103 protein-coding genes, 1 tRNA gene, 2 pseudogenes and 1 riboswitch (2 of these 107 only partly in view) are annotated in these 113,030 nt (G+C 72.5%); of the genes and pseudogenes, 62 read left to right on the plus strand and 44 right to left on the minus strand.

What is annotated here, in order from left to right; genetic code table 11:
- The 11 genes from uvrC to pgi form a co-directional block, all read left to right on the plus strand.
- Positions 1-385: the 3' portion of an excinuclease ABC subunit UvrC gene (gene uvrC / locus ACIRGB_RS24175; RefSeq protein ID WP_403868694.1), read on the plus strand. 1,775 nt of this gene lie to the left of the window's left edge; the window shows 385 of its 2,160 coding nt (coding positions 1,776-2,160); its start codon lies off the left edge, out of view; the stop codon is at positions 383-385.
- The gene (gene rapZ, locus ACIRGB_RS24180; protein ID WP_403868697.1) at positions 382-1,398 is read left to right on the plus strand and encodes an RNase adapter RapZ; all 1,017 of its coding nucleotides are present in this window, start codon (positions 382-384) and stop codon (positions 1,396-1,398) included. The genes uvrC and rapZ overlap by 4 nt, the downstream gene beginning before the upstream one ends.
- Before the next feature lie 7 nt (positions 1,399-1,405).
- Positions 1,406-2,497: a uridine diphosphate-N-acetylglucosamine-binding protein YvcK gene (gene yvcK / locus ACIRGB_RS24185; protein ID WP_403868700.1), complete on the plus strand. Its 1,092-nt coding sequence runs from the start codon at positions 1,406-1,408 to the stop codon at positions 2,495-2,497.
- A complete protein-coding gene (gene whiA, locus ACIRGB_RS24190; RefSeq protein WP_030185801.1) occupies positions 2,488-3,477 on the plus strand; it encodes a DNA-binding protein WhiA in 990 nt (329 codons plus the stop codon). The genes yvcK and whiA overlap by 10 nt, the downstream gene beginning before the upstream one ends.
- A 175-nt stretch (positions 3,478-3,652) precedes the next feature.
- Positions 3,653-6,634, plus strand: a complete 2,982-nt coding sequence (locus ACIRGB_RS24195) for a M14 family zinc carboxypeptidase (RefSeq protein ID WP_403868704.1) — start codon at positions 3,653-3,655, stop codon at positions 6,632-6,634.
- A 227-nt stretch (positions 6,635-6,861) separates the two neighbouring features.
- Entirely contained in the window at positions 6,862-7,872 is a 1,011-nt protein-coding gene (gap, locus tag ACIRGB_RS24200) for a type I glyceraldehyde-3-phosphate dehydrogenase (protein WP_403868707.1), read from the plus strand.
- 145 nt (positions 7,873-8,017) lie between these two features.
- Entirely contained in the window at positions 8,018-9,229 is a 1,212-nt protein-coding gene (locus ACIRGB_RS24205; protein ID WP_403868710.1) for a phosphoglycerate kinase, read from the plus strand.
- A gap of 5 nt (positions 9,230-9,234) precedes the next feature.
- Positions 9,235-10,011: a triose-phosphate isomerase gene (gene tpiA / locus ACIRGB_RS24210; RefSeq protein ID WP_403868713.1), complete on the plus strand. Its 777-nt coding sequence runs from the start codon at positions 9,235-9,237 to the stop codon at positions 10,009-10,011.
- Positions 10,012-10,146: 135 nt separating this feature from the next.
- Positions 10,147-10,383: a preprotein translocase subunit SecG gene (secG, locus tag ACIRGB_RS24215; RefSeq protein ID WP_078535794.1), complete on the plus strand. Its 237-nt coding sequence runs from the start codon at positions 10,147-10,149 to the stop codon at positions 10,381-10,383.
- 213 nt (positions 10,384-10,596) lie between these two features.
- Positions 10,597-10,932, plus strand: a complete 336-nt coding sequence (locus ACIRGB_RS24220; RefSeq protein ID WP_003976875.1) for an RNA polymerase-binding protein RbpA — start codon at positions 10,597-10,599, stop codon at positions 10,930-10,932.
- Between the two features lie 101 nt (positions 10,933-11,033).
- Positions 11,034-12,686 carry a glucose-6-phosphate isomerase gene (pgi, locus tag ACIRGB_RS24225; protein ID WP_403868718.1) on the plus strand — a complete coding sequence of 551 codons (1,653 nt, stop codon included), beginning with the start codon at positions 11,034-11,036 and terminating at the stop codon, positions 12,684-12,686.
- A gap of 129 nt (positions 12,687-12,815) precedes the next feature.
- Here pgi and pgl read toward each other — a convergent pair whose 3' ends face one another.
- Genes pgl through tkt form a run of 5 tightly spaced genes read right to left on the minus strand, consistent with a single transcriptional unit; the run spans position 12,816 to position 19,414 of the window.
- Entirely contained in the window at positions 12,816-13,601 is a 786-nt protein-coding gene (pgl, locus tag ACIRGB_RS24230; protein ID WP_403868721.1) for a 6-phosphogluconolactonase, read from the minus strand.
- On the minus strand, positions 13,598-14,650 hold the full coding sequence (opcA, locus tag ACIRGB_RS24235; RefSeq protein ID WP_403868724.1) for a glucose-6-phosphate dehydrogenase assembly protein OpcA: 1,053 nt from the start codon (positions 14,648-14,650) through the stop codon (positions 13,598-13,600). Before opcA ends, pgl begins: the two co-directional genes overlap by 4 nt.
- Positions 14,647-16,170: a glucose-6-phosphate dehydrogenase gene (zwf, locus tag ACIRGB_RS24240; protein ID WP_398912563.1), complete on the minus strand. Its 1,524-nt coding sequence runs from the start codon at positions 16,168-16,170 to the stop codon at positions 14,647-14,649. The genes opcA and zwf overlap by 4 nt, the downstream gene beginning before the upstream one ends.
- Before the next feature lie 3 nt (positions 16,171-16,173).
- The gene (gene tal, locus ACIRGB_RS24245; RefSeq protein ID WP_123623157.1) at positions 16,174-17,292 is read right to left on the minus strand and encodes a transaldolase; all 1,119 of its coding nucleotides are present in this window, start codon (positions 17,290-17,292) and stop codon (positions 16,174-16,176) included.
- 34 nt (positions 17,293-17,326) lie between these two features.
- Positions 17,327-19,414: a transketolase gene (tkt, locus tag ACIRGB_RS24250; RefSeq protein WP_403868728.1), complete on the minus strand. Its 2,088-nt coding sequence runs from the start codon at positions 19,412-19,414 to the stop codon at positions 17,327-17,329.
- 372 nt (positions 19,415-19,786) lie between these two features.
- On the opposite strand from tkt, the gene ACIRGB_RS24255 reads away from it, so the two are divergent.
- The 4 genes from ACIRGB_RS24255 to ACIRGB_RS24270 all read left to right on the plus strand — a co-directional run bounded on the left by ACIRGB_RS24255 (position 19,787) and on the right by ACIRGB_RS24270 (position 23,192).
- Complete coding sequence (locus ACIRGB_RS24255) at positions 19,787-20,773, plus strand: heme o synthase (protein WP_403869122.1); 987 nt, start codon at positions 19,787-19,789, stop codon at positions 20,771-20,773.
- Between the two features lie 94 nt (positions 20,774-20,867).
- Positions 20,868-21,236, plus strand: coding sequence for a hypothetical protein (locus ACIRGB_RS24260; protein ID WP_403868731.1), 369 nt, complete (start codon positions 20,868-20,870; stop codon positions 21,234-21,236).
- Between the two features lie 66 nt (positions 21,237-21,302).
- A complete protein-coding gene (locus ACIRGB_RS24265; RefSeq protein WP_403868734.1) occupies positions 21,303-22,409 on the plus strand; it encodes an amidohydrolase family protein in 1,107 nt (368 codons plus the stop codon).
- A gap of 39 nt (positions 22,410-22,448) precedes the next feature.
- Entirely contained in the window at positions 22,449-23,192 is a 744-nt protein-coding gene (locus ACIRGB_RS24270) for a nucleotidyltransferase (RefSeq protein WP_403868737.1), read from the plus strand.
- Here the strand turns inward: ACIRGB_RS24270 and ACIRGB_RS24275 are convergent.
- The 4 genes from ACIRGB_RS24275 to ACIRGB_RS24290 all read right to left on the minus strand — a co-directional run bounded on the left by ACIRGB_RS24275 (position 23,147) and on the right by ACIRGB_RS24290 (position 26,791).
- A complete protein-coding gene (locus tag ACIRGB_RS24275) occupies positions 23,147-24,169 on the minus strand; it encodes a heme A synthase (protein ID WP_403868739.1) in 1,023 nt (340 codons plus the stop codon). The genes ACIRGB_RS24270 and ACIRGB_RS24275 overlap by 46 nt on opposite strands.
- Before the next feature lie 54 nt (positions 24,170-24,223).
- Entirely contained in the window at positions 24,224-24,940 is a 717-nt protein-coding gene (locus ACIRGB_RS24280; RefSeq protein ID WP_403869125.1) for an ABC transporter permease, read from the minus strand.
- A 62-nt stretch (positions 24,941-25,002) separates the two neighbouring features.
- Positions 25,003-25,926 carry an ABC transporter ATP-binding protein gene (locus tag ACIRGB_RS24285; protein WP_403868742.1) on the minus strand — a complete coding sequence of 308 codons (924 nt, stop codon included), beginning with the start codon at positions 25,924-25,926 and terminating at the stop codon, positions 25,003-25,005.
- 76 nt (positions 25,927-26,002) lie between these two features.
- On the minus strand, positions 26,003-26,791 hold the full coding sequence (locus ACIRGB_RS24290) for an aminoglycoside N(3)-acetyltransferase (protein ID WP_403868745.1): 789 nt from the start codon (positions 26,789-26,791) through the stop codon (positions 26,003-26,005).
- A 171-nt stretch (positions 26,792-26,962) separates the two neighbouring features.
- On the opposite strand from ACIRGB_RS24290, the gene ACIRGB_RS24295 reads away from it, so the two are divergent.
- The 11 genes from ACIRGB_RS24295 to dapD all read left to right on the plus strand — a co-directional run bounded on the left by ACIRGB_RS24295 (position 26,963) and on the right by dapD (position 35,605).
- Entirely contained in the window at positions 26,963-27,733 is a 771-nt protein-coding gene (locus tag ACIRGB_RS24295; protein WP_403868748.1) for a helix-turn-helix transcriptional regulator, read from the plus strand.
- Positions 27,730-29,151 carry a Fe-S cluster assembly protein SufB gene (gene sufB / locus ACIRGB_RS24300; RefSeq protein WP_003976894.1) on the plus strand — a complete coding sequence of 474 codons (1,422 nt, stop codon included), beginning with the start codon at positions 27,730-27,732 and terminating at the stop codon, positions 29,149-29,151. Before ACIRGB_RS24295 ends, sufB begins: the two co-directional genes overlap by 4 nt.
- A 60-nt stretch (positions 29,152-29,211) precedes the next feature.
- Entirely contained in the window at positions 29,212-30,396 is a 1,185-nt protein-coding gene (sufD, locus tag ACIRGB_RS24305; protein WP_403868753.1) for a Fe-S cluster assembly protein SufD, read from the plus strand.
- Positions 30,393-30,710, plus strand: coding sequence for a non-heme iron oxygenase ferredoxin subunit (locus ACIRGB_RS24310; RefSeq protein ID WP_003976896.1), 318 nt, complete (start codon positions 30,393-30,395; stop codon positions 30,708-30,710). Before sufD ends, ACIRGB_RS24310 begins: the two co-directional genes overlap by 4 nt.
- Positions 30,711-30,717: 7 nt before the next feature.
- The gene (gene sufC, locus ACIRGB_RS24315; RefSeq protein WP_403868757.1) at positions 30,718-31,482 is read left to right on the plus strand and encodes a Fe-S cluster assembly ATPase SufC; all 765 of its coding nucleotides are present in this window, start codon (positions 30,718-30,720) and stop codon (positions 31,480-31,482) included.
- The gene (locus ACIRGB_RS24320; protein WP_403868760.1) at positions 31,479-32,735 is read left to right on the plus strand and encodes a cysteine desulfurase; all 1,257 of its coding nucleotides are present in this window, start codon (positions 31,479-31,481) and stop codon (positions 32,733-32,735) included. Before sufC ends, ACIRGB_RS24320 begins: the two co-directional genes overlap by 4 nt.
- Positions 32,736-32,752: 17 nt before the next feature.
- The gene (gene sufU, locus ACIRGB_RS24325; RefSeq protein WP_403868763.1) at positions 32,753-33,223 is read left to right on the plus strand and encodes a Fe-S cluster assembly sulfur transfer protein SufU; all 471 of its coding nucleotides are present in this window, start codon (positions 32,753-32,755) and stop codon (positions 33,221-33,223) included.
- A complete protein-coding gene (locus tag ACIRGB_RS24330) occupies positions 33,220-33,552 on the plus strand; it encodes a metal-sulfur cluster assembly factor (protein WP_059301801.1) in 333 nt (110 codons plus the stop codon). The genes sufU and ACIRGB_RS24330 overlap by 4 nt, the downstream gene beginning before the upstream one ends.
- A gap of 140 nt (positions 33,553-33,692) precedes the next feature.
- Entirely contained in the window at positions 33,693-34,013 is a 321-nt protein-coding gene (locus ACIRGB_RS24335; RefSeq protein WP_403868766.1) for a DMT family transporter, read from the plus strand.
- On the plus strand, positions 34,013-34,606 hold the full coding sequence (locus ACIRGB_RS24340) for a TetR/AcrR family transcriptional regulator (protein WP_403868769.1): 594 nt from the start codon (positions 34,013-34,015) through the stop codon (positions 34,604-34,606). Before ACIRGB_RS24335 ends, ACIRGB_RS24340 begins: the two co-directional genes overlap by 1 nt.
- Before the next feature lie 9 nt (positions 34,607-34,615).
- Positions 34,616-35,605, plus strand: a complete 990-nt coding sequence (dapD, locus tag ACIRGB_RS24345; RefSeq protein ID WP_403868771.1) for a 2,3,4,5-tetrahydropyridine-2,6-dicarboxylate N-succinyltransferase — start codon at positions 34,616-34,618, stop codon at positions 35,603-35,605.
- A 50-nt stretch (positions 35,606-35,655) separates the two neighbouring features.
- Here the strand turns inward: dapD and ACIRGB_RS24350 are convergent, their stop codons facing one another.
- Entirely contained in the window at positions 35,656-36,318 is a 663-nt protein-coding gene (locus tag ACIRGB_RS24350) for a DNA alkylation repair protein (RefSeq protein WP_403869128.1), read from the minus strand.
- Positions 36,319-36,591: 273 nt separating this feature from the next.
- Between ACIRGB_RS24350 and ACIRGB_RS24355 the strand changes: the two genes are divergently transcribed.
- A complete protein-coding gene (locus tag ACIRGB_RS24355) occupies positions 36,592-36,822 on the plus strand; it encodes a hypothetical protein (RefSeq protein ID WP_403868773.1) in 231 nt (76 codons plus the stop codon).
- Here the strand turns inward: ACIRGB_RS24355 and dapA are convergent.
- Positions 36,807-37,730: a 4-hydroxy-tetrahydrodipicolinate synthase gene (gene dapA / locus ACIRGB_RS24360; RefSeq protein ID WP_403868775.1), complete on the minus strand. Its 924-nt coding sequence runs from the start codon at positions 37,728-37,730 to the stop codon at positions 36,807-36,809. The genes ACIRGB_RS24355 and dapA overlap by 16 nt on opposite strands.
- A 180-nt stretch (positions 37,731-37,910) precedes the next feature.
- On the opposite strand from dapA, the gene ACIRGB_RS24365 reads away from it, so the two are divergent.
- The 3 genes from ACIRGB_RS24365 (at position 37,911) to ACIRGB_RS24375 (ending at position 39,689) form a co-directional block, all read left to right on the plus strand.
- On the plus strand, positions 37,911-38,330 hold the full coding sequence (locus ACIRGB_RS24365; RefSeq protein WP_403868778.1) for a phage holin family protein: 420 nt from the start codon (positions 37,911-37,913) through the stop codon (positions 38,328-38,330).
- Positions 38,327-38,791 carry a DUF3618 domain-containing protein gene (locus ACIRGB_RS24370; protein WP_403868781.1) on the plus strand — a complete coding sequence of 155 codons (465 nt, stop codon included), beginning with the start codon at positions 38,327-38,329 and terminating at the stop codon, positions 38,789-38,791. The genes ACIRGB_RS24365 and ACIRGB_RS24370 overlap by 4 nt, the downstream gene beginning before the upstream one ends.
- A 190-nt stretch (positions 38,792-38,981) precedes the next feature.
- Positions 38,982-39,689 (plus strand): antibiotic biosynthesis monooxygenase, encoded by a 708-nt coding sequence (locus tag ACIRGB_RS24375; protein WP_403868784.1) that lies wholly within the window; start codon positions 38,982-38,984, stop codon positions 39,687-39,689.
- A 23-nt stretch (positions 39,690-39,712) separates the two neighbouring features.
- On the opposite strand, the gene ACIRGB_RS24380 is transcribed toward ACIRGB_RS24375, so the two are convergent.
- Positions 39,713-41,551, minus strand: coding sequence for an endonuclease/exonuclease/phosphatase family protein (locus ACIRGB_RS24380; RefSeq protein WP_403868787.1), 1,839 nt, complete (start codon positions 41,549-41,551; stop codon positions 39,713-39,715).
- A 190-nt stretch (positions 41,552-41,741) separates the two neighbouring features.
- On the opposite strand from ACIRGB_RS24380, the gene ACIRGB_RS24385 reads away from it, so the two are divergent.
- From ACIRGB_RS24385 to ACIRGB_RS24405, 5 genes are all read left to right on the plus strand, one after another.
- Positions 41,742-43,169, plus strand: coding sequence for a hypothetical protein (locus tag ACIRGB_RS24385; RefSeq protein WP_403868790.1), 1,428 nt, complete (start codon positions 41,742-41,744; stop codon positions 43,167-43,169).
- A 951-nt stretch (positions 43,170-44,120) separates the two neighbouring features.
- Positions 44,121-45,590: a PhoX family protein gene (locus ACIRGB_RS24390; protein ID WP_403868793.1), complete on the plus strand. Its 1,470-nt coding sequence runs from the start codon at positions 44,121-44,123 to the stop codon at positions 45,588-45,590.
- A gap of 45 nt (positions 45,591-45,635) precedes the next feature.
- A tRNA-Ile gene (locus tag ACIRGB_RS24395) sits at positions 45,636-45,705 on the plus strand.
- Positions 45,706-46,070: 365 nt separating this feature from the next.
- Positions 46,071-47,672, plus strand: coding sequence for a TROVE domain-containing protein (locus tag ACIRGB_RS24400; RefSeq protein WP_403868796.1), 1,602 nt, complete (start codon positions 46,071-46,073; stop codon positions 47,670-47,672).
- A 37-nt stretch (positions 47,673-47,709) separates the two neighbouring features.
- On the plus strand, positions 47,710-48,270 hold the full coding sequence (locus ACIRGB_RS24405; RefSeq protein ID WP_403868798.1) for a TetR/AcrR family transcriptional regulator: 561 nt from the start codon (positions 47,710-47,712) through the stop codon (positions 48,268-48,270).
- 51 nt (positions 48,271-48,321) lie between these two features.
- Here the strand turns inward: ACIRGB_RS24405 and ACIRGB_RS24410 are convergent, their stop codons facing one another.
- The 7 genes from ACIRGB_RS24410 to ACIRGB_RS24440 all read right to left on the minus strand — a co-directional run bounded on the left by ACIRGB_RS24410 (position 48,322) and on the right by ACIRGB_RS24440 (position 55,868).
- Positions 48,322-49,512 (minus strand): TerD family protein, encoded by a 1,191-nt coding sequence (locus ACIRGB_RS24410; protein ID WP_403869131.1) that lies wholly within the window; start codon positions 49,510-49,512, stop codon positions 48,322-48,324.
- 226 nt (positions 49,513-49,738) lie between these two features.
- Positions 49,739-50,728 carry a zinc-dependent alcohol dehydrogenase family protein gene (locus ACIRGB_RS24415; RefSeq protein WP_031047988.1) on the minus strand — a complete coding sequence of 330 codons (990 nt, stop codon included), beginning with the start codon at positions 50,726-50,728 and terminating at the stop codon, positions 49,739-49,741.
- Positions 50,725-51,600: a carbohydrate ABC transporter permease gene (locus tag ACIRGB_RS24420; protein ID WP_403868801.1), complete on the minus strand. Its 876-nt coding sequence runs from the start codon at positions 51,598-51,600 to the stop codon at positions 50,725-50,727. The genes ACIRGB_RS24415 and ACIRGB_RS24420 overlap by 4 nt, the downstream gene beginning before the upstream one ends.
- Entirely contained in the window at positions 51,597-52,541 is a 945-nt protein-coding gene (locus ACIRGB_RS24425) for a carbohydrate ABC transporter permease (protein ID WP_403868804.1), read from the minus strand. The genes ACIRGB_RS24420 and ACIRGB_RS24425 overlap by 4 nt, the downstream gene beginning before the upstream one ends.
- Positions 52,538-53,908: an ABC transporter substrate-binding protein gene (locus tag ACIRGB_RS24430; protein ID WP_403868807.1), complete on the minus strand. Its 1,371-nt coding sequence runs from the start codon at positions 53,906-53,908 to the stop codon at positions 52,538-52,540. Before ACIRGB_RS24430 ends, ACIRGB_RS24425 begins: the two co-directional genes overlap by 4 nt.
- Before the next feature lie 97 nt (positions 53,909-54,005).
- Positions 54,006-54,776: a DeoR/GlpR family DNA-binding transcription regulator gene (locus ACIRGB_RS24435; protein ID WP_403868810.1), complete on the minus strand. Its 771-nt coding sequence runs from the start codon at positions 54,774-54,776 to the stop codon at positions 54,006-54,008.
- A 282-nt stretch (positions 54,777-55,058) separates the two neighbouring features.
- A complete protein-coding gene (locus tag ACIRGB_RS24440) occupies positions 55,059-55,868 on the minus strand; it encodes an NAD-dependent epimerase/dehydratase family protein (protein ID WP_403868813.1) in 810 nt (269 codons plus the stop codon).
- Between the two features lie 222 nt (positions 55,869-56,090).
- Between ACIRGB_RS24440 and ACIRGB_RS24445 the strand changes: the two genes are divergently transcribed.
- The 3 genes from ACIRGB_RS24445 (at position 56,091) to ACIRGB_RS24455 (ending at position 58,682) form a co-directional block, all read left to right on the plus strand.
- Positions 56,091-57,041 (plus strand): 5-dehydro-4-deoxyglucarate dehydratase, encoded by a 951-nt coding sequence (locus ACIRGB_RS24445; RefSeq protein ID WP_403868816.1) that lies wholly within the window; start codon positions 56,091-56,093, stop codon positions 57,039-57,041.
- Positions 57,038-58,210, plus strand: a complete 1,173-nt coding sequence (locus ACIRGB_RS24450; protein ID WP_403868819.1) for a hypothetical protein — start codon at positions 57,038-57,040, stop codon at positions 58,208-58,210. The genes ACIRGB_RS24445 and ACIRGB_RS24450 overlap by 4 nt, the downstream gene beginning before the upstream one ends.
- Before the next feature lie 79 nt (positions 58,211-58,289).
- Positions 58,290-58,682 carry a VOC family protein gene (locus ACIRGB_RS24455; RefSeq protein ID WP_403868822.1) on the plus strand — a complete coding sequence of 131 codons (393 nt, stop codon included), beginning with the start codon at positions 58,290-58,292 and terminating at the stop codon, positions 58,680-58,682.
- Here the strand turns inward: ACIRGB_RS24455 and ACIRGB_RS24460 are convergent.
- Positions 58,671-59,920 (minus strand): annotated as a pseudogene (locus ACIRGB_RS24460) (MFS transporter). The gene ACIRGB_RS24455 and the pseudogene ACIRGB_RS24460 overlap by 12 nt on opposite strands.
- Positions 59,921-60,060: 140 nt before the next feature.
- Between ACIRGB_RS24460 and ACIRGB_RS24465 the strand changes: the two are divergent.
- The 14 genes from ACIRGB_RS24465 (at position 60,061) to ACIRGB_RS24530 (ending at position 75,476) form a co-directional block, all read left to right on the plus strand.
- Positions 60,061-60,660, plus strand: coding sequence for a TIGR03086 family metal-binding protein (locus ACIRGB_RS24465; RefSeq protein WP_403868825.1), 600 nt, complete (start codon positions 60,061-60,063; stop codon positions 60,658-60,660).
- Between the two features lie 179 nt (positions 60,661-60,839).
- Positions 60,840-61,508 (plus strand): GntR family transcriptional regulator, encoded by a 669-nt coding sequence (locus ACIRGB_RS24470; protein ID WP_403868828.1) that lies wholly within the window; start codon positions 60,840-60,842, stop codon positions 61,506-61,508.
- Positions 61,505-62,413, plus strand: a complete 909-nt coding sequence (locus ACIRGB_RS24475; RefSeq protein WP_403868831.1) for a dihydrodipicolinate synthase family protein — start codon at positions 61,505-61,507, stop codon at positions 62,411-62,413. Before ACIRGB_RS24470 ends, ACIRGB_RS24475 begins: the two co-directional genes overlap by 4 nt.
- Positions 62,410-64,140: an L-arabinonate dehydratase gene (gene araD / locus ACIRGB_RS24480; RefSeq protein ID WP_403868834.1), complete on the plus strand. Its 1,731-nt coding sequence runs from the start codon at positions 62,410-62,412 to the stop codon at positions 64,138-64,140. The genes ACIRGB_RS24475 and araD overlap by 4 nt, the downstream gene beginning before the upstream one ends.
- A 102-nt stretch (positions 64,141-64,242) precedes the next feature.
- Positions 64,243-65,178: a carbohydrate ABC transporter permease gene (locus ACIRGB_RS24485; protein ID WP_403868836.1), complete on the plus strand. Its 936-nt coding sequence runs from the start codon at positions 64,243-64,245 to the stop codon at positions 65,176-65,178.
- Positions 65,175-66,074: a carbohydrate ABC transporter permease gene (locus tag ACIRGB_RS24490; protein ID WP_403868839.1), complete on the plus strand. Its 900-nt coding sequence runs from the start codon at positions 65,175-65,177 to the stop codon at positions 66,072-66,074. Before ACIRGB_RS24485 ends, ACIRGB_RS24490 begins: the two co-directional genes overlap by 4 nt.
- Positions 66,071-67,228 carry a Gfo/Idh/MocA family protein gene (locus tag ACIRGB_RS24495; protein WP_403868842.1) on the plus strand — a complete coding sequence of 386 codons (1,158 nt, stop codon included), beginning with the start codon at positions 66,071-66,073 and terminating at the stop codon, positions 67,226-67,228. The genes ACIRGB_RS24490 and ACIRGB_RS24495 overlap by 4 nt, the downstream gene beginning before the upstream one ends.
- Positions 67,225-68,070, plus strand: a complete 846-nt coding sequence (locus ACIRGB_RS24500; protein WP_403868845.1) for a PmoA family protein — start codon at positions 67,225-67,227, stop codon at positions 68,068-68,070. Before ACIRGB_RS24495 ends, ACIRGB_RS24500 begins: the two co-directional genes overlap by 4 nt.
- Entirely contained in the window at positions 68,067-69,623 is a 1,557-nt protein-coding gene (locus ACIRGB_RS24505; RefSeq protein WP_403868848.1) for a family 43 glycosylhydrolase, read from the plus strand. The genes ACIRGB_RS24500 and ACIRGB_RS24505 overlap by 4 nt, the downstream gene beginning before the upstream one ends.
- Before the next feature lie 55 nt (positions 69,624-69,678).
- Positions 69,679-71,049, plus strand: coding sequence for an ABC transporter substrate-binding protein (locus tag ACIRGB_RS24510; RefSeq protein ID WP_403868851.1), 1,371 nt, complete (start codon positions 69,679-69,681; stop codon positions 71,047-71,049).
- Positions 71,050-71,181: 132 nt separating this feature from the next.
- Positions 71,182-71,982, plus strand: coding sequence for a rhamnogalacturonan acetylesterase (locus tag ACIRGB_RS24515; RefSeq protein WP_403868854.1), 801 nt, complete (start codon positions 71,182-71,184; stop codon positions 71,980-71,982).
- Positions 71,983-72,020: 38 nt separating this feature from the next.
- Positions 72,021-73,355: a polysaccharide lyase family 1 protein gene (locus ACIRGB_RS24520; RefSeq protein WP_403868857.1), complete on the plus strand. Its 1,335-nt coding sequence runs from the start codon at positions 72,021-72,023 to the stop codon at positions 73,353-73,355.
- Between the two features lie 75 nt (positions 73,356-73,430).
- On the plus strand, positions 73,431-74,561 hold the full coding sequence (locus ACIRGB_RS24525; RefSeq protein WP_403868860.1) for a pectinesterase family protein: 1,131 nt from the start codon (positions 73,431-73,433) through the stop codon (positions 74,559-74,561).
- A gap of 117 nt (positions 74,562-74,678) precedes the next feature.
- Entirely contained in the window at positions 74,679-75,476 is a 798-nt protein-coding gene (locus ACIRGB_RS24530; RefSeq protein ID WP_403868863.1) for an HAD family acid phosphatase, read from the plus strand.
- Between the two features lie 11 nt (positions 75,477-75,487).
- Here ACIRGB_RS24530 and ACIRGB_RS24535 read toward each other — a convergent pair whose 3' ends face one another.
- The 5 genes from ACIRGB_RS24535 to ACIRGB_RS24555 all read right to left on the minus strand — a co-directional run bounded on the left by ACIRGB_RS24535 (position 75,488) and on the right by ACIRGB_RS24555 (position 79,613).
- Complete coding sequence (locus ACIRGB_RS24535; protein ID WP_403868866.1) at positions 75,488-76,165, minus strand: hypothetical protein; 678 nt, start codon at positions 76,163-76,165, stop codon at positions 75,488-75,490.
- Entirely contained in the window at positions 76,162-76,737 is a 576-nt protein-coding gene (locus ACIRGB_RS24540; RefSeq protein WP_403868869.1) for a SigE family RNA polymerase sigma factor, read from the minus strand. The genes ACIRGB_RS24535 and ACIRGB_RS24540 overlap by 4 nt, the downstream gene beginning before the upstream one ends.
- Positions 76,738-76,812: 75 nt before the next feature.
- The gene (locus tag ACIRGB_RS24545; protein ID WP_403868872.1) at positions 76,813-78,267 is read right to left on the minus strand and encodes a peptidoglycan D,D-transpeptidase FtsI family protein; all 1,455 of its coding nucleotides are present in this window, start codon (positions 78,265-78,267) and stop codon (positions 76,813-76,815) included.
- A gap of 98 nt (positions 78,268-78,365) precedes the next feature.
- A complete protein-coding gene (locus ACIRGB_RS24550) occupies positions 78,366-78,836 on the minus strand; it encodes a GNAT family N-acetyltransferase (RefSeq protein ID WP_403868875.1) in 471 nt (156 codons plus the stop codon).
- A gap of 3 nt (positions 78,837-78,839) precedes the next feature.
- The gene (locus ACIRGB_RS24555) at positions 78,840-79,613 is read right to left on the minus strand and encodes an IclR family transcriptional regulator (RefSeq protein WP_087810039.1); all 774 of its coding nucleotides are present in this window, start codon (positions 79,611-79,613) and stop codon (positions 78,840-78,842) included.
- A gap of 121 nt (positions 79,614-79,734) precedes the next feature.
- On the opposite strand from ACIRGB_RS24555, the gene ACIRGB_RS24560 reads away from it, so the two are divergent.
- From ACIRGB_RS24560 to ACIRGB_RS24575, 4 genes are all read left to right on the plus strand, one after another.
- The gene (locus ACIRGB_RS24560; RefSeq protein ID WP_403868880.1) at positions 79,735-81,264 is read left to right on the plus strand and encodes an aldehyde dehydrogenase (NADP(+)); all 1,530 of its coding nucleotides are present in this window, start codon (positions 79,735-79,737) and stop codon (positions 81,262-81,264) included.
- 105 nt (positions 81,265-81,369) lie between these two features.
- Entirely contained in the window at positions 81,370-81,978 is a 609-nt protein-coding gene (locus tag ACIRGB_RS24565) for a DUF1349 domain-containing protein (protein WP_403868883.1), read from the plus strand.
- 88 nt (positions 81,979-82,066) lie between these two features.
- Complete coding sequence (locus ACIRGB_RS24570; protein WP_403868886.1) at positions 82,067-82,780, plus strand: DsbA family oxidoreductase; 714 nt, start codon at positions 82,067-82,069, stop codon at positions 82,778-82,780.
- A 71-nt stretch (positions 82,781-82,851) separates the two neighbouring features.
- Complete coding sequence (locus ACIRGB_RS24575; RefSeq protein WP_403868889.1) at positions 82,852-83,946, plus strand: aminotransferase class V-fold PLP-dependent enzyme; 1,095 nt, start codon at positions 82,852-82,854, stop codon at positions 83,944-83,946.
- An 83-nt stretch (positions 83,947-84,029) separates the two neighbouring features.
- Here the strand turns inward: ACIRGB_RS24575 and thpD are convergent, their stop codons facing one another.
- The 5 genes from thpD to ACIRGB_RS24600 all read right to left on the minus strand — a co-directional run bounded on the left by thpD (position 84,030) and on the right by ACIRGB_RS24600 (position 88,828).
- Positions 84,030-84,932, minus strand: a complete 903-nt coding sequence (gene thpD, locus ACIRGB_RS24580) for an ectoine hydroxylase (protein ID WP_403868892.1) — start codon at positions 84,930-84,932, stop codon at positions 84,030-84,032.
- Between the two features lie 6 nt (positions 84,933-84,938).
- A complete protein-coding gene (locus ACIRGB_RS24585; protein WP_031047567.1) occupies positions 84,939-85,337 on the minus strand; it encodes an ectoine synthase in 399 nt (132 codons plus the stop codon).
- 119 nt (positions 85,338-85,456) lie between these two features.
- Positions 85,457-86,728, minus strand: coding sequence for a diaminobutyrate--2-oxoglutarate transaminase (ectB, locus tag ACIRGB_RS24590; RefSeq protein WP_403868895.1), 1,272 nt, complete (start codon positions 86,726-86,728; stop codon positions 85,457-85,459).
- Positions 86,729-86,858: 130 nt separating this feature from the next.
- A complete protein-coding gene (gene ectA, locus ACIRGB_RS24595) occupies positions 86,859-87,371 on the minus strand; it encodes a diaminobutyrate acetyltransferase (protein WP_403868898.1) in 513 nt (170 codons plus the stop codon).
- A gap of 329 nt (positions 87,372-87,700) precedes the next feature.
- Entirely contained in the window at positions 87,701-88,828 is a 1,128-nt protein-coding gene (locus ACIRGB_RS24600; protein ID WP_403868901.1) for a pyridoxal-phosphate-dependent aminotransferase family protein, read from the minus strand.
- A gap of 178 nt (positions 88,829-89,006) precedes the next feature.
- Between ACIRGB_RS24600 and ACIRGB_RS24605 the strand changes: the two genes are divergently transcribed.
- From ACIRGB_RS24605 to ACIRGB_RS24615, 3 genes are all read left to right on the plus strand, one after another.
- Positions 89,007-89,489, plus strand: a complete 483-nt coding sequence (locus tag ACIRGB_RS24605; RefSeq protein WP_403868904.1) for a hypothetical protein — start codon at positions 89,007-89,009, stop codon at positions 89,487-89,489.
- Positions 89,490-89,532: 43 nt separating this feature from the next.
- Complete coding sequence (locus ACIRGB_RS24610; protein WP_403868907.1) at positions 89,533-90,624, plus strand: amidohydrolase family protein; 1,092 nt, start codon at positions 89,533-89,535, stop codon at positions 90,622-90,624.
- A gap of 197 nt (positions 90,625-90,821) precedes the next feature.
- Positions 90,822-91,742, plus strand: coding sequence for an SCO1860 family LAETG-anchored protein (locus tag ACIRGB_RS24615; protein ID WP_403868910.1), 921 nt, complete (start codon positions 90,822-90,824; stop codon positions 91,740-91,742).
- 355 nt (positions 91,743-92,097) lie between these two features.
- On the opposite strand, the gene cobC is transcribed toward ACIRGB_RS24615, so the two are convergent.
- Genes cobC through cobM form a run of 5 tightly spaced genes read right to left on the minus strand, consistent with a single transcriptional unit; the run spans position 92,098 to position 97,918 of the window.
- On the minus strand, positions 92,098-93,186 hold the full coding sequence (cobC, locus tag ACIRGB_RS24620) for an Rv2231c family pyridoxal phosphate-dependent protein CobC (protein ID WP_403868913.1): 1,089 nt from the start codon (positions 93,184-93,186) through the stop codon (positions 92,098-92,100).
- Positions 93,158-94,075 (minus strand): sirohydrochlorin chelatase, encoded by a 918-nt coding sequence (locus ACIRGB_RS24625; protein WP_403868916.1) that lies wholly within the window; start codon positions 94,073-94,075, stop codon positions 93,158-93,160. The genes cobC and ACIRGB_RS24625 overlap by 29 nt, the downstream gene beginning before the upstream one ends.
- Positions 94,072-95,877 carry a precorrin-3B C(17)-methyltransferase gene (gene cobJ / locus ACIRGB_RS24630; RefSeq protein WP_403868919.1) on the minus strand — a complete coding sequence of 602 codons (1,806 nt, stop codon included), beginning with the start codon at positions 95,875-95,877 and terminating at the stop codon, positions 94,072-94,074. Before cobJ ends, ACIRGB_RS24625 begins: the two co-directional genes overlap by 4 nt.
- A complete protein-coding gene (gene cbiE, locus ACIRGB_RS24635; RefSeq protein ID WP_403868922.1) occupies positions 95,874-97,109 on the minus strand; it encodes a precorrin-6y C5,15-methyltransferase (decarboxylating) subunit CbiE in 1,236 nt (411 codons plus the stop codon). Before cbiE ends, cobJ begins: the two co-directional genes overlap by 4 nt.
- Positions 97,106-97,918, minus strand: coding sequence for a precorrin-4 C(11)-methyltransferase (cobM, locus tag ACIRGB_RS24640; protein WP_403868925.1), 813 nt, complete (start codon positions 97,916-97,918; stop codon positions 97,106-97,108). Before cobM ends, cbiE begins: the two co-directional genes overlap by 4 nt.
- Positions 97,919-98,028: 110 nt before the next feature.
- Between cobM and ACIRGB_RS24645 the strand changes: the two are divergent.
- Positions 98,029-98,757, plus strand: a pseudogene (locus ACIRGB_RS24645) (ZIP family metal transporter).
- 20 nt (positions 98,758-98,777) lie between these two features.
- Here ACIRGB_RS24645 and cobI read toward each other — a convergent pair.
- From cobI to pitH, 9 genes are all read right to left on the minus strand, one after another.
- Positions 98,778-99,509: a precorrin-2 C(20)-methyltransferase gene (gene cobI, locus ACIRGB_RS24650; RefSeq protein WP_403868928.1), complete on the minus strand. Its 732-nt coding sequence runs from the start codon at positions 99,507-99,509 to the stop codon at positions 98,778-98,780.
- Positions 99,506-100,912: a cobyrinate a,c-diamide synthase gene (locus tag ACIRGB_RS24655; protein WP_403869134.1), complete on the minus strand. Its 1,407-nt coding sequence runs from the start codon at positions 100,910-100,912 to the stop codon at positions 99,506-99,508. Before ACIRGB_RS24655 ends, cobI begins: the two co-directional genes overlap by 4 nt.
- Positions 100,909-101,508: a cob(I)yrinic acid a,c-diamide adenosyltransferase gene (gene cobO, locus ACIRGB_RS24660; RefSeq protein WP_403868931.1), complete on the minus strand. Its 600-nt coding sequence runs from the start codon at positions 101,506-101,508 to the stop codon at positions 100,909-100,911. Before cobO ends, ACIRGB_RS24655 begins: the two co-directional genes overlap by 4 nt.
- The gene (locus ACIRGB_RS24665; RefSeq protein ID WP_403868934.1) at positions 101,508-103,532 is read right to left on the minus strand and encodes a putative cobaltochelatase; all 2,025 of its coding nucleotides are present in this window, start codon (positions 103,530-103,532) and stop codon (positions 101,508-101,510) included. Before ACIRGB_RS24665 ends, cobO begins: the two co-directional genes overlap by 1 nt.
- On the minus strand, positions 103,529-107,182 hold the full coding sequence (gene cobN / locus ACIRGB_RS24670) for a cobaltochelatase subunit CobN (RefSeq protein WP_403868937.1): 3,654 nt from the start codon (positions 107,180-107,182) through the stop codon (positions 103,529-103,531). Before cobN ends, ACIRGB_RS24665 begins: the two co-directional genes overlap by 4 nt.
- Positions 107,179-108,687, minus strand: coding sequence for a cobyric acid synthase (locus tag ACIRGB_RS24675; protein WP_403868940.1), 1,509 nt, complete (start codon positions 108,685-108,687; stop codon positions 107,179-107,181). The genes cobN and ACIRGB_RS24675 overlap by 4 nt, the downstream gene beginning before the upstream one ends.
- Complete coding sequence (locus tag ACIRGB_RS24680) at positions 108,684-109,649, minus strand: cobalamin biosynthesis protein (RefSeq protein WP_403868943.1); 966 nt, start codon at positions 109,647-109,649, stop codon at positions 108,684-108,686. The genes ACIRGB_RS24675 and ACIRGB_RS24680 overlap by 4 nt, the downstream gene beginning before the upstream one ends.
- A 105-nt stretch (positions 109,650-109,754) precedes the next feature.
- Positions 109,755-109,900, minus strand: a riboswitch (cobalamin riboswitch).
- A 171-nt stretch (positions 109,901-110,071) separates the two neighbouring features.
- Positions 110,072-110,293: a hypothetical protein gene (locus tag ACIRGB_RS24685; RefSeq protein ID WP_030404451.1), complete on the minus strand. Its 222-nt coding sequence runs from the start codon at positions 110,291-110,293 to the stop codon at positions 110,072-110,074.
- 34 nt (positions 110,294-110,327) lie between these two features.
- A complete protein-coding gene (gene pitH / locus ACIRGB_RS24690) occupies positions 110,328-111,587 on the minus strand; it encodes a low-affinity phosphate transporter PitH (protein ID WP_403868946.1) in 1,260 nt (419 codons plus the stop codon).
- 224 nt (positions 111,588-111,811) lie between these two features.
- On the opposite strand from pitH, the gene ACIRGB_RS24695 reads away from it, so the two are divergent.
- Together ACIRGB_RS24695 and ACIRGB_RS24700 are read left to right on the plus strand one after the other, a co-directional pair.
- Positions 111,812-112,498: a class II aldolase/adducin family protein gene (locus ACIRGB_RS24695; RefSeq protein WP_403869137.1), complete on the plus strand. Its 687-nt coding sequence runs from the start codon at positions 111,812-111,814 to the stop codon at positions 112,496-112,498.
- A 114-nt stretch (positions 112,499-112,612) separates the two neighbouring features.
- Positions 112,613-113,030, plus strand: the start of a protein-coding gene (locus tag ACIRGB_RS24700; protein WP_403868949.1) for an alpha/beta hydrolase family protein. The gene runs 710 nt beyond the window's last position; 418 of the gene's 1,128 nt are visible here — the first part of the coding sequence; it begins with the start codon at positions 112,613-112,615; its stop codon lies beyond the right edge, outside the window.

Consider the following 113,030-nt stretch of genomic DNA (forward strand, 5'->3'; position numbering starts at 1 on the left):
CCAGCGGGTCCGCGACGAGGCCCACCGCTTCGCGATCACCTACCAGCGCGCCAAGCGCGCCAAACGGTTCCGTTCCAGTCCGCTGGACGACGTGCCCGGTCTGGGGGAGACCCGCAAACAGGCGCTGATCAAGCACTTCGGTTCGGTGAAGAAGCTGCGGTCGGCGACGATCGACCAGATCTGCGAGGTGCCCGGCATAGGCCGCAAGACGGCCGAGACCGTCGCCGTGGCCCTCGCCCGGGCCACCCCGGCCGCGCCCGCCGTGAACACGGCGACCGGAGAGATCATGGATGAGGACGACGGGGCACCCGAGACGACGGCGGATGCCCCGGGGGAGCCCGTGTCCGCGGGCTCCCCGGACGAACGACGGGGGCAGGAGAGATGACCGAGCACGAGGTACGGCCCGCAGCGGGACGAGAACAGACACAGCCCGCGACGCGAAGAGAACAGACCGGGCACACAGCCGACCGGGAACAGACCCGCGACGACGGAGCACAGGTGAGTACGGGCAAGGAAACGGCCGGGGCGCACGAGGCGGCCATCCCCGAGCTGGTGATCATCTCCGGCATGTCCGGGGCCGGCCGCTCGACGGCCGCCAAGTGTCTGGAGGACCTGGGCTGGTTCGTCGTCGACAACCTGCCGCCCGCGCTGATCCCCACCATGGTGGAGCTCGGCGCCCGCTCGCAGGGCAACGTGGCCCGCATCGCGGTGGTCGTCGACGTCCGCGGCCGGCGCTTCTTCGACAATCTGCGCGAATCCCTGGCGGACCTCGACGCCCGGGGCGTCACCCGCCGGATCGTCTTCCTGGAGTCCTCGGACGACGCCCTGGTGCGCCGCTTCGAGTCGGTGCGCCGCCCGCACCCCCTCCAGGGCGACGGCCGGATCGTCGACGGCATCGCCGCCGAGCGGACGCTCCTGCGCGAGCTGCGCGGCGACGCCGACCTGGTCATCGACACCTCCAGCCTCAACGTCCACGAGCTGCGCGCCAAGATGGACGCCCAGTTCGCCGGCGAGGAAGAGCCCGAGCTGCGGGCCACGGTGATGTCCTTCGGCTTCAAGTACGGCCTCCCGGTCGACGCCGACCTCGTCGTCGACATGCGTTTCCTGCCCAACCCGCACTGGGTCCCGGAGCTGCGCCCCTTCACCGGCCTCAACGAGGAGGTGTCGAGCTACGTCCTCAACCAGCCCGGGGCCAAGGAGTTCCTCGACCGCTATGCCGAGCTGCTCCAGCTGATCGCGGCGGGCTACCGTCGGGAGGGCAAGCGCTATGTGACCGTCGCCGTCGGCTGCACCGGCGGCAAGCACCGGTCCGTGGCCATGTCGGAGAAGCTCGCCGCCCGGCTCGCCGCCGAGGGCGTGGAGACGGTGGTCGTCCACCGGGACATGGGACGGGAATGACAGGGGAATGACAGGACGTACTCCGCGGCTGAGCAGGCTGCGCCGGGTGGTGCCCGAGGGACGCGGCGGCAGACCCGCCGACACCCGGGCCGCCCGGCCCGAACAGGCGCGCGGCGGCAAGCCGCGCCGCCGGGGCGCCCAGCCCAAGGTCGTCGCGCTCGGCGGCGGCATGGGCCTGTCCGCCTCGCTCGCCGCGCTGCGCCGGATCACCGGCGACCTCACCGCCGTCGTCACCGTGGCCGACGACGGCGGCTCCAGCGGGCGCCTGCGCGACGAGCTGGGCGTCCTGCCGCCCGGCGACCTGCGCAAGGCGCTGGCCGCGCTGTGCGGGGACGACGACTGGGGCCAGACCTGGGCCCGCGTCATCCAGCACCGCTTCCAGTCCCAGGGCGACCTGCACGAACACGCGGTCGGCAATCTGCTGATCGTCGCCCTGTGGGAACAGCTCGGCGACCACGTCCAGGCGCTGGACCTGGTGGGCAAGCTGCTCGGCGCGCACGGGCGGGTGCTGCCCATGTCCGCCGTCCCGCTGGAGCTCCAGGCCCTGGTCAGGGGCCACGACCCGGAGCGGCCCGACGCGGTGGACACCGTACGGGGGCAGGCGACCGTGGCGCTCACGCCCGGCGAGGTGCAGTCCGTGCACCTGGTGCCCAGCGACCCGCCGGCCGTCCACGAGGCGGTCGACGCCGTCCTGGACGCCGACTGGGTGGTGCTCGGCCCCGGCTCCTGGTTCTCCTCGGTCATCCCGCACCTGCTCGTGCCGGATCTGCTGGACGCGCTGGTCGAGACGAAGGCGCGCCGGGTGCTCTCGCTGAACCTCGCCCCGCAGCCCGGAGAAACTGAGGGCTTCTCCCCGCAGCGTCATTTGGAGGTTTTGGGACGACACGCCCCTAAACTCGCCCTGGACGTGGTGCTGGCCGACGAGGCCGCCGTGCCCGACCGTGACTCGCTCACCGACGCCGCGAAACGGTTCGGCGCCGCGGTCGAGCTGGCTCCGGTCGCCCGGACCGACGGGACCCCGAGGCACGACCCGGAGCTGCTGGCCGCCGCGTACGACCGTATTTTTCGGATGCATGGAAGGATCGGCCCATGGCGATGACGGCAGCGGTGAAGAGCGAGATCTCCCAGCTCCCCGTCACCCGGACCTGCTGCAGAAAGGCGGAGGTCTCCGCCGTCCTGCGGTTCGCCGGCGGCCTCCACCTGGTGAGCGGACGCATCGTGATCGAGGCGGAGCTGGACACCGGGAACGCGGCGCGACGGCTCAAGCGGGACATCCTGGAGATCTTCGGGCACAGCTCGGAGCTGATCGTGATGGCTCCGGGCGGGCTGCGCCGCGGTTCGCGCTTCGTCGTCCGGGTGGTCGCGGGCGGTGACCAGCTGGCCCGGCAGACCGGCCTCGTGGACGGCCGGGGACGCCCGATCCGGGGCCTGCCGCCGCAGGTGGTCTCGGGCGCCACCTGCGACGCCGAGGCCGCCTGGCGCGGGGCCTTCCTGGCCCACGGCTCGCTCACCGAGCCCGGTCGCTCCTCCTCCCTGGAGGTGACCTGCCCGGGCCCCGAGGCGGCACTCGCCCTGGTCGGCGCCGCCCGCCGGCTGTCGATCCCCGCCAAGGCCCGCGAGGTGCGCGGCGTGGACCGGGTCGTGGTCCGCGACGGCGACGCGATCGGCGCCCTGCTCACCCGGCTCGGCGCCCACGACTCGGTGCTGGCCTGGGAGGAGCGCAGACTGCGGCGCGAGGTCCGCGCCACCGCCAACCGGCTCGCCAACTTCGACGACGCCAACCTGCGCCGTTCCGCCCGCGCGGCCGTCGCCGCAGGCGCCCGGGTGCAGCGCGCCCTGGAGATCCTCGCCGACGACGTGCCCGAGCACCTCGCCGCCGCCGGGCGCCTGCGCATGGAGCACAAGCAGGCCTCCCTGGAGGAGCTGGGCGCCCTCGCCGACCCGCCGCTGACCAAGGACGCCGTCGCCGGACGCATCCGCCGCCTGCTGGCCATGGCCGACAAGCGGGCCTCGGACCTCGGCATCGCCGGTACGGACGCCAACCTCGGCGAGGAGCTGGCCGACAACCTGGTCGGCTGACCGGACCGGCAGCACCGCCAACGAGCCGGTGCCGTCGCCCACTTGGGTGACCGGCACCGGCTTTCGCGTGTCCCAGCCGCACTCTTGACTCGATCATGAGCTGTCATGAGCCTGGCATCTGTTCGCTGCTGTGGCGGACCCAGGCCTGTCGGACAGGCCCCACCCAGGGGGTTTCATGAGACGAAGAGCGAGATCGATCCTCGCCGTCGGCGCGCTCCTGATCGGCGGAGCGAGCTTCGCGCCCATCGCCCAGGCACAACCCGCGGACCCGGGGACCCCGGACGCGAACGAAGTGAAGGTCTTCCGCGCCGACGTCACCCGGGAGCAGGTACCCCTGCTGCTGGCCGCCGGCCAGGACGGCCACGAACTCGGCGAGCAGGTACCCGCCCGCGGTACGGCCGCCGTCGAGCTGTACCTCACCGGGAAGCAGGCCGGCACGCTGGAGAAGCAGGGCGTCGACCTCACCGAGCACACCCTGTCCGCCCAGGCCGAGAAGCGGGTCGAGAGCGCCGCCGACGGCGTCTTCCGCCCCTACAGCGGCAGCGGCGGACTGCGCGAGGAGATCCTGCGCACCGCCCAGGAGAACCCCGGCCTGACCAAGGTCGTCTCCATCGGCAAGACCGTGAAGGGCCAGGACATCCTGGCGCTCAAGCTCACCCGGCACGCGAAGCAGTCGAAGGACGGCGCCAAGCCGTCCGTCCTCTACATGTCCAACCAGCACGCCCGCGAGTGGATCACCCCGGAGATGACCCGGCGGCTGATGCACCACTACCTGGACAACTACCAGAAGGACCGGCGGATCAGGCAGGTCGTCGACTCCACCGAGCTGTGGTTCGTCCTGTCGGCCAACCCCGACGGTTACGACTACACCTTCGAGAACACCGACCACCGCCTCTGGCGCAAGAACCTGCGCGACGTCAACGGCGACGGCACCATCAGCACCGGCGACGGCGTCGACCTCAACCGCAACTTCGCCTACAAGTGGGGCTACGACGACGAGGGCTCGTCCCCCAACCCCACCAGCGAGACCTACCGCGGCGCGAGCCCCGGCTCCGAGCCCGAGACCAAGGCACTCGACGCCTTCCAGAAGCGGATCGGCTTCACGTACGGCATCAACTACCACTCCGCCGCCGAACTCCTCCTCTACGGCGTCGGCTGGCAGGTGGCCACCGACACCCCGGACGACGTCCTCTACAAGGCGCTGGCCGGAACCCCCGACAACTCCGCGATCCCCGGCTACCACCCGCAGGTCTCCTCGGAGCTGTACACCACCAACGGCGAGGCCGACGGACACGCGGCCAACGTCAACGGCATGGCGATGTTCACCCCGGAAATGTCGACCTGTCAGACGGCCTCCGACGCGGACCCCGACGACCAGTGGAACGCGCGCGACTGCCGGTCGGGCTTCACCTTCCCCGACGACGAGAAGCTGATCCAGGAGGAGTTCGCCAAGAACATCCCCTTCGCCCTCTCCGTCGCCGAGAGCGCCGCCCACCCCGACCGGCCGTCCTCCTCCGTCGGCCTGGACGCCGCCGACTTCACCCCGGCCCCCTTCACCACCTCCTACGCGCGCGGCGCCGACCAGGAGGTCTCCGTCGTCGTCCGCAAGTCCGTGCGCGACAAGGAGCTGAGGTACCGCGTCAACGGCGGACGCACCCACGACACGACGCTGCGGCCCTGGCGGGGCGGCGAGACGTACGGCGGTGCGGACAACCTCTACTTCGACGAGTACCGGGCCCGGGTCAGGGGCGCCGGCCCCGGCGACCGCGTCGAGGTCTGGTTCAGCGGCGAGCGGCCGCGGGGCAGCCACGACCGGCACGGGAAGCACGGCAAGCGCACCGAGAGCGAGCACTTCACGTACACGGTCGCCGAGCGGCCCCGCGCCGACGTCCTCGTCGTCGCCGAGGAGGGCGCGAAGGCCGCGCAGACCCGGACGTACGTCGACGCGCTCAAGGCCAACGGCCGGCGCGCGGCCGTCTGGGACGTCGCCACGCAGGGCGCTCCCGACGCGCTCGGCGTCCTCGGCCACTTCGGCACCGTCGTCCACTACACGGGCGCCGCGGTGCCCGGCAACGCCACCCAGCTCCAGCTGCGCGCCTTCCTCAACGAGGGCGGCAAGCTGATCGAGGCCGGCGAGCAGGCCGGCGGCGAGGTCGACCTCGGCGGCGGCACCCTCTCCGACGACTTCAGCCAGTACTACCTGGGCGCCTACACCCGCACCTCGACCTCCGGCGCCACCGGCTTCACCGGCTCCGGCAAGCTCGGCACGGCGGGCGGCACCCTCGGCGACGCCCCCGGCAACCCGCTGGACGCCGCCGGGACCTACAGCGTGACCTCGGACGAGCTGGACCCCGGCACGTACCCGCAGTTCGCCAGCGAGGGCGCCGGGAAGTTCGCCGGGACGGTCAACCCGTACGGGCCCTACGCGGGGGAGTGGATGGCCGCCGCCGTCCACACCGACGACTCCTACAAGCGCCTGACCCGCACCGTCGACCTCACCGGTGTCACCGCCGCCGACCGGCCCACGCTCCGCACCCAGCTGCTGTGGGACACCGAACGCGGCTACGACCACGCCCTGGTCGAGGCGCACACCACCGGTGCCGACGACTGGACCACGCTCCCCGAGGCGAACGGCGCCACCGGCACGGCCGTGCCCGCGGACTGCGCGGCCGGGTTCTACCTGGGCGAGCACCCCTGGCTCGGGCACTACCTGACCCAGTCCGACGAGGGCTGCGCCGCCACCGGCACCACCGGGCAGTGGAACAGCCTCACCGGTTCCTCCGGCGGCTGGAAACAGGTCGAGTTCGACCTGAGCGCCTACGCCGGGAAGTCCGTCGAGCTGTCGATCGCCTACGTCACCGACCCCGGCACCGGCGGCCGGGGCGTCCTCGCCGACGAGGCCTCCCTGGTCGTCGGGGGCACGGCGACGCAGACCGAGGGCTTCGAGGCCTCGCTGGGCGCCTGGCGGGTCGCCGGACCGCCCGAGGGAAGCCCCGCCGTCCTGAAGGACTGGACCCGCACCGGGACGCTGTTCCAGACCTACGGCGCGGTCACCACGGACGACACCGTGCTGCTGGGCTTCGGCCTGGAGCACCTCGCCGAGCCGGCCGCCCGCGCGGCACTGGTCCGGCAGGCGCTGCATGCCCTGGACGAGTGAATTCCGGTGTACGGGGGACTGACCCGGTGTAGCGAAATCGGGTGATCGGTCCCCGCCGCCCAGGGCGGTCCGTACCCCTACTGGCGGGTACGGACCGCCCTGCCGGGTATGGGCCGTCTCGATGTCACCCCCGACGCCGTAGGGAGGTAGGGTCGGAGGTGGTCGGGGACATCCCAAATACAGCTCGCCGGCACATCGGGCCGGCGTACCAACGAGGAGATCGGTTCGTGACGATCCGCGTAGGCATCAACGGCTTTGGCCGCATCGGTCGTAACTACTTCCGCGCGCTGCTGGAGCAGGGTGCGGACATCGAGATCGTGGCTGTCAACGACCTGGGTGACACCGCGACCACCGCCCACCTGCTGAAGTACGACACCATCCTCGGCCGCCTCAAGGCGGAGGTCTCGCACACCGAGGACACCATCACCGTCGACGGCAAGACCATCAAGGTCCTGTCCGAGCGCAACCCGGCCGACATCCCGTGGGGCGACCTGGGCGTCGACATCGTGATCGAGTCGACCGGCATCTTCACGAAGAAGGCCGACGCGGAGAAGCACATCGCCGGTGGCGCGAAGAAGGTCCTCATCTCGGCTCCGGCCAAGGACGAGGACATCACCATCGTGATGGGCGTCAACCAGGACAAGTACGACCCGGCGAACCACCATGTCATCTCCAACGCCTCCTGCACCACCAACTGCGTGGCGCCGATGGCCAAGGTCCTCGACGAGAACTTCGGCATCGTCAAGGGCCTGATGACGACGGTCCACGCGTACACGAACGACCAGCGCATCCTGGACTTCCCGCACAAGGACCTGCGCCGCGCCCGTGCCGCCGCGGAGAACATCATCCCGACCACCACGGGTGCCGCCAAGGCCACCGCGCTGGTCCTGCCGCAGCTCAAGGGCAAGCTCGACGGCATCGCGATGCGCGTCCCGGTCCCGACCGGCTCGGCCACCGACCTGGTCGTGGAGCTCCAGCGCGAGGTCACCAAGGACGAGGTCAACGCCGCGTTCAAGAAGGCCGCCGACGACGGCGACCTCAAGGGCATCCTGTTCTACACCGAGGACGCGATCGTCTCCTCGGACATCGTCGGCGACCCGGCCTCCTGCACCTTCGACTCGTCCCTGACCATGGTCCAGGACGGCAAGTCGGTGAAGATCCTCGGCTGGTACGACAACGAGTGGGGCTACTCGAACCGCCTCGTCGACCTCACGGTCTTCGTCGGCGACCAGCTCTGAGCGACTTCTGAGCGACTTCAGCAAGGCACCTCGATGCGGTAGCAGGGCTCGGACAGCGCAAGGTCGCGCTGCCCGGGCCCTGCGTCGCGTCCGCCGCCCCCAGTCCTCGTAGGATCACGAGCGATCCGAGAACCCAGGAGCCCTCTTGAAGACGATCGACGAACTGCTCTCCGAAGGCGTCGCGGGCAAGCGCGTCTTCGTCCGCGCCGACCTGAACGTCCCGCTGGACGGCACCGCCATCACCGACGACGGCCGCATCCGTGCCGTGGTGCCCACCGTCAAGGCCCTGGCCGACGCCGGCGCCCGCGTGATCGTGGCCTCGCACCTGGGCCGCCCCAAGGGCGCCCCGGACCCCGCCTTCTCCCTCGCCCCGGCCGCCGCCCGCCTCGGTGAACTGCTCGGCGCCGACGTCGCCTTCGCCGAGGACACGGTCGGCAGCTCCGCCGAGGCCGTCGTCTCCGGCCTCGCCGACGGCGGCGTCGCCGTCATCGAGAACCTGCGCTTCAACGCCGGTGAGACCAGCAAGGACGACGCCGAGCGCGCCGCCTTCGCCGACCGGCTGGCCGGCCTCGCGGACGTCTACGTCGGCGACGGCTTCGGCGCGGTGCACCGCAAGCACGCGTCCGTCTTCGACCTGCCGAAGCGGCTGCCGCACTACGCCGGGTACCTCATCGCCACCGAGGTCGGCGTGCTGAAGAAGCTCACCGACGACGTGCAGCGCCCGTACGTGGTCGCCCTCGGCGGCGCCAAGGTCTCCGACAAGCTCGCCGTCATCGACCAGCTGCTCGGCAAGGCCGACCGGCTGCTCATCGGCGGCGGCATGGCGTACACCTTCCTCAAGGCCAAGGGGTACGAGGTCGGCATCTCCCTGCTCCAGGAGGACCAGATCCCGGCGGTCAAGGAGTACATCGAGCGCGCCGAGAAGAACGGCGTCGAGCTGGTCCTGCCCGTCGACGTGCTGGTCGCGCCCGAGTTCCCCGACCTCAAGACGAAGGCCCCGGCCAACCCCACCACCGTCGCCGCGGACGCCATCCCGGCCGACCAGGAGGGTCTGGACATCGGTCCCGAGACCCGCAAGCTGTACGCATCGAAGCTCGCCGACGCCGCCACCGTCTTCTGGAACGGCCCCATGGGCGTCTTCGAGCACCCCGACTACGCCGAGGGCACCAAAGCGGTCGCCCAGGCCCTCGTCGACGCCCCGGGCTTCACCGTGGTCGGCGGCGGCGACTCCGCCGCGGCCGTGCGCACGCTCGGCTTCGACGAGAACGCATTCGGCCACATCTCGACCGGCGGCGGCGCCTCCCTCGAATACCTCGAGGGCAAGACGCTCCCCGGCCTCGCCGCACTGGAGGACTGACCCCGATGACCACCCGCACGCCGCTGATGGCGGGCAACTGGAAGATGAACCTCAACCACCTGGAGGCCATCGCCCACGTCCAGAAGCTCGCCTTCGCCCTCGCGGACAAGGACTACGACGCCGTCGAGGTCGCCGTCCTCGCCCCCTTCACCGACCTGCGCTCCGTGCAGACCCTGGTCGACGGGGACAAGCTCAAGATCAAGTACGGCGCCCAGGACATCTCCGCGCACGACGGCGGCGCCTACACCGGCGAGATCTCGGGCCCCATGCTGGCCAAGCTGAAGTGCGCGTACGTGGCCGTCGGCCACTCCGAGCGCCGGCAGTACCACGCCGAGACCGACGAGATCGTGAACGCCAAGGTCAAGGCCGCCTACAAGCACGGTCTGACCCCGATCCTGTGCGTCGGCGAGGAGCTGGACGTCCGCGAGGCGGGCAACCACGTCGAGCACACCCTCGCCCAGGTCGAGGGCGGCCTGAAGGACCTCCCGGCCGAGCAGGCCGAGTCCGTCGTGATCGCCTACGAGCCCGTGTGGGCCATCGGCACCGGCAAGGTCTGCGGCGCCGACGACGCCCAGGAGGTCTGCGCGGCGATCCGCGGCAAGCTCGCCGGGCTGTACTCCCAGGAGCTGGCCGACAAGGTCCGCATCCAGTACGGCGGCTCCGTCAAGTCCGGCAACGTCGCCGAGATCATGGCCAAGCCCGACATCGACGGCGCCCTGGTCGGCGGCGCCTCGCTGGACTCGGACGAGTTCGTCAAGATCGTCCGCTTCCGCGACCAGTAGCCGGCGGCCGGTCGAGCGGCAGATCGACCAGTGAGTATGCGCTAGCGGCGATACGTCGTACCCTTGCGGGGGCATGGTGGCCTGCTGTCACCGTGCCCCCGTCGTTCATCCGAATCCGAGGAAGTTGGTCCAGCCGTGGTTTTGGGGTTCTCGATCGCCCTGATCGTCTTCAGCCTGCTGCTGATGCTGCTGGTGCTGATGCACAAGGGGAAGGGCGGCGGCCTCTCCGACATGTTCGGTGGCGGCATGCAGTCGTCCGTCGGCGGCTCCTCGGTCGCCGAGCGCAACCTCGACCGGATCACCGTGGTGGTCGGTCTGTGCTGGTTCGCCTGCATCATGGTGCTCGGCCTGCTCATGAAGGCCAACAACTGAGGGGCCCCGTCGCCCCGTCACACACTTGTGCACGTAAAGCCCCATGTCGGGTACGCGCTTCGGCGCGCCGCCTATCATGGGGCTTGCGTCTGTGCACTGGAGCTTGTAACTCCAAATACTGGACGCGCGTTGGGCCTTACGTAGACTGAGGCGCTCGCAGCGAAGCGAAACGCCGACTCGCTTCGCGGCACCATCACGCAGGGAGTTACGACCGTGGCAAGTGGCAACGCGATCCGGGGAAGCCGGGTCGGGGCGGGGCCGATGGGCGAGGCCGAGCGTGGCGAGTCCGCGCCGCGTCTGCGCATCTCCTTCTGGTGCTCCAACGGACACGAGACACAGCCGAGCTTCGCGAGCGACGCCCAGGTCCCGGAGACCTGGGACTGCCCGCGCTGCGGCTTCCCCGCCGGACAGGACCGGGACAACCCGCCGGACCCGCCGCGCACCGAGCCCTACAAGACCCACCTCGCGTATGTGCGCGAGCGCCGCAGCGACGCGGACGGCGAGGCGATCCTCGCCGAGGCCCTCGCCAAACTGCGCGGCGAGATCTAGTTCCGTCTCCGTCGGACGCCCTCATTCCTGATCATCTAGGTTGGAACAGCTGTACAGCCGGGACAGCTGGGACACCCCAAGGAAGAAGGCTGACGTCCGACATGAACGCAGACGGCCGTACCAGGCTCCACCAGACGCCCGAATGGGCCGCGCTGGCCAAGCACCGCGAGCAGCTCGGCGAGGTGCGGCTGCGCGAGTTGTTCGCCGCGGACCCGGGGCGCGGCACCGGCTGGACGCTCCGCGTGGGAGACCTGTACGTCGACCACTCCAAGCACCTCGCCACCGACGAGACCCTGCGGCTGCTGCGCGAGCTGGCCGCCGCCACCGACGTGTTCGGGCTGCGCGACGCGATGTTCCGCGGTGAGCGCATCAACATCACCGAGGACCGGGCCGTGCTGCACACCGCGCTGCGCGCCCCGCGGGACGCGGTGATCGAGGTCGACGGCGAGAACGTCGTCCCCCAGGTGCACGCCGTGCTCGACAAGATGGCCGGCTTCGCCGACCGGGTCCGGGGCGGCGAGTGGACCGGTCACACCGGCAAGCGCATCAGGAACGTCGTCAACATCGGCATCGGCGGCTCCGACCTCGGTCCGGCCATGGCCTACGAGGCGCTGCGGGCCTTCACCGACCGCTCGCTCACCTTCCGCTTCGTGTCCAACGTGGACGGCGCCGACCTGCACGAGGCGGTCCGGGACCTGGACCCGGCGGAGACGCTGTTCATCATCGCGTCCAAGACGTTCACCACCATCGAGACGATCACCAACGCCACCTCGGCGCGGTCCTGGCTGCTGGCCGCGCTGGGTGACGAAGCCGCGGTGGCCAAGCACTTCGTGGCGTTGTCGACCAACGCCGAGAAGGTCGCCGGGTTCGGCATCGACACGGCCAACATGTTCGAGTTCTGGGACTGGGTCGGCGGCCGGTACTCGTACGACTCGGCGATCGGGCTCTCCCTGATGATCGCCATCGGCCCGGACCGCTTCCGGGAGATGCTCGACGGCTTCCACCTCGTCGACGAGCACTTCCGCACCGCGCCCGCCGAGTCCAACGTGCCTTTGCTGATGGGCCTGTTGGGCGTCTGGTACGGCGACTTCCTGGGCGCACAGTCGCACGCGGTCCTGCCGTACAGCCACTATCTGTCGAAGTTCACCGCGTATCTCCAGCAGTTGGACATGGAGTCCAACGGCAAGTCCGTCGACCGCGACGGGAACCCGGTGGAGTGGCAGACGGGGCCGGTGGTGTGGGGCACGCCGGGCACCAACGGGCAGCACGCGTACTACCAGCTGATCCACCAGGGCACGAAGCTGATCCCGGCGGACTTCATCGGCTTCGCGCGGCCGGTGGGCGAGTTGAGCGACGGACTGAAGGCCCAGCACGACCTGCTGATGGCCAACTTCTTCGCGCAGACCCAGGCGCTCGCCTTCGGCAAGACCCCGGACGAGGTACGCGCCGAGGGAGTGCCCGAGGAACTGGTCCCGCACAAGACCTTCCGCGGCAACCGTCCGACGACGACGATCCTCGCCCGCGAGCTGACTCCGTCGGTGCTGGGGCAGCTCGTCGCGCTGTACGAGCACAAGGTGTTCGTGCAGGGCGCGGTGTGGCACGTCGATTCGTTCGACCAGTGGGGTGTGGAGCTGGGGAAGGTGCTGGCCAAGCGGGTAGAGCCGGCCCTCACCGAGGGGGCGGACGTGCCCGGCCTCGATCCGTCCACGGCCGCGCTGGTCGCCGTCTATCGGGAGATGCGCGGGCGGGTGTGAACGTGCCGAAGGGACGGCGAGGGTTTTCGCCCCCGCCGCCCCTTCCCGTTCCCGTCCCTGGGGGCTGCCGCCCCCAGACCCCCGCTTTCGGCCTGGACGGCCTCGTCCTCAAGCGCCGGACGGGCTGGATTATGCCGACGCCGGTGGGTAGAGGGATCTCGGCAGTTGGGACGCCGCTGCCGAGTCCAGTAGCCACAGGGTGCGGGCGCGGCCCCGGGCGCCCGCTGCCGGGGCCTGGATCTCGCCCGCGCCCGACAGGGCCATCGCCACCGCGTTCGCCTTGTCCTCGCCCGCCGCGAGCAGCCACACCTCACGGGCGGCGCGGATCGCGGGCAGGGTCAGGGAGATACGGATGGGCGGCGGCTTGGGGGAGCCGTGGACGCCGATCACCGTGCGCTCCGTCTCCCGGACTCCGGGGTGCTCCGGGAAGAGCGACGCCACGTGGGTGTCCGGGCCGACGCCGAGGAGCAGGACGTCGAAGGACGGGACCGCGGCGTGGTTCTCCGGAACGGAGGCCGTGGCCAGCTCCTGCGCGTAGGCGGCGGCCGCCGCCTCCACGTCCGAACCGTGGGGGCCGTCGGACGGCGCCATCGCGTGCACCCGCTTCGGGTCCAGCGGCACCGTGTCGAGCAGCGCCGCACGCGCCTGGGTCACGTTGCGCTCCGGGTCGCCCTCCGGCAGGAAGCGCTCGTCGCCCCACCACAGGTCGAGCCGGCCCCAGTCGATCGCGTCCCGGGCCGGGGAGCCGGCCAGGGCCGCGAGCAGGCCGTTGCCGTTGCGACCGCCGGTGAGGACCACGGACGCGCTGCCCCGGGAGGCCTGCGCGTCCACGATCTTCGTGATCAGGCGGGCCGCCGCGGCCTCGGCCATCAGCTCCTTGTCACGGTGCACGACCAGCTGCGGGGTGTCGCTCATTTCGCCGCCGCCTTCCTCACCGGTGCCTTCTCCTGCGCCGCGTCCTTCGCGGGAGCCTTCGCGACCGTCCCGACGGGAGCGGCGGCCGCGACGGCGCCCTCGTCGGCCGGGTCTCCTTTGGCCGGTGCGTTCAGCCGGTCCAGGCCGTACCGCAGCGCCGAGGCGTACGTGTCGTCCGGGTCCAGGCGCCGCAGCTCCTCCGCGATCAGCTCGGCCGTGTCACGGCGCTTGAGCGCGACCGCGCGGGCCGGCTGGCCCTGGATGGAGAGGTTGGCCAGCGAGCCGTCGGCGCGGTCCAGGACGACCGGACCGCAGTCGGTGTCCATGCGGACCGCGGTGAGCCCCGGCCCGCTCGACACCGTGCGCTTCACCGGCACGTCCAGCCGGTCGGCGAGCCACATCGCGAGCAGCTCGCAGCTCGGGTTGAATTCCTCGCCCTCCACCTCGACCGACTGCACCTGGCAGTCGACCTGGTCGAGGGCCGCCGCCAGCATCGAGCGCCACGGCGTGATGCGGGTCCACGACAGGTCCGTGTCGCCCGGCGCGTAGGCGTCGGCACGGGCCACCAGCTCCCGTATCGGCTCCTCGCAGGCGTAGGTGTCGGTGACCCGGCGCTGGGCGAGGGCGCCCAGCGGGTCCTTCGCCGGGTCCAGCGGCGCGTTCACCGGCCACCAGACCACGACCGGGGCGTCCGGCAGCAGCAGGGGAAGGACCACCGACTGGGCGTGGTCGACGACGTCGCCGTACAGCCGCAGCACGATCGTCTCGCCGGTGCCCGCGTCGGCGCCGAGGCGCACCTCGGCGTCCAGCCGGGACCGGGTGCGGTCCCGGGGCGAACGCGAGACCCGCTTGATGACCAGGAGCGTGCGCGAGGGGTGCTCGTGCGCGGCGTCGCTCGCGGCCTTCAGGGCGTCGTAGGCGTTCTCCTCGTCGGTGACGATGACCAGGGTGAGCACCATGCCCACGGCCGGGGTCCCGATGGCCCGCCGGCCGAGCACCAGCGCTTTGTTGATCTTGCTGGCCGTGGTGTCCGTGAGGTCGGTCTTCATGGCCGGCGCCAGCTCCGTCCGTCTCGTTCCAGCATGTCGTCCGCCTCGACGGGCCCCCAGGTGCCGGCCGGGTACTGCGCGGGGGTGCCGTGCGCGTCCCAGTACTCCTCGATCGGGTCGAGGATCTTCCAGGACAGCTCGACCTCCTCCGTGCGCGGGAAGAGGTTGGCGTCGCCGAGCAGCACGTCGAGGATCAGGCGCTCGTACGCCTCCGGGCTCGACTCCGTGAAGGACTCGCCGTAGGCGAAGTCCATCGACACGTCCCGGATCTCCATCGACGTGCCCGGCACCTTGGAACCGAAGCGGACGGTGACGCCCTCGTCGGGCTGCACGCGGATGACGATCGCGTTCGAGCCCAGTTCCTCGGTGGCCGTCGTGTCGAAGGGGGAGTGCGGGGCCCGCTGGAAGACGACCGCGATCTCCGTGACCCGGCGGCCGAGCCGCTTGCCGGTGCGCAGGTAGAAGGGGACGCCCGCCCAGCGGCGGTTGTCGATGCCGACCTTGATCGCGGCGTAGGTGTCGGTCTTCGACTTGGGGTCGATGCCCTCCTCCTCCAGGTAGCCGACGGCCTTGGCACCGCCCTGCCACCCGGCCGCGTACTGGCCGCGCACGGTGTCGCGGCCCAGGTCCTTGGGGAGCCGGACCGCGCCGAGCACCTTGGTCTTCTCCGCCGCCAGCGCGTCCGCGTCGAAGGAGGCGGGCTCCTCCATGGCGGTCAGGGCGAGCAGCTGGAGCAGGTGGTTCTGGATGACGTCGCGGGCCGCGCCGATGCCGTCGTAGTAGCCGGCCCGGCCGCCGATGCCAATGTCCTCGGCCATGGTGATCTGGATGTGGTCCACGTAGGACCGGTTCCAGATCGGCTCGAACATCGTGTTGGCGAAGCGCAGCGCCAGGATGTTCTGGACGGTCTCCTTGCCCAGGTAGTGGTCGATGCGGAAGACCTGGTCGGAGCCGAAGACCTCGTGGACGATCGCGTTCAGTTCCTCGGCCGACTTCAGGTCGTGGCCGAACGGCTTCTCGATCACCGCGCGCCGCCAGGAGCCGCCCGTCTGGTCGGCGAGACCGTGCTTCTTCAGCTGCTGGATGACCACCGGGAAGGACTTCGGCGGCACCGACAGGTAGAAGGCGAAGTTGCCGCCCGTGCCCTGTGCCTTGTCCAGTTCCTCGATGGTGCCGCGCAGCCGCTCGAAGGCGTCGTCGTCGTCGAAGGTGCCCTGGACGAAGCGCATCCCCTGGATGAGCTGCTGCCAGACCTCCTCGCGGAACGGCGTGCGGGAGTGTTCCTTGACGGCGTCGTGCACGACCTGGGCGAAGTCCTCGTGCTCCCAGTCGCGGCGGGCGAACCCGACGAGCGAGAAGCCCGGCGGCAGCAGGCCCCGGTTGGCGAGGTCGTACACGGCGGGCATGAGCTTCTTGCGGGACAGATCGCCGGTGACGCCGAAAATGACCAGACCCGACGGCCCCGCGATGCGCGGGAGCCGTCGGTCTGCGGGGTCACGCAGCGGGTTGCTGCTTGACAATTCTCAGCCCTTCGAGGGAGCGAGGCGCTTGAGCTCCGCCTCCGTGGACTTCAGCAGGTCGTTCCAGGCGTCCTCGAACTTGTCGACGCCTTCCTTCTCCAGGAGCTGGACCACCTCGTCGTAGGAGATCCCGAGCTTCTCGACCGCGTCGAGGTCCGCGCGGGCCTGCTCGTACGTCCCGGAGACGGCGTCCCCGGTGATCTCGCCGTGGTCCTCGGTGGCGAACAGCGTCGCCTCCGGCATGGTGTTCACCGTGTTGGGCGCGACCAGGTCGGTGACGTACATGGTGTCGCTGTACGCCTTGTCCTTGACGCCGGTCGACGCCCACAGCGGACGCTGCTTGTTGGCGCCGGCCTTCTCCAGGGCGGCCCAGCGGTCGGTGCCGAAGACCTCCTCGTACGCCTGGTAGGCGAGGCGGGCGTTCGCGATGGCGGCCTTGCCGCGCAGCGCCTTGGCCTCGTCGGTGCCCAGCGCGTCGATCCGCTTGTCGATCTCGGTGTCCACGCGGGACACGAAGAAGGACGCCACGGAGTGGATCTGCGACAGGTCCAGGCCGCGCTCCTTGGCCTTCTCCAGGCCGGTCAGGAAGGCGTCCATGACCTTGCGGTAGCGCTCCAGCGAGAAGATCAGCGTGACGTTGACGCTGATGCCCAGGCCGATGGTCTCCGCGATCGCCGGGATGCCGGCCTCGGTGGCCGGGATCTTGATGAGCGTGTTGGGCCGGTCCACCAGCCAGGCCAGCTGCTTGGCCTCGGCGACCGTCGCGCGGGTGTTGTGGGCGAGGCGCGGGTCGACCTCGATGGAGACCCGGCCGTCCTTGCCGCCGGTGTTGTCGAACACCGGGCGCAGGATGTCGGCGGCGTCGCGGACGTCCGCCGTGGTGATCATGCGGATGGCCTCTTCCACCGTCACCTCGCGGGCGGCGAGGTCGGTGAGCTGCGTGTCGTAGCCGTCGCCCTGCGAGATCGCCTTCTGGAAGATCGAGGGGTTGGTGGTGACGCCCACGACGTGCTGCTGGTCGATCAGCTCGGCGAGGTTGCCGGACGTGATCCGCTTGCGCGACAGGTCGTCCAGCCAGATCGCGACGCCTTCATCGGAGAGGCGCTTGAGTGCGTCTGTCATGGAAAATGCATCTCCTACGTGTCGTGTATGGGCGTCAGCGCTGGGCCGCGGCGAGTGATTCCCGCGCGGCGGAGGCCACGTTCTCGGCGGTGAAACCGAACTCCTTGAAGAGCACCTTGGCGTCCGCCGAAGCACCGAAGTGCTCCAGGGAGACGATCCGGCCGGCGTCCCCCACGTACTTGTGCCAGGTCAGGCCGATCCCGGCCTCGACCGCGACACGGGCCCTCACGGACGGGGGCAGGACGCTGTCCCGGTACCCCTGGTCCTGCTGCTCGAACCACTCCACGGACGGCATGGACACCACACGGGTCGGCACACCGTCGGCCTGGAGCTGCTCGCGCGCCTCGACGGCGACGTGCACCTCGGAACCGGTGGCGATGAGGACGACCTGCGCCTCGCCGCCTTCGGCGTCGAACAGCACGTAGCCGCCCTTGGCCGCGTCCTCGTTCGGCTCGTACGTCGGCACACCCTGGCGGGTCAGCGCCAGACCGTGCGGCTGGCCCTTGCCGAACTCCTTCGTCCAGCGGCGCAGGATCTCCCGCCAGGCGATCGCCGTCTCGTTGGCGTCGGCCGGACGGACCACGTTCAGGCCCGGGATGGCGCGCAGCGAGGCCAGGTGCTCGACCGGCTGGTGGGTCGGACCGTCCTCGCCCAGACCGATGGAGTCGTGCGTCCACACGTACGTCACCGGCAGGTGCATCAGCGCGGACAGCCGTACCGCGTTGCGCATGTAGTCGGAGAAGACCAGGAACGTTCCGCCGTAGATGCGGGTGTTCCCGTGCAGCGCGATGCCGTTCATCTCCGCGGCCATCGCGTGCTCGCGGATGCCGAAGTGGATGGTGCGGCCGTACGGGTCCGCCTCCGGCAGCGGGTTGCCCGCGGGGAGGAAGGACGACGTCTTGTCGATCGTCGTGTTGTTCGAGCCCGCGAGGTCGGCCGAGCCGCCCCACAGCTCCGGGATCACCGCGCCGAGCGCCTGGAGCACCTTGCCGGACGCGGCGCGGGTGGCCAGGCCCTTGCCCGCCTCGAAGACCGGGATCTTCTCCTCCCAGCCCGCGGGCAGCTCGCCCTTGGCGACGCGGTCGTACTCGGCGGCGCGCTCCGGGTTGTTGTCCCGCCACTGCTGGAAGGACTTCTCCCACACCGCGCGGGCCGCCTGGCCCTTCTCCAGCGCCCTGCGGGTGTGCTCGATGACCTCGTCGGAGACCTCGAAGGACTTCTCCGGGTCGAAGCCCAGGACGCGCTTGGTCGCCGCGACCTCGTCGTCGCCGAGCGCCGAGCCGTGCGCGGCCTCGGTGTTCTGCGCGTTCGGGGCGGGCCAGGCGATGATCGAGCGCATGGCGATGAAGGACGGCCGGTCGGTGACCCGCTTCGCCTCCTCGATCGCGTCGTAGATCGCGCTCGGGTCCAGGTCGCCGTCCGGCTTGGGGGCGACGCGCTGGACGTGCCAGCCGTACGCCTCGTACCGCTTGCAGGTGTCCTCGGAGACCGCGGTCTCGGTGTCGCCCTCGATGGAGATGTGGTTGTCGTCCCACAAAAGCACCAGGTTGCCGAGCTTCTGGTGCCCGGCCGTCGAGGACGCCTCGGCGGAGATGCCCTCCTGGAGGCAGCCGTCACCGGCGATGCAGAAGACGAAGTGGTCGAACGGGGAGGTGCCCTCGGGGGCCTCCGGGTCGAACAGACCGCGCTCGTAGCGGGCGGCCATCGCCATGCCCACCGCGTTGGCCACGCCCTGGCCCAGCGGACCGGTCGTGGTCTCCACGCCCGTGGTGTGGCCGTACTCCGGGTGACCGGGGGTCTTGGAGCCCCAGGTGCGGAAGGACTCGAGGTCCGCCAGCTCCAGGCCGAAGCCGGCCAGGTACAGCTGGGTGTAGAGGGTCAGGGACGAGTGGCCCGCGGACAGCACGAAACGGTCGCGCCCGACCCAGTTCGCGTCGGCGGGGTCGTGCCGCATCACCTTCTGGAAGAGGGTGTAGGCGGCGGGCGCCAGGCTCATCGCCGTACCCGGATGGCCGTTGCCAACCTTCTGTACGGCATCGGCGGCCAGGACGCGGGCGGTGTCCACGGCCCGCTGGTCCAGTTCGGTCCACTCGAGGTCTGTGGTGGTCGGCTTGGTGCTCACCCTGAGTCAGGGCTCCTCTCCACATGTCGGTTGCCGGTGCACGCGTGCACGGGCTGCCGGCGCGTCCGTGAGTCGGCCGGCCATTGCCGAGCCTACCCCCGTAAGTACGTGCGTTTTTCCGCTGGAAACCAGACTGCCGGGACTCTTGTGGATCCGCCTGTCGACTGGGCGAAACCGCATTCGGCAAGTGAATACGGAGCCGCTCATCTGACCGCTCAATCGACTCTCCGAACGCACGTCGGAGCACCCCCGCCAACACGAGCCCACCCCCGCGAAGGCCGAGGTATGGGCAACGTCTAAAGTGGCGTGGTACGCGCGAGCCTTTACCGCCGCTTCCTACGCGGGAGGCTCGCTGGGATGTCTCTGTCAGGGGTGTGCGTGACGGCCGTTGAATCCCGTCCTGCGGGTGGGGGTACCTCCCATGCCCTTAAGGCAATGGGGGATATCGGGACGAGCCAGAGCCCGAGTCACCGGCCGTTCGGGGCCCGTGTCAAGGCGTTCGTGGCACTGACCAAGCCGCGGATCATCGAGCTTCTGCTGATCACCACCGTTCCGGTGATGTTCCTCGCGGAACAGGGTGTTCCGAATCTGAAGCTGGTGCTGCTGACCTGCGTCGGCGGTTATCTGTCGGCCGGCGGCGCCAACGCGCTGAACATGTACATCGACCGCGACATCGACGCGCTGATGGACCGGACCTCGCAGCGCCCGCTGGTGACCGGCATGGTCAGCCCGGCCGAATGCCTCGTCTTCGGCATCGCCCTGGCGATCGTCTCCACGCTGCTGTTCGGGTTCACCGTCAACTGGCTGTCGGCCTGGCTCTCGCTCGGCGCGCTCCTCTTCTACGTCGTCGTCTACACGATGATCCTCAAGCGCCGTACCTCGCAGAACATCGTCTGGGGCGGCATCGCCGGCTGTCTGCCGGTGCTCATCGGCTGGTCGGCCGTGACCAACTCGATGTCCTGGGCGCCGATCATCCTCTTCGGGGTGATGTTCTTCTGGACGCCGCCGCACTACTGGCCGCTGTCCATGAAGGTCAAGGAGGACTACGCGCGCGTCGGCGTGCCGATGCTCCCGGTGATCGCGTCCAACAAGGTGGTCGCCCGGCAGATCGTCATCTACAGCTGGGTGATGGTCGTCGTGTCGCTGCTGCTGACGCCGCTCGGCTACACCGGCTGGTTCTACACGGCGGTCGCCGTGGCGGCCGGCGGCATGTGGCTGTGGGAGGCGCACGGGCTCCAGAACCGTGCCAAGGCCGAGGTGACCGGCGGCAAGCTCAAGGAGATGCGGCTCTTCCACTGGTCCATCACCTACGTGTCGGTGCTGTTCCTCGCCATCGCGGTGGACCCCTTCCTGCGTTGAGACGCTGAAGACCCCGTGTACGGGCGGGGTGCGTGGTCAAGGCCACGCACCCCGCCCGTCGCCGTTTGAGCTACCCGTCGGTAGCATCCTGGTCATGGCAGACACGCAGCAGGTGGACACGGAGCAGGCCGGCACGAAGACCGGCTGGGCCGACCGGTGGGCCGCGTACGAGGTGACCCGGACGGCCCGGCGGATCGCATCCTTCGCCAAGGCCCACGGCGGCGCCGAGGCCCAGGTGGCCCATCTCGGTGAGCGCGGCGCCCGGATCGTACTGGTCGGCGAGGACGGCGCCTGGGGCGACCTGGTCGCGCGCACCCACGAGGGCGCGCTGAAGGCCGTCGAGCAGTCCAAGGTCACCGTCCACGAGGACTTCGACGGCGACTTCGCCGCCAAGGTCACCACGGGCCGCTACGAGTGGTCGCGCATGGCGGGCATCCAGGTCGGCGGGCCCAGCAACACCTGAGACCGGGTTCACCCGTTAGGACCGTAGGAAGCCGCAAGGCGCACGGTCCCAGCACGGGGAGCCCGGATGATCGAAACGCCGACCCTGGTGGACCAGTACTGCCACGGCGTCCTGAGAACGGAGCTGGGCCTCGGCACCTTCGAGGCCCAGCTGGCCCGCACCGAGGGGCCGCCCGCACCGGGCACCACCCTCTTCGACACCCAGACCGGCTTCGCGGTACGCCGCTGGTGCCCGCCCCTGCTCGGCCTGGAACCGCACTGCCCGCCCGCCCGCTACCTGGCCCGGCGCCGTGAACTGGGCGTCATGGAGGCCGACCGCCGGCTGCTGCGCGGCAGCGGCATCACCACCTACCTGGTCGACGCGGGACTGCCCGGAGACCTCACCGGGCCCACCGAGATGGCCACCGCGGCGGACGCGGACACCCGCGAGATCGTGCGCCTGGAACTCCTCGCCGAGCAGGTCGCCGACACCTCAGGCACCGTCGAGTCCTTCCTCGCCAACCTCGCCGAGGCCGTGCACGGCGCCGCCGTGCACGCGGTCGCCTTCACCTCCGTCGCCGGGGTACGGCACGGCCTGGCACTCGCCCCGGAGCCGCCGGGACCCGGCGAGGTGCGCGGGGCCGCCGCCCGCTGGCTGACCGGACGCGAGGTCGGCGGGGAGCTGAGCGACCCGGTGCTGCTGCGCCACCTGCTGTGGATCGCCGTCGCCTCGGGCCTGCCGCTCCAGCTGCACGCGGGCCTCGGCGAACCGGGCCTGCGCATCGACCGCACCGACCCGGTCCTGCTCACCGACTTCGTCCGGGCCACCGTCGGACTCGGCACCGACCTGGTCCTGCTGCACGGCTACCCCTACCACCGCCACGCCGCCCACCTGGCCGGCGTCTTCCCGCACGTCTACGCCGACTCCGGCGCCGCCCTGGTGCGCACCGGCGCCCGCGCGGCGACGGTCCTCGCGGAGATCCTGGAGCTGGCCCCGTTCGGCAAGATCCTGTTCTCCAGCGGCGCCCAGGGCCTGCCGGAGCTGCACGTGGTCGCCGCCCGGCTCTTCCGCGAGGCCCTCGGCCGGGTGCTGGGCACCTGGGTGGCCGAGGGGGCGTGGTCGCCCGGGGACGCGCAACGGGTGGCGGGGATGATCGCCTCGGGGAACGCCGGGCGGGTGTACGGGCTGGAGTGACGGCTGTACACGCCGGAGTCGGTCGTCGAGACTGGCCGCATGCCGACCGACGCCTTGCTCGACCGCTTCCTCACCGGCCTCACGCCCTTCGACCCCGTCGCCGTCTGGGCGCACGGCTCACTGGGCGCGGGGGACTACCAGGAGGGCCGCAGCGACCTGGACCTGATCGCGGTCCTGCCCCGGCCGGCCACCGCCCGCACGGCCTGGCGGCTCGGGCTGCTCCACGCCCGGCTGCGCGCCGAACCCCTGGCCGGACTGCTGCACTGCACGTACCTGTCGCCGGACACGGTCGCCGACCCCGACCAGCGGCATCTGACCTGGGCCCACCAGCAGCTCTTCAAGCGGACGGTCACCCCGGTCACCCGGCGCGAACTCCACAGCTTCGGCCGCGTCCTGCACGGCGAGCCGCCGGAGCAGTTGCTGCCCCCGGTGGGGGACGCGGAGCTGGCCGCGTTCGTCGTCCGCGACCAGCGGGACTACTGGCGGGCGCACGTGCGCCGGGCGGAGTTGTGGCGGCAGGACGTCTGGGTCGACCTGGGCCTGCTCACCTTCGCCCGCGCGACCGTCACGCTGCGCGAGGGCCGCCTGATCACCAAGCGGGAGGCCCTGGACGAGCTGCCCGCCCTCGGCGCTCCCGGCGAGGTCGTCCAGGACATCACCGAACGGCGGTACGGGAACGGCACGCGACCCGCGGCCACGGCGGAGTGGACCGCCCGCCGCGCCGAGCTGACCCGGAGCTACCTGGGACCGGCCATCGACACGCTGGTGGCGTCGTACTCCTGAGCGGGCAGCCCGGGCACCGTCTCCTCGGGCCGCTCGCGCAGCGCCAGCAGCACCCGCAGCACCGCGATCCACACCAGGCACGAGCCGAACATGTGCAGGCCGACCAGGACCTCGGGCAGGTCGGTGAAGTACTGGACGTACCCGATGACCCCCTGGGCGAGCAGCACCAGGAACAGGTCGCGGGTGCGGGCCGGCGGGCCCTTGGGCGCGTCGACCGCCTTCAGCACGAACCACAGGGCGAACGTCAGCGTCACCACGATCCACGCCAGGACGGCGTGCGCCTTGCTGATCGTCTCCCAGTCGACCGGCATCCGCGGCACGTCGCTGGAGTCGCCCGCGTGCGGGCCGGCGCCGGTGACCACGGTGCCGACCACGACCAGCAGCGCGGAGACGACGACCAGCACCCACACCAGCTGCCGCACGGACGTGCCGACCAGCGGGCGCGGTGCCGTGTCGCCCTCCCGGGTGCGCTGCCACATCACCGTGGCCAGGGTCAGCAGCGCCGTCGTCGCCACGAAGTGGGCCGCGACCGTGTACGGGTTGAGGCCGACGAGCACGACGATGCCACCGAGCACCGCGTTGCTCATCACCACCCAGAACTGCGCCCACCCCAGCAGGGTGAGGCTGCGCCGGTACGGCTTCTGCGAGCGGGCGGCGATGATCGCCCAGCCGACCGCGGCGCACAGCACGTAGGTCAGCATGCGGTTGCCGAACTCGATGATGCCGTGGAAGCCCATCTCGCTCGTGGTGGTCAGCGAGTCGTCGGTGCACTTGGGCCAGGTCGGGCAGCCGAGCCCGGAGCCGGTGAGCCGGACGGCGCCGCCGGTGACGACGATGACCACGGACATCACGAGAGGCGCGAGGGCCGCCCGCTGGACCGTCCGGGGGTGCGGGGTCCAGTGCGCGGCGATGAAGGCGAGCGGATTGCGCACGGCGGCTGCGACGTCGGCGCGGGTCACGTTTGGCACGCCGTCCATCGTAGGCGCCCGCTTGTGCACGCGTTCACGAGGGTCGGTCTCCGGCATGTGTTCCTACTCCCAGCGGAAGAACTTCCCGGCGGCCGCGAGCCCCACGACCGCCCACGCGGCGAGGATGCCCAGGTCGCCCCAGGGCATCGAGGCCCCGTGCTGGAGGACGTCCCGCAGCCCGTCCGACAGGGCGGAGATCGGCAGCAGCCCCAGCACGTCCCGCGCCGCGTCCGGGAACCTGTCCAGCGGCACGATCACGCCGCCGCCCACCAGGAGCAGCAGGAAGACCAGGTTGGCGGCGGCCAGTGTGGCCTCCGCCTTGAGCGTGCCCGCCATCAGCAGCCCGAGCCCGGAGAAGGCGGCGGTGCCGAGGACCAGGAGCAGCAGCACGGCCGCCGGGTTGCCGTGCGGCGACCAGCCCAGCGCGAAGGCGATCACCGTGAGCAGCACGATCTGGAGCACCTCGGTGACCAGGACCGAGGCCGTCTTCGCGGTCATCAGGGCCCAGCGCGGCAGGGGGGAGGCCGCCAGCCGCTTCAGCACCCCGTACCGGCGCTCGAAACCGGTGGCGATGGCCTGCCCCGTGAACGCCGTCGACATCACGGCCAGCGCGAGGATGCCGGGGGCGAGGAAGTCGACCGCCTCGCCCGCTCCGGTGTCGATGATGTCCACGGAGCTGAACAGGGCGAGCAGCAGCGTCGGGATGATCACCGTCAGCAGCAGCTGCTCGCCGTTGCGCAGCAGCATCTTCGTCTCGAGCACGGCCTGCGCCGCGATCATCCGCCCGAGCGGCGCGGCGCCGGGCCTGGGCGCGTACGTCCCCGTGGTCCCTGTCGTGGTGGTCACCCGCGCAGCTCCTTGCCGGTCAGCTCCAGAAAGACGTCCTCCAGTGTGTGCCGCTCCACCGAGATGCGGTCCGGCATCACCCCGTGCTGGGCGCACCAGGAGGTCACCGTCGCGAGCAGCTGGGGGTCGACCTCGCCGTTCACCCGGTAGGAGCCCGGGGTCAGCTCGGCGGCCGCGGAGTCCGGGGGCAGCGCCTTGAGCAGGGACGCGACGTCCAGTCCCGGGCGGCCCGTGAAGCGCAGGGTGTTCTCGGCGCCGCCGCGGCACAGCTGCTCGGGGGAGCCCTGGGCGACGACCCGGCCGGTGTCGACGATGGCCACGTCGTCGGCCAGCTGCTCGGCCTCGTCCATGTGGTGCGTGGTGAGGATCACCGAGACCCCGTCGGCGCGCAGGTCCCGCACGAGGTCCCAGGTGGCGCGGCGGGCCTGCGGGTCGAGGCCGGCGGTCGGCTCGTCCAGGAACACCAGCTCGGGGCGCCCGACCACGGCCATCGCGAGGGCGAGGCGCTGCTGCTGCCCGCCCGAGAGCCTGCGGTACGTGGTGCGGCCGCACGAGCCCAGCCCGAGCCGCTCGATCAGCGCGTCGACGTCCAGCGGGTGCGCGTGCAGTTTCGCCACGTGGCGCAGCATCTCGTCGGCGCGGGCACCGGAGTAGACGCCGCCGGACTGGAGCATGACGCCGATCCGAGGGCGCAGCTCGGGGCCCTGTCTCACCGGATCGAGGCCCAGCACGCGCACCGTGCCGGAGTCCGGCCGCCGGTACCCCTCGCAGGTCTCGACCATGGTCGTCTTGCCCGCCCCGTTGGGGCCGAGCACGGCGGTGACGCCCGGGCGGGCCACCAGGTCGAGGCCGTTCACCGCGGTCTTCGTGCCGTACCGCTTCACCAGGGCCTGGACCTGGACCACGGGCTCACTTCGCATGGGTCACGAGTCTAGGGAGACGGACGACCGGCCGGGCGCGGGGGTGTGGAAAACCTCCTGGAACCCGGGACGGGACTCACTCGCGAGGGCGGTGCACGGGCAGCCATCGCTCGGCGTAGGCGACCGCGTCCGGCAGCGGGAACAGGCGTACGTCGGCCCCGCCGACCCGGCCGCGCACGACGGGCCGGTCCCGCTCGAAGTCGTGGCCCAGTTCGCCGAAGCGCTCCGAGGTGATCGACACCTCGGTCACCCGCTCCCAGCCCACCGGCCCCGGGCGCCCCACCTCCACCAGCGGGGCGGGGATCCGGTACTCGGCGAGGTGGAAGGCGGTGCACGCGTCGTAGCCCGCGCCGAGCAGCAGGACCCGGGCGCCCAGCCGCTCCAGCGTGGCCAGCGGGCTGCGCTCGCCCAGCCGGCAGTCCCGCGCGTGGCCCGCGACCACCTCGTCGGCGCGGGCGCCGAGGGCCGCGAAGGACGTCTGCGGATGGGCGCTGCGCCGGGCGCCCGGCCAGGTGCGCACCGTCTCCGGGACCACCCCGACGCCGCGCGAGGGCGAGATCAGCGGGTCGTAGGCGGGTGTCGCCGCCCGCACGGTCTCCCACCACTCCTCGGGCACCGGCGGGCTGGTCCACAGGGCCGGGTCCGAGAGGTCGCCGGTCTGGGTCGGGACCACCAGGGTGCCGCTCGGGCCGAGCACGTCCAGCAGCGCCTGGACGACCGCCACGGGGCCTCCGCAGACCCAGCCGAGCGCGCTGAGGGAGGAGTGCACGAGGAGGGTGTCGCAGGTGTGCACACCCAGTTCGCGCAGCCCGGCGGCGAGCGTGCCGCGGGTGACGAGTGGGCCGGTCGGAGGGGGTGTGGGCATGCGGGGGAGTGTTCCGGAAGCGGCTCGCGGACGCCAGTGGGTTCCCCCGCCGCTGATCGATCAAAGATCGTTTCCGCAGGTCACCTTAGGTATGCCTAAGTGACGCAGGGCACCGTCCGATGATCGGGACGCGGCTTGCCCGCCCCGGAGGAATTACGCAACAATGGCGTTGTGAAAAACGTCGGCGAGGCTCCGCAGGAGGAACTCGCGACCGGTGAGCGGTCCACCCGCAACCGTGTCGCGCGCTCCATCCTGGACCACGGGCCGTCCACCGTCGCCGAGCTCGCCGGACGCCTGGGCCTGACCCAGGCCGCCGTCCGGCGCCACCTCGACGCCCTGGTCGCCGACGACGTGGTGGAGGCCCGTGAGCAGCGGGTCTACGGCACGCGCACGCGCGGGCGGCCCGCCAAGGTCTTCGCGCTCACCGACTGCGGCCGGGACGCCTTCGACCAGTCGTACGACAAGCTGGCCGCCGACGCCCTGCGCTGGATCGCCGAGCAGGAGGGCGGGGAGCAGGCGATCGCCGCCTTCGCCCGCGCCCGGATCGCCGCCCAGTCGGGCGCGTACCGCGCGGCCGTCGAGTCCGTCCCCGCCGAGCGGCGCACCGAAGCGCTGGCCAAGGCGCTGAGCACGGACGGGTACGCTGCTACCGCGCGGAGCGCACCCCACCCCCAGCAGGGCGAGCAGCTGTGCCAGCACCACTGCCCGGTCGCCCACGTCGCGGAGCAGTTCCCGCAGCTGTGCGAGGCGGAGACGGAATTTTTCGCCGAGCTGCTCGGTACGCATGTACAGCGCCTGGCGACCATCGCGCACGGCGACGGGGTGTGCACCACGTTCATTCCGAAGACTTCGAAGCCCCCCGAGACGTCCGAGACGGCTTCCGAGACGATTTCCACGACCCACAACGCATCCGCAAGCACGGCCGGGAGGAACCCCGCATGACTCTCCCCACGGAGACTGCTCACCCTGAGCTCGAGGGCCTGGGCAAGTACGAATACGGCTGGGCCGACTCCGACACGGCCGGCGCCTCTGCCAAGCGCGGCATCAACGAGGACGTCGTCCGCGACATCTCCGCGAAGAAGAACGAGCCGGAGTGGATGACCAAGCTCCGTCTCAAGGGCCTGCGCCTCTTCGAGAAGAAGCCCATGCCGAACTGGGGCTCGGACCTGTCGGGGATCGACTTCGACAACATCAAGTACTTCGTGCGCTCCACGGAGAAGCAGGCGGAGTCCTGGGAGGACCTGCCCGAGGACATCAAGAACACGTACGACAAGCTCGGCATCCCCGAGGCGGAGAAGCAGCGCCTCGTCGCCGGTGTCGCCGCGCAGTACGAGTCGGAGGTCGTCTACCACCAGATCCGCGAGGACCTGGAGGAGCAGGGCGTCATCTTCCTGGACACCGACACGGCCCTGAAGGAGCACCCGGAGCTCTTCAAGGAGTACTTCGGCACCGTCATCCCCGTCGGTGACAACAAGTTCGCCTCGCTGAACAGCGCCGTGTGGTCCGGCGGCTCCTTCATCTACGTGCCGAAGGGCGTGCACGTCGAGATCCCGCTCCAGGCCTACTTCCGCATCAACACGGAGAACATGGGCCAGTTCGAGCGGACCCTGATCATCGTCGACGAGGGTGCCTACGTGCACTACGTCGAGGGCTGCACCGCGCCGATCTACAAGTCGGACTCGCTGCACTCCGCCGTGGTCGAGATCATCGTCAAGAAGAACGCCCGCTGCCGCTACACGACCATCCAGAACTGGTCGAACAACGTCTACAACCTGGTCACCAAGCGCGCCGTGGCGTACGAGGGCGCGACCATGGAGTGGATCGACGGCAACATCGGCTCCAAGGTGACGATGAAGTACCCGGCCGTCTACCTGATGGGCGAGCACGCCAAGGGCGAGACCCTGTCCATCGCCTTCGCGGGCGAGGGCCAGCACCAGGACGCCGGCTCCAAGATGGTCCACATGGCGCCGAACACCTCCTCCAACATCGTCTCGAAGTCCGTGGCGCGCGGCGGCGGCCGCACCTCCTACCGCGGTCTCGTCGAGATCGGCGAGGGCGCCCACGGCTCCAAGTCGAACGTGCTGTGCGACGCGCTGCTCGTCGACACCATCTCCCGCTCCGACACGTACCCGTACGTGGACGTCCGCGAGGACGACGTGTCCATGGGCCACGAGGCGACCGTCTCCAAGGTCTCCGAGGACCAGCTCTTCTACCTGATGAGCCGCGGACTGAGCGAGTTCGAGGCGATGGCGATGATCGTGCGCGGCTTCGTCGAGCCGATCGCCAAGGAGCTGCCCATGGAGTACGCCCTCGAGCTGAACCGGCTGATCGAGCTGCAGATGGAGGGCGCGGTCGGCTGACCCCGCCCCCCACCGCAGTCCCCAGATCCAGGAACGTAGGAAGAGAGCAGACCGACAGCCATGGCTGAGGCTCAGAACATCCCCGTGGGGTCCACCACCGCGGGCCAGATCGCGGTGGCCGCCGAGTCGACCGTCGCCACGCGCATGAGCGCACCCGCGTCCTTCGACGTGGCGGACTTCCCGGTCCCCCACGGCCGCGAGGAGGAATGGCGGTTCACCCCGCTCGAGCGGCTGCGCGGACTGCACGACGGCACCGCCGTCGCCACCGGTGACGGCGTGAAGGTCGACATCGAGGCGCCCGAGGGCGTCGTCGTCGAGACCGTCGGCCGCGACGACGCGCGTATCGGCCGCGCCGGGACCCCCGTGGACCGGGTCGCCGCCCAGGCCTACTCGGCGTTCGAGAAGGCCGGCGTGATCACCGTCCCCAAGGAGACGGTCCTCACCGAGCCGATCCGCATCGTCGTGCAGGGCGAGGGCGGCACCGCCTACGCCCACCAGGTCGTCGAGCTGGGCGCCTTCGCCGAGGCCGTGGTCGTCATCGACCACTCCGGTGACGCGGTGCTCGCCGCCAACGTCGACTACGTCCTGGGCGACGGCGCCAAGCTGACCGTCGTCTCCGTCCAGGACTGGGACGACAAGGCCGTGCACGTCGGCCAGCACAACGCGCTGATCGGCCGCGACGCCACCTTCAAGTCCTTCGTGGTCACCTTCGGCGGCGACCTGGTCCGCCTGCACCCGCGCGTGGCCTACGCGGGGCCCGGCGGCGAGGCCGAGCTGTTCGGCCTGTACTTCACCGACGCGGGCCAGCACCAGGAGCACCGCCTCCTGGTCGACCACAACGTCCCGCACTGCAAGTCGAACGTCGTCTACAAGGGCGCGCTCCAGGGCGACGACGCGCACGCGGTCTGGATCGGCGACGTGCTCATCGAGGCCGCGGCCGAGGGCACCGACACCTACGAGATGAACCGCAACCTCGTCCTCACCGACGGCGCGCGGGTCGACTCGGTGCCGAACCTGGAGATCGAGACCGGCGAGATCGTCGGCGCCGGTCACGCCTCCGCCACCGGCCGCTTCGACGACGAGCAGCTCTTCTACCTGATGGCGCGCGGCATCCCCGAGCTGGACGCCCGCCGCCTGGTGGTCCGCGGCTTCTTCGCCGAGCTGGTCCAGCAGATCGGCGTCGCCGACATCGAGGAGCGCCTCCTCACCAAGATCGAAGAGGAGCTGGAGGCGTCGGTCGCATGACCTTCGTACGCGTCTGTGGAGCGGACGAGCTGGAGGAGGACACCCCGAAGCGGGTGGAACTCGACGGCACGCCGATCTCCGTCGTGCGGACCGAGGGCGAGCTGTTCGCGATCCACGACATCTGCTCGCACGCGAACGTCTCCCTCGCCGAGGGCGAGGTCGACGACTGCCACATCGAGTGCTGGCTGCACGGCTCGCGCTTCGACCTCCGGTCCGGCAAGCCCGACAGTCTTCCGGCGACGCGCCCCGTCCCCGTATACCCCGTAAAGATCGAAGGGGACGACGTGCTCGTCTCCCTCACCCAGGAGTCCTGAGGCACCCATGGCAACGCTTGAAATCCGAGACCTGCACGTCACCGTCGAGGCCGACAACGCCACGAAGGAGATCCTCAAGGGCGTCGACCTCACCGTGAAGCAGGGCGAGACGCACGCCATCATGGGCCCCAACGGCTCCGGCAAGTCGACCCTCGCCTACTCGCTGGCGGGTCACCCCAAGTACACGATCACCGGCGGCACCGTCACCCTCGACGGCGAGGACGTCCTGGAGATGTCCGTCGACGAGCGCGCCCGCGCCGGCCTCTTCCTCGCCATGCAGTACCCGGTCGAGGTCCCCGGCGTCTCCGTCTCCAACTTCCTGCGCACCTCCGCCACCGCCGTCCGCGGCGAGGCCCCCAAGCTGCGGCACTGGGTCAAGGAGGTCAAGGAGGCCATGGAGCGCCTCAACATGGACCCCGCCTTCGCCGAGCGCAACGTCAACGAGGGCTTCTCCGGCGGTGAGAAGAAGCGCCACGAGATCCTCCAGCTGGAGCTGCTCAGGCCGAAGGTCGCCATCCTCGACGAGACCGACTCCGGCCTGGACGTCGACGCCCTGCGCGTCGTCTCCGAGGGCGTCAACCGGGTCCGCGAGACCGGCGAGGTCGGCACGCTGCTGATCACGCACTACACGCGCATCCTGCGCTACATCAAGCCCGACTTCGTCCACGTGTTCTCCGCCGGCCGCATCGTCGAGTCCGGCGGCGCCGAGCTCGCCGACAAGCTGGAGAACGAGGGCTACGAGGCATACACGAAGGGTGGCGTATCCGCGTGACACAGCTGCCGGGCCTCCTCGACACCGAGGCGATCCGCAAGGACTTCCCCATCCTGGACCGCCAGGTCCACGACGGGCACAAGCTCGTGTACCTGGACAACGCGGCGACCAGCCAGAAGCCGCGACAGGTGCTGGACGCGCTCAGCGAGTACTACGAGCGCTACAACGCCAACGTCCACCGCGGCGTGCACGTCCTCGCCGAGGAGGCCACGGCGCTGTACGAGGGCGCGCGCGACAAGGTCGCGGAGTTCATCAACGCGCCCTCGCGCGACGAGGTGATCTTCACCAAGAACGCCTCGGAGTCCCTCAACCTGGTCGCCAACATGCTGGGCTGGGCCGACGAGCCCTACCGCGTGGACCACGAGACCGAGATCGTCATCACGGAGATGGAGCACCACTCCAACATCGTGCCGTGGCAGCTGCTGGCGCAGCGCACCGGCGCGAAGCTCCGCTGGTTCGGTCTCACGGACGACGGCCGCCTGGACCTGTCCAACATCGACGAGGTCATCACCGAGAAGACGAAGATCGTCTCCTTCGTGCTGGTCTCCAACATCCTGGGCACCCAGAACCCGGTCGAGGCGATCGTGCGCCGCGCCCAGGAGGTCGGCGCGCTGGTGTGCGTCGACGCCTCCCAGGCCGCGCCGCACATGCCGCTGGACGTACAGGCCCTCCAGGCCGACTTCGTGGCCTTCACCGGCCACAAGATGTGCGGCCCGACCGGCATCGGCGTCCTGTGGGGCCGCCAGGAACTGCTGGAGGACCTCCCGCCGTTCCTCGGCGGCGGCGAGATGATCGAGACCGTCTCGATGCACTCCTCCACCTACGCCCCGGCACCGCACAAGTTCGAGGCGGGCACGCCGCCGGTCGCGCAGGCGGTCGGTCTCGGCGCGGCGATCGACTACCTCGACGCGATCGGCATGGACAAGATCCTCGCCCACGAGCACGCGCTGACCGAGTACGCGGTCAAGCGGCTGCTGGAGGTCCCGGACCTGCGCATCATCGGCCCCACCACGGCCGAGGAGCGCGGCGCCGCGATCTCCTTCACCCTGGGCGACATCCACCCGCACGACGTGGGCCAGGTCCTCGACGAGCAGGGCATCGCGGTCCGGGTCGGCCACCACTGCGCCCGTCCCGTCTGCCTGCGCTACGGAATTCCTGCGACCACGCGAGCGTCGTTCTATCTGTACTCCACGCCGGCCGAGATCGACGCGCTGGTCGACGGCCTGGAGCACGTACGGAACTTCTTCGGCTGACGGGACGAGCGAAGAGCATGAAGCTGGACTCCATGTACCAGGAAGTCATCCTGGACCACTACAAGAACCCGCACGGGCGGGGCTTGCGGGATGGCGACGCCGAGGTCCACCACGTCAACCCCACCTGCGGTGACGAGATCACGCTCCGCGTGAAGTACGACGGCACGACGATCAGCGACGTCAGCTACGAGGGCCAGGGCTGCTCCATCAGCCAGGCGAGCGCCTCCGTGCTGAACGACCTGCTGGTCGGCAAGGACCTCGCCCAGGCGCAGCGCATCCAGGAGACCTTCCTGGAGCTGATGCAGTCCAAGGGCAAGCTCGAGCCGGACGACGCCATGGAGGAGGTCCTGGAGGACGCGGTCGCGTTCGCCGGGGTCTCGAAGTACCCGGCCCGGGTCAAGTGCGCCCTGCTGAGCTGGATGGCCTGGAAGGACGCGACGGCCCAGGCGCTGGAAGGCGCCGACGCCGAGAAGGAGACGACGGCATGAGCGAGACCCTGGAGATGAAGCCGGCCTCGGAGGAGGAACTCCGCGAGGCCCTGATGGACGTCGTGGACCCCGAGCTGGGCATCGACGTCGTCAACCTCGGCCTGATCTACGGCATCCACGTCGACGACGCGAACATCGCCACCATCGACATGACCCTGACGTCGGCGGCCTGTCCGCTGACCGACGTGATCGAGGACCAGGCCAAGTCCGCCACGGACGGCCTGGTCAGCGAGCTGCGCATCAACTGGGTGTGGATGCCGCCGTGGGGCCCCGACAAGATCACGGACGACGGGCGCGAGCAGCTGCGCGCGCTCGGGTTCAACGTCTGAGCCACCCCGGCACGACGGCGCGATGGCTGTCGGCACGACGGTTGTCGGCATAACGGCTGTGGAGAACGGCGACACCTTCGGGTGTCGCCGTTCTCGCGTTCCGCCCGCGCCCGCGCTCCTCGTTATGTACGCTCGTACACATGGGATACCTGCTCCTGGCCGGAGCCATCGCCGCCGAGGTCGCCGGCACCACCGCCATGAAGTACAGCGAGGGCTTCAGCAGGCTGGTGCCGTCCCTGCTGACGGCCCTCGCGTACGTCCTCTCCTTCGCCCTTCTCGCCCAGACCCTGAAGCTCCTGGCCGTCGGCACGGCCTACGCCATCTGGGCGGGGGTGGGCACGGCCGCCATCGCCGCCATCGGGGTCGCCTTCATGGGCGAGGGGATGACCCTCACCAAGGCCGCCGGCATCGCGCTGATCATCATCGGCGTCGTCGTGCTCAACCTGGGCGGGGCGCACTGATGCCCCGCCGCCACGATCCGGAGCGCCGCCAGCGCATCATCGACGCGGCGATCAGAGTCGTCGCACGGGCGGGCATCGCCGGGCTCAGCCACCGCAGCGTCGCCGCCGAGGCGGACGTGCCGCTCGGCTCCACGACGTACCACTTCGCGACCCTGGACGACCTCCTGGTCGCCGCCCTGCGCCAGGCCAACGAGGGCTTCGCCAAGGTCGTCGCCGCCCACCCCGCCCTGTCCGACCCCGGGGCCGACCTGCCCGCCGAACTCGCCCGCGTCCTCGGCGCGTGGCTGGGCGGCGACCGCACCGGCGTGGAGCTGGAGTACGAGCTGTACCTCGCCGCCCTGCGCCGCCCCGCGCTGCGCCCGGTCGCCGCCGAGTGGGCCGAGGGCGTGGGCGCCCTGCTCGCCGCCCGCACCGACCCCGTGACGGCCCGCGCCCTGGTCGCCGTACTTGACGGCATCTGCCTCCAGGTGCTGCTGACGGACACGCCGTACGACGAGGAGTACGCCCGGCAGGTGCTAGCCCGGCTGGTCCCCGCGCCCGGCACCCGAGACGGCCGCGGTCCCGGCTCGCTTCCACCGGCGGCGGCCGGTTAGGTTGCCCTCATGACCGACACGACTGCTCCCCGCACCACCGGCGCCGTGGCCGCCGGCCTCGCCACGATCGCCGCCGACGGCACCGTCCTCGACACCTGGTTCCCGGCCCCCGAACTGTCCGACGCGCCCGGTCCCTCCGGCACCGAGCGGCTCACCGCCGAACAGGCCGCCGAACTCCTGGGCGGCGGCGCCACCGCCGCGGTCGGTCCGGACGCCCGTCGCGGTGTCGAGGTGGTCGCGGTCCGCACGGTCATCTCCTCGCTGGACGAGAAGCCGGTCGACACGCACGACGTCTACCTGCGCCTGCACCTGCTCTCCCACCGCCTGGTCAAGCCGCACGGCCAGAGCCTGGACGGCATCTTCGCCCACCTCGCCAACGTCGCCTGGACCTCGCTGGGCCCGGTCGCCGTCGACGACCTCGAGAAGGTCCGCCTCAACGCCCGCGCCGAGGGCCTGCACCTCCAGGTCACCTCGATCGACAAGTTCCCCCGCATGACGGACTACGTCGCCCCCAAGGGCGTCCGCATCGCCGACGCCGACCGCGTCCGCCTCGGTGCGCACCTCTCCGCGGGCACCACGGTCATGCACGAGGGCTTCGTCAACTTCAACGCAGGCACGCTGGGCACCTCGATGGTCGAGGGCCGCATCTCCGCGGGCGTCGTCGTCGGCGACGGCTCCGACATCGGCGGCGGCGCCTCCACCATGGGCACCCTCTCCGGCGGCGGCAACGTCCGCATCACCATCGGCGAGCGCTGCCTGGTCGGCGCCGAGGCGGGCGTCGGCATCGCGCTGGGCGACGAGTGCGTGGTCGAGGCCGGCCTCTACGTCACCGCGGGCACCCGCGTCACGATGCCCGACGGCCAGGTCGTCAAGGCCCGCGAACTCTCCGGCGCCTCGAACATCCTCTTCCGCCGCAACTCGGTCACGGGCACGGTCGAGGCCCGCCCGAACAACGCGGTATGGGGCGGCCTGAACGAGGTGCTGCACAGCCACAACTGAGCCGACGCCGGTTTGCCGGGCGCCCTGTCCGCCTGTCGCGGGGAGGGCGCTCAGGTGGTTGTGGGGGTGGTCTGGGCCTGTTGGCGGCGGACGATCTCTGTGATCCAGGTGGGGGCGTACGGGGAGGTGCAGCCCGGGGGAGTGGGGTAGTCCTTCAGGACTCCGAGGCGTTCGCCGATGGTGGGGGCGCGGGGGCGGTGTTCGGGGTGGTCGATGCCGATGCGGGCCAGGCAGTGGTTCATTGACCATTGCAGGCGGTCCGGGGCGTCCCTCATCTCCGACTCGATGGTGTCCAGCAGGGCCGTGAGGTCGAGACCGGCCGGATTCCTCGTCACGCGTTCGGTGGTCAGTGCCCAGCCGGCGCTCGCGACCACCGGGTCCGGGTCGGCGGTCCAGGCCACGCGCAGTTCCTCGGCGTGCGGGTTCTTCTTCACCACGTAGTTCACGAGCCAGTCGTGCACCTTGGGGGTGCGGGCCTCGCGCAGCATGGTGTCCAGTTCGTCGCGGTCGTAGGACTTCGGGCGGCAGATCAGCAGGCTCAGCAGGCGGGCGGCGGTGTCGTCCGTGGCCCAGAGGCCGCGTGCGAGTGCGGGACGGGTCTTCAGGCGCTTCGCGAGTGCGCGCAGCTGGGTGAGGTTCACGCCGTGGTCGTCGCCGTGCTTCTCGTTCACGGCCCGGGCCCGCGGGTCCTCCAGCCCGGCCAGCTCGGCCATCACCTCGGCCACCGTCGGTTCGGTCGGCGTCTTCTCCGGCACCTCGGTCACCACCTGTCGCCCCTGTGGTCAGCTGCGGGGGCTCAGCCTACGGCGCCCGATCGGGGCACAGTTCGTCGTGGTCGCCCCACATCGCGGGCCACCGTCACCGCACGTACGGATGACTGCCCGTGACTTACCGGTGGTTTCGGCGGATGAACGGGTGGACGCAGAGTCCGATCAGACGCCGATCCGACGAAACGAACGAAACGAGGGGCCTGGATGACGCCTGGGATGACGAACGAGCGGAGGGGAGCCGTGGCGCGCCTGCTGGCCGGGGCGGGGGCCGCGGTGCTGGTGTGCTGGGGGGCGGTGGGGGCCGCGCACGCCGACGAGACGACGACCGGCTCGCACAACGGCCCCCGCGTGGGGCTCCTCAACGTCCACGTCGGCCAGATCGACGATCCCGCGGAGGACGTGCTGGAGCACACCCTGCTGTTCGGCGACGGCTACGCCTGGGACTGACCGGCGCGGGCGGCCAGTTCCTCGTAGGCCGCCAGCAGACCGGCCGTGGTCTCCCGGTCCGCGGGGCGCAGTGGGGCGCGGACCGGGCCCGCTGGGAGGCCGAGGGTGCCCAGGAGGGCCTTGGCGGTGACCGTGCCGGGCAGACCGGCCGCCATCATCGCCTCGACGAGAGGAATCGCCCGCCGCTGGAGCAGGGCGGCCCGGCCGGTGTCGCCCGCGTCGAAGGCGTCGAGGACGGCCCGGAACAGCTCCGGCGCGACGTTGGCGACGGTGCTGACGTACCCCGCCGCTCCGACCGCGTACAGGGCGAGGACCTGCTCGTCGCAGCCCGCGTAGTACGCCAGGCCGGTGCGGGAGAGCACCTTCTGGGTGCCGAGGAGGTCGTAGGCGCAGTCCTTGACGGCGACGATCCGGGGGTGCCCGGCGAGGCGGACCAGGGTGTCGGGTTCGACGCGGGTGCCGGTGCGGCCCGGGATGTCGTAGAGCATCAGGGGCAGCCCGCTCACGTCGGCGATCTCGCGGAAGTGCGCCTCCAGGGCGTCCTGCGGGGGCCTGCTGTAGTACGGCGCGACCACCAGCAGGCCGTCCGCGCCCGCCTTCTCGGCGGCCAGGGCCAGTTCCACGGTGTGCCGGGTGTCCGCGGTGCCGACCCCGGCGACCAGTGCCGCCCGGTCCCCGACCGCCTCCCGGACCGCCGTCACCAGCGCCGCCTTCTCGGCGTCCGTGGTGGTCGGCGACTCGCCCGTGGTGCCCGACAGCACCAGGCCGTCGCAGCCCCGGGAGACCAGGTGCTCGGCGAGCCGCCCGGCACCGTCGAGGTCGAGCGCGCCGGTCTCGGTGAAGGGCGTGACCATCGCGCACAGGGCGCGGCCGAAGGGGGCGGCGGGGCGGGCGTCGTCTGTCGTCATGGGAGTAGTGTCGGCGTCTCGACTGTGTAGCTCCACTTAATTCTTCTACGAGGTAGTGGTAAGGAACGCTTCAGATCGGACGCCTGGACGAGTGTCCGGGGCGGTGCGGGCGCGGCAAGGGTAGTGCCGTCCGGGCCGGGGTACCCGGGGTGCTCCGAACCGAGAGGAGGCGGGAACACCGTGACCGGAACCATGCACACCAGGCCGGTGCGCGACGAGCAGCACTCCGTGGGCGAACTCGTCGGGCAGGCCACCGAACAGCTCTCCCGGCTCGTGCGCCAGGAAGTGGCCCTGGCCAAGATGGAACTGGCCGAGAAGGGCAAGCGGGCCGGGCGCGGCGGCGGAATGCTGGGTGCCGCGGGCGCCATCGCCTACGTGGGCCTGTTCGCCCTGGCCGGCACGGCCACCGCCGCGCTCTCCCTGGTACTGCCCGTCTGGGCCGCGGCGCTCATCGTGACGGCGGCGCTGTTCGTGATCGCCGGCGTGCTGGCCATGACCGGTCGCGCCCAGCTCCGCCGGGCCGTGCCGCCCAAGCCCGAGCAGACCCTCGGCAGTGTCCGGGCCGACGTCGACCAGATCAGGGAAAGGGCACATCGATGACCGACGCGACGAGCCGGGACGGTTCGAGGAGCGGCTCCACCGCGCAGCCGGTCGGCGGGGCGAAGGGCCCCGACGAGCTGCGCAGGCAGATCGAAGAGACCCGCGGCCAGCTCGGCGACACCGTGGAGGAGCTGGCGGGCAAGGCCGACGTGAAGGGCCGCGCCAAGGCCCGGGCCGCCGACCTGAAGGACAAGGCGGGCGCCATGAGCGTGCAACTGCGCAGTTCCGCCGCGCACGCCGGGCACGCCGTACAGGAGAAGGCGGGCCGGGCGGGGCACACCGCGCAGGACAAGGCCGACCGGGCCCGGGACGCCGCGGAGCGGCACGCGCCGCCGGGACGGGCGCGTGGCGCGGTGCGGGCGGGACTCGGGCATCCGCGCGCCCTGCTGGCCGCAGGGGCGGCGGCGGGCGTGGTGGTCGCGGCGAGCCTCGTGCGGCACCGTCGGCACGGACACTGCTGAGCGGACACGGCTGCGCCCCCGGAGGGCGCGGTGCGGCGAGCGAGGGGTCCCGGGCGGGGCCCCTCGGCTCGGTATTAGGTCCGTCCGTCGCCTACGTCATGCCGGTACCGGTAAGGGCTTGACCTCAACCTTGGTCGAGGTCGGAGAGTGGTGCGTGCATCCGACGACCACCGATCACCGGAGGACCGGCATGACCCGCCGTACCGACGCCCACCCCGACCTCGCCCGCCCCGACGTCCTGGCGCCCTTCTTCAGCACCTGGCGGGTCGGCACCCCCGAGCGGCAGCGGCAGACCGTCGACGCCATCGCCCGTACCTGGGAGAGCCGGCCCTGGCCCGCCGAAGACCTGCGCGGCTACCACGTCTACACCGGGCACGACGGCAGCACACTGCTGCACCACTCCCAGTGGGCGAGCGAGCAGGCGTACGAAGGCTTCGTGAAGACGCACCGGCAGGAACGCGTCGACGAGATCGACACCGCCGTACCGGGCATCGAGCGGCTGGGGCTCGGCAGGTACCGGCACTATCGCGCCGCGACCCGCGAGGCCGGGGCGGCGGCCGTGGTCCCGGGCTGCGTCGTGATCGTCGAGGTCGAGTTCGAGGGTCCCGATCCCGACCGGCAGCGCGCCTGGGTCGACGCCGTCTTCGAGGCCCTGGAGAGCGAGCCGCGGCCCCGCCCCGGCGGCCTCTCCGCCCACTTCCACCTGAGCACCGACGGCACGCGCGTCCTCAACTACGCCGAGTGGGAGAGCGCGCGGGCCCACATCGACGCACTCGCCGCACCCGGCGACGGCGTGGGCTCGGCGACGCCCCAGTGGGAGCGGGTGCAGCACTGGCCCGGCCTGAAGAGCAGCACGGTCAGCCGCTACGACCACGCGCTCGGCCTCGTGCCTCGCTGAGCCCGCCCCCCGGTCCGGTTCGTTCAGGGACGGAACCGCAGCACCTGCGGGTCGTGGTCGCTGATCTGGTCGTGGAACTCCGCGTTGACGTGCACGCTGTCGTAGGACAGGTGACCGCGGCGGACCGACGGGCTGACCAGGATCTGGTCCAGGACCTGGCTGTTGCCCTGGTAGACGTACGAGTAGCGCTCGCTCCCCGGCAGCGACTTCACCGCCGACCACAGGGCGCCGCCGTCCTCCAGGATGCGGGCGGTCGTCGAGAACTCGAAGTCGTTGATGTCTCCGAGGGTGATGACGTCCGCGTTCTTCTGGGTGGCCAGGATGTCCTTCACGAAGGTGTTCACCACCTTCGCCTGGGCGTGGCGCTGGGTCTCCGAGGTGCGCGACGGCGGCTGGTACTGCGCCGTCAGACCCTGGTCGCCGCCCTTGGAGTTGAAGTGGTTGGCGATGACGAAGACCGTCCGGCCGCGGAAGACGAACTCCCCGGCCAGCGGCTTGCGGCTGTTCTCCCAGGCCGGGTCCGCCGGGTCGACCCGGCCGGGGGAGAGCGTCAGCGCCGCCTTGCCGCGCACCTTGCGCACCCCGGTCGCCGTGGTGGCGTCGCCGCCCGCGCGGTCGGTGAAGGAGACCCGCTCCGGGTTGAACAGGAACGCCTGGCGGATGTTGCCGCCGGGCTCGCCGCCGTCCGCCTTGTCCACCGGGTCGATGCCCCGCCACGCGTAGCGCGGGCCGCCGGCCGCGACGATCGCGTCGATCAGCCTGCCGACCGTCGCGTCGGCCGCCACGGTGCCGTCGTCGGTGGCGCCGTTGTTGTCCTGGATCTCCTCCAGCGACACGATGTCGGGCGACTTCAGGTGGTGCACGATCGTTTCGGCGTGCGCGGTGAAGGTGTCGTCCGACGGGTCGAGGTTCTCGACGTTGTACGTCGCCACCGCCAGCTCGCGGTCGCTCTGCCGGCGCGTCGACTCGCGCTCCGTACCGCCGTCCTCCAGGGCGCCGATCTCGGCCGCGACCAGCGTGTAGCCGCCGTACTGGTTGTAGTCCAGCGGACCGGTGGTGGTGCCGGCGAGGGTGTCGCCCACGTCGGCGGCGGGGAAGTCGGCCGGCTTGCCCAGCGACTGGATCTGCAACCGGCCGGTGTTCTGGTCGTCGTAGGAGCCGTAGACCGTGCCGCCGCGGCGGTTCGGGTTCTCCCAGGGCTTCACCGTGACCCACAGCTCGGTGTACGGGTCCGAGGCGCCGACCACCCGGACGTCGGCGACGCGGACGTTCATGCCCTCCAGGGACTCGTAGTAGTCCAGGGCGTACGTCGCCGGCTTCAGGGGCAGGCCGTTGACCGAGCCGTTCGCCGCCTCGTCGCCCTCGGGGGCGTACGCGCGGGGCACGGACCGGGCGGAGACGGTCGTCGCGGCCGGGAGGGCGTTGCCGCCGGAGACGACGGTGACCGTCGGGCGGGTGATCTCGGTCAGCGACTGGTTCCCCGAGGACGTACCGCCGGGGACGTACTCCGAGACCGTCCCGGAGACGGTGACCGCGTCACCGACGGCGACCTGAGGGGCCTTGCTGGTGAAGACGAAGACGCCCTCGCTGGTGGCCGGGTCCGCGTCGGGCCGCGGGTCCTGCATCCAGAAGCCCTTGGAGGAGCCGTAGCCCCGGACGCCGGTGACGATTCCGGCCACGTCCGTGACCTGCCGGCCGGCGTACGGGGACAGCCTGGTGCTGCCCTGGATGTCGTGGACCCGCACGGAGTCGGCCGCGGCGGAACCGGCGTGCGCGGGCACGGTGAGGACGACGGTGGACGCCGCCGAGCAGACGGCGGCGACGGTGAGCGCGGCGAGGCGCGCGGAGGACTTGCTGGCCAACGGATCCCTCCGGGGATGTGACGTGGCGCGGGACTCTACGCGCGTCAATCTCCAGCCTGCTCAGGCCAGTTGTCAAGGTTTCGGCCATGTACACCACCCGACGGGGAGATGAACCGGGCGGCATGGGTGGAAACCCGTCTAGGCTGAGCAGTCGTACGGCGGTCAAGAGGCGCGCGAGGAGAAACTTCCGATGTCAGACAGCTCCACCCTGCCGCCCGCACGGCTGCGCCCCGAAGCGGAGCTGGCCCGCGACGCGCTGTCCGCGCCGGTGCTCGCCCGGGCCGCGCGACTGGCCCGCTGGGCCGACGTCGGCACCCGCGTCGACGCCGGGGGCGGGCTGGTCGAGGAGCAGCTGCCGGCGGCGGCCGAGCAGCTCGGGCTGAGCGGGGACGACGCCGCCGCGTACGCGAGCGAGGCCTGGCGGATCGCCGTGGACACCGGGCTCGTCGAGATCACCGACGAGGAGGCGGGCACCGTGGCCGCGGGCGAGGACCTCGCCCTGCTCACCGGCGGCTCCCCCCAGGACGTGCTCGGGGTGTGGCTCACCGCCCTGGAGGCCGTGCTCGCCGACGCGAGCGTGCCCGACCTCGACGATCTGGTCGACGCGCTGGACGAGGGCGGCGAGGTCGACCTGTCGTCCCTCGACTGGGACCCCGACGCCGAGTCCGAGTTCCTCGACGGCGTGCTCGGCAACCTGTACCTGCTCACCGTCGGCGAGGACGGCCCCGGCGACGCCCCGGTGCCGCTGCCCGCGCTGGCCGCCTCCATGCTCGTGCCCAGCGACATGGGCGAGCCCAGCAACGAGGTCCTGGAGCAGGTGTCGGACGCGATGATGCGCCTGGACGACCAGTTCCGGCTGCTCGAACCGGTCGGCCTCGTCGAGTACCAGCCGGTCGACGAGGCGCTCATGGGCGACGCCGACGAGGAGCCCGCCGCCCCCGTCGACGAGGCCGACGTCACCCGCTACGGCATGGTGCGGCTCACCCCGCTCGGGCTGTACGGACTGCGCGCCCGGCTCCTGGACGCCGGCTTCGAGGCGCCCGCCGTGGGCGACCTCGCCGACAAGGGCGCCGACGCGCTGCTCGACGGCACCGCCGCCTTCCCGCCGGCCGCGGCCCACGCCGAGACCGAGCTGTGGCTGGCCGGGCGGAGCCCGCTCGACGCCGCCCGCGAACTCCTGGCGGCGGCCCGCGGCTCCGACACCGGCGCGCCGCTGCGCCGGCTGCGCTGCCAGCAGGCGCTCTCCCTTGTCGGCGTGGAGGCCGAGCCCGCGCTGCGGGAGGTCCTCGACGACGCCGAACTGGGCGGCCTGGCCCGGGTGTGGCTCACCGAGCACGGGGCCGGGGACGTACCGGCGCCGTCGCAGGACATGGTCTTCTGGCTGACCATCGACACCGTCGCCGCGCAGCTCGCCGCCGAGGGCAACTCCGAGGAACTGCGCGCCCTGGTGGAGGGCCTCGCCCGGCAGCACAGCGGGTTCTTCGACACGGTCTGGCGGGTCGAGCACCCGGCCACTCCGGACGTCCTGGAGGCGATGGGGCGGCTGCACCCCGACAAGAAGATCGCCAAGGAGGCCCGCAAGGCGGCCTTCAAGGCACGCTCCCAGCAGAGCGGCTGACACCCGCCGGAACGACCCGGCGTGCGCCCCGCCGCCCACCGCTACCACCAGAGGCGGCCGCCCCGCGGGCGGGAACGCCGGTCTGCTCTGGGGGCGGGGAGCGGCGAACGGGCGATGCCGGGCCGGCCTCGTGGGCGGGGCCACCCGGTGGCGGGTGAGCCGGTTGGCCTGCGGCCGGGAGGGGGTTGTCGGTTGTCGGTCCTTGGCCGGGGACGGTGGTTGGGCCTGGGGGCGGGGGCGGGGCGGGGGCTCGGTGGGCCCGCGCTGGGGGACGGTGGTCTGCCGCGGGGGCGGGGCAGCCGGTCGGCATTGTGGGCGGGGACCCCGGTGGCAGGGGGAGCGGGTTGGCCTGCGGCCGGGAGGGGGTGTCGGTCCTTGGCCGGGAGGAGGCGGGCGAGGCTGGGCCCGAGGGCGGGTGGTCGGGGCTTGGCCGGGAACGGTGGTCCCGGTGCGGCGGACGCGATGGGCATGCGGTGGTGGCCAGACGCGGAGTCGGGGGTGTGGGGGTGCGGTGGTGGTCGGACGCGGGGTCGGGGCGTGGGCGTGTGGTGGTGGCCGGATGGGGAGTCGGGGGTGTGGGGGTGTGGTGGTGGTCGGTCGGGGTGTCGGGGCGTGGGCGTGTGGTGGTGGTCGGTCGGGGTGTCGGGGGTGTGGGGGTGTGGTGGTGGCCGGTCGGGGTGTCGGGGCGTGGGCGTGTGGTGGTGGTCGGTCGGGGCGTGAGCGTGTGGTGGTGGTCGGTCGGGGCGCGGGGGTGCGGTGGTGGCCGGTCGGGGGGTCGGGGTGTGGGCGTGCGGTGGTGGCCGGTCGGGGCGTGGGCGTGTGGGAGAGGTTTCCGCCAGTTCAGGTTCTGTTCAGGCGGCGGCGGGATTCTTGTTCAGGCGCGGGCGGAAGCGTGACGCCGGACCGAGGTCCGCCACCCTCCACGGCTCGCTCACCGTCACAGGAGACACCATGTCGCTCACCCGCAGGGACTTCGCCGGCCGATCCGCGCTCACCGGCGCCGGGGTCGTGCTGGCGGGCAGCGTCGGCGCCCTCGCCACCGCACCGAACGCCCTCGCGTCCACGGACACCGACCGCGCGGGGGAGGAGCACGGCCACGGGCACGACGGCCACCACGACCACGGCGGGGTCGGCTACGGGCCGCTGATCCCCGACCCGGACGGCATCCTCGCCCTGCCCGCCGGCTTCCGGTACGAGATCATCACCTACTCCGGCCGGACCAAGCTGGAGTCCGGCGAGCACACCCCCTCCAACCACGACGGCACCGCCGCCTTCGACGGCCCGCGCGGCACCACCCTCCTCGTCAACAACCACGAACTCGGCGGTCACCGCGACGGCTGGCCCCACCCCGTCCCGCTCGCCGAGGGCCTCGTCTACGACCCGGCCGCCGCCGGCGGCTGCACCGTCGTCGAGGTCCGCCGCGGCGGCCACGTCGCCGAATGGGTCGGCATCGCCGGTACCGCCACCAACTGCGCGGGCGGCAGCACCCCGTGGGGCACCTGGCTGACCTGCGAGGAGACCGAGGACAAGGCCGGCAAGAACGGCATGACCAAGGACCACGGCTACGTCTTCGAGGTCGACCCCGAGGACCGCCGCGCCAACCGCGACCCCAAGCCGGTCAAGGCGCTCGGCCGCTACGCCCACGAGGCCGTCGTCATCGACCCCAAGCGCGGCCACGCCTACCTCACCGAGGACGCCTCGGGACCCAACGGCCTCCTCTACCGCTGGACCCCGCCGGAGGGCTTCCGGCACGGTCGCGGCCGGCTGCGCACCCTCGCCGACGACGCCGGGGTCCTCCAGGCGTTCAAGTGCTTCGACTCCGGCGGCAAGTTCGTCGACGACCTGTCCCGCGCCACGAAGACCGGCACCGTCTACGGCGTCGACTGGGTCGACGTCCCCGACCGCGACGCGCGGACCACCTCCGTGCGCAAGCAGTTCGCCGCCGGTCAGGTCACCCGCGCGCGCAAGCTGGAGGGCATGTGGTGGGCCGACGGCGGCGCCTACATCGTCTCCTCCTTCGCCCGTGACGAGAGCCCCGGCCGCCCGCACGACGGCCAGGTCTGGTTCTACGACCCCAAGCGCCGCACCCTCACCCTGAAGGTCCTGCTCGGCGTCAACGCCGACCCGTCCGCCGACGGCGCCTTCGACGGCCCCGACAACATCACCGTCTCCCCGTACGGCGGCCTCGTCATCGCCGAGGACGGCGACGGTGTCCAGCACCTGTTCGGCGCCACCGACAGCGGCCGCACCTACCCCATCGCCCGCAACGAACTGAACCTGGGCACCGAGGACGACCCCGAATACAGCGAGTTCACCGGCGTCACCTTCTCGCCCGACGGCCGGACCCTCTACGCCAACATCCAGACCCCCGGCATCATGCTGGCCATCACGGGGCCGTGGAAGCGGCAGAAGCGCCGCTGATTAATTCGCTCGCCCGAGCGGTGGCCGCCCTTTTAGAGTGATGAACGTCCAGGTGCGAAGGCAGGACCTACTTCCACTGATAATGGGGCGGTCGCGGGTTCGAATCCCGTCACCGGCACAACGCGCCGGTGTAGCTCAGGGGTTGGAGCACCTTGTCGGTTCCGCCGACCTGAACTCTGGACACCCATAACTTCACGCACCTCCCGGTGCGCGGGCCGCGGCTACTTCTTCTCTCCAAAGAATCCCATGCCGCTGTCCACTTGATCTCGGGAGGCGCAGCAGTCGAGGGGTGCCCGGTGCGCAGGCAGCGGATACTTCCTTTGATCGGACGGTTGCGGGTTCGAATCCCGTCACCGACTTCGGGTCGGTGTAGCTCAATTCGGCAGAGCATCCGCATGTTCCGTCGCCGATTCCGACCTCGGGCACCCTTCCGCTGCCGTGTCTCCCTCCGAACCATTCCAGAATTCGGGGGAATTCATCATGGCGCGCTTCAACACGCGGACGGCGAAGGCGCAGCCCACCTCGCGCGTGACCTCGACGGGCCGCGTGCTGCGCACCTACGAGGGCGGCCGGGGCAGCGAGCGCGACCCGCGCTCCGAGCTCTTTCTGCTGTCGGTGGCCAACTTCGTGTCCCAGCGCACCTTCTACGAGACCGGCGCCGCCCGCGACGACCGGTTCGCCACGCTCGTGCGCGAACTCGCCCTCAGCGACCCGTCCTGGACGGCCGGCCTGCTCGGGTGGCTGCGCGGCGAGGGCAACCTGCGCACCGCCTCGATCGTCGGCGCCGCCGAGTACGTCAAGGCCCGCCTCGACTCCGGCGTCACCGACGGACCGTCGAACCGGCAGGTCGTCGCCTCCGTCCTGCGGCGCCCCGACGAGCCCGGCGAACTGCTCGCCTACTGGACGGCGGCCTACGGCCGCGCCGTGCCCAAGCCGGTCAAGCGGGGGATCGCCGACGCCGTACGGCGGCTCTACCACGGCAGGTCGCTGCTGAAGTACGACACCGCGTCCAAGGGGTACCGCTTCGGCGACATCCTCAACCTGGTGCACGCGGCCCCCGACCCGGACAAGCCGTGGCAGGGCGAGCTGTTCCAGTACGCCCTCGACCGCCGGCACAACCCGGACACCGCGGTGCCGCCCGCCTCGGACCGCGTCCTGACCGCGCACCGCGCGCTGATGGCGCTGCCCGTCGACCAGCGGCGAGCGGTGGTCACGGCGCCCGACGGTGCCGAGCGGCTGGCGGCGGCGGGCATCACGTGGGAGATGCTGGCCGGCTGGCTCCAGGGGCCGATGGACAAGGCCGCCTGGGAAGCGGTGATCCCGTCCATGGGCGCGATGGCGTTGCTGCGCAACCTGCGGAATTTCGACGAGGCCGGTGTCTCGGACGAGGTCGCGGCCCGGGTCGCGGCGCGGATCAGCGACCCGGCCGAGGTGGCGCGCTCGCGGCAGTTCCCCTTCCGCTACCTCGCCGCGTACCGGCACGCGCCGTCGCTGCGCTGGTCGTACCCGCTGGAGCAGGCGCTCGGCCACTCGCTGGCCAACGTGCCCGCGCTGGGCGGCCGGACGCTCGTCCTCGTGGACCGCTCGGGTTCGATGTTCTACTCGCGGATGTCGGACCGCTCCGAGCTGACCCGGGCCGACGCGGCGGCGGTCTTCGGCACGGCGCTGGCGCTGCGGGCGGCCGACGCGGACCTGGTGGAGTTCGGTTCGTCGAGCAACCGCGTGCGGTACCGCGAGGGCGAGTCGGTGCTGAAGGTCCTGGACCGCTTCGGCGACCTCGGCGGCACCGACACCACCGAGGCGGTACGGCGCCACTACAAGCGGCACGACCGGGTGCTGATCGTCACCGACGAGCAGTACGCGTACAGCCGGCACGGCGACCCGACCGAGCAGGTGCCGCGGGACGTGCCCGTCTACACCTGGAACCTCGCCGGGTACCGGGCGGGCCACGGCCCGTCGGGCCGGGCGAACCGGCACACCTTCGGCGGCCTCTCGGACGCCGCGTTCCGGATGGTGCCGCTGCTCGAGGCGGGCCGGGACGCCGACTGGCCCTGGGACGCCCCGGCCGAGCACGCGCGGTAGGGTGCCCGGAAGGTTGCCCGCTGTGCAGGGAGGGGCTGTGGCGCAGGTCAGGCCCATGCGGGCGGATGCTCGGCGTAATCGTGAGCGGTTGCTGGCGGTGGCGGCGGAGGCGTTCGCCGAGCACGGCGAGGGGGCCGCCCTGGACGACATCGCCCGGCGGGCCGGGGTGGGGGTCGGCACCCTGTACCGGCACTTCCCGACGCGGCAGGCGCTGCTGGAGGCCGCCTACCTCGAACGTGTCGAGGCGATCGCGGCCCGCGCCGACGTGATCGCGGCGGCGCGGCCGCCGGGCGCGGCGCTCCTGGCGTGGCTCGACGAGCTGGCCGCCGGGATGCTCCAGGTGCGCGGGCTCAAGGCGCTGCTCGGTACGGCCGTCACCGGTGGCGGCCCCGCGTGCGGCGACTGCGTGCGGGGCGCGGCGACCCGGCTGGTGCGGGCCGCGCAGGAGGCCGGTGCGCTGCGGCCGGACGTCGAGCCGGTCGAGGTGCTGCGGCTGGTGCACGGGGTGGTGACGGCGGCGGAGGCGGCCGGTGAGGTGGACGGGACGGCCGTGCGCCGGTACCTGTCGCTGCTCATGGAAGGTTTGGCGAGGCCGTAGGGGCCGCCGCCGTCCGCGGGACGGCGGCGGCCCCTGTCGGTGTGCGGGCGCCTACAGCGCCTGCGCGGCCGGCTTCACCATGCCGCGGACGGTGCGGGACTTGACGAAGTCGCCGATGGCGGTCATCTCCCACTCGCCGGAGAACTGGCGGATCAGCTTCGCCATCATCACGCCGGTCTGCGGCTCGGCGCTGGTGAGGTCGAAGCGGACCAGCTCCTCGCCGCTGGCGGCGTCCATGAGGCGGCAGTACGCCTTGGCGACCTCGGTGAACTTCTGGCCCGAGAACGAGTTCACCGTGAAGACCAGGCCGCTGACCTCCTGCGGGAGCCGGCCGAGGTCCACGACGATCACCTCGTCGTCGCCGCCGCCCTCTCCGGTCAGGTTGTCGCCGGAGTGCTTGATCGCGCCGTTCACGATCGAGAGCTTGCCGAAGTAGCAGCTGTCGATGTGGTTGCGCTGCGGGCCGTAGGCGATGACGGAGGCGTCCAGGTCGATGTCCTTGCCGCGGTAGGCCGGCTCCCAGCCGAGGCCCATCTTGACCTGGGAGAGCACCGGCCGGCCGCCCTTGACGAGGGACACCGTCTGGTTCTTCTGGAGGCTGACCCGGCCCTTGTCGAGGTTGATCTTGCCGGTGCCCGGGGCGGGTGCGGCCGGCGCGGCGGCGGGCGGGGTGGGCGGGGCGGCGGGCGGGGGCGGGGGTGTGGCCGCCTGGGGCTGCGGCGGGGTCGCCGGCTGGGCCGGGGCCGCCGGTTCCTCCACCGTGACGCCGAAGTCCGTCGCGATGCCGGCCAGGCCGTTGGCGTAGCCCTGGCCCACCGCGCGGGCCTTCCAGGCGCCGTTGCGCAGGTAGACCTCGACGATCACCAGGGCGGTCTCGGTGCCGAGCTGCGGGGGCGTGAAGGTGGCGAGCACGGAGTTGTCGTCCGCGTTGCGGATGGTGGCGGTCGGCTCCACGCCCTGGAAGGTCTGGCCGGCGGCGTCCGGGCTGGCGGTGACGACGATCTTCTCGATGCCCGGGGGAACGGCGGAGGTGTCCACCACGATCGCGTCCGGGGCGGTGCCGCCGCCGGAGCGGTAGGTCACGCCCTGGCCGGTGGGCTGGTTGTAGAAGATGAAGTCGTCGTCGGAGCGCACCTTGCCGTCGGCGGTGAGCAGCAGGCCCGATACGTCGAGCCGCACGGGGGCGGCGACGTCCACCGTCACGCGGGCGGCGGAGAGGGGGATGTTCGAGCCGGGGGTCATAGCTGTCATGCCGGGTGAACGAGTGAGGGCGTTTTACCGTTCCCTTACCCGGGGGCCAATCGGGGTGGGGGTGGGTGGGGCGGTTGTCCCGGGGTGTTTTCGCCCCCGCCGCCCCTTCCCTTCCCGTCCCTGGGGGGCTGCGCCCCCAGACCCCGCTTCGGCCCTGAACGGGACTCGTCCTCAAACGCCGGACGGGCTGGGTGTGCCGGGCGTTGGCTGGAAAGTGCTACGGCACGACCACGATCTTCCTTCCCACGCCCGCCGCGAACTGCTCCAGGGCCTGGGGGTAGCGGGCCAGTTCGATGCGGTCGCTGATGAAGACGTCGGGGTCGAGGACGCCGTTCGCGAACAGTTCCGCGGCGCGTTCGTAGCTGTGGAGGACCGCCATCGAACCGGTGATGGTGATCTCCTGGTTGTAGATGCGGTACGGGTCGATCTGGACGCGCGTCGCGTAGTCGGCCACGCCGAACTGGAGGAAGGTGCCGGCCTTGGCGACCCGGTCCAGGCCGTCCTGGATCGCCGCCGCGTTGCCGGTGGCGTCGATGACCAGGTCCCAGCCCTGGGGGCGGTCCAGTTCGTCGGGGGTGGCGGCCGACGCCGAGACGCCGAGGCCGCGGGCCGTCTCCAGGCGGGCCGGGTTGACGTCGACCATGTCGACGCTGGCCGCGCCGGTGCGCTTGGCCAGCTCCAGCATCATCAGGCCCATCGTGCCGGAGCCGTAGATCAGGACGTGGGCGCCGAGGCGGGACTGGAGGACGTCGTAGCCGCGGACGGCGCAGGAGAGCGGTTCGATCAGGGCGGCGTCCTGGGTGCGGACGTGCTCGGGGAGCTTGACGCAGTTGGCGACCGGTGCCACCGCGTACTGGGCCGCGCCGCCCGCCGTCGTCACGCCGATGGCCGCCCAGCGCTCGCAGAGGTTGTTGTGGCCGGTGCGGCAGTAGCGGCACTCGTAGCAGTAGAGGGAGGGGTCGACCGCGACCTGGTCGCCGACCGCCACCTCCGTGACCTGGGCGCCGACGCCGACGACCTCGCCGGCGAACTCGTGGCCCGGCACGATCGGGAGCTTGGGCGCGAACTCGCCCTGGAGGATGTGCAGGTCGGTGCCGCACAGGCCGCAGGCGGCGACCTCGACGACGACCTCGCGCGGGCCCGGCGTCGGGTCCGGGACCTCGGTGACGACGGCGCGGCCCACGGACTCGATGACGGCGGCCTTCATTTCACGGCTCCCAACGACAGGCCCTGGACCAGTTTGTCCTGGGCGGCGAACCCCGCGGCGAGCACCGGCAGGGAGATGACGAGCGACGCGGCGCACACCTTGGCCAGGAAGAGGCCCTGGCTGGTGATGAAGCCGGTCAGGAAGACGGGAGCGGTCTCGGCGACCACGCCCGTCAGGACCCGGGCGAAGAGCAACTCGTTCCAGCTGAAGATGAAGCAGATCAGGGATGTCGCGGCGATGCCCGGGAGGGCGATGGGGGCGACCACGCGGACCAGGATCGTGGGCAGTTTCGCGCCGTCCACCCGGGCCGCCTCGATGATCGCGACCGGGACCTCGGCGAGGAAGGACTGCATCATCCAGACCGCGATCGGCAGGTTCATCGACGTGTAGAGGATGACCAGCAGCCAGATGTTGTCCAGCATGTCGGTGTTCTTGGCGAACAGGTAGATCGGCAGCAGGCCCGCCACCACCGGCAGCATCTTGGTGGAGAGGAAGAAGAACAGGACGTCCGTCCACTTCTTCACCGGGCGGATGGACAGGGCGTAGGCGGCGGGCAGCGCCAGGACCAGGACGAAGAGGGTGGAGGCGATCGACGCCACGGCCGAGTTGGCCAGCGCCGGCCAGGGGCTGGCGCCGCCGTCCGCGCCGAAGAACTCGCGGTAGCCGTCCAGTGTCAGCGAGGCCGCGAAGGACGGCGGGTTGGTGGCGGCGTCCGACTCCGAGTGGAAGGAGGTCAGCGCCATCCAGGCGATGGGCAGGAAGAAGACGATGCCGAGCAGCCAGGCGACCAGGCCGAGGCCGGCGCCGGTCCTGCGGCGGGCGGGTGCGGGCTTGGCGTCGGTGACGACGGGGCGTACGGCGGTGGCGGTCATGCGCGGCCGACCTCCTCGCGGAACAGGGACGACACCACGCGCAGCGCGAAGGTGGCGATGATGATCGAGCCGATGACGACCAGGACGCCCGCGGCGGACGCGAGGCCGTTCTCGTGGGCCTGGTAGAAGCTCTGGTAGACGGTGTAGGGCAGGTTGGCCGTGCCCAGGCCGCCGGACGTGATGGTGAAGACGGCGTCGAAGTTCTGGACGATGTAGATCGAGCCGAGCAGGGCACCGAGTTCGAGATAGCGGCGCAGATGGGGGAGGGTGAGGTGGACGAAGATCTGCCAGTCGCCCGCGCCGTCCACCCGGGCGGCCTCGATCTGCTGCTGGTCCCGGCTCTGCAGCCCGGCGAGCAGGATGAGCATCATGAACGGCGTCCACTGCCACACCAGTGAGACCTCGACCGCGAGCAGCGGGGTGTTCGAGACCCAGTCCGGCTGGGGTCCGCCGACGTAGTGCAACAGGCCGTTGAGCAGGCCGTATTCGGGGTTGTAGAGGACGTGCTTCCAGAGCAGGGCCGCCGCCACCGGGACCACCAGGAAGGGGGCGATCAGGAGGGTGCGGACCACGCCGCGGCCCTTGAACCTGCGGTCGAGGAGCAGGGCGAGGGCCAGGCCGAGGACCAGGCTGACCAGCACGACCGCGACGGTGAGCAGGATCGTCGTCCACACCGACTTGCGCAGGGCCGGATCGCTCAGCACGTCGCCGTAGTTGGCGAAGCCGGTGAAGTGGCGGGCGTCCGGGTAGAGGGCGTTCCAGTCGAAGAAGGAGATCACCAGGGTCGCCACGAAGGGCAGCTGGGTGACGACGACCATGAAGATCAGGGCGGGGAGGAGGGGGGCGCGGGTGGCCCAGGCGCGCAGCCGGTTGGACGGCGGGCGGACGGCGGGGCGGGTGTGTTCGGGTGCGGCCGAGGGGGCCGTTGTGGTGGCGGTCATCGTCCCTCGTACTCCTCGGAGATCTTCTCGGCGAGCTGCTGGGACTTCTTCAGGGCCTCCTCGACGGACTGGCGTCCGGCGATGGCCGCGCTGATCTCCTGGGAGACCTTGGTGCCGAGGTCGGTGAACTCGGGAATGCCGACGAACTGGATGCCGGGCGCGGGCCGGGGCTGCACGCCGGGGTCCTTGGGCCTGGCGCCCTCGATGGCCTCGCGGGTCATCTCCTGGAAGGCGGCGGCCTCCTTGACGTAGGCCGGGTTCTGGTACGTCGAGGCGCGTTTGCCGGCCGGGACGTTGGACCAGCCGATCTTGTCGCCGACCAGTTGCTCGTACTCCTTGCCGGACGCCCAGGAGACGAACTTCCAGGCCTTGTCGGAGTTGCGGGAGGCCTTCTGGATGCCCCAGGCCCAGGTGTAGAGCCAGCCGGAGGAGTCGGTCTTCTCCACGGGCGCCGGGGCGTAGCCGATCTTGCCCTTGACCGGGGACTTGGCGGCGTCCAGGGAGCCGGCCGCCGAGGTGGCGTCGTACCACATGGCGACCTTGCCCTGGGTCATGTTGTTCAGGCACTCGGCGAAGCCGGACTGGGCGGCGCCGGACTCGCCGTGCTCGCGGACCAGGTCGACGTAGAACTTCGTGGCCTTCTGCCACTCGGGGGAGTCGAGCCGGGCCTGCCAGTCCTGGTCGAACCAGGTGCCGCCGAAGGTGTTCACGACCGTCGTCAGGGGTGCCATCAGCTCGCCCCAGCCGGGCAGGCCGCGCAGGCAGATGCCCTTCATGCCGGGCTCGGACCCGTCGAGTTTCTCGGCGAAGCCGGCCACCTGGGTCCAGGTGGGGTGTTCGGGCATTTCGAGGCCCGCCTTGGCGAACAGGTCCTTGCGATACATCAGGAAGGAGGACTCGCCGTAGAAGGGCTGGCCGTAGAGCTTGCCGTCGTCGCCGGTGAGGGACTCGCGCATCGGGCCGAGGACGTCCTGCTCGTCGTAGGCCGGGTCCTTGGCGACGTAGGAGTCCATCTCGTGCAGCCAGTCGTTGCGGGCGTAGATCGGTATCTCGTAGTTGGAGAGGGTGGCGGCGTCGTACTGGCCGGCCTGGTTGGCGAAGTCCTGGCTGATCTTGTCGCGGACGTCGTTCTCCGGCAGGACGGTGAAGTTCACCTTGATGCCGGTCTCCTTGGTGAAGTGGTCGGCGGTGAGCTTTTGCAGTTCGACCATCTGCGGGTTGTTGACCATCAGGACGTTGATGGCGTTGCCGCCGGAACCGGCGCCGCCCGCCCCGACCCAGCAGCCGGTGAGCAGCGGGGCGAGCAGCGTCCCTGCGGCGGCCATGGCGAGCGTGGCTCGCGGCCTCCGTCGGCTCTGGGTTCGCATGGATCGCTCCTGAACGTATGGGGAGGTAAGGGGCAGTGGAAGGTGTGGGTGTGCCGTGCGGGGGACCGATGGGGTCCCGTGGGGTCCGGGGCGGTGGTCAGACGCGGATGATCTGGGGGCCGAGCAGTGAGTAGCGGTGGGCCTCGGCCGCGGGCAGCAGGGTGCTGGTGACGATGGCCTCCAGGGCGCCGACCTCCGCGAAGCGGCAGAAGCTCACCGCCCCGAACTTGGTGTGCGCGCCGACGAACACCGTGCGGCGGGCGGCCCGGATGGCCTGCGCCTTGACCTCGCTGACCGCGGGGTCGGGGGTGGTGAGGCCGTGCTCGCGGGAGATGCCGTTGGCGCCGATGTAGGCGAGGTCGACGACGAAGCCGGCCAGCATTTTCGTCGTCCAGTGGTCGACGGTGGCCAGGGTGCCCGAGCGGACCCGGCCGCCGAGCAGCAGGACGGAGGTGTCACCGGCCTCCGCGAGGGCGCCGGCGACCGGCAGGGACGCGGTGACCACGGTCAGCGGCCGGTCCCTGGGCAGTGCCTCGGCGATGAGCTGGGGGGTGAAGCCCTCGTCGACGAAGACCGTCTCCGCGTCGCCGAGCAGTTCCGCGGCCGCGGCCGCGATCCGGCGCTTCTCGGGCACGTGGCTGGTGGCGCGGAAGGCGAGCGTGGTCTCGAACCCGGCGCTCTCCACCGGGTAGGCGCCGCCGTGGGTGCGGCGGACCAGGCCGTGGTCCTCCAGGGCGCGCAGGTCCCGTCGTACGGTCTCCTTGGCGACGCCCAGTTCGGCGGCGAGCGCGGTGACGTCGACCGAGCCGGTGGCGCGGGCCACGCGCACGATCTCGTGCCGACGCTCTTCCGTCGTCCTCGTGTTCATGCCGAACACCCGCCTCACCGCCTCGTCGCCGTGTGCCTGCCCGTTCGGGCCCGTGTGGTCCTTGGGGGAAGTTCTACAGCGGTCGCGCGGCACTGACCAGGTCTGTTGCGGACCCGATACTGCCCGGGTGTGCCCGTTTGCGGTTCCGGGCGCCCGTCTCGGACCTGGGGCGCAGCGTCGGACGGGGTGGGAACGGGCAGTGCGGATGCCCGCATGCGGAAGCGGACGGGCCCGTTCGGTGCCCGTCCGCCGCTTCGAGGGTGCTGTGGGGTCGTCTTCCGGTCAGTACGGCCAGATCGGGGGGTCGGTCACGAAGTGGCCGCCCAGGCGGGCGTGCGCCGGGTCGCCGGGGTCCAGGTCGCCCTGTTCGGCGATCAGCTTCTCGGCGTACGGCTCGGAGTCGTCCCGGGGTTCGTAACCGAGCGCCCGCGCGGAGGTGAGGTCCCACCACAGCCGGGTGTTGGCGGAGGAGCCGTGGACGACGGTGTGCCCGACGTTCTCGGCGGTGAGGGCCGCGTGGAAGAGGCGGGCGCCGTCCGCGGGGCTCATCCACACCGAGAGCATGCGCACGCTGGTCGGCTCGGGGAAGCAGGAGCCGATGCGCACGGAGACGGTCTCGATGCCGTGCTTGTCCCAGTAGAGCTGGGCGAGGTCCTCGCCGAAGCACTTGGACAGGCCGTAGTAGGTGTCCGGGCGGCGCGGCGTGTCGATCGGGATGAGGGGGTCGTCGCCCCGCGGGCGCGGGGTGTAGCCGACGGCGTGGTTGGAGGAGGCGAAGACGATGCGGCCGACGCCCTCCTCGCGGGCGGCCTCGTACAGGTGGTACGTGCCCTCGATGTTGGCCTTCAGGATCTTCTCGAAGGGGGCTTCCAGGGAGATGCCCGCGAGGTGGATGATCGCGTCGACGCCCCGGACCGCCTCGCGCAGGGCGTCCCGGTCGGCGAGGTCGGCGACGATCGCGTCCGGCTCGCCGTCGATCGGGCGCAGGTCGAGCAGGCGCAGTTGGTAGCCGTGTTCGGGGAGCAGTTCCCGCATCAGGGTGCCGAGGCCGCCGGCGGCGCCGGTGAGCAGGACGGTGCGGGGAGCGGGCATCCTCGGGACTCCTAGGTCGGTCTGTAGGGGCGGCGTACGCGCGTAGGGGCGTACGCGGGTGTGCGTGCTGGTGTGTGCCTCACGTTCAGATGCGTGGACACGCTAAGGAGCGGGTGGTCGGGCGTCAAGAGGGCGCCTGCTTGACGGTGTTCGCGGGGCGGCCTAGCGTGGTTGCGTTCAGAAATGTAGACGCAGGTCATAGATATGGAATGGGGAGCGCCCGTGACCTCAGCCCCTCTCGCCGCCCGGCTCACCGCGCCCAGCGGCCCGCTGTTCTTCCCCGTCACGGCGTACGGACCCGACGGCGGACTCGACCTGGACGTCTACCGCACCCATGTGCGCCGCGGGGTCGAGGCCGGTGCCGCCGCCGTGTTCGCCTGCTGCGGCACCGGCGAGTTCCACGCCCTGACGCCCGAGGAGTTCGCGGCCTGCGTCCGCGCGGCCGTCGAGGAGAGCGCGGGCCGGGTCCCCGTCCTCGCGGGCGCCGGCTACGGCACCGCCCTCGCCGTGCGCTACGCCCGCCTCGCCGAGGAGGCCGGGGCCGACGGGCTGCTCGCCATGCCGCCCTACCTGGTGCTCGCCGGGCAGGAGGGACTGGTGCGGCACTACCGGGAGGTGGCGGCCGCGACCGCGCTGCCCGTGATCGTCTACCAGCGCGACAACGCCGTGTTCACCCCCGAGAGCGTCGTCGAACTGGCCCGTACCGACGGCATCGTCGGCCTCAAGGACGGCCTCGGCGACCTCGACCTCATGCAGCGCACCGTCAGCGCGGTGCGCACGGAGCTGCCCCGCGAGGAGTTCCTGTACTTCAACGGACTGCCGACCGCCGAGCAGACCCAGCTCGCCTACCGCGCGCTCGGCGTCACCCTCTACTCGTCCGCCGTGTTCTGCTTCGCCCCCGAGATCGCCCTCGCCTTCCACCGGGCGCTGCGCGAGGGCGACGACACCACGGCGCACCGTCTGCTGGACGGCTTCTACCGCCCGTTCGTCGACCTGCGCGCCCGAGGCCGCGGGTACGCCGTCGCCCTGGTCAAGGCGGGCGTACGGCTGCGCGGCCTGGACGTGGGGGAGGTGCGCACCCCGCTGGAGGAACCGGCCGAGGACCACGTGAAGCAGCTCGCGCGGATCATCGAGCGGGGCCAGGCACTGCTGGCGGAAGGGGCGGGCCGGTGAAGGCGTCGGCGTTCGTCTACCCCTGGGACGTGGGCGGCGACCCGGAAGCCCCCGCGCGCCTCGCGGACCTCGGCGTGGCCCAGGCGACCCTCGCCGCCGCCTACCACTCCACCCGCGCCCTCACCCCCCGCCACCCGCGCCACCGCGTCGTCACCGCCGAGCACGCCGCCGTCCTCTACCCGCCGGACGCCGCCCGCTGGGCGGGCCGCGACCTGCGCCCGTACGAGGCCGGGGACTGGGCGCCCGGCGACGCCTACGGCGAGGCCGCCGCCGCCCTCGCGGACGCGGGCCTCCAGGTGCACACCTGGGTCGTCCTCGCCCACAACTCCCGCCTCGGCGCGGAGCACCCGCACACCTGCGTCGTCAACGCCTACGGCGACCGCTACCCCTGGGCGCCCTGCATCGCACAGCCCGCCACCCGCGCCTACCTCACCGACCTGGCCGCCGAGGCGGCGGTGCGGCCCGGGGCGCACGGCACGGAACTGGAGTCGCTGGGCTGGTACGGGCTCGCCCACCTGCACGCGCACGACAAGACCGGCGGGGTGGCCCTCGGGGACGCCGGGCAGTACCTGATGTCGCTGTGCTTCTGCCCCGACTGCCGGGCGGGCTACGGCGGTCAGGGCCTCGACGCCGACGCACTCGCCGCCGCCGTGCGCACCGCCTTCGAGCCGGTGTGGCGGGGCGCGGCGCCCTCGGACGGGGGCTGGGCGGGCGTCGAGAAGCTCCTCGGGGCGGCGGCCGCGAACGCCACGCGCGCGTGGCGGGACGACAGGGCCCGCACGCTCCAGGAAGCGGCGGTCTCGGCGGTCCGCGCCGCCGCGCCCGACGGCTTCCAGGTCCTGCTGCACGCCGACCCGGTCTCCTACCACTGCGGCGCCAACGCCGGCGTCGACCCCGCGCACATCCTCTCCGTCGCGGACGGCGTGGTCGTCCCCTGCACGGGCGGCGCGGGCCTGCTGACGCCGTTCGCCGAGCAGGCCGCCGACGGCGCCGTCCTCGCCGCCAACCTCACGGTGGTCTCGGGCATGGGCGGCAGCCCCCGTACCCTCGCCGCCGACGCCGCCCGCGCCCGCGACCTGGGGGCGACGGAACTGCGGCTGTATCACGCCGGGTTGGCGTCGGACGGGGACCTGGAGGGGGTGCGGACGGGGCTCGCGGCCCTCGCGTAGGGTGCGGACGAGGGGAGGCAGGGCCGGTCGCCACCGGCTGCCCCGGCACCCCTCGTCGCGCTCTTCGAGGGGGATGGCCATGGAACTCGCCCAGGTCCGGCTGCTGGTCGCGGACTTCCCCGCCTGCTACCGCTACTACCGGGACGTCCTGGGCCTGACGCCGCAGTTCGAGGCGGAGGACGGCCCGTACGCGAAGTTCACCCCCGACGGCGGCACCGCGGGCATCGCGCTCCAGGACCGCGCACATATGGCCCGGGTGCTGGGCGCACTCGCCGACGAGCCGGCCGGCCACCGGTCCCTCGTCGTGCTGCGGGTCGACGACCTGGACCGCTGCTGCGAGGAGATCACCGCGCGGGGCGCCGAACTCGTCCACGGTCCGGCGCCCATGACGGACCGCATGCGGGTCGCCCACCTCATGGACCCGGCGGGAAACCTCGTCGAACTCCAGGAGTGGCTGGCCCTACGCGGCTGACGGCGCGGGCCGGTCCTTCGGCCTGCGCGCGGACGCCAGTGCCGTCGCCGTCGCCAGCAGCACCACGCCCACGGCCGGCAGCAGCAGGCGCGGGCCGGTCGACCCCACCAGGGCCGCGCCCGCGGCCAGGCCGAGCACGTTGGGCGCGAAGACCAGGGAGGTGGCCGTCGCCGTGGCCCGGCCCAGCAGCGGCCCCGGGGTCGCGTGCTGGACGGCGGTCAGGGCGGCGATCAGCACCGCGGGCAGCCCCGCGCCGATCGCCGCGCCGGAGGCGAGGGCCACCGCGTCGTACGGTGCCGCCCGCGCCGCCACCGCCACCGCGCACAGGGCGATCCCCGCGGCGGCGAAGCGCCGTCCGCCCAGGCGCCGCACGGCCGGACCGGCGAGCAGCCCCGCCACCACCGACCCGGCCCCCTGGACCGCGTACAGCGCACCGGCGTACGCGGGGGAGTGCCCGAGGGCCTCGACGACCGCGTAGACCGTGGCGCCGTTGACGCCCGCGCACAGCATCGTGACGCCGCCCGCGAGGACGAGCGGGCGCAGGCCGGGGTGCCCCCACAGGTACCGGGCGCCCTCGGCCGTGCGCCGCCGCCAGTTCGCCGCGGGGCGCTGCGGTGGCGCCTCCCGTACCCGCAGGGCGGCGTACACACCGGCGGCCAGCACGAACGTGACCGCGTCCAGCAGCGCCACGCCCGGTCCGCCGTACGCCGCGTACAGTCCTGCCCCGGCCAGTGGCGCGACCAGCTTCACGCCCTCGTTCGCGGTCATGCGCAGGCCGTTGAAGTCGCCGAGCAGCCCCGGGGCGACGGCGGCGGCCACCAGCGCCGACTCGGCCGCGTCGTGCACGACGCCCGTCGCGCCGTACACGAAGAGCACCGCGAAGAGCAGCCACAGCGTGCCCCGCGAGTCCACCGCGAAGAGCGTGAGCAGCAGGCAGGCCGTGAGCAGGCTCGCGGCGATCAGCAGCGGCCTGCGCCGGACGCGGTCCGCCAGGGGGTGCCCAGCGCCGGGCCCGCGAGCGTCGGCGCCCACATCGCGAGCACGCACAGCGCCGCCAGCCCGTCCGAGCCGGTGAGGTCCTTCACCCACACGCCGGCCGCCAGCCACAGCGCCGAGGTGCCGAAGCCGGACACCACCACCCCGGCGAGATACAGGCCCGCGTCGCGGTCGCGCAGGACCCGGACCACGGGCCAGGGGCCGTCCGGTCCTGCTGATTTCTTCGTTCCCGCCGTCGTCATACCGGTCAGCGTGGTCCTGAGGTCCGGGTGCGGGCATCGGGCAGGTGCCCTAATGCCGGCTCCTGCGGCCGATGAGTTTCGCGGGGGCGATGAGTCCATCACCCGAGAGAGCCGACCGCGCACGTCACGAGGAGCAGCCGATGACCGCCGAGACCACCACCCTCGACCTGGGACCGCAGACGCGGATCCTCACCCGCCTCGCCGACGGTGTGCGCGACGACGGGCTCGCGGACCCGTCGCCCTGCCCCGACCTGGCGGTGCGCAACCTGCTCGGCCACCTCACCGGTCTCGCCGTCGCCTTCCGCGACGCCGCGCGCAAGGACCTGGGGCCCACCACGGACACCAGCCCCGACGCGTCCGTGCCGGACATCGGGCCCGGCTGGCGCGAGCAGCTCGCCGCCGCGCTCGGGGAACTCGCCGAGGCGTGGCGCGACCCCGAGGCGTGGACCGGCATGACCAGGGCCGGCGGCATCGACCTGCCCGGCGCGGTCGCCGGTGCCGTCGTCGCCGACGAACTGGTGATCCACGGCTGGGACCTGGCCCGCGCGACCGGCCAGGAGTACACCCCCGACACCGCCGCGCTCCAGGCGGCGCACGGGCTGCTCGTCGCCGCCGCGGCGGAGTCCGACCAGGGCCAGGGCATGTTCGGGCCGGTCGTCGCCGTACCCGCCGACGCGCCGCTGCTGGAGCGCGCCGTGGGGCTCAGCGGACGCGACCCGGGCTGGTCCCGCACCGCGTAGCGAACACCGGCCGCACCCAACTTCCTTTGTCAGAAGCATTGACGCCGCCGCGCGCCCCTCTTACCTTCAACGCGTCGTACTCCGTACGTCATATATGAGACGCGATACGCGAGATCTGATGTCGAGTTCCGATGTCCGAGATCTGTCGCGCATCCGACGCGAGATTCCGAGAGGCGCGCATGACCTCTGTGCCCACGCCGATCCCCTCCCGCACGCAGTACGTGCTGGAGGAGATCAAACGCCGCATCCTCACCGGCCGGCTGACGCCCGGCCAGGCCCTGGTCGAGACCGACCTCGCCGCACAGTTCGGGGTGTCCAAGACCCCGGTGCGCGAGGCGCTCAAGACCCTGGCCGGTACCGGACTGGTCGTGATGAGCCAGTACAAGGGCGTCACCGTGCGCATGGTGGACGCGGACATGGCGCGCGAGGTCTACGACGTCCGGTTGCTCCTCGAGCCCGAGGCGCTGGGGCGCGCCGTGCGCCGCGGTGCCTCCCTGGACGCCGCCCGGGACGCGCTCACCCGGGCCGACCGGGCCACGGACACCGCCGAACGCTCGCTGGCCAACCGCGAGTTCCACCGCGCCCTGTACCTGCCGTGCGGCAACCCGCTGCTCGGCCGGATGCTCGACGAGGTCCGCGACCAGGCGGCCCTCGTCTCCGCGGTCGCCTGGGCCGCCGACCCCTCCTGGGAGCGGGAGGCCGGCGAGCACCAGGAGATCCTGCGCCTCGCCCTCGCCGGTGACGCCGACGGCGCGGCCCGCGCCCTGCACGCGCACATCGCGTCCTTCGTCGAGCGGGCCTTCCCCGAAGCGGGGACCGCGGCCCAGGAAGAGGGCGGTCAGGCATGACGGCGACGTTCGAGACCCAGCGGGCGGCCCTGGCCGACGTGGTGGCGATCCCGGTGACCCCGTTCGCCGAGGACGGCACCGTCGACCCCGCCACCTACCGGGCCCTGCTGCGTCGTCTCCTCGACGGTGGCATCACGACCCTCACACCCAACGGCAACACCGGCGAGTTCTACGCCCTCTCCCCGGCCGAGCGCCGCCTCGTCACCGAGCTGACGATCGAGGAGACCGGCGCGCGCGCGGACATCCTGGTCGGCGTCGGCCACGACGTGCCGACCGCGGTCGCCTCCGCCCGGCACGCCCGCGACCTGGGCGCCTCCATGGTGATGGTCCACCAGCCCGTCCACCCCTACGTCTCCCAGGGCGGCTGGGTCGACTACCACCGCGCCATCGCCGAGGCCGTGCCCGACCTGGGCGTCGTGCCCTACATCCGCAACGCCCAGCTCACCGGCGCCCGCCTCGCCGACCTCGCCGACGCCTGCCCCAACGTCATCGGCGTGAAGTACGCCGTGCCGGACGCCGCCAAGTTCGCCGCGTTCGCCCGCGACGCCGGTCTCGACCGCTTCGTCTGGGTCGCGGGGCTCGCCGAGCCGTACGCGCCCTCGTACTTCAGCGCGGGCGCCACCGGCTTCACCTCGGGCCTGGTGAACGTCGCCCCGGCCGTCTCGCTGAACATGATCGAAGCGCTGCGCTCCGGCGACTACCCGGCCGCCATGAAGGTCTGGGAGCAGATCCGGCGCTTCGAGGAACTGCGCGCCGCCAACGGCTCCGCCAACAACGTCACCGTGGTCAAGGAAGCCCTCGCCTCGCTCGGCCTGTGCCGCCGGGAGGTCCGCCCGCCGAGCAAGCCGCTGCCCGAGGACGAGCGCGCCGAGGTCGCCGCCATCGCCGCGGGGTGGTCCATATGACCCCCAGGAAGGCCCCGGAGGAGCTGCGCAGCCACCAGTGGTACGGCACCGACGGCCTGCGCTCCTTCAGCCACCGCGCCCGCACCCGCCAGCTCGGCTACCTGCCCGAGGAGCACCTCGGCAAGCCCGTCATCGCGATCCTCAACACCTGGTCCGACATCAACCCCTGCCACGTCCACCTGCGCGACCGCGCCCAGGCGGTCAAGCGCGGAGTGTGGCAGGCGGGCGGGTTCCCGCTGGAGTTCCCGGTCTCCACGCTCAGCGAGACCTTCCAGAAGCCGACCCCGATGCTCTACCGCAACCTCCTCGCCATGGAGACCGAGGAACTGCTGCGCTCCTACCCGGTCGACGGTGCCGTGCTGATGGGCGGCTGCGACAAGTCCACGCCCGCCCTGCTGATGGGCGCCGCCACGGTGGACCTGCCCGCGGTGTTCGTCCCCGCCGGGCCCATGCTCCCCGGGCACTGGCGCGGCGAGACCCTCGGCTCCGGCACCGACATGTGGAAGTACTGGGACGACAAGCGGGCCGGCCTCATCGGCGACTGCGAGATGCAGGAGCTGGAGAGCGGCCTGGCCCGCTCGCCGGGCCACTGCATGACGATGGGCACCGCCTCCACGCTGACCGCCGCCGCCGAGGCCCTCGGCGTCACCGTGCCGGGCGCCTCCAGCATCCCGGCCGTCGACTCCGGGCACGACCGGATGGCCGCCGCCGCCGGACTGCGCGTCGTCGAACTGGTCCACCGGGACCGGAAGCTGAGCGACATCCTCACCGCCGACGCCTTCGCGGACGCCGTCACCACCGTGCTCGGCCTCGGCGGCTCCACCAACGCCGTGATCCACCTGATCGCCATGGCGGGCCGCGCCGGCGTCACCCTCACCCTCGACGACTTCGACCGCATCGCCCGCACCGTCCCGGTGCTGGCCAACGTCCGCCCCGGCGGACAGACCTACCTGATGGAGGACTTCCACTTCGCCGGCGGCCTGCCCGGCTTCCTCTCCCGCATCACCGACCTGCTCCACCTCGACCGGCCCACCGTCTCCCACGACACCCTGCGGGAGCAGCTGGACGGCGCCCGCGTCCACCAAGACGACGTCATCAGGACCCGCGACAACCCGGTCGCGGCCGAGGGCGGGGTCGCCGTCCTGCGCGGCAACCTCTGCCCGGACGGCGCCGTCATCAAGCACATCGCCGCCGAGCCGCACCTGCTCAAGCACACCGGCCCCGCTGTCGTCTTCGACGACTACCGGACCATGCAGCGCACCATCAACGACCCGGACCTCGGCATCACCGCCGACAGCGTGCTCGTGCTGCGGGGCGCCGGTCCCAAGGGCGGCCCGGGCATGCCCGAGTACGGCATGCTGCCCATCCCCGACCACCTGCTCAAGCAGGGCGTACGCGACATGGTCCGGATCTCCGACGCCCGCATGAGCGGCACCAGTTACGGCGCGTGCGTGCTGCACGTGGCCCCCGAGTCGTACGTCGGCGGACCGCTCGCCCTGGTGCGCACCGGCGACTCCATCACCCTCGACGTCGCGGCGCGCTCCCTCCGGCTCAACGTGGACGACGCGGAGCTGGAACGCCGCAGGGCCGCCTGGACACCGCCGCCGGCCCGCTACGAGCGGGGCTACGGCGCGCTCTACACCGAACAGATCACCCAGGCCGACACCGGCTGCGACTTCGAGTTCCTGGCCCGCCCGGGCACGGTGCAGGACCCGTACGCCGGCTGAACCCCGTACGACACGAACCGCCTCCGCACCGTCCTGCCCGTCGAGAAAGCGCTTCCTGTACGACCCCCGCACGACGTAGACGTACTAGAACGGAGAACTGTCATGGCCCAAGCCGCAGCCGTGGCGAAACCGCCCGCGCCACCCCGGCGGCGCCGTGCCTCGGCCACGCCGCGCAGGCTCCCGTACCTGCTGATCGGACCGGCCGCCCTGCTGATGCTGGGCTTCATCGCCTACCCGGTCATCAGCGTCTTCTACTACAGCCTTCAGGAGTACAACCCCACCAAGCCGTGGCGGAACGGCTTCGCGGGCTTCGACAACTTCGTCAGGATCTTCACCGAGGACCAGGTGTTCTGGGGCACCCTCGTCTTCAGCGCCAAGTGGGTCTTCGTCGAGGTCGGACTGCAACTGCTCTTCGGTCTGGCGCTGGCGCTCATCGTCAACCAGACCTTCGTGGGCCGGGGCATCGGCCGGGCCCTGGTCTTCTCCCCCTGGGCGGTCTCCGGCGTCCTGACCTCCGCGATCTGGGTGCTGCTCTACAACTCCCAGACCGGCGTCACCCGCTACCTCGCGGACATGGGCATCGGCTCGTACGGCACCAGCTGGCTCTCCGACACCTCCACCGTGTTCTCCGCGACGGTGGTCGCCGACCTCTGGCGCGGCGTGCCCTTCTTCGCGATCCTCATCCTCGCCGACCTCCAGTCCGTCTCCAAGGACCTCTACGAGGCCGCCGAGGTCGACGGGGCGAGCCGGCTCCAGCAGTTCTGGCACATCACGCTGCCGCACCTGAAGGACGCCATCATCCTGTCCACGCTGCTGCGCGCGGTGTGGGAGTTCAACAACGTCGACCTGCTCTACACCCTGACCGGCGGCGGACCCGCCGGCGAGACCACGACGTTGCCCCTGTACATCGCCAACACCAGCGTCGACGCCCACGACTTCGGCTACGCGTCGGCCCTCACCACGGTCGCGTTCGTGATCCTGCTCTTCTGCTCGATCGTCTACCTGCGGCTGAGCAAGTTCGGAGGCGAGAAGAAGTGATCACCAAGGAGGCCGTCGCGCCCGCCCCCGCGCCCGCGCGGACCGACCACGAACCGCCGCGGCCGGCCAGGAAGCGCCGCCCGGCCTGGGACGAGGCTCCCCGCTGGCAGATCTACCTGCCGCTCGGGATCTACCTGGTCTTCACCCTGATCCCGTTCTACTGGATCCTGCTCTTCGCGGTGCGCCCGGCCGGCTCGACCTCGCTCGTGCCCTGGCCGATGACCACCGAGCACTTCGAGAAGGTGTGGACCGACCGCGGCTTCGGCACCTACTTCGAGAACAGCGTGTACGTCGGGCTCGCGACCCTGCTGATGACCACGCTCGTCGCGCTGGCCGGCGGCTACGCCCTCGCCCGGTTCGACTTCAAGGTCAAGCGGGTCTTCATGCTCGCCCTGCTCTGCTCCCAGTTCGTGCCCGGGGCGCTGCTCCTGGTGCCGCTGTTCGAGATCTTCGCCGGACTCCAGATGATCAACTCGCTGGGCAGCGTCATCATCGCCGAGACCGTCTTCCAGCTGCCGCTGTCGATCATCCTGATCAGCAACTTCATCAAGAACGTGCCGTACTCGCTGGAGGAGGCCGCCTGGGTCGACGGCTGCGGCCGGTTCCGGGCCTTCCGGATCGTCGTACTGCCACTGCTGCGGCCGGGCCTGATCGCGGTGGGTTCCTTCGCCTTCGTGCACTCCTGGAACCACTTCCTGTTCGCCCTGATGTTCCTCAACAACCAGCACAAGCAGACCATCCCGGTCGGCCTCAACTCCCTGATGAGCGCGGACAGCGTCGACCTCGGCGCGCTCGCCGCCGGCGGCATCGTCGCCGCCGTCCCCGTCGTGATCGTCTTCGCCTTCATCCAGAAGTGGCTGATCACCGGCTTCAGCGCGGGGGCGGTGAAGGGATGACCCCGATTCCCGTCGTCCTCGCCGGCGCCCGCGGGCACGGTCGCTGGCACGTCGCCAACATCCGCCGTCTGGAGCGGGCGGGACTGGTCCGGCTGGCCGGCGTCTGCGAGCTGACCCCGCTGACCCAGGAAGAGGCCGGGGGAGAACTCCCCGAGCAGTCGGCCGACTTCGGCGCCCTGCTCGACTCCACCGGCGCCCGGATCGCCGTGATCTGCACGCCGATCCCCACCCACACCGACCTCGCCCTGACCGCCGCCCGGCGGGGGGTGCACCTGCTCCTCGAAAAGCCCCCGGCGCCGTCGTACGCCGAGTTCCGGCGGATGGCCGACGGGGTCGCGGAGGCAGGCGTCGCCTGCCAGGTCGGGTTCCAGTCACTGGGCTCGCACGCGGTCCCCGCCATCCGGGACCTGGTGGACGGGGGCGCGATCGGCGAGGTCGTCGGCATCGGCGGAGCCGGGGCGTGGGTGCGCGACGAGCCCTACTTCCGCCGGGCACCCTGGTCCGGCAAGCGGCGGCTGAACGGCGCCGACGTGATCGACGGCGCGCTGACCAACCCGCTGGCGCACGCCGTCGCCACCGCCCTCGCGCTCGGCGGCACCGCCCGCGCCGAGGACGTCACCGGCATCGAGACCGAGCTGAGCCACGCCAACGACATCGAGGCCGACGACACCTCCTGCGTGCGGATCGGCACCGCGCGCGGGCACCGCGTCACCGTCGCCGCGACCCTGTGCGCGGAGCGGGCCGAGGAGCCGTACGTCCTGGTGCACGGCTCCAGCGGCCGCGTCACCTTCTGGTACAAGCAGGACCGCGTCCTGCTCCAGCGCGGCGGCCACGGCCCCGAGGAGTTCCACCACGACCGCACCGACCTGCTGGAGAACCTGGTCGACCACCTCACCACCGGGGCCCCGCTGCTGGTCCCGCCGGACGAGACGGGCGCCTTCATGCGGGTCGTCGAGGCGATCCGCCGGGCCCCCGACCCGGAGCCGCTGCCCGCCGCCGCCTGGCGCCGCGTCCCCGGGGAGAGGCGCCGCGTGGTCCCCGGCATCGACGCGCTCGTGGCCGCCGCCGCCGACACCCTCTGCCTCTACTCCGAACTGGGCGCGCCCTGGGCGCCGCGCACCGAGCGCCCGTGTGACGAGGTGAGCACCCGATGACCGGCCACGACTCCCCGGTGCTGCGCGTGGCGGGCCGCCCCGTCGCCCGGTACGTGACCCGGCCGGAGCTGCCCCGCCGGCTCTCCCCGCGCCCCTACCTGCACCCCGTCACCACCCTGGCCGGCACGGCCGTCACCGAGTTCCGCCCCGCCGACCACCTCCATCACCTCGGCGTCGGTGTCGCCGTTCCCGACGTCGAGGGCCACAACTTCTGGGGCGGGCGCACCTACGTCCGCGACAAGGGGCCGACCGAGCTGGACAACCACGGCACCCAGCGGCACACCGCCTTCCAGCTCCGCGACCCCGACGGATTCGTCGAGGAGCTGCGCTGGGTCGCCGCGGGCCGCGAGCTGCTGCGCGAGCGCCGCACGGTCGCGGCCACCGCCCTCACCGGTACCGCCTGGGCGCTCGACTTCACCTTCTCCCTCACCAACACCACCCCGGACCCGCTCAGCCTCGGCAGCCCCGCCACCAACGGGCGCCCCGGCGCGGCCTACGGCGGCTTCTTCTGGCGCGCCCGCAAGGAGAACGCGGCGCCCAGGGTCTTCACCGCCGACCGGGAGGGCGAGGGCGAGGTGCACGGCAGCGGCGCCGACTGGCTCGCGCTCACCGGGGAGACCTGGTCGCTGGTGTTCGCCGGCGCCACCGAACGCACCCGGCGCGACCCGTGGTTCGTGCGCACCGAGGAGTACCCGGGCGTCGGTTCCTCGCTGGCCCACGACGACCGGGTGACCGTCGCCCCGGGCGGCACCCTGGTCCGCCGGATCGTCACCGTCGTCGCCGACGGCCGCCTCGACGCCGACGGCGCCGCCGCCCTCGTACGCAGGGCGGTGAGCCCGTGACCGCCGCCGAGACCGCTCCCGGGACCGCGGGGACGTACACCAACCCGGTCCTGAACGCCGACTGGTCCGACCCGGACGTCGTCCGCGTCGGCGACGACTTCTACCTGACCGCCTCCAGCTTCGGCCGCGTCCCCGGCCTGCCCCTGCTGCACTCCCGCAACCTGGTCGACTGGACCCTGGTCGGGCACGCCCTGGAACGCCTGGAGCCCGAGTGGGAGTTCTCGCGGCCCCGGCACGACTGCGGTGTCTGGGCACCGTCCCTGCGCCACCACGCGGGCCGCTTCTGGATCTTCTGGGGCGACCCCGACCAGGGCCTCTTCCAGGTTAACGCCCCCGACATCCGGGGCCCCTGGTCCGCGCCCCACCTGGTCAAGGCGGGCAAGGGCCTGATCGACCCCTGCCCCCTGTGGGACGAGGAGACCGGCGAGGCGTACCTCGTGCACGCCTGGGCCCGCTCCCGCTCCGGGATCAAGAACCGCCTCACCGGCCACCGCATGCGCCCCGACGGCACCGGACTCCTCGACGACGGCACGGTGCTCGTCGACGCCGACCGGCTGCCCGGCTGGTTCACCCTGGAGGGCCCCAAGCTCTACCGGCACGACGGCTGGTACTGGATCCTCGCCCCCGCCGGATCGGTGGAGACTGGCTGGCAGGGCGCCTTCCGCTCCCGCGGGTTCTTCGGGCCGTACGAGGAGAAGGTCGTCCTGGAGCAGAAGGACACCGACGTCAACGGCCCCCACCAGGGCGGCTGGGTGCGCACGGCGTCCGGCGAGGACTGGTTCCTGCACTTCCAGCAGCGCGGCGCGTACGGCAGGGTGGTCCACCTCCAGCCGATGCGGTGGGAAACGGACGGCTGGCCGGTCCTCGGCGACGACGGCGCCCCGGTCACCGGGCACCCGCGCCCCGCCCTGCCCCCGCAGCCGCCCGCCGCGCCCGCGACCGACGACGACTTCCCCGGCGGACGGTTCGGCCGCCAGTGGTCGTGGACGGCCAACCCCCGCGAGGGCTGGGCCATCCGGCACGCCGGGGACGGGCTGCGCCTGACCTGCGTCCGCTCGGCCGACGCGCACGACCTGCGCCTGCTGCCGAGCGTCCTCACCCAGCGCTTCCCCGGCGAGCCCTCGGTGATCGAGGTCGAGCTGCGCCTGGACAGCGAGGAACCCGGCGCGCGGGCCGGGCTCGCGGTGCTCGGCGACGCCTACCGCTGGATCGGGCTCCAGCGGGACACCGACGGGACGGTGCACCTGGTGCACCGGTTCGCCGAGTCGGTGGCCGAGTCCGAACGGGACGCCGACCGGCCCCGCCCCGCACCCGGGGGACGGGCCCGGCTGCGGATCGAGACGGTCCCCGGGGCACGCTGCCGCTTCTCCTACGACCTCGGCGACGACGACCCCGGCGGCGGCCCGCATCCCGTCGGCCGGGAGTTCGCCGCCACCCCCTGGCGCTGGGTCGGCGCACTGCTCGGCCTGTTCGCCCTCGCGCCCGCCGGTCCGGGACCCGCCGGCACCGCCACCTTCACGCGGTTCCGCGTCGGGCCCCACCGGACCCACTGAACCCCCACGTTGTCGTTCCACCGCTTCGTCCGATCCAGAAGAAGAGAGCCGACCGATGAGGATCAGCATGCTCAGCAGCAGAGACAAAGGCACAGCCAGGCGCCGGACGTCCGCCGCCGTCGCCCTGGGGGCCGTGCTCGCGCTGACCGCCACCGCCTGCGGTGACGACGGCAGCGGGGCGGGCGGCGACAAGGGGGCCGAGGGCAGCGGCAAGGGGAAGATCGTCTTCTGGGACAACAACGGCGGCATCCGCACGCCCGTCTGGAAGGAGATCATCGCCGACTTCGAGAAGGCGAACCCGGACATCGACGTGGAATACGTCGGGATCGCCGCCACCGAGTACCAGTCCAAGGTCGACACCGCCATCCAGGGCGGCGGCCTGCCGGACGTCGGCGGCGTGACGGCGTCCATGCTCGCGGGCTTCTCCGCCCAGGGTGCCCTGGAGCCGCTGGACGAGCGGCTCTCCGAGTCCTCCCTGAACGGCAAGCTCAACAAGGACATGCTCGCGTCCGTGAAGGCCGCCGGCGGTGGCGACGGCACCCTGTACTCGGTGCCGAGTTCGGCCAACAACGGCGTCCTCTACTACCGCACCGACCTGTTCGAGAAGGCCGGTCTCGACGCGCCGACGACGTGGGACGCGTTCTACGAAGCCGCCGAGAAGCTGACCGACACGGGCAAGAACGAGTTCGGCTACACCATCCGCGGCGGCTCCGGGTCCATCGCCCAGGCCTTCGACGCGATGTACGGGCAGTCCGGCATCACCTCGTTCTGGGACGCCGGCAAGAAGAAGACCACCGTCAACGACCCCAGGAACGTCGAGGCGCTGGAGAAGTACGCGGCCCTCTACAAGAAGGCCACACCGGCCGCCGACGTCAACAACGACTTCGCCAAGATGGTCTCCCAGTGGGACACCGGCACCATCGGCATGCTCCACCACAACCTGGGCTCCTACCAGGACCACGTGAAGGCGCTCGGCGTCGACAAGTTCCGCGGCATCCCGCAGCCGGTCGGTGCTTCCGGCAAGCGGGTCCAGGTCTCCAACCCGGTCGACGGGCTCGGCATGTTCAAGAGCTCGAAGAACAAGGAGGCCGCCTGGAAGTTCATCGAGTTCGCCACGTCGAAGGAGCAGAACTCGAAGTTCAACGCGTCGGCCGGGCAGGTGCCGTCCAACACCGAGGCCGCCAACGACGCGTGGATCCAGAAGGCCGAGCCCACGAAGCTGGCGGCGCAGGCGCTGAACGACGGGTCCACGACCATCGTCCAGCTGCCGTACTACCTGCCGGACTGGAACACGCTGTCCAAGTCGGAGAGTGAGCCGACGTTCCAGAAGGTGCTGCTGGGGGACATGAGCGCGAAGGATTTCCTGGACGGGCTGGCCGAGAAGCTGAATGAGGCGCAGGCCGAGTGGACGGAGCAGATGGGTTAGTCGGCTCCGGTTCCGGGTTTCGCCGTGGGCGGTCCGTCGTTCGTTGCGGGCCGCGGGCCGCCTGTGGCTCGTCGCGCAGTTCCCCGCGCCCCTGGGGGGACTGCCCCACTCCCTACTGAAAGGCAGACCGGCGTGTCACTCAGCCGAAGACAGGTCACCGCAGCCGTCGTCTCCTCCCTTCCCCTGGCGTTCGCCGCCACCCCCGGCGCCCAGGCCGGCGGACGGCGCCCCCGCAGCCTCTTCATCGCCGGGGATTCCACCGCCGCGCAGAAGTACGCCGACGCCGCGCCCGAGACCGGGTGGGGCATGGCGTTGCCGTTCTTCCTCCGCAAGGATCTCCGGGTCGCCAACCACGCCGTGAACGGGCGGAGTTCCAAGAGCTTCGTCGACGAGGGGCGACTCGACGTCGTCCTCGGTGCGATCCGGCCCGGTGACCTCCTGCTGATCCAGTTCGCGCACAACGACGAGAAGGCCGAGGACCCCGCCCGCCACACCGAGCCCTGGACGACGTACCAGGACTACCTGCGGCGGTACGTCGACGGCGCGCGGGCCCGCGGGGCACGGCCGGTGCTGGCCACGCCCGTGGAGCGGCGGCGGTTCGACGCCGGGGGGAACGCCGTGCCGAGCCACGGGGAGTACCCGGCGGCGATGCGGGCGCTGGCGCGGGAGGAGGGCGTGGCGCTGCTCGACGTGCAGGCGCTCTCGCTCGAACTGTGGCAGCGGCTCGGCGCCGAGGCGACCAAGGCGTACTTCAACTGGACCGCCACCGAGCAGGACAACACCCACTTCAACCCGCCGGGCGCGATCGCGGTCGCCCGGACCGTCGCCCGGGAGCTGCTGCGCGGGCGCGTACTGGCGCACCGGGACGTGCGCCGGCTGGACGAGGAGATCCCCGAGTCCTGGATCAGCTGGCCCGCGCCGGTCACCGCGTAACACCTCGACCGACCCCCAGAGCAAGGGAGAGCCGCACCATGAGCCCGCAGAGATGGCATGAGCATGCCACGAAGAGAGCGGCCGCGCTCGTCGGCTGCACCGCCCTCGTACTGAGCCTGACCGCCGCCACGGCCGAGGCCCGCCCCGGGCACCACCAGCCCCGGGACACCGCCCGCCAGACGCTGCCCGCGAACGACGGCTGGGCCTCCCACGGCACCGGCACCACCGGCGGGGCCGATGCCGACGCGGAGCACGTCTACACCGTCTCCACCTGGGCCGAGTTCAAGGCCGCCCTCGCCGCCGACGGCACCGCGCCCCGGATCATCAAGGTCAAGGGCACCGTCGACGCCGTCGCGCAGGGCTGCGAGGCATTCGCCGCGCCCGGCTACGACTTCGACGCCTACCTGGAGAAGTACGCCCCGGAGAACTGGGGCCGGGAGACCGACCTGAGCGCCGAGCCCGACGACAGCCCCGAGGGCCTGCGCCGCGCCTCCGCCGCACAGCAGGACCGGGCCATCAAGGCGAACGTCCCGTCCCACACCACCATCATCGGCGTCGGCCGGGGCGCCGCGCTCAAGGGCGCCAGCCTCCAGATCAAGAACGTCGACAACGTCATCGTCCGCAACCTCGCCTTCGAGAGCCCCGTGGACTGCTTCCCGCAGTGGGACCCCACGGACGGCGACCGGGGCAACTGGAACTCCGAGTACGACAGCGCCGTCGTGTACGGGTCGACGCACGTGTGGCTGGACCACAACACCTTCACCGACGGCGAGCACCCCGACAGCGCGGCGCCCACCTACTTCGGCATGCTCTACCAGCAACACGACGGCCAGCTGGACATCGTGAAGGGCGCCGACTACGTCACCGCGTCCTGGAACGTCTTCACCGAGCACGACAAGACCATCCTGATCGGCAACAGCGACGGCGAGTCCACCGCCGCCGTCGACCGCGGCCACCTGAAGGCGACCTTCCACCACAACCTGTTCAAGAACCTCGTCGAGCGCGCGCCCCGCGTCCGCTTCGGCCAGGTCGACGTCTACAACAACCACTTCGTGGCCTCGGACGACTACGCCTACAGCTTCGGCGTCGGCAAGGAGTCCGCGCTCGTCGCCGAGCACAACGCCTTCACCCTGCCGGCCGGCGTCGGCCCCGCGAAGGTGCTCAAGCGCTGGAACGACGCGCCGCTCAGCGCCGCCCACAACCGGGTCAACGGCCGCACCGTCGACCTGATCGCGGCCCACAACGCCGCGAACCCGGACGCCGCACTCCGCTCCGGCGCGGGCTGGACACCCACGCTGCGCACCGGGGTTCTGCCGTCCCGGGCGGTCCCCTTCGTCGTCGACCACGGCGCGGGCGCCGGCCGGCTGCGCTGACCCCCACCCCCCGAACCGGGCCGGGGCGCCCGCACCGCCCCGGCCCACCCCGCCCGTCCCCGAAGGAGCACCCGTATGCACCGACCCGCCCCGTCCCGCAGAGGCTTCCTCCTGGCGACCGCCGGCGCGGGCGCCGCCCTCGGCCTCGCGGCAGCCGGTCCCGCCGTCGCCGGCCCCCGCACGCACCCGCGCCCCTTCGGCCGGTACGGCTCACCGGCCGCCCGCCGCACCCCGAAGACCCTGTACGTCGACCCGCACGGCCGCGGCGACCTCACCTCCGTCCAGGCCGCCGTCGACGCCACCGAGGGCGACGGCTGGACGCTCGTCCTCGCCCCCGGCACCTACCGCGAGACCGTCACCGTCGACACCGGGCGCACCGGGGCCACCTGGCTCGGCGCCTCCGGAGACCCGCGCGACGTCGTCATCGTGTACGACAACGCGGCCGGCACCCCCAAGCCGGACGGCTCCGGCACCTACGGCACCAGTGGTTCGGCCACCACCACCGTGCGCGCCGACGGCTTCACCGCCCGCGCGATCACCTTCGCCAACGACTGGCTGCGCGCCGACCGGCCGGACTGGACCGGCACCCAGGCGGTCGCGATCAAGGTCATGGGCGACCGGTCCGCCTTCCACGACTGCCGCTTCCTCGGCCACCAGGACACCCTCTACGCCGACACCCGCGACCTCGGCCTCTTCGCCCGCCAGTACTATGCGCGCTGCTACGTCGAGGGCGACGTCGACTTCGTCTTCGGCCGGGCGACCGCGGTGTACGAGCAGTGCCACTTCCGCACCCTGGCCCGCCCCGACCTCGACGCCGCCCCCTACGGCTTCGTGTTCGCGCCGTCCACGGCGGGCGCCAACGCGCGCGGCTACCTGGTGGTCCGCGGCCGTGTCAGCAGCGAGGCCCCCGACGGCTTCTACAAGCTGGCCCGCCCCTGGGTGCCCAGCTCCGACACCACCGCCCGCCCCATGCTCACCGTGCGCGAGACCCACCTCGGCGCGGGCATCGACGCGGTGGCGCCGTACGCGAACATGCGGGACGCCCACCCGTGGCAGGAGCAGCGGTTCCGCGAGTACCGCAACACCGGCCCCGGCGCCGCGGCCACCGTCCCGGAGAACCGGCCGCAGCTCACCCGGGCCCAGGCCGCCGCACACACCCGGGAGGCGTATCTCGGCGACTGGCGGCCGTACGACCGGCGGCGGTGACCGGTCCGCAGGTCACCGGCACTTGACCTGCTTGACGCGATTTTTGCCGGCTATAGGGGCGCGGAACCGGCCACGGGTCTCGCGCTCACCAGGGTGACGCGCGTAGAAACCTGTGTCATGCATAAACCACTGCGCATCGCGACCGTCACCGCCGCCTGTGCCGTCGCCGGTGCCGTCCTGTACGGCACGGGCGCCGCCACCGCCGGCCAGTCGACAGCCAACTCCACCCACGAGCCGTACAACATCGGGGTGCTGGCCAAGGACATCGACGCCTACTACGGCACCACGCTCGACGCCGACGGCGTCTACCAGGCGTCCGCGGACAGCCCGTACGCGGCCGACCTGGCCCGCCTCGACGCCGCCGCGAAGAAGCAGATCGACCGGGCCGCCCGCGCGGCGCACCACCAGCGCACCCGGCCCGCGGTGGTCTTCGACATCGACGACACGCTGCTGCTCAGCCTCGACTACGAGAAGAAGAACAACTACGGCTACGACGGCGCCACCTGGGCCGCCTACGTCGACCGCGCCGACCGCCCGGCCGTCCCCGGCAGCCCCGAACTGGCCCGGTACGCCGAGACGAAGGGCGTCGAGGTCTTCTACAACTCCGGCCTGAGCGAGGCGCAGCGCGCCGCCGCCGTCGAGAACCTGAAGAAGGTCGGCGCCGACGTGAACCTGGACACCGGCCACATCTTCCTGAAGGACAAGGCCAACCCGCCGTCCTACCTGGCCCACTGCGCCACTCCGGGCGCCTGGAAGTGCACCACCGTGCAGTACAAGGCGGGCACCCGCCGGCACATCGAGCGGGACCTCGGGTACGACATCGTCGCCAACTTCGGCGACCAGTACTCCGACCTCCAGGGCGGCTACGCGGACCGGACGTACAAGCTGCCCAACCCGACCTACTTCGTGGAGTAGCGGCCGCCCGCTCAGCCGCCCGGGGTGAAGTCGCCCCGGACCGTGCGGGAACCGGACGGCGCGGTGGCCGTGGCCGAGTAGCGGTCGCCGCCCGCGTCCCGGCCGCCCCGCTCGTGGTGGTACTGGCCGGCGAACATCCACGCGCCGGCCGGGACGGTACGGCCCGGCCGGAGCGTCCACCGGTAGACGACGAAGCCGTCCCGCTCGTCGACCGCGAACGTGAAGTCCTTCTCGGGCAGTGACCGCCAGGCCCCGGTGGAGGTCACCGAGCCGGTCTGCGCCACCCGCAGTTCGACGGTGAGCGCGGTCAGCGGAGTGCTCGTTCCCAGGGTGACGGTGCTCTGCGCCCAGAAGGCGTTGCTGTGCGGGTCCACCGCGCCGCTCGACCACAGCGGACCGGGCTCCCGCGGCCCGGGCGGGGTGGTGACCGAGCGCTGCGCGGGAACGTCGTCCCGCACCGCCGGCGCGACCGCGGAGCCGCCGGCCACCAGGACGCCCGCCACCGCCGCCGTCGCCCCGGCCACCCGCACCCAGCCCGGCAGCCGCAGACGGGCCGGCCCGCGGTCGCCGACCGCCCTGCCGCGTTCCACCCGGGCCAGGATCCGGGCCCGGTCGGGCCGGTGCGCCCCGGCCGCCTCGCGCAGCCGGGCGCGCAGCCGCTCGTCCGCATCCCGCCGCGGTCCGGTCATCGGGTCCCTCCCGTGGCGCCACCGCTGCGGGCGATCGCCGCCCGTACCTGCCGAGGGGCTCGGGGCGCCGCCCGGGTGCCGAGCAACCGCTGGAGCTCGGCCACCCCCTTCGACGTCTGGCTCTTGACCGTACCCACCGAGACGCCCAGGGCGAGCGCCGTGTCCTTCTCGGACAGGTCGAAGGCGTGCCGCAGCACCACGCACGCCCGCTTGCGGAACGGCAGTCGGCGCAGCGCCTCCCGCACGTCCACGACGCCCGCGACGTCCGGGTTCTCGCTCCGCTCCGCGCGCTGCGACCAGAACAGGGCCACGCGTCTGCGCTCGCGCACGGCGGTACGCACGCGGGTGCGGGCGAGGTTGGCGACGACACCGCGCGCGTACGCCACCGGGTGGTCGGCCGCGCGGACCCGGTCCCAGCGGTGCCACAGGGCCAGCAGAGCGTCCGCCGCGAGGTCGTCGGCGGCGTTTGGCTCGCCCGTCAGCAGGTGGGCGAGCCGGGCCAGTTCGGCGTAGTGGCGTTCGAAGAAGGCGTGGAACTCCGCGGCGGCGTCGTCGTCGGCGGCTGTCCCCACGGCGGACTCTCCTCGCAGCGGCTTCCCGGGTGCCGGACACCGTACGGCAGACCGAACCCGATCGGCCCCGGAAAGTCAGCCCTTGAGCGCCGCCGCCATCATCGCCTTGGCCACCGGGGCCGCCAGGCCGTTGCCGCTGACCTCGCTGCGGGCCGCGTCGGACTGCTCGACGAGGACCGCCACCGCGACCTCCTTGTCCGTCGTGTCGGACTTGGCGTAGGAGGTGAACCAGGCGTACGGGGTCTTGCTGTTGTTCTCGCCGTGCTGGGCCGTGCCCGTCTTGCCGCCCACCGTCGCGCCGGGGATCTGCGCGTTGGACCCCGTGCCCTTCTCGACGACGGTGCGCATGGCCGACTGCAACTGCTCGGCGGTGGAGGAGCTGACGATCCGCTTCGAGTCCGCGTCGGTGTGGTCCTCCAGCACGTCGCCGCCGCTGTCGGTGACCTGCGACACCATGTGCGGGGAGACCAGCTCGCCGCCGTTGGCCAGGGCCGCGGACACCATCGCCATTTGCAGCGGGGTCGCCGTCACGTCGAACTGGCCGATGCCCGTCAGGGCCGTGGAGGACCGGTTCATGTCCTTCGGGTAGACGCTGGTGTAGGCCCGTACCGGCACGTCCTGCGTCGCGTCGTTGAAGCCGAACTTCTCGGCCATGGCGCGCAGCTCGTCCTGGCCGAGGTCGACGGCCATCTTCGCGAAGACGTTGTTGCACGAGTACTGGAGCGCGGTGCGGATCGTGGCGTTCTCGCAGGGGGCGTCCGGGTTCTCGTTGCTCAGGTCCTTCGCGGTGCCCGGCAGGGTGTAAGGGTTGGGGCTGTCGGTCTTCACGTCGACCGAGTCGTACAGCCCGTTCTCCAGCGCGGCGGCCGCCACGACCAGCTTGAACGTCGAGCCGGGCGGCAGCGGCTGGCGCAGCGCGCGGTTGGTCAGCGGCTTGTCCGGGTCACCGGTGAGCTTCTTCCAGGCCGCACCGGCGGTGTTGGCGTCGGTCAGCGACGTCGGATCGTACGAGGGGGTCGAGACCACGGACAGGATCCTGCCCGTCTTCGGGTCGATGGCCACGGCGGCGCCCTTCTTGTCGCCCAGCGCCTCGAACCCGGCCTTCTGCACGTCCGGGTCGATCGTGGTCACCACGTTGCCCGGCTCGGCCCGGGCGCCGGTGACCGTGTCCAGCACGGTCTTCAGCCGCGGATCGGTGCCGTTGAGCACGTCCTGGTAGATGCCCTCCAGCTGGGTCGGCGCGTACGCCTGCGAGGCGTAGCCCGTCACCGCCGCGTACAGCTTCCCGTTCTCGTACGTGCGTTTGTACGCGAGGTCGCCGCCCTCCGTCGGCGCCGAGCCGGTGACCGACCGGCCGGCCACGATGATGTTCCCGAGCGGCTCCGCGTACGTCTCGATCGCGCCCCGCCGGTTGTCCTTGCTGTCCGCGAGCGCCCGGCCCTCGTAGAACTGCACCCAGGTCGCCCTGATCAGCAGAGCGAACACCAGGAGCAGCGTGAAGACCGAGGCGCGCCTGATCGTCTTGTTCATCCCGTTCATCCCGCTGAGAGGACGAACGGGCCGGGGGCGGTCGTTCCCGTGTGCCCCGATTTCTCATCTTTCTCATCGACCGTTCATCGGCGGCGTCCTCACTGCGCGAGGTGCAGGACGACCTCGTCGATCTCCTCGCCCCGGGCCCCCGCGAACCCCCGCGCCCGCCCGCTGGTCACGAACCCGCACTTCTCCAGCACGCGCCGCGACCCCGCGTTGTCGGCCGCCGCGCGCGCGTACAGCGGGCGGTCCGGCACCTCGGCGAGCAGGGCGCGCAGCGCGGCCGTGGCCACGCCCTGCCCCCAGTACGCCCGGTCCACCCAGTACGTCACCTCGCGCTCGCCCGGGTCCCCGTACACCGCCGTGCTGCCGATGACGTCACCGTCGCCGAGGATGGTCCGCACCACGTCGCGGGAGGCGCGGATCTTGTCCCAGTGGGCCGCGAACGCCTCCCAGTCGGCGGGGTCCTTCGCCGTGAAGGCCGCCATGCGCAGGGCCTCGGGATCGTTCATCTGCCGGAAGAAGACGGGCAGATCGCTGTCGTGTACCTCGCGCAGTGCGATGTGCATGGATCAGAGCCTACGCGTGGCCAGGGTCAGCCGGTCCCGCGCGTCGAACAACGCGTCCTTCACCATCTGTTCGTGCGCGGGCGTCAGCCGTGCCACCGGCACCGAGCAGCTGATCGCGTCCCGCGCGGGGGTGCGGTAGGGGACCGCCACGCCGAAGCAGCGCAGCCCCAGCGTGTTCTCCTCGCGGTCCACGGCGAAGCCCTGCTCCCGCACCAGGTGCAGCTCCTCGATGAGCTTCTCCCGGTCGGTGATGGTGTGTTCGGTCAGCGCCGGGAGCGTCTCCGGGAGCAGCTTGCGCACCTGCTCGTCGCTGTACGTGCTCAGCAGCGCCTTGCCCAGCGAGGTCGAGTGCGCGGGCAGCCGGCGGCCGACCCGGGTGAAGGGCCGCAGGTAGTGCTGGGACTGGCGAGTGGCCAGGTACACCACGTTGGTGCCGTCCAGGCGCGCGAGGTGGATGGTCTCCGTCGTGTCGTCGGAGAGCCGGTCCAGCGTCGGCCGGGCCGCCGCGACCACCTCGTCGCCGTCGATGTACGAGGTGCCGACCAGCAGCGCCCGCACCCCGATGCCGTACCGCGTGCCCGTGGCGTCCGTCTCCACCCAGCCCAGCTCCACCAGCGTGCGCAGCAGCATGTAGAGGCTGGACTTGGGATAGCCGACGGCCTCCTGGACCGACGCGAGGGAGTGCATACCGGGGCGTCCGGCGAAGTACTCGAGCAGCTCAACCGTCCGCACCGCGGACTTGACCTGCGCTCCGCCCCCCGTCTCGACAGCCGACATCGCCCTTGACCCCTTCGTTCGACGAGAAGCTGAAGATATAGTCTCGAACAGCATATTCATCAGTAGAGACAGCGTTCAGTATATCGAACAACTTCTGTGCAGAGCACGTGGAGGGACCGGCGTGGCAGCAGCACCAGTCTGGAGTGTCGACCCCCGTACCGGGAAGCAGCGTGAACAGGTCGCCGTGGAGGCCACGGCCGAGGAGGTGGACGCCGCCGTCCGGGCCGCGCAGGCCGCCCGGGACGCCCTCGCCGACCGCACCGTCCGCGCCGCCTTCCTGCGCAGCGCCGCCGACGAGCTGAAGGCGGCCGAGAGCACCCTGGTCGAGGTCGCCGACGCGGAGACCGCGCTCGGCCCGGTCCGGCTCACCGGCGAACTCGCCCGCACCTGCTACCAGCTGCGGGCCTTCGCCGACATCGTCGACGAGGGCGAGTACCTCGGCGTGGTCGTCAACCACCCCGACGACACCGCCACCCCGCCCATCCCGGACCTGCGCCGCTACAAGGTGCCGCTCGGCGTCGTGGCCGTCTACTCGGCTTCCAACTTCCCCTTCGCCTTCTCCGTCCCCGGCGGCGACACCGCGAGCGCCCTCGCGGCCGGCTGCCCGGTCGTCGTCAAGGCCCACCCCGACCACCCGGCCCTGTCCGAGCTGGTCGCCAAGGTGCTGCGCCGGGCCGCGGCCCGCCACGGCATCCCGGACGGCGTCCTCGGCCTGGTGCACGGCTTCGAGGCGGGCGTCGAGCTGATCAAGCACCCGCTGGTCGCCGCGGCGGGCTTCACGGGCTCCGTCCGCGGCGGTCGCGCGCTGTTCGACGCGGCGGCGGCGCGTCCGGTGCCGATCCCCTTCCACGGCGAGCTGGGCTCGCTGAACCCGGTCGTCGTCACGGAGGCGGCGGCCACCGAGCGGGCGGAGGCGATCGGCACGGGGCTGGCCGGCTCCATGACGCTGGGCGTCGGGCAGTTCTGCGTGAAGCCCGGTCTGGTGCTCGTGCCGGCCGGTGACGCCGGTGACGGCCTGGTCAAGTCCCTCACCGACGCGGTCAGCGCCACCGACGCCGGGGTGCTCCTCGACCACCGCATGCGGGACAACTTCGTCGCGGGCGTCGCCGAGCGCGCCGCGCTGCCCGACGTGGACTCCCCGGTGACGCCGGGCGCGGGCGGCGAGCACACCGTCAGCCCCGGGTTCCTCACGGTGCCGGCGGCGCGGCTGGCGGCCGAGGGCGAGCACGACCTGCTCCTGGAGGAGTGCTTCGGGCCGGTCACCGTGGTGGCCCGCTATCAGGACGAGGGGGAGGTGCGGGGCGTGCTGTCCCGGCTGCCGGGGAACCTCACGGCGACCGTGCAGCTCTCCGCCGAGGAGGTGGCGGGCGAGGGTGCCGGGGCGGCGCTCCTCGCGGAGGTGACGCCGCTGGCGGGGCGGGTGCTGGTCAATGGCTGGCCCACGGGGGTTGCCGTGGCGGCGGCTCAGCAGCACGGGGGGCCGTACCCGGCGACCACGTCGACGTCCACGTCGGTGGGGGGTACCGCCATCGAGCGGTGGCTGCGGCCGGTGGCCTATCAGGGGGTGCCGGAGGCGTTGCTGCCGGTGGAGTTGCGGGACGACAATCCGCTGGGGCTGCCTCGGCGGTTCAACGGGGTTCTCGAGCGGTAGCGCCGTGAGGCGCGGGGTCGTGTGCGGAGTGCTGCGCCGTCGTGGCTGGTCGCGCAGTTCCCCGCGCCCCTTCAGAGCCTCCCCTGAGCCTGGGATGATCAGTCAATGAATCTTGAACTCCCCGAACTGCCCTTCGCCCTCCGCCCCTACGGCCCCGACGGTGGCTGGGCCTATGCCGACGGTGTGCTCACCGGGGTCGCCGGGCCGCGGCAGGATCGGTTTGTGCCGCCGACCGGGGAAGCGTTGGAGTCCGGGTCCGACGCGCCGCGGTTGCTGGGGGTGCCGGACGGGGACTTTCAGCTGATCGCGCGGGTGTCGGTCGGGTTCCGGGGGGCCTTCGACGCCGGGGTGCTCTACGTGCACGTGGGGGAGCGGGCCTGGGCCAAGCTGTGTCTGGAGTACTCCCCGGACGTGCCCACCGTCTGCACGGTGGTCACCCGGGGGCACTCCGACGACTGCAACTCCTTCACCGTGGAGGGGGACTCCGTCTGGTTCCGGGTCAGCCGGAGCGGACGGGCCTTCGCCTTCCACGCCTCCCTCGACGGGAAGCGCTGGACCTTCGTACGGCTCTTCACCCTGGGCGACGCGGACGAGACCGGCTCCGCCCTGGTCGGCTTCCTGGCGCAGGCGCCGACGGGGGAGGGCTGCACCGTGACGTACGACCACCTGGAGTTCCGGCCGACCTGGCCGGCGGACCTGCGGGACGGCAGCTGACGGCGGGAATGGGACCCGCTGCTTGAACGTTCACGTACGACGGCGGAGAGAGCCTCCGCCGTCGTACGACCTGGAGAAGAGCCGAGACATGCGCGTCGAGATCTGGAGCGACATCGCCTGCCCCTGGTGCTACGTGGGCAAGGCCCGCTTCGAGAAGGCGCTCGCGGCCTTCCCGCACCGGGACGGGGTCGAGGTGGTCCACCGCTCCTTCGAGCTGGACCCCGGGCGGGCCAAGGACGACGTGCAGCCCGTGCTGACGATGCTCAGCGCCAAGTACGGCATGAGCGAGGCGCAGGCGCGGGCCGGTGAGGACAACCTCGGTGCGCAGGCCGCCGCCGAGGGCCTGGACTACCGCACCCGGGACCGCGACCACGGCAGCACCTTCGACATGCACCGCCTGCTGCACCTGGCCAAGGAGCGCGGGCGGCAGGAGGCGCTCCTGGACGCCTTCTACCGGGGCAACTTCGCCGAGGAGCGCTCCGTGTTCAACGACGACGAGCGGCTCGTCGAGCTGTCCGTCGCCGCCGGGCTCGACGCGGACGAGGCCCGCGCGGTGCTCGCCGACCCCGCCGCCTACGCCGACGAGGTGCGCGCCGACGAGCGCGAGGCCGCCCAGCTCGGGGCCACCGGGGTGCCGTTCTTCGTGCTCGACCGCGCCTACGGCGTCTCGGGCGCCCAGCCCGCCGAGGTCTTCGCCCAGGCGCTGACCCAGGCGTGGGGCGAGCGCACGCCGCTGAAGCTGATCGACGACGGGGGCGCGCAGGCCTGCGGTCCGGACGGCTGCGCGGTGCCCCAGGGGTGAAGGGCCGGGCGGAAGCCCAGGTGAGAGGGCGTGCATAAGCGGTGCTTGGAGGAACCGCGTAGAAATACGCGATGGACGGGGAGGTGCGCGGGCCGCACAGTGGTGCCATGGAGAGCTTCGAGAATCTCGTCCGTACCGAGTTCGCCCCGAAGACCACGTACCTGAACACCGCCAGCACCGGCCTGCTGCCCGCCCGGACCCTCGCGGCCATGCGGGACGCGGCGGCCGCCGCGGCGGAAGGGCAGCCGCTCGACATGTTCGCCGACGTCGAGGCGGCCCGGGCCGCGTACGCCCGCCTCATGGGGGTGCCCGCCACTCGGGTCGCGACCGGCGCGTCCGTCGCCACGTTCAGCGGGCTCGTCGCCGCGTCGCTGCCGCCGGGGGCCGAAGTCCTCACCGCGGAGGCCGACTTCAGCTCCCTGGTGAACCCGCTGTACACGCGCGGCGACCTGAAGGTGCGCAGCGTGCCGCTGGAGCGGCTGGCCGAGTCGGTGGGGCCCGACACCGCGCTGGTCGCGGTCAGTTCCGTGCAGTCCGCCGACGGGCGGCTCGCCGACCTCCCCGCGCTGCGGGACGCCGCCCGGGCGCACGGGGCGCGCTCGCTCATCGACGCCTCCCAGGCGAACGGCTGGCTGCCGACGGCCGCGGACGACTTCGACTACGTGACCGCCGTCGGCTACAAGTGGGTGCTCTGCCCGCGCGGCGTCGCCTTCCTCGTGGTCCCCGAGGACCTGGGAGCGGCGGCCGGGCTGACGCCGCTGTTCGCCGGGTGGGCGACCGGGGAGCACCCCTGGGACAGCTGCTACGGCCCCGTCGAGGAACTCGCGCACTCCGCCCGGCGGTTCGACGAGAGCCCCGCCCTGTTCTCCTACACCGGCGCCCGGCACTCCCTGGCCCTGATGGAGGAACTGGGCGTCGACGCCGTGCAGGCCCACGACACCGCGCTCGCCGACCGGTTCCGCGCGGGGGTGCGCTCGCTGGGCCACGAGCCGGTGCCCGCGCCCGGCTCGGCGATCGTGTCCGTGCCGGGACTCGGACACCGGCAGGGCGCGCTGGGCGAGGCCGGCGTCCAGGTGTCCGACCGGGCGGGCAACCTGCGGGCGGCCTTCCACGTGTACAACACGACGGCGGACGTGGACCGGCTGCTCGACGTGCTGGCGGGCTGATCCGGCGGGTCCGGCCGGGGGAAAACACCGGGCAGGGGCCTCCGTCCCACACGAAAAGGCCCCTGCCCGAGATCAGAAGCGGGTCACTTCACCGGAGTGAAGTCCCGCGCGCCGATGAACTCCGGCCGCCGGATCGGAGCGGCGAACGGCTCCACGGCCGTGTTCTCCACGCTGTTGAACACGATGAACACGTTGCTGCGCGGGAACGGCGTGATGTTGTCGCCAGACCCGTGCATGCAGTTGCAGTCGAACCAGGTCGCCGAGCCGGCCTTGCCGGTGAACAGCTTGATGCCGTACTCGGAGGCCATCTTCGTCAGCGCCTCGTCGGACGGGGTCCCCGCGTCCTGCATCTGGAGGGACTTCTTGTAGTTGTCCTTCGGCGTGGCCCCCGCGCACCCGAGGAACGTCTTGTGCGACCCCGGCATGATCATCAGACCGCCGTTGGTGTCGTAGTTCTCGGTGAGCGCGATCGAGACCGAGATCGTACGCATATTGGGCAGGCCGTCCTCGGCGTGCCAGGTCTCGAAGTCCGAGTGCCAGTAGAAGCCGCTGGCCCCGAAGCCCGGCTTGACGTTGATCCGGGACTGGTGGACGTAGACGTCCGAGCCGAGGATCTGCCGCGCCCGTCCGACCACGCGCTCGTCGCGGACCAGTTTGGCGAAGACCTCACTGATCTTGTGCACCTCGAAGACCGACCGGATCTCCTTGGACTGCGGCTCGACGATCGAGCGCTCGTCCGCGCGGATGGCCGGGTCGGTGGTCAGCCGCTCCAGCTCCCGCTGGTACTCGGCGACCTCGTCCGGCGCGATCAGCTGGTCGATGGCGAGGAAGCCGTCGCGGTCCAGCGCCTGGAGGTCACCGGCCGACACGGGACCGGGCGTGTCCGGGGAGCCCCAGACCACCGGGTCCTGCCGGGGAGTCGCCACCTCGGTGGCGCCGCGGGTCGGATAGAGGTCGGTGACGTTCGTGGTCGTGGTCGTGGTCACGGTGACTCACACCTCCTCGGTGAGCAGCGGGTAGACGCCGTTCTCGTCGTGATCCTCCCGTCCGGTGACGGGCGGGTTGAAGACACAGATGCAGTGGAAGTCCTCCTTGACCTTGAGCGTGTGCCGCTCGTGGCCGTCGAGGAGGTACATCGTGCCCGGCGTGATGTGGTACGTCTTCCCCGTCTCGCGGTCGGTCAACTCCGCGTCGCCCTTGGTGCAGACGACGGCCTCGATGTGGTTGGCGTACCACATCGACGTCTCCGTGCCCGCGTACAGGATCGTCTCGTGCAGGGAGAAGCCGACCTTCTCCTTGGCGAGGACGATCCGGGTGCTTTCCCAGGTGCCGGACGCGCTCTTCACGTGCCGGTCGGTGCCTTCGAACTCCTTGAACGAACGGACGATCACGGTGGTGCGATGCCTCCTAGATGAGGATGTTGCGATGGGGTCCCCGGCGCCTTCGGACCTGCGGCCCGAAGGCGCCGGAAGCAGTGGTGGTGCCCGGCGGCCCCGCCGTCGGACGGCGGTCAGGCGGTCTCGCGCACGGCCCTGGCCAGGGTCTTCATGCCCTCGTCCAGCTCGTCGGGCGTGATGGTGAGCGCCGGCAGCAGCTTGACGACCTCGCTCTGGGGGCCGGACGTCTCGATGAGCAGCCCCAGCTCGAAGGCGCGCTTGGCGACCCGGCCCGCGCGGTCCTTGTCGTGGAACTCCAGGCCCCAGACCAGACCGCGGCCCCGGTACTCCTTGATGTCGGCCAGGTTCTCCTCGGTGATGGCGATCATGTGCTGCTCGACCTGCTCACCGCGGGTGCGGGTCTGCTTCTCCATCGCCGACCCGTCGGTCCAGTACGTCTCCAGCGTGGCGGTCGCCGTGACGAAGGCCGGGTTGTTGCCGCGGAAGGTGCCGTTGTGCTCGCCGGGCTCCCAGATGTCCAGCTCGGGCTTGAACAGGCACAACGACATGGGCAGGCCGTAGCCGCTGATCGACTTGGAGACGGTGACGATGTCCGGCGTGATGCCCGCCTCCTCGAAGGAGAAGAAGGCACCGGTACGGCCGCAGCCCATCTGGATGTCGTCGACGATGAGCAGCATGTCCTGGCGCTCGCACAGCTCGCTCAGGGCGCGCAGCCACTCGGCCCGGGCGACGTTGATGCCGCCCTCGCCCTGCACGGTCTCGACGATCACGGCGGCGGGCTTGTTCAGGCCGGAGCCCTGGTCCTCGAGGAGCCGCTCGAACCAGATGAAGTCCTCGACGGTCCCGTCGAAGTAGTTGTCGAACGGCATGGGCGTGCCGTGCACCAGCGGGATGCCCGCGCCGGCCCGCTTGAACGCGTTGCCGGTCACCGCGAGGGAGCCCAGCGACATGCCGTGGAAGGCGTTGGTGAAAGACACGATCGACTCGCGCCCCTTCACCTTGCGGGCCAGCTTGAGCGCGGACTCGACCGCGTTGGTGCCCGTCGGGCCCGGGAACATGACCTTGTACGGCAGGTCGCGGGGCCGCAGGATGGTGTTCTGGAACGTCTCCAGGAAGCGGCGCTTGGCGGTCGTCGACATGTCGAGCCCGTGCGTGACGCCGTCCCGCTCCAGGTAGTCGATCAGCGCGCGTTTCAGGACGGCGTTGTTGTGCCCGTAGTTGAGCGAGCCCGCTCCGGCGAAGAAGTCGAGGTACTCGTGGCCGTCCTCGTCGTACATGCGGCTGCCGACCGCGCGGTCGAAGACGGTGGGCCAGCCGCGGCAGTAGCTGCGCACCTCGGACTCGACGGTCTCGAAGACACTGAGGTCGGGCTGGGTGATGGTCACGACGAAGTGCTCCTCGTGGGGTGAGGGTGGGAGAGGGAGGTCGTACGGCTCCGGGGACCGGTGCGGTCCGCCGGGAAGTCTGTGGGGCCGGACTGGCACGGGGTGCCGGGCCGTCCGGACTGCCGGTCGGTCAGCCGGTGGCGGACAGGGGGCCTATGCGGTACAGCACCTCGGGCTCGTGCGGTCCGTCGGGGAACACGTCCGTGTCGAACAGCACCTCGCGCTCCAGCCGGGCGCCCCGGCGCTCGGCGAACGAGGTGAACAGCCGCTGGGAGGCGGTGTTGTCGGGGGAGATGGTGGTCTCCAGGGTGGTCAGCCCGCGTTCCGCGACGGTCCGCTCGGCCAGCCCGTCGAGCAGGGAGGCGGCGAGCCGGCGCCCGCGGTACGCCTCGTCCACCGCCACCTGCCACACGAGCAGGGTGTCCGGACGGTCCGGTCGTACGTAGCCGGTGACGAAGCCGACCGGCTCACCGCGCTCGTCGCGGGCGACGGCCGACGTCGCGGCGAAGTCCCGGCACCAGAGCAGATAGCTGTAGGAGGAGTTGAGGTCGAGGACCTTGGAATCCCTCGCTATCCGCCACAGGGCGGCGCCGTCGGCCACCCTCGGACGATCGATTTGCAGGTCTGCTTGCGCGGCAGTCATGCAAATTGAATTTACCCAGCGAAAATCGAAATTGCATCGCCGGATGGGGTTACGAATGGGCGCTCCGTGTGTTATCACGCGGGCGCGTGCCTCCGCGCGAGGTGGCGGCGGTATGGGGCGATTTGCCGGGGATTTAAGCCGCAGAACGGGCGGCTTGTGGATCGGGTCACAATCACGTAACCCGTGGGAGACGTGTCCGAAATGTGAGGCTCGGTCGTCGTGAAATCTTTGTGTTTAGGCCCGGAGAAAGCGGGCAGAAGAATACGGGAAGCTGCGCTGAGTGGAATTCCCGAATTCTGCTTGTGCAAGGGGCGGGAATTCCCTCGAATTCATCCCCGGGAAAGGTCGGGCCCGGCCGGCCGCCGCCACGCCTCCTCGACCGCCCGCCGGGCGGCCTCCGGGTCGGCCTTCACGCCCCGCTCGGCCAGCGCGGCACCCAGTGCCGCCAGGCAGCCCTGCACGGCCCCGGGCGTCGCGTCCGGGCCGTAGTGGTTGACCCGGATCATCTCGCCCGCCAGCGCGCCGCCGCCCGCGGCCAGCGGCAGCGCGGGGTCGGACTCCAGGGCACGGGCCACCAGCGCGGACGCGTCGACGTCCGACGGCGTCCGCAGCGTCGTCGCGACCGGCGCCGCGTCCCGCGCCGCGTACACGTACGGCTCCAGGCCGCCCAGCGCGAGCGCGCCCGCCCGGGTGGCCGCCGCGGCGGACGCGTGCCGCGCCATCACCGTCTCCGGGCCCTCCGCCTCGATGCGCTCGACGCAGGCCTCCAGCGCGAGCATCTCCAACTGCGCCGGCGCGTGCAGCAGCGCCCTGCGCCCGCCGTCGATCCAGCGCTCCTTCCAGTCCAGCAGCGACAGGTACGACCGCCGCGGAGCGTTCGGGTTCGCCGCCATCCGCGCCCAGGCCCGCTCGCTCACCGACACCGCCGAGACCCCGGCCGGGCCGCCCATCGCCTTCTGCGCGCCGATCACGCACAGGTCCACGCCCCACGCGTCCGGCAGCACCGGCTCGGCGCCCACGGAGGCCACCGCGTCCAGGTAGAAGAGCGCGCCGTGCGCCCGCACCACCTCGCCGATCTCCGCGACCGGGTTGGTGTTGCCGGTCGCCGCCTCGGCGTGCACGAGGGACACGAAGTCGATCTCCGGGTGCTCGGCGAGGGCCCGGCGGACCTGCTCGGCGGAGACGGCCGTGTGGAACGGCACGGCGAGGTCGTGCACGGTCGCGCCGCAGTCCCGCAGCCAGTTCCCGAACGTCTGCCCGTACGGCCCCGTGACGACGTTCAGCGCGACGGTGCCGGGACCCGCGGCGGCGCGGATCGCGCCCTCCAGCGGCAGCAGCGCCTCGCCCTGCATGACCACCACGTCCTGCCCGGTGCCGAGCAGGCGCGCGACCCGGTCCTCGATCGCGGCGAAACGTCCGGCGCTCAGCGGGGGGAGGTCCAGGAAGGGATGGGTCACGGCGGTGCTCTCTTCGGTGACGGCGGGTGTGCGGCGCGGGTACGCGGCGTACGGAGTCGAGAGTAACCATGGCGTGCGCCGGCACTCGCGCCGGAGGGGTTCCGTTGCGACACCCCCACGCCCGGAATCGTGGCTTCCGCCACAGCCGAAGCGGTCACCGGCCTGATGGACTGGCCCCGTGTTTCTCGTCCTCCTGCTGGTCTTCGTGGTCGCCGTGGTGTCGGCCGTCGGGCTGACCGGCCACGGCGCGGGCGTCGTCGCCGCCCGCCGCGCCCGCGGCTCCGGTGCCGGACCGGTCCTGCACGCCCTCGCCGCGTTCGCCGGTGCGGCCGCCGTCGCGGCGTACGCCTGGGGGCTGCTCCACGTGACCGGCGCCGTCATGGAGTCCGGCAGCGGCGCGGGCTCCGCGCCGGCGCCGCCCTGCCGCATGCCGGGCCACGAGGAGCGCGCCGCCCGCGTCATCGACCAGTCGGTCTCCTTCCTGCCCCTGGGTTTCGTCTGCGAGACCACCGACGGCGCCGACTACACCAGCGACGACGTCCCCGGCTACGTCAATCCCGCCACCGCCGTCCTGGCCCTGACCGCCGTCGCGAGCGCCGTCGGGGCGGGGTACGCGACCGATCTGCGCACCCGCGCGGCGGCGCGCGGCGGACGCCGGTGACCGGCCCCGGACGGGTGTGCGGGCACCGTCTAGGGTGCGGGGCATGAGCGATCGCACGGTGCTGCACGTGAAGGGTCGGGTGCTCGTCGGACCGGAGGAGGTCCGCGACGAGGTGTGGGTGATCGACGGCCGGATCTCGTACGACCGCCCCACCGGCGCGGCCGATGTCCGCACCGTCGAGGGCTGGGCGCTGCCCGGCCTGGTCGACGCGCACTGCCACGTCGGCCTGGACCAGCACGGGGCCGTCCCCGCGGACGTCGCCGAGAAGCAGGCGCTGACCGACCGGGAGGCGGGCACCCTCCTCATCCGCGACGCGGGCTCGCCCTCCGACACCCGCTGGATCGACGACCGGGAGGACCTCCCGAAGATCATCCGGGCGGGCCGGCACATCGCCCGCACCCGCCGCTACATCCGCAACTACGCCTGGGAGGTCGAGCCCGAGGACCTCGTCGCCTACGTCGCCCAGGAGGCCCGGCGCGGCGACGGCTGGGTGAAGCTGGTCGGCGACTGGATCGACCGCGACCTCGGCGACCTGTCGGCCTGCTGGCCGCGCGGCGCCGTCGAGGCGGCCATCGCGGAGGCGCACCGCCTGGGCGCCCGCGTCACCGCGCACTGCTTCGCCGAGGACTCCCTGCGCGATCTGGTCGAGGCCGGCATCGACTGCGTCGAGCACGCCACGGGGCTCACGGACGACACGATCCCCCTCTTCGCCGAGCGGGGCGTCGCCATCGTGCCCACCCTGGTCAACATCGCCACCTTCCCTGCGCTGGCCGACGGCGGCGAGTCCCGGTTCCCGCGCTGGTCGGCCCATATGCGCCGGCTCCACGAACGCCGCTACGACACCGTGCGCAACGCCTACGACGCCGGCATCCCGGTCTTCGTCGGCACCGACGCCGGCGGCGCCCTCGCCCACGGGCTGGCCGGGGCCGAGGTCGCGGAGCTGGTCACCGCGGGCATCCCGCCCGTCGAGGCGCTCGCCGCGACGACCTGGGCCGCCCGGCGCTGGCTCGGCCGTCCGGGCCTGGAGGAGGGCGCACCGGCGGACCTGGTGGTGTACGAGCAGGACCCGCGCGTGGACGTGCGCGTGCTCACCGCTCCGCGCCGGGTGGTGCTCAACGGGCGGGTCGTCGGTTAGCCGACGGGAGTGACGCCGGGGAACACCCGTGCGGGAAGACGTGGGGAGGATTCGAAAGGGTTCACCAAAACCCCACGAAGGGGTGAAGTGCCCTGACTTCGCTGACGGTTCGGCGGGCGCGGCGACATTCTGTCCGGGTCCCAAGCACGTCGCTCATGCGTGCCCCGCACGCATGTCTCACTGGGGGTCCCACCACCTTGAACGGCAACACCTTCCGCATGCCCGCACGCCGCCTCGCCACCGTCGCGGCGGCCACCGCCCTGGCCGCGGGCCCCGCGACCCTGGCCGGCGCGGGCTCCGCCCACGCGACCGGCGACCACGGCCGCGCGAGCGCCACCGTGCTGCGCACCGGGCTCGACGTCTCCCTGCTCAACAAGACCGTGCAGGTCCCGCTCGCGGTCACCCTCAACGAGGTGCAGGCCCCCGGGAACGCCGAGAAGACCGCGCTCACCGCCCGGCTGGACGGCGTCGACGGCGGCAAGCCCTTCAGCGTCCTGCGCGCCGACGTCGCCGAGGCCAAGGCGACCGCCACCGCCGAGAAGAGCGAGGGCACCACGACGCTGGCCCGCGCCAGGCTCCACGTCCCGGGCCTGCCGCTGCTGTCGCTGGTCGAGGTCCAGGAGGTCACCTCCACGGCGACCTGCGCGGCCGGGAAGAAGCCGGTCGCCGACGCCAATCTCCTCGGTCCGGTGACCGTCCTCGGCAAGAAGGTCACGCTCACCACCGGCGGCACGACCGACGTGAAGGTACCCGGCGTCGGCGAGGTACGGCTCGACCTGTCGAAGGAGGAGACCACCTCCCGCACGGCCGCCGCCACCGCGCTCGCACTCAAGGTCTCCGTCAACCCCCTCGACCTGAACGTCGCCGAGGTCGAGGGCACCGTCACCCTGGCCGAGGCGACCTGCGAGTCCCCGGCCGCCCCGGCGGAGCCCCCGGCGAAGGCCGAGGAACCCCCGGCCGACCCCGCCGCGGACGTGAAGCCCCAGGGCACCCGCACCGAGGCGGACCTGGCCGAGACCGGCGGCAACTCCGCGACCCCGTACCTCGCGGCCGGCGCCGCGGCCCTGGTCCTGACGGGCGGCGGGACCCTGCTCCTGGCCCGGCGGAGGCGCGGCTGACGGTGAGGGGGCGGGCGGCGGTTTGGTAGCCCCTGTGCGCCGCGGGCGGCTGGGGCCCGCCCGGCGCCCGCGACGCGGGTTCCCCGGCCCGGCGGGGGCGCGGCTGACGGCGAGGGGGCCGGGCCGGGGCGCGTGGGTCTCCGGCGCCGATCAGCTCGGAGCGCGCGTGGCGCTGCTCTTGGTCGGGGTGGGCGGCGGTTTGGTCGTCCCTGTGCGTCGCGGACGCCGGGCGGCTGGGGAGCCCGTCCGGCGTCCGCGACGCGGGTTCCCCGGCCCGGTGGGGGAGGCGCGGCTGACGGCGAGGGGGCCGGGCAGGTGGGTCGGTGGTGTGGGGGCCGGATGGAGGGGGCGGGGCTCAGGACGGGGTCGGCGGTGTCAGGGCGTGCTTCAGGGCGTGCAGGAAGCCCTCCGTCGTCGTCCGGTCCCGTACCGCCAGGCGCAGCCACCCCTCGCCCAGCCCCGGGAACGTGTCCCCGCGCCGGACCGCGTACCCCAGGCCGCGCAGCCGGTGCCGTACGGCCGCCGCGTCCGGGACGCCGACCAGGACGAAGGGGCCCTCGGCCGGTCCGACGACCCGCACCCCGGCACCGGCGAACCCCGCCAGCCCGGCGACGAGGCGGTCCCGGTCGGCGGCGACGCGGTGGGCGGCGTGGGCGGCCTCCGCCAGCGCCCGCGGCGCCACGCACACCTCGGCCGCCGCCAGCGCGGGCGTGGACACCGGCCACAGGGGCTGCGCGCGCTCCAGTTCGGTGATCGTCTCCGGGTCGGCCAGGACGTACCCGATGCGCAGCCCTGCCAGCCCCCACGTCTTGGTGAGGCTGCGCAGGACGACGAGCCCGGGTACGTCCGTCCGCCCGGCCAGCGCCTCCCGCTCGCCCGGCACCGCGTCCATGAACGCCTCGTCCACGACCAGCGTCCGCCCGGGCCGGGCCAGCGACGCGAGCACGCCCGCCGGGTGCAGCACCGAGGTCGGGTTGGTCGGGTTGCCGACCACCACCAGATCGGCGTCCTCGGGCACGTCTGCGGGGTCGAGGCGGAAACCGTCCGCCGCCCGCAGCAGCACCCGGCCGACCGTGTGCCCCGCGTCCCGCAGCGCCGCCTCGGGCTCGGTGAACTGCGGGTGCACCACCACCGGCCGGCGCACCCTCAGCGCCCGCGCCACCAGCACGAACGCCTCCGCCGCCCCCGCCGTCAGCAGCACCCGCTCCACCGGCAGCCCGTGCCGCGCCGCCACCGCCGCCCGCCCCGCCCGCCCGTCCGGGTAGGCGGCGAGCGAGCCGAGCGAGGCGGCGACGTGCTCACGCAGCCAGTCCGGGGGAGTGTCCGCGCGGACGTTCACCGCGAGGTCCACCAGCGCCGAACCCTCGTCGCGCACCTCGGCGTCCCCGTGGTGCCGCAGATCGGGCCCCTCGGCCTCAGTGCGCATGGGAGTGTGCGTGTCCATGCCCGTGATGGTGCCCGTGGTGGTGGTCGCCGTCGTCGTCGGGGTGGAAGTGCGGCTGCTGCGGCAGCCCCACCTTGTCCTCGAATCCCGGCAGCGCGATCCGGTACACGCAGCTGTCGCAGTTTATCCGCAGGTCGCCCTTGACGGCCTCCTCGTACCGCTCCCACACCAGATCCAGCAGCTCCGGCTCCGGACCGATCACGTCCGCCGACCGCACCTCGGTCTCCGGGTGCGCGGCGGCCCACTCCTCGCTCTGGTGCCGGACCCGGTCCGGGAGGATGCCGGTGAACAGGAAGTACGGCAGCACCACGACCCGCCGCGCCCCCAGCCGCACGCACCGGTCCAGGCCGCCCGGCACGTCCGGCTGCGCCAGCGACACGAACGCCGTCTCCACGGCCGCGTAACCGCGCCCCTCCCACAGCAGCCGCGCCGCCTTGAACACCTCGGCGTTGGCGTCCGGGTCCGTCGAGCCGCGCCCGACCAGCAGCACGGTCACCTCGGACGGGTCCCAGGACGGGTCGACCGCCTCCGCGAGGCGCCGCTCCAGCACCCGCAGCAGCGCGGGGTGCGGGCCCAACGGGCGCCCGTAGGTGTAGGAGATGCCGGGGTGGCGCTCCTTCTCCCGGGACAGCGCCGCCGGGATGTCGCCCTTGGCGTGCCCGGCGGACACCAGCATCAGCGGCACGGCCGCGAACCGGCGCACCCCGCGCTCCACCAGCTCCGTCACCGCATCGCCCAGCGGCGGCGGGGACAGCTCGATGAAGCCGCCCGCGACGGGCAGTTCGGGGTGGCGGCGGCCCAGCTCGCGCACGAAGTCGCGGAACGCCTCGGCTCCGGCCTCGTCCCGGGTGCCGTGTCCGGCGATGAGCAGGGCGGGCGGGGTCGTCACAGGTTCTCCTCGGGTTTCTCGGATGCGGGTATTTCGGATGCGGGTTTCTCGGACCCGGACGTTCCGGACCCGGACGTCCCGGACCCGGAGGTCCGGGAAGCAGCGGCGGGGGAGCGGCGGGCTGCCGGGTCCTCCTGCCAGCGGTAGCCGCGCGGCGTGACCATGCGCCCGGCGATCTCCCGGGTCGCGGTGTTGCCCACCGTCACGACGGTCATCATGTCGACGGTCGCCGGGTCGAGCGCGGCGAGGGTGGACAGGCGGCTCGACTCGTCGGCGCGCGACGCGTTGCGCACGACGCCCACCGGCGTCGCCGGCTCCCGGTGCTCCGCGAGGATCGCCAGCGCCTTGGGCAGCTGCCAGTCCCGGCCCCGGCTGCGCGGGTTGTAGAACGTCACGACCAGGTCCGCCTCGGCCGCCGCGCGCACCCGGCGCTCGATGACCTCCCACGGCGTGTGCAGGTCGGACAGGCTGATGGACACGTGGTCGTGGCCGAGCGGCGCGCCCAGGATCGCCCCGGCCGCCAGCGCCGCCGTCACCCCCGGCACCCCGACCACGTCGATGTCGTCGCCCGCCTCGGCCAGCGCGGGCGAGGCCATCGCGTACACCCCGGCGTCCCCGCTGCCGATCAGCGCGACGGCGTGCCCGCGCCGGGCCTGTTCGACCGCAGTGCGGGCCCGCTCCTCCTCCGCGCCGAGCCCCGACTCCAGCACCCGCGTGCCCGGCCGCAGCAGATCGCGGACCTGGTCGACGTACTGGTCGAGCCCGACCAGCACCGACGCCCGCCGCAGCTCCGCCCGCGCCCGCGGCGTCACCAGGTCCCGGGCGCCGGGCCCGAGCCCGACCACCGCGAGCCGCCCGCGCCCCGGCCGCCGTACCACCGCACAGGTCGCCATCGCGGGCACCGCCGCCGACTTCCGCTTGGGCACGAGGAGTTCACCCCCGCGCACCAGCGCCGCCGCCTCCGCGACCGACGGGGTGCCCACGGCCGCGAGCGGCGCGTCGGACGGGTTGGGCACCTCGACGGCCGCCAGCGCGTCGGCCGGGTACGTCACCAGGGGCACCCCCAGCCGCTCGGCGGCGCCCACGATCCCGGGCTCCTCCGCCTTGGCGTCCACGGTGGCCAGCTCCGCCACCGACGCGGCCGACAGCCCCGCCTCGCGCAACGCCGCCTCCACCAGGGCGAGCACCTCATCCACCGGCGCCCCCCGGGACGCGCCGACGCCGACGACCAGGGACGGCGGACGCAGGACGACCTCGCGCCCGGACGGCTCCACCGCACGGTCCGTCACCCGGACCGTGTACGCCCCGTCGGCCGCGACCGGGAGCGGCGGCAGCGGCCAGGCCACCTCCGCGCGCAGCGCCACCGGCTCGCCGTCCAGCAGCGCGCGCGACACCCCGGCCACATCGCCCTCGACGGGCAGCCCGAGCGTGTCCAGACCGGCCAGCCCGACCGCGTCGGTCGCCGTCGTCACCACCGGCTCCGCGCCCAGCACCTCGCCCACCGCGCGGGCCAGTTCGTTCGCGCCGCCCCCGTGCCCGCCGACCAGCGACACGGCGAACCGCCCGCCCTCGTCGACGCACACCACACCCGGGTCGGTCCGCTTGTCGTCCAGCAGCGGCGCCACGAGCCGGACCACGGCCCCCGTGGCCAGGAAGCACACCAGCCGCTCGCACTCGGCGAACGCGGACCGCACGGCGTCCGCGACGGGACCCTCGTACACGCGCGTGCGGTCCGGCCACGCCGCGGCCAGCCGGTCCCGCGCCGCCGCGCCCGCCGCGGTGGCGGAAATGAGCCCGATCAAGGGGCAACTCCTTCGGTACGGCTGTGCGGCCTGACGCCCCACAGCAGGAAGACGGGATTGGTGGCCGCGAGCCGGGTCACGTCCCCCGGCAGCGGCGCGAGCCGCGAGGACTGGAGCAGCACCCCGTCGCAGTCGAGACCGGCGCCGAGCAGCGCCTCGCGTGCCGCGGGCACCCGGTCCAGGGCGGCCATCGCGACCACCACCGCGCGCCGGGCCCGACGCGCGCACTCGGCGACGATCGCGGGCAGTTCGCGCCCGCCACCGCCCACGAACACCGCGTCCGGGTCCTCGGCCAGGCCGGCCAGCACCGCGGGCGCCGCCCCGTGCACCACCCGCACGTCGACCCCGTGCGCGGTGGCGTTGGCGCGGACCCGCCCGACCCCGTCCGGCGTCTTCTCGACGGCGGTGACGGCCGCGCCCAGCCGCGCGCACTCCACGGCCACCGACCCGGAGCCCGCGCCGACGTCCCACACCAGGTCGCCGGGGCGCGGCCCGAGGCGGGCCAGCGCCAGCGCCCGCACCTCGAACTTGGTGATCATCGAGTCCCGGTGCGCGAACGCGTCCTCGTCCAACGCCCACCCGGCGGGCCCGGGACGCGGCCCCGCGAGCGCCCGCACCGGCCCCAGCGCCCGCGCCTCGTCCAGGCACAGCACCACGCTGACCGCCGTCCCCCAGTCCCGGGCGGCGGCCTCGGCGGGCGTCACCCGCTCCACGCGCTCCCCGGCCGAGCCCAGCGCGGAGGCGACGACCAGCACCCGGCCGTCCGACCCCAGCGCGGCCCCCAGCTCCGCCGGACCGGCCCCGGGACCCGTCAGCACGGCGACCTTCGGGTGCGCCCGGCACAGGTGCACCGCCGTCCGCAGGTCCCGCCCGTGCGCGCTCGCCACCACGGCGTCGTCCCACGGCAGCCCGGCCCGCGCGAAGGCCGCGGCGACCGAGGAGACCCCGGGCCGCACGTCCAGCCGCTCCGGACCGAACCGCTCGGCCAGCGCCCGCACGATCCCGAAGAACCCCGGATCACCGGAGGCCAGCACGGTCACCGGCCGCTCCTCGGCGACGTACTGAGCGACCGTGTCCAGGGCGGGCGCCAGCGCCCCGAGGACGACCGTCCGGGCGCCCTCGGGCAGCCGTACGGCGTCCAGGTGCCGCCGCCCGCCGACGACCAGCTCCGCACCGTCGGCCACGTCCTCGGGCAGCGGGGAACCGGTCCCCGCCCCGACCACCGTGATCACGTGCTCGCACCCCGCGAACGCAGCTCCCGGCGCGCCTCGGGGTCGGCCTTGCGATAGCCGTGGAAGTGCCCCGGGTGGTAGAGGTGCGAGCGGGTGCCGTGCGCGGCGAGGGCCGGGCCCACCAGGAACAGGGTGTGCTTCCAGAGCTTGTGCTCCTTGACCGTCTCCTCCAGCGTCCCGATCGTGCACCGCACGATCAACTCCTCGGGCCAGGTGGCCTGGTAGGCGACGACGACCGGCGTCTCGGTCGGATAGCCGCCCTCCAGCAGCTCCCGCACCAGCTGGCCGCTGCGGGCCGCCGACAGGAACACCGCCATCGTCGTGCCGTGCTTCGCGAACTCGCGGACCTCCTCCCCGGGCGGCATCGGCGTCTTGCCCCCGCCGAGCCGGGTGAGGACCACGGACTGCGCGACCTCCGGAATGGTCAGCTCCCGCTGCGCGAGCGCGGCCACCGCCGAGAACGCGGAGACACCGGGCACCACCTCGGTCGCCACACCGAGCTCCGCGCACCGGTCGAGCTGCTCCTGCGTGCCGCCCCACAGCGCCGGGTCACCGGAGTGGATGCGGGCCACCCGCAGCCCCTCCTCCCGGGCCCGCCGGTACACGGCGACGACGTCCTCCAGCGACATCGTCGCCGAGTCCAGCACCTCGGCGCCCTCCCGCGCGTGCTGGAGCACCTCCGCCTGGACGAGGCTCGCCGCCCAGATCACCACGTCCGCCTCGGCGATGGCCCGCGCCGCACGGAACGTCAGCAGGTCGGCGGCGCCGGGACCGGCACCGACGAAGGTCACCCTGGCCTCGGAATCCATCGTTTTCGGTCCTCTCCTGTGCGTTCTGTTCCTGTGCGCGGTGCGCATATTTACTGCGGTTGCTGCTGTCGTACGCGCGTGAACGCGACGTGATCGGATACGAAGGGCCCATGGCGGTCTTCGTCGCGCTCGGCGCGTTCCTGATGACGCTGGCCGGCGGCTGGACGGCCCAGCGCGTGACCGACCGGCGCCACCTCGTCCTGGGCCTGGCCGGCGGCCTCATGCTGGGCGTGGTCGGCCTCGACCTGCTGCCGGAGGCCCTGGAGGCGGCCGGTGACGAGGTGTTCGGCGTACCCGCCGCCCTGCTGCTCTTCGTCGCCGGATTCCTGCTCGCGCACCTGGTGGAACGCCTGCTGGCGGCCCGCCGCGCCGCACACGGCGCCGACGAGCACGGGCACCGCTCGCCCGAGGTGGGTCTGACGGCCGCGGCCGCGATGGTCGGCCACAGCGCCATGGACGGTGTGGCGATCGGCGCGGCCTTCTAGGTCGGCGGCGGCATGGGCGCGGCGGTCGCGATGGCGGTGATCGCCCACGACTTCGCGGACGGCTTCAACACCTACACACTGACCAGCCTGTACGGCAACGCCCGCCGCCGGGCCATCGCCATGCTCGTCGCCGACGCGATCGCCCCCGTCGTCGGCGCGGCCTCCACCCTCCTGTTCACCATCCCGGAGGGCGCGCTCGGCGCCTATCTCGGCCTCTTCGGCGGCGTGCTCCTGTACCTCGCCGCGGCCGAGATCCTCCCCGAGGCCCACCACGAGCACCCCGCCCGCTCGACCCTGCTGTGCACGATCGCGGGCGCGGCGTTCATCTGGCTGGTCGTGGGCATCGCCGAGTGAGCACCGGGCACCACGTGCGGTCACAGCTTCCCGCCCCGCCCGCCCTCGCGCCGGGCGGGCGCGATGAGCGTCGACAGATACGGCAACGGCGCCCCGTCCAGCTCACCGGCGGGACGTACGGACTCCTCCGGCAGGCCGAGCGCCGACCCCCACACGGCGTCGTCCAGCCGCCCGCTCTCCCGCAGCGCCTCGGCCACCTCGGCCGCCTGCCGCCCGAACTTGTAGGCGACGACCGTGCCCGGCCCGTGCAGCGCCTCCTTGAGCACGGCGGCCCCCGCGGTGACCGGCACCAGCGTCAACGGCTCGGTGCCCTCGGTCAGTACGGCCCCCGACCGCGCCGCGAGGTCCTGCATGGCGGTGATCCCCGGCACGGTCTCCACGACCGTCCCCGGCACCAGCGCGCCGACGGTCTGCGCGAGGTAGGTGAAGGTGGAGTACACGTTGGGATCACCGATGGTCGCGAAGGCGACGCTGCCGTGCTCCCGCAGCAGCCCGGCCACCCGTTCCCCGGCCGCGTCCCAGGCCGCCTCGCGCCGCGCCCGGTCGGTGCGCTCGTTCAGCGCGAACACGACCCGTACGACCTTCTCGCCGCCCACGTAGTGCAGCACGGTCGCCTCGGCGCGCCCGCGTTCGCCGGAGTCCATCACGGGCACGACCACGACATCGGCGGCCCGCAGCGCGTTGACCCCCTTCACGGTCACCAGCTCGGGGTCCCCGGGCCCGACCCCCACACCGATCAGCCTGCTGCTCATGACGTCCGGCACCTCTCCACGAACCGACGGGCGACACCGGGCTCGGCCGCCCAGTGCGTGTGCAGATAGCTCGCGTGCACACCGCGCTCCACAAATCCCTCGACGCGCCGCTCGGGCGCCCGCATCCCCCACGCCGGCGCCGCCCCGGCCCCCGGCTCCACGACCGTCCGGTGGAACTCGTGCCCCCGCAGCCGCGTCCCCGCGCCGGCCAGCGCGCTGTCGGACACGGCCACGGCGTCCCGGTAGCCCAGCGTCAGCCGCTCCGACATCCGGGCGGAGGCGTCCAGCACCCCGCACATCGGCGCCCCGTCCAGCTCCCGGCACAGATACAGCAGCCCCGCACACTCGGCGGCGACGGGAGCACCACTGAGCGCCAGCTCGGCGACGGACTTCCGCAGCGGCTCGTTGGCGGACAGCTCGGCGGCGTACACCTCCGGGAACCCGCCCCCGATCACCAGCCCGGCGGTCCCCTCGGGAAGCTCCTCGTCCCGCAACGGATCGAACGCGACGACCTCCGCCCCGGCCGCGGCGAGCAACTCGGTGTGCTCGGCGTACGAGAACGTGAACGCTGCCCCACCGGCGACGGCGACGCGCGGCGGTGCCTTCTTGTCCGACCGAGTCGGGTGGTGGGTAGGCACAGGCTCGGGGGTCCAGGGGGCGGAGCCCCCTGGCAACGGCCCGGCAGCCCGCGCCAGCCCGACCAACGCCTCCAGATCACACCCGGCGGCGACCTGCGCGGCCATCGCCGCAACCGCCTCCACCGCCTGCGCACCCCGCTCGGCAACGGGTACCAGCCCCAGGTGCCGGGCGGGCACATCCACCTGCGGCGCCCGCCGCAACACCCCGAGCACCGGCACCCCGACGCAGTCCACCGCCTCCCGCAGCAGCGCCTCGTGCCGGTCCGACGCGACCTTGTTCAGGATCACGCCGCCGATCCGCACCTCCGGGTCCCAGCTCACGAACCCGTGCACCAGCGCCGCCACCGACCGCGACTGCGACGACGCGTCCACGACCAGCACCACCGGCGCCCGCAGCAGCTTCGCCACCTGCGCGGTGGACGCCAGCTCGCCCTCCCCGGCGGCCCCGTCGTACAGCCCCATCACGCCCTCGACCACGGCGATGTCGCAGCCGCGCGCCCCGTGCAGGAACAACGGCCCGACCAGCTCGGGCCCGCACAGGTAGGCGTCGAGGTTGCGCCCCACCCGTCCGGTGGCGAGCGCGTGGTAGCCGGGGTCGATGTAGTCCGGCCCGACCTTGTGCGGCGACACGGCGAGCCCGCGCCCGGCGAGCGCGGCCATCAGCCCGGTGGCGACGGTGGTCTTGCCGCTCCCCGACGAGGGTGCGGCGACGACCAGCCGGGGAACGGCGGAGGTGGTTCGGGCGTCGGAGCCGGAGGAGGTCACCACTCGATGCCCCTCTGCCCCTTCTGCCCCGCGTCCATCGGATGCTTGACCTTGGACATGTCGGTGACGAGATCGGCGCACTCCACCAGCGCGTCGGGCGCGTTCCGCCCAGTGATCACGACGTGCTGGGTCCCCGGCCGCGCACGCAGCACGGACACCACCTCGTCGGTGTCGACCCACCCCCAGTGCATCGGATAGGCGAACTCGTCCAGCACGTACAGCTTGTACGTCTCGGCGGCCAGGTCCCGCTTGACCTGCTCCCAGCCCTCCCGGGCCTTCTCCTCGTTGTCCAGCTGCGCGTCCCGCTGGACCCAGGACCAGCCCTCGCCCATCTTGTGCCAGTCGACCGAGCCGCCCTCGCCGCTGGCGCCCAGCACCCGCAGCGCGTTCTCCTCGCCGACCTTCCACTTGGCCGACTTGACGAACTGGAACACCCCGATCGGCCACCCCTGGTTCCAGGCCCGCAGCGCCAGCCCGAAGGCGGCCGTGGACTTGCCCTTCCCGACGCCCGTGTGCACCACGACCAGCGGACGGTTGCGCCGCTGACGGGTCGTCAGCCCGTCGTCCGGTACGACACTCGGCTTCCCCTGCGGCATTACGCGACCCTCCTGCTGCCCGGCCTGCTGCCCTGCACGTCCTTCACGAGCCCGGCGATCGAGTCCGCCCGCAGCTCGTCCAGCGTCACCGCCGTACCGCCCAGCTCACCCGCGAGCCGCCCGGCCAGCCCGAGCCGCACCGGCCCCGACTCGCAGTCCACGACGACGGAGGCGGTGCCCTCGGCGGCGAACAGCCGCGCGGCACGCGTCGCGAGCGCGACCGGCTCCGGACCGCCCGTGGCCCGGCCATCCGTCACCACGACCATCAGCGGCCGCCGCGCCGGGTCCCGCAGCCGCTCCACCCGCAGCACCTCGTGCGCCTTGAGCAGCCCGGCCGCGAGCGGCGTACGCCCCCCGGTCGGCAGCGACTCCAGGCGGACCGCCGCCGCGTCCACCGACGAGGTCGGCGGCAGCGCGACCTCCGCGGCCGAGCCCCGGAAGGTCACCAGCCCCACCTTGTCCCGCCGCTGGTACGCGTCCAGCAGCAGCGACAGCACGGCACCCTTGACGGCACTCATCCGCTGCCGCGCGGCCATCGACCCGGAGGCGTCGACGACGAACAGCACGAGGTTGCCCTCGCGCCCCTCACGGCTCGCCTGCCGCAGATCGTCCCGGCGCACCACCAGCCCCGGCCCGCTGCGCCCCCGCGCCCGCTGGTGCGGGGCGGCGGCCTGCACGGTGGCCGCAAGGTGCAGCTTGGTCAGCGCCCCCCGGGGCCGCCGGGCCCCGATGGTCCGCCCGTGCTCGGTCCGCGCCCGGGACCGCCGCCCGGCGGCACCCTCGCCGAGCCCCGGCACGCTGAGCACCTTGGTCCGGAACGGCTCGGCGGCCCGCGCGGGGGACTGCTCACCGGCACCGCCCGACGGCTGCGGCTCCCCGCCCTCCCCGGCCTCGGGCCGCGCGGCGGCGTCGCCGTCGCCCTGCGGCGCGTCGTCGGGCTCGGGCTGCCCACCGGGACCGCCGCCGGGACCCGGATCGGGATCGTCGTCCCCGTCCCCGTCCTGCCCGTCCGACCCGCCGAACTCCTCCAGCGTCTCGTCCAGCTTGTCCTCGTCCAACCCGGGCGCGTCGAACGGATTGCGCCGCCGCCGGTGGGGGAGTGCCAGCAGCGCCGCCTGCCGCACGTCCTCCGCGAGCACCTCGGTCCGCCCGGCCCAGGCCGCCAGCGCGGTCGCCGTCCGGGCCATCACGATGTCGGCCCGCATGCCGTCCACCTCGAAGGCCGCACACGTCGCCGCGATCTGCCGCAGCGCCCCGTCGCCGAGCCGCACCGACGGCAGCAGCTCCCGCGCCGCCACGATCCGCGCCCGTACGGCGGCCTCCTCGCCGGCCCAGCGCGTCGCGAAACCGGCCGGGTCGTCGTCGTACGCCAGCCGGCGCCGTACGACCTCGACGCGCTGGTCGGGCTCGCGCGAGGCGGCGACCTCGACGGTGAGACCGAAGCGGTCCAGCAACTGCGGGCGCAGCTCGCCCTCTTCGGGGTTCATGGTCCCGACGAGCAGGAACTTCGAGGCGTGCCGCACGGACACGCCCTCGCGCTCGACGTAGGAGGCGCCCATCGCGGCGGCGTCGAGCAGGAGGTCGACCAAGTGGTCGTGGAGCAGGTTGACCTCGTCGACGTAGAGGATCCCGCGGTGCGCGTCGGCCAGCAGCCCCGGCTCGAACGCCTTGACGCCCTCCGCCAGCGCCCGCTCGATGTCCAGGGCGCCCACCAGCCGGTCCTCGGATGCCCCGACGGGCAGCTCGACCATCCGCGCCGGGCGCGACGCGAACGCACCCGGCTCGTGCGGGCCGTCCGGGCAGCCCGGGTCGGGAGCGTCCGGGTCACAGGAGAAACGGCACCCGGAGACGACGTCCACCTCCGGCATCAGCGCCGACAGCGCCCGCACCGCCGTGGACTTGGCGGTGCCCTTCTCACCGCGGACCAGCACACCGCCGACGGCCGGGGAGACGGCGTTCAGCAGCAGCGCGAGCCGCAGGTCGTCCTGGCCGACCACGGCCGTGAACGGGAACGGGGTACTCACTTGTCGTCACCCTCCAAGTCACCTTCGAGCTCCAGGTAGGTGGCGCGCAGCCGCTCCAGCGTCTCCGCGTCCGGCTCCGCCCACAGCCCCCGGTCCGCGGCCTCCAGCAGCCGCTCCGTGATGCCGCGCAGCGCCCAGGGGTTGGACTTCTTCATGAAGTCCCGGTTCTCCGGGTCGAAGACGTACTCGGCGCTGAGCCGCTCGTACATCCAGTCGTCCACCACCCCGGCCGTGGCGTCGTACCCGAAGAGGTAGTCCACGGTGGCCGCCATCTCGAAGGCGCCCTTGTAGCCGTGCCGCCGCATCGCCGCCATCCAGCGCGGGTTGACCACGCGGGCGCGGAAGACCCGGTGGGTCTCCTCGCCCAGCGTCCGGGTCTTCACCTGGTCCGGGGTGGCCGAGTCGCCGACGTACGCCTCGGGGGAGGCCCCCGTCAGGTGCCGCACCATGGCGACCATGCCGCCGTGGTACTGGAAGTAGTCGTCGGCGTCCACGAGGTCGTGCTCACGCGTGTCCACGTTCTTCGCGGCCACCGCGATCCGCCGGAACGCCGTCTCCATGTCCCCGCGCGCCGCCCGCCCGTCGAGTCCGCGCCCGTAGGCGTAGCCGCCCCACACCGCGTACACCTCGGCGAGGTCCGCGTCGGAGCGCCAGTTGCGGGCGTCGATCAGCGGGAGCAGACCCGCGCCGTACGCGCCCGGCTTGGAGCCGAAGATGCGGGAGGTGGCCCGGCGCCGGTCGCCGTGCTCGGCGGTGTCCTCGTCGGCGTGCGCCTTGACGAAGTTGGACCCGGCGGGCTCGTCCAGCTCCGCGACCGCCCGCACCGCGTCGTCGATCAGCCCCACCACGTGCGGGAACGCGTCCCGGAAGAAGCCCGAGATGCGTACCGTGACGTCGACGCGGGGCCGGCCCAGCTCCTCGACCGGGACCACCTCGAAGCCCGTCACCCGGCGCGAGGCGTCGTCCCACACCGGACGGCACCCCAGCAGGGCCAGGATCTCCGCGATGTCGTCGCCCTGGGTGCGCATCGCGGACGTGCCCCACACGGTGAGGCCGACGGACTTCGGGTATTCACCCGTGTCGTCCAGGTACCGCTGGATCAGCGAGTCGGCCAGCGACTGGCCCACCTCCCAGCTCAGCCGGGACGGGATCGCCTTCGGGTCGACGGAGTAGAAGTTCCGGCCGGTCGGCAGGACGTTGACCAGCCCGCGGGTCGGGGAGCCCGACGGCCCGGCGGGCACGTAACCGCCGTCCAGGGCCCGCAGGATGTGCCCGATCTCGTCGGTGGTCCGGGCCAGGCGCGGCACGACCTCCGTGCAGGCGAACTCCAGCACCGCGACCGCGTCGGGGAGTTCGGTGCCCAGCACGTCGCGCACCAGACCCGGTACGGCCGCCGGGTCCCACTCCCGCAGCTCCATCCCCTCCGCCACCCGGCGGCACAGCTGCTCGAGGAGGTCGATCGCGTCGGCCGCCGACCGGGCCGGGCCGTCCACCAGCTCCGTCAGCTCCACCGGCACCTTCACCGGGGCACCGGGCTCGGCCAGCAGCTCCTTCTCCACCAGGCCGAAGTACTCGGCCAGGGACGCCCTCAGGCCCGGCAGGGCGTTCGCCTGCCCACCCCACACCTGCGAGGCGCGCAGGACCGCCAGGACCAGGTTGACGCGCGGCTCGCCGACCGGGCCGCCGCCCAGGACGTGCAGGCCGTCGCGGATCTGCACGTCCTTGATCTCGCACAGGTAGCCGTCGATGTGCATGACGAACTCGTCGAACGCGTCGTCGTCCGGCTGGTCGTCCACGTGCAGGTCGTGGTGGAGCTCGGCCGCCTTGACCAGCGTCCAGATCTGCGCCCGGACCGCCGGCGCCTTCGTCGGGTCCAGGTCGGAGACGAGCGCGTACTCGTCGAGCAGCTGCTCCAGCTTGGCCAGGTCGCCGTAGGTGTCGGCGCGGGCCATGGGCGGGACGAGGTGGTCGACGACGGTGGCGTGGCCGCGCCGCTTGGCCTGGGTGCCCTCGCCGGGGTCGTTGACGATGAACGGGTAGATCAGCGGCAGGTCGCCGAGTACGGCGTCCGGTGCGCAGCCCGCGCTCAGGCCGAGGCCCTTGCCCGGCAGCCACTCCATCGTGCCGTGCTTGCCCATGTGCACGATCGCGTCGGCGCCGAAACTGTGCTCCAGCCACCGGTAGGCGGCCATGTAGTGGTGCGACGGGGGCATGTCCGGGTCGTGGTAGATCGCGATCGGGTTCTCCCCGAAGCCGCGCGGCGGCTGGATCATGACGACGACGTTTCCGAACTGGAGGGACGCCAGCACGATGTCGTCGCCGTCGACGTACAGCGAGCCCGGCGGCTCGCCCCACGCCTCGGTCATCGCGTCCCGCAGTTGCGGGTCCAGCGTCTCGAACCAGGCCCGGTAGTCGGCCAGCGGCACCCGCGCGGGCGCGGCGGCGAGCTGGTCCTCGGTCAGCCACTCCACGTCGTGGCCGCCGGCCGCGATCAGCCGGTGGATCAGCTCGTCGCCCTCGGACGGGTAGCCGGTGACCCCGTACCCCGCGTCCCTGAGCGCGTCCAGCACCCGCACCGCCGACGCCGGGGTGTCGAGACCGACCGCGTTGCCGACGCGGGAGTGCTTGGTCGGGTACGCCGTGAAGACCAGCGCGAGCTTCTTGTCGGCGTTCGGCTTGTGCCCGAGCGCCGCGTGCCGGACGGCGATCCCGGCGACCCGCGCGGCCCGCTCGGGGTCGGCGACGTAGACCGGCACCTCGTCGGGACCCTGCTCCTTGAAGGAGAACGGCACGGTGACCAGGCGCCCGTCGAACTCCGGGATCGCGACCTGCATCGCCGCGTCCATGGGGGAGAGGGCGGCGTCGGAGGACTCCCAGGCGGCCCGGGAGGTGGTGAGGCAGAGCCCTTGCAGCACCGGCACGTTCAGGTCGGCCAGCGCCCCGACGTCCCACGCCTCCTCGTCACCGCCCGCCGAGGCCTGCGAGGCGTGCGTGCCGCCCGCCGCGAGGACGGTGGCGACCAGGGCGTCGGTCCGGCCCAGCAGCTCGTACAGCCCGGGGTCCGCGCCGCGCAGCGAACCGCAGTACACGGGCAGGGCGTTGGCGCCGCGCGCCTCGATCGCGTCGCACAGCGTGTCGACGAACGCGGTGTTGCCGCTGAGCTGGTGGGCGCGGTAGAAGAGCACGCCGACCGTGGGGCGGCCCTCGGTGAAGACACGCTCACCGTGGACGCCGTACTCCGGCATCTTCCGGGGTTCGTCGAAGCCCTCGCCGGTCAGCAGCACCGTGTCCGACAGGAACCGGGCGAGCTGGGTGAGGTTGTCCGGGCCGCCCTCGACCAGGTAGCGCAGCGCCTGCGCCACCACCCCGGCCGGGACCGAGGACTCGGCCATCAGCTCCGCGTCCGGCACGCTCTCGCCGCCGAGCAGGACGGTCGGGATGCCGGCGGCCTTCAGCGCGGCCAGCCCGTCCTCCCAGGCGCGCTTGCCGCCGAGCAGGCGCACCACGGCGAGGTCCGCGCCCTCGACCAGGCCCGGCAGTTCCTCCCGGACGTCGACCCGGGTCGGGTTGCCGATCCGGTAGGCGGCGTCCGACGCGCGGGCCGCCAGCAGGTCCGTGTCGGCGGTCGACAACAACAACACTGTGCTCATGCGGGCGCTCCCGGTGGAATGAAGGGCAGTCCTTGCGGCGCGCCGGACTCGATGAGCCGCCACAGCGCGTCGGTGTCCGCGTGGTGTTCGATCAGATCGCCGAGCCGGTCGAGCTGCTCCTCGCGCAGCGCGGCGAACGAGGTGTCGGGGGCCGGTACGAAGCGGCGGCCCGCGGCGGCGGCCACCTCGCGCAGGAACGCCCGCCGGAAGCCGTCCGACTCCAGCGAACCGTGCCAGTGGGTGCCCCAGGTCTGTCCGACCCGGCAGCCGTCCAAGAAGGGCTCCCCGCCCGTCACTTCGGCGACCCCGTGGTGGATCTCGTACCCCTCGACCCGCTCGCCGAGGGCCTCGCCCACCGGCCGGGTGAGGGTCTTCTCGCGGGCGAACCGCACCCGCACGGGCAGCAGCCCGAGCCCGTCCACGTGCCCGGCGCGGGACTCGACCTCGTCCTCGATGTGCTCCCCGAGGAGCTGGAACCCGCCGCAGACGCCGAGCACGGGCCGTTGTTCGGCGACCCTGCGGACGATCGCGTCCGCGAGCCCCCGCTCCCGCAGCCACTGAAGCGCCCGCACCGTTCCGCGCGTCCCCGGCACGACCACCAGGTCGGCGTCGGCCAGTTCCTCCGGCCGGTCCACGAACCGCACCACGACACCCGGCTCGGCGGCCAGCGCGTCCACGTCCGTGAAGTTGGACATCAGCGGCACCGCGCAGACGGCGACCCGCAGCACGTCCTCGCCGACCGGCGGCGCGACGGCCGACTCCCGCACGGTCCCGCGCAGCGAGACCCGCAGTCCGTCCTCCTCGTCGATGCCGAGCCCGTGCCGGAAGGGCAGCACGCCGTACGTCCGCCGCCCGGTGAGGCCGTGCAGCATGTCGAGGCCCGGCTCCAGCAGCGACACGTCGCCGCGGAACTTGTTGACGAGGAACCCGGCGACCAGCGCCTGGTCCTCGGGTGCCAGCAGCGCCACCGTGCCGAAGAAGGAGGCGAAGACGCCCCCGCGGTCGATGTCGCCGACGACCAGGACCGGGAGTCCGGCGCCCCGGGCGATCCCCATGTTCACGATGTCGGTGCGGCGCAGGTTGATCTCGGCCGGGCTGCCCGCGCCCTCGCAGATCACCGCGTCGTACGTGGCGCGGAGTTCGGCGAGCGAGTCGAGCACCGTGCCGAGCAGCCGCTCCTGGCGCCCGCCGTGGTAGCCGCGGGCGCTCATCTCGCCGACCGGCCTGCCGAGCAGCACGACCTGGCTGCTGCGCTCCCCGCCGGGCTTGAGCAGCACCGGGTTCATGTGCGCGGTCGGCTCCACCCGGCAGGCCTGGGCCTGCATGGCCTGCGCCCGCCCGATCTCCGCGCCCTCGCGGGTCACGAAGGAGTTCAGCGACATGTTCTGCGCCTTGAACGGCGCCACCTTCACGCCCTGCCGCACCAGCCAGCGGCAGATCCCGGCGGTGACGACGCTCTTGCCGGCGTCGGAGGTGGTACCGGCGACGAGCAGACCACCGTTCATGACGTACGTCCCTTCCTGACGATGCCGCGCGCGGCCAGCCGTGCGCCCGCGCACACGCCCAGCGCCAGCCAGCTCACGCGCCGGGACAGCCGTATCGCCCGGTCGATGTCGCCGGAACCGGCCCGTACCGGGCGTCCCGCGGCGCCGTTGAGGACGGGCCGGTGCTCGACCCGCCCGCCGTAGGAGAGCGTCCCGCCCAGCCGCACGCCCAGGGCACCCGCGAACGCGGCCTCCACGGGCCCCGCGTTGGGGCTCGGGTGCCGTGCGGCGTCCGCGCGCCAGGCCCGCACCGCGCCCCGCGGATCACCGCCGGACACGGTGGCCAGGACGGCGGTCAGCCGGGCGCCCGGCCAGCCCGCGAGGTCGTCCAGGCGGGCCGAGGCCCAGCCGTAGCGGCGGTACCGGGGCGACTTGTGGCCGACCATGGCGTCCAGCGTGTTGACGGCCCGGAAGCCGAGCAGCCCCGGCACCCCCGCCACGGCGCCCCACACCAGGGCGCCCACGACGGCGTCCGAGGTGTTCTCGGCGACGGACTCCACGACCGCCCGGGCGAGGCCGTCGGTGTCCAGCGCCCGCGGGTCCCGCCCGCACAGGTGCGGCAGCCGCGCCCGGGCCGCCTCGACGTCCCCGGCCGCCAGGGCCCGGCCGATGGCGTTCGCCTCGCGGGCCAGCGAGGTGCCGCCGACCACGGCCCAGGTGGCCGCGCCGGTCAGCGCGACGGAGGCGGCGGGGGAGCGGTGTACGGCACGGGAGGCGGCCAGCCCGAGGGCGACGGCGCCACCGGCGCACACGGCGGTGTGCAGGGCGCCCCAACCCCGGTGGTCCCGCCACAGCACCCGTTCCACGGCGCCCGCGGCACGGCCGAACGCGGCGACCGGGTGTCCGCGGCGCGGGTCGCCGAGGAGGAGGTCGCCGAGGAGGCCGGCGGCGGCGCCGTACGCGAAGACGCGTCCGGCACGCACGGGCTCAGCCGGTCACACGGTCGGGGAGACACCTGGTACGGGGCGTCGTGCGGGGGCGGCAGCCGGGCATCGCGTCATGTCCTCACTCAGGGTGTCCACGCCCTGGTTCGAAGAGTCCGGCGGTGAGAGTTCCTGGCTCCCGGGGATTCCTGTTCCCCGGTCACAGTGGCGGGACCGCGCCGGATTCGCACCGGGCTTCCTCTCCTGCCGCCGTAGATGGCCCCGGAAGTCCACCACGGCCCGCGAACACCCGTCAACCTGGCGTTGACCTGCGACGGGGGAGTGTGCGAAGGCCCACACACGAGTGGTGTGCGCCGGCACGCGAAAGGGCGGGGCGCGGAACGGTTCGAGTCCGTTCCGCGCCCCGCCCCGGCGCGTGTGCCCGTGGACCGGGCGGTAATCGAGCGGTGGCCGACCGGCGGTCAGGCGACGATCAGATAGATCCCGTACGCCACCGCCGCCGTGCAGGCCGCGAAGCAGGCGTAGGCGCCGGTGACCGCGAGGGTCGCGGAGCCGCCCTGGGCGGCGGCCCGCTCCTGGCGGGAGAGGCCGACGATGCCGAGGGTGAACAGGCCCACCAGGGCCACCGTGACCACGAGGCTGACGCCGAAGACGGAGCCGAGGGCTGCCCAGTCGATGCTCATGGAGGTTCGCTTCCTTCGTACCCGGGCTGCGGGTTCAGACGGGGGTGGCGGCCGACGGGGCCTTGGGGTCGGAAGGGGCGGCGGCCGGGACGGTGGCCGCCAGGTCCTCGGTCACGCCCGTCGGGGGCGGCGACACGGCGGCCATCGCCGTGGTGACCACGCCGGCCGGCTCGGGCTCCCGGGCGCCGGCCGCGTCGCCGTCGACGACGTTGGTGTGGTCGACGACCTCACGGCGGGAGACCCGCCAGATCGCGAAGCTGGACGCGACCAGGAACACCGCGACGAGGGCCGTGCCCCAGTCGCCGAGGCGGCAGACCCACTCGGCGAGCGCGGCGACCAGGGCCGCGGCCGGCAGCGTCAGGCCCCAGGCGATGAACATCCGGGTGGCCGTGGACCAGCGGACCACGCCGCCCTTGCGGCCGAGGCCCGCGCCCATCACCGCACCGGAGACCGAGTGCGTGGTGGACAGGGAGAAGCCGAGGTGGGAGGAGGCCAGGATGACCGTGGCGGCACTGGTCTGGGCGGCGAAGCCCTGCTGCGGCTGGAGGTCGGTCAGGCCCGTGCCCATGGTGCGGATGATGCGCCAGCCGCCCAGGTAGGTGCCGAGGGCGATGGCCAGACCCGCGCTCAGGATGACCCACACGGGCGGGTCGGAGTCGGGGGCGAGCGAGCCGCCGGCGATCAGGGCGAGGGTGATGATGCCCATGGTCTTCTGGGCGTCGTTGGTGCCGTGGGCCAGCGAGACCAGACCGGCGGAGGCGATCTGGCCGGCCCGGTAGCCCTTCGCGGCGGCCCTGCCGTCGGCCTTGCGGCCCAGCGCGTACGTCATCCGGGAGGCGAGCAGCGCCGCGAGGCCGGCCACGATCGGGGCGGCGATCGCGGGGAGGAGCACCTTGGTGACGAGCACGTCGCCGTTGACCGCGCCGATACCGGCCGAGGCGACGGCGGCACCGATCAGGCCGCCCATCAGGGCGTGCGAGGAACTGGACGGGAGCCCGACCAGCCAGGTCAGGAGGTTCCAGAGGATCGCGCCGACCAGTGCGGCGAAGATGACCTCGGGACGGATGCCGGTCTCGTCGACGAGACCCTTGGAGATCGTGTTGGCGACCTCCACGGAGAGGAAGGCGCCTACAAGGTTGAGGACGGCGGACATCGCCACCGCCACCTTGGGCTTGAGCGCACCGGTCGAAATGGTGGTGGCCATCGCGTTCGCGGTGTCGTGGAAACCGTTCGTGAAATCAAACGCGAGTGCGGTTACCACCACAATCGCGAGGATCAGCGAGAAGCTTTCCATTTACCCAGGCAATCGTTCGAGGTCGTTGGCGCGACGAACGTAGGTAACCAGGGTGAACGGAAGATGAACTGGGCAGGGCGTCACGGTGACCGGAAACGGGGTCGAAGCCTCCCTCTGCGTGCCCGCTCCGATGCTCTCCGGAGACGTTGCTGGCAGGATCACCGCGAGGCCGCTCGGCGGCGGGACGTGAGGGGCGCGCGGGCGCCGGGGAGGAGACGGTGACTGTGACACAGTCGCGGGCCGAGGGCGCAGAAGCGGACCGAAGGACGGCCGAGGAAGCGGCCTGGGCGGACCTCGTCGCGACGGCCCGGCGGACGGTGGCGGAAGGGCTGGTCGTCGGTACCTCCGGCAACGTCTCGGTGCGCGTCGGCGACACGGTCCTGGTCACCCCGTCGGGCGTGCCCTACGACCGGCTGACCCCGGACGACGTGACCGGCGTCGGCCTGGACGGACGCCAGGTGCGCGGCACGCTGGTCCCCACCAGCGAACTGCCCATGCACCTCGCCGTGTACCGCGCCGACCCCGGCGCCCGGGCCGTCGTCCACACCCACGCCGTGCACGCGACGGCGGTCTCCCTGCTCGTCGACGAACTCCCGCCGGTGCACTACATGACCGCCGCGCTCGGCGGCCCCGTCCGGGTCGCCCCCTACGCGGCCTACGGCACCGACGAACTCGCCCGCGCCATGCTCGACGCCCTCACCGACCGCACCGGCTGCCTGCTCCGCAACCACGGCACGGTCACCTACGGCAGCTCCCTCGACCAGGCCTACGACCGCACCGCCCAGCTCGAGTGGATGTGCCGCCTGTGGCTGACCGCCGCCTCGGTGCCGGGCCGCGCACCGTCCCTGCTGACCGCGGCCCAGCTGGCGGAGGTGACGGAGCGCCTGCGGGGCTACGGGCAGCGAAGCTGACGCGGGGTGCGTGCCGGGCGGTTCCCGGGGTACCGGCTACGGGACACGAGCACCTCGTCACCCCCTGTCACCCGTCCACTGGCCGCCCGAGGACTCCACCAGGAGACTGGCCCCATGCGCACTGTCACCGCAACGGCAGCCGCCGTCACCGCAGCTCTGGCGACCGGAGCGGCGAGCGTCGCCGTCGGCCGGCTCGCCAGCGACGCGGCGCTCAAGGCGCCCCCCGGCCGGCCCCTGCCGACCGAGCCCCGGCTCACCGTGCACGGCACCGCCGCCGGGCAGATCACCCTCACCCGGGACCTGGCCGCGCTGCGCCCCGGCCGGTACGGGCTCGCCGGTGACGGCTCCCACGCGGTCGTGGGACCGGTCCTCGGCACCGTCGAACACGGCGCCGACACCGTCGTACGCCGCCTCGAACGCGTCACGCACGGCACCTTCGAAACGGGTGACCGGGCGTGGTTCACCCCCAACCTGTACGTCGGGAACCCGGGCACGGCCCTCGACCTCGAGTACGCCGACGTCGAGGTCCCGG

This window comes from Streptomyces sp. NPDC102490 (assembly GCF_044765285.1).
Lineage (GTDB): Bacteria > Actinomycetota > Actinomycetes > Streptomycetales > Streptomycetaceae > Streptomyces.

What these genes read in the sequence shown, in the direction of transcription:
- rapZ (WP_403868697.1), top strand. Translation starts at nt 382, where the DNA reads ATGACCGAGCACGAGGTACGGCCCGCAGCGGGACGAGAACAGACACAG.
- yvcK (WP_403868700.1), top strand. Translation starts at nt 1,406, where the DNA reads ATGACAGGACGTACTCCGCGGCTGAGCAGGCTGCGCCGGGTGGTGCCC.
- whiA (WP_030185801.1), top strand. Translation starts at nt 2,488, where the DNA reads ATGGCGATGACGGCAGCGGTGAAGAGCGAGATCTCCCAGCTCCCCGTC.
- ACIRGB_RS24195 (WP_403868704.1), top strand. Translation starts at nt 3,653, where the DNA reads ATGAGACGAAGAGCGAGATCGATCCTCGCCGTCGGCGCGCTCCTGATC.
- tpiA (WP_403868713.1), top strand. Translation starts at nt 9,235, where the DNA reads ATGACCACCCGCACGCCGCTGATGGCGGGCAACTGGAAGATGAACCTC.
- pgi (WP_403868718.1), top strand. Translation starts at nt 11,034, where the DNA reads ATGAACGCAGACGGCCGTACCAGGCTCCACCAGACGCCCGAATGGGCC.
- pgl (WP_403868721.1), bottom strand. Translation starts at nt 13,601, where the DNA reads ATGAGCGACACCCCGCAGCTGGTCGTGCACCGTGACAAGGAGCTGATG.
- opcA (WP_403868724.1), bottom strand. Translation starts at nt 14,650, where the DNA reads ATGAAGACCGACCTCACGGACACCACGGCCAGCAAGATCAACAAAGCG.
- tal (WP_123623157.1), bottom strand. Translation starts at nt 17,292, where the DNA reads ATGACAGACGCACTCAAGCGCCTCTCCGATGAAGGCGTCGCGATCTGG.
- ACIRGB_RS24260 (WP_403868731.1), top strand. Translation starts at nt 20,868, where the DNA reads ATGGCAGACACGCAGCAGGTGGACACGGAGCAGGCCGGCACGAAGACC.
- ACIRGB_RS24265 (WP_403868734.1), top strand. Translation starts at nt 21,303, where the DNA reads ATGATCGAAACGCCGACCCTGGTGGACCAGTACTGCCACGGCGTCCTG.
- ACIRGB_RS24270 (WP_403868737.1), top strand. Translation starts at nt 22,449, where the DNA reads ATGCCGACCGACGCCTTGCTCGACCGCTTCCTCACCGGCCTCACGCCC.
- ACIRGB_RS24275 (WP_403868739.1), bottom strand. Translation starts at nt 24,169, where the DNA reads ATGGACGGCGTGCCAAACGTGACCCGCGCCGACGTCGCAGCCGCCGTG.
- ACIRGB_RS24280 (WP_403869125.1), bottom strand. Translation starts at nt 24,940, where the DNA reads ATGATCGCGGCGCAGGCCGTGCTCGAGACGAAGATGCTGCTGCGCAAC.
- ACIRGB_RS24285 (WP_403868742.1), bottom strand. Translation starts at nt 25,926, where the DNA reads ATGCGAAGTGAGCCCGTGGTCCAGGTCCAGGCCCTGGTGAAGCGGTAC.
- ACIRGB_RS24290 (WP_403868745.1), bottom strand. Translation starts at nt 26,791, where the DNA reads ATGCCCACACCCCCTCCGACCGGCCCACTCGTCACCCGCGGCACGCTC.
- sufB (WP_003976894.1), top strand. Translation starts at nt 27,730, where the DNA reads ATGACTCTCCCCACGGAGACTGCTCACCCTGAGCTCGAGGGCCTGGGC.
- sufD (WP_403868753.1), top strand. Translation starts at nt 29,212, where the DNA reads ATGGCTGAGGCTCAGAACATCCCCGTGGGGTCCACCACCGCGGGCCAG.
- ACIRGB_RS24310 (WP_003976896.1), top strand. Translation starts at nt 30,393, where the DNA reads ATGACCTTCGTACGCGTCTGTGGAGCGGACGAGCTGGAGGAGGACACC.
- sufC (WP_403868757.1), top strand. Translation starts at nt 30,718, where the DNA reads ATGGCAACGCTTGAAATCCGAGACCTGCACGTCACCGTCGAGGCCGAC.
- sufU (WP_403868763.1), top strand. Translation starts at nt 32,753, where the DNA reads ATGAAGCTGGACTCCATGTACCAGGAAGTCATCCTGGACCACTACAAG.
- ACIRGB_RS24330 (WP_059301801.1), top strand. Translation starts at nt 33,220, where the DNA reads ATGAGCGAGACCCTGGAGATGAAGCCGGCCTCGGAGGAGGAACTCCGC.
- ACIRGB_RS24335 (WP_403868766.1), top strand. Translation starts at nt 33,693, where the DNA reads ATGGGATACCTGCTCCTGGCCGGAGCCATCGCCGCCGAGGTCGCCGGC.
- ACIRGB_RS24340 (WP_403868769.1), top strand. Translation starts at nt 34,013, where the DNA reads ATGCCCCGCCGCCACGATCCGGAGCGCCGCCAGCGCATCATCGACGCG.
- dapD (WP_403868771.1), top strand. Translation starts at nt 34,616, where the DNA reads ATGACCGACACGACTGCTCCCCGCACCACCGGCGCCGTGGCCGCCGGC.
- ACIRGB_RS24350 (WP_403869128.1), bottom strand. Translation starts at nt 36,318, where the DNA reads ATGGCCGAGCTGGCCGGGCTGGAGGACCCGCGGGCCCGGGCCGTGAAC.
- ACIRGB_RS24355 (WP_403868773.1), top strand. Translation starts at nt 36,592, where the DNA reads ATGACGAACGAGCGGAGGGGAGCCGTGGCGCGCCTGCTGGCCGGGGCG.
- dapA (WP_403868775.1), bottom strand. Translation starts at nt 37,730, where the DNA reads ATGACGACAGACGACGCCCGCCCCGCCGCCCCCTTCGGCCGCGCCCTG.
- ACIRGB_RS24370 (WP_403868781.1), top strand. Translation starts at nt 38,327, where the DNA reads ATGACCGACGCGACGAGCCGGGACGGTTCGAGGAGCGGCTCCACCGCG.
- ACIRGB_RS24375 (WP_403868784.1), top strand. Translation starts at nt 38,982, where the DNA reads ATGACCCGCCGTACCGACGCCCACCCCGACCTCGCCCGCCCCGACGTC.
- ACIRGB_RS24385 (WP_403868790.1), top strand. Translation starts at nt 41,742, where the DNA reads ATGTCAGACAGCTCCACCCTGCCGCCCGCACGGCTGCGCCCCGAAGCG.
- ACIRGB_RS24390 (WP_403868793.1), top strand. Translation starts at nt 44,121, where the DNA reads ATGTCGCTCACCCGCAGGGACTTCGCCGGCCGATCCGCGCTCACCGGC.
- ACIRGB_RS24400 (WP_403868796.1), top strand. Translation starts at nt 46,071, where the DNA reads ATGGCGCGCTTCAACACGCGGACGGCGAAGGCGCAGCCCACCTCGCGC.
- ACIRGB_RS24410 (WP_403869131.1), bottom strand. Translation starts at nt 49,512, where the DNA reads ATGACCCCCGGCTCGAACATCCCCCTCTCCGCCGCCCGCGTGACGGTG.
- ACIRGB_RS24415 (WP_031047988.1), bottom strand. Translation starts at nt 50,728, where the DNA reads ATGAAGGCCGCCGTCATCGAGTCCGTGGGCCGCGCCGTCGTCACCGAG.
- ACIRGB_RS24420 (WP_403868801.1), bottom strand. Translation starts at nt 51,600, where the DNA reads ATGACCGCCACCGCCGTACGCCCCGTCGTCACCGACGCCAAGCCCGCA.
- ACIRGB_RS24425 (WP_403868804.1), bottom strand. Translation starts at nt 52,541, where the DNA reads ATGACCGCCACCACAACGGCCCCCTCGGCCGCACCCGAACACACCCGC.
- ACIRGB_RS24430 (WP_403868807.1), bottom strand. Translation starts at nt 53,908, where the DNA reads ATGCGAACCCAGAGCCGACGGAGGCCGCGAGCCACGCTCGCCATGGCC.
- ACIRGB_RS24435 (WP_403868810.1), bottom strand. Translation starts at nt 54,776, where the DNA reads ATGAACACGAGGACGACGGAAGAGCGTCGGCACGAGATCGTGCGCGTG.
- ACIRGB_RS24440 (WP_403868813.1), bottom strand. Translation starts at nt 55,868, where the DNA reads ATGCCCGCTCCCCGCACCGTCCTGCTCACCGGCGCCGCCGGCGGCCTC.
- ACIRGB_RS24455 (WP_403868822.1), top strand. Translation starts at nt 58,290, where the DNA reads ATGGAACTCGCCCAGGTCCGGCTGCTGGTCGCGGACTTCCCCGCCTGC.
- ACIRGB_RS24465 (WP_403868825.1), top strand. Translation starts at nt 60,061, where the DNA reads ATGACCGCCGAGACCACCACCCTCGACCTGGGACCGCAGACGCGGATC.
- ACIRGB_RS24470 (WP_403868828.1), top strand. Translation starts at nt 60,840, where the DNA reads ATGACCTCTGTGCCCACGCCGATCCCCTCCCGCACGCAGTACGTGCTG.
- ACIRGB_RS24475 (WP_403868831.1), top strand. Translation starts at nt 61,505, where the DNA reads ATGACGGCGACGTTCGAGACCCAGCGGGCGGCCCTGGCCGACGTGGTG.
- araD (WP_403868834.1), top strand. Translation starts at nt 62,410, where the DNA reads ATGACCCCCAGGAAGGCCCCGGAGGAGCTGCGCAGCCACCAGTGGTAC.
- ACIRGB_RS24485 (WP_403868836.1), top strand. Translation starts at nt 64,243, where the DNA reads ATGGCCCAAGCCGCAGCCGTGGCGAAACCGCCCGCGCCACCCCGGCGG.
- ACIRGB_RS24495 (WP_403868842.1), top strand. Translation starts at nt 66,071, where the DNA reads ATGACCCCGATTCCCGTCGTCCTCGCCGGCGCCCGCGGGCACGGTCGC.
- ACIRGB_RS24500 (WP_403868845.1), top strand. Translation starts at nt 67,225, where the DNA reads ATGACCGGCCACGACTCCCCGGTGCTGCGCGTGGCGGGCCGCCCCGTC.
- ACIRGB_RS24510 (WP_403868851.1), top strand. Translation starts at nt 69,679, where the DNA reads ATGAGGATCAGCATGCTCAGCAGCAGAGACAAAGGCACAGCCAGGCGC.
- ACIRGB_RS24520 (WP_403868857.1), top strand. Translation starts at nt 72,021, where the DNA reads ATGAGCCCGCAGAGATGGCATGAGCATGCCACGAAGAGAGCGGCCGCG.
- ACIRGB_RS24525 (WP_403868860.1), top strand. Translation starts at nt 73,431, where the DNA reads ATGCACCGACCCGCCCCGTCCCGCAGAGGCTTCCTCCTGGCGACCGCC.
- ACIRGB_RS24530 (WP_403868863.1), top strand. Translation starts at nt 74,679, where the DNA reads ATGCATAAACCACTGCGCATCGCGACCGTCACCGCCGCCTGTGCCGTC.
- ACIRGB_RS24535 (WP_403868866.1), bottom strand. Translation starts at nt 76,165, where the DNA reads ATGACCGGACCGCGGCGGGATGCGGACGAGCGGCTGCGCGCCCGGCTG.
- ACIRGB_RS24545 (WP_403868872.1), bottom strand. Translation starts at nt 78,267, where the DNA reads ATGAACAAGACGATCAGGCGCGCCTCGGTCTTCACGCTGCTCCTGGTG.
- ACIRGB_RS24550 (WP_403868875.1), bottom strand. Translation starts at nt 78,836, where the DNA reads ATGCACATCGCACTGCGCGAGGTACACGACAGCGATCTGCCCGTCTTC.
- ACIRGB_RS24555 (WP_087810039.1), bottom strand. Translation starts at nt 79,613, where the DNA reads ATGTCGGCTGTCGAGACGGGGGGCGGAGCGCAGGTCAAGTCCGCGGTG.
- ACIRGB_RS24565 (WP_403868883.1), top strand. Translation starts at nt 81,370, where the DNA reads ATGAATCTTGAACTCCCCGAACTGCCCTTCGCCCTCCGCCCCTACGGC.
- ACIRGB_RS24570 (WP_403868886.1), top strand. Translation starts at nt 82,067, where the DNA reads ATGCGCGTCGAGATCTGGAGCGACATCGCCTGCCCCTGGTGCTACGTG.
- ACIRGB_RS24575 (WP_403868889.1), top strand. Translation starts at nt 82,852, where the DNA reads ATGGACGGGGAGGTGCGCGGGCCGCACAGTGGTGCCATGGAGAGCTTC.
- ectA (WP_403868898.1), bottom strand. Translation starts at nt 87,371, where the DNA reads ATGACTGCCGCGCAAGCAGACCTGCAAATCGATCGTCCGAGGGTGGCC.
- ACIRGB_RS24610 (WP_403868907.1), top strand. Translation starts at nt 89,533, where the DNA reads ATGAGCGATCGCACGGTGCTGCACGTGAAGGGTCGGGTGCTCGTCGGA.
- cobC (WP_403868913.1), bottom strand. Translation starts at nt 93,186, where the DNA reads ATGGACACGCACACTCCCATGCGCACTGAGGCCGAGGGGCCCGATCTG.
- cobM (WP_403868925.1), bottom strand. Translation starts at nt 97,918, where the DNA reads ATGGATTCCGAGGCCAGGGTGACCTTCGTCGGTGCCGGTCCCGGCGCC.
- cobI (WP_403868928.1), bottom strand. Translation starts at nt 99,509, where the DNA reads ATGAGCAGCAGGCTGATCGGTGTGGGGGTCGGGCCCGGGGACCCCGAG.
- cobO (WP_403868931.1), bottom strand. Translation starts at nt 101,508, where the DNA reads ATGCCGCAGGGGAAGCCGAGTGTCGTACCGGACGACGGGCTGACGACC.
- cobN (WP_403868937.1), bottom strand. Translation starts at nt 107,182, where the DNA reads ATGAGCACAGTGTTGTTGTTGTCGACCGCCGACACGGACCTGCTGGCG.
- ACIRGB_RS24675 (WP_403868940.1), bottom strand. Translation starts at nt 108,687, where the DNA reads ATGAACGGTGGTCTGCTCGTCGCCGGTACCACCTCCGACGCCGGCAAG.
- ACIRGB_RS24685 (WP_030404451.1), bottom strand. Translation starts at nt 110,293, where the DNA reads ATGAGCATCGACTGGGCAGCCCTCGGCTCCGTCTTCGGCGTCAGCCTC.
- pitH (WP_403868946.1), bottom strand. Translation starts at nt 111,587, where the DNA reads ATGGAAAGCTTCTCGCTGATCCTCGCGATTGTGGTGGTAACCGCACTC.